The sequence below is a fragment of the Litorivita sp. NS0012-18 genome (assembly GCF_040371945.1).
GTDB lineage: Bacteria > Pseudomonadota > Alphaproteobacteria > Rhodobacterales > Rhodobacteraceae > Litorivita.
This window is the reverse complement of the sequence record NZ_BAABWS010000001.1, coordinates 903803-1019145: the sequence shown is the minus strand read 5'-3', so window position 1 is coordinate 1019145 and position 115343 is coordinate 903803. Positions and strand designations below refer to the sequence as shown.

The 115343-nt window shown below is 61.1% G+C and carries 104 protein-coding genes, 1 tRNA gene and 1 riboswitch (2 of these 106 running past the window's edge); of the genes, 72 read left to right on the top strand and 33 right to left on the bottom strand.

Features of this window, described 5'->3' with window-relative positions; all coding sequences use genetic code 11:
• The 4 genes from ABWV64_RS04825 to fabA all read right to left on the bottom strand — a co-directional run.
• Positions 1–606 carry the 5' portion of an enoyl-ACP reductase FabI gene (locus tag ABWV64_RS04825; protein ID WP_353343137.1) on the bottom strand. Its footprint begins 186 nt before the window's first position, so 606 of the gene's 792 nt are visible here — the first part of the coding sequence; the start codon lies at positions 604–606; its stop codon lies off the left edge, out of view.
• Positions 607–634: 28 nt separating this feature from the next.
• On the bottom strand, positions 635–1864 hold the full coding sequence (fabB, locus tag ABWV64_RS04820; RefSeq protein WP_353343136.1) for a beta-ketoacyl-ACP synthase I: 1230 nt from the start codon (positions 1862–1864) through the stop codon (positions 635–637).
• Positions 1865–2013: 149 nt separating this feature from the next.
• Positions 2014–2340, bottom strand: coding sequence for a thermonuclease family protein (locus tag ABWV64_RS04815; RefSeq protein WP_353343135.1), 327 nt, complete (start codon positions 2338–2340; stop codon positions 2014–2016).
• 371 nt (positions 2341–2711) lie between these two features.
• Positions 2712–3221: a bifunctional 3-hydroxydecanoyl-ACP dehydratase/trans-2-decenoyl-ACP isomerase gene (fabA, locus tag ABWV64_RS04810; RefSeq protein ID WP_353343134.1), complete on the bottom strand. Its 510-nt coding sequence runs from the start codon at positions 3219–3221 to the stop codon at positions 2712–2714.
• Positions 3222–3407: 186 nt separating this feature from the next.
• On the opposite strand from fabA, the gene irrA reads away from it, so the two are divergent.
• Entirely contained in the window at positions 3408–3839 is a 432-nt protein-coding gene (gene irrA, locus ABWV64_RS04805) for an iron response transcriptional regulator IrrA (RefSeq protein WP_353343133.1), read from the top strand.
• Between the two features lie 74 nt (positions 3840–3913).
• Here irrA and ABWV64_RS04800 read toward each other — a convergent pair whose 3' ends face one another.
• Entirely contained in the window at positions 3914–4795 is an 882-nt protein-coding gene (locus tag ABWV64_RS04800) for a hypothetical protein (RefSeq protein WP_353343132.1), read from the bottom strand.
• A gap of 132 nt (positions 4796–4927) precedes the next feature.
• Here ABWV64_RS04800 and miaB point away from each other — a divergent pair, with 132 nt between their 5' ends.
• The 5 genes from miaB (at position 4928) to ABWV64_RS04775 (ending at position 9376) form a co-directional block, all read left to right on the top strand.
• Positions 4928–6295 carry a tRNA (N6-isopentenyl adenosine(37)-C2)-methylthiotransferase MiaB gene (gene miaB, locus ABWV64_RS04795; RefSeq protein WP_353343131.1) on the top strand — a complete coding sequence of 456 codons (1368 nt, stop codon included), beginning with the start codon at positions 4928–4930 and terminating at the stop codon, positions 6293–6295.
• Positions 6296–6650: 355 nt separating this feature from the next.
• Complete coding sequence (locus ABWV64_RS04790; RefSeq protein ID WP_353344516.1) at positions 6651–7232, top strand: OmpA family protein; 582 nt, start codon at positions 6651–6653, stop codon at positions 7230–7232.
• Positions 7233–7243: 11 nt separating this feature from the next.
• Positions 7244–7561 (top strand): hypothetical protein, encoded by a 318-nt coding sequence (locus ABWV64_RS04785; RefSeq protein ID WP_353343130.1) that lies wholly within the window; start codon positions 7244–7246, stop codon positions 7559–7561.
• A 292-nt stretch (positions 7562–7853) separates the two neighbouring features.
• Entirely contained in the window at positions 7854–8819 is a 966-nt protein-coding gene (locus ABWV64_RS04780; protein ID WP_353344514.1) for a PhoH family protein, read from the top strand.
• A 41-nt stretch (positions 8820–8860) separates the two neighbouring features.
• A complete protein-coding gene (locus tag ABWV64_RS04775) occupies positions 8861–9376 on the top strand; it encodes a DUF6389 family protein (protein WP_353343129.1) in 516 nt (171 codons plus the stop codon).
• A 103-nt stretch (positions 9377–9479) separates the two neighbouring features.
• On the opposite strand, the gene ABWV64_RS04770 is transcribed toward ABWV64_RS04775, so the two are convergent.
• On the bottom strand, positions 9480–10235 hold the full coding sequence (locus ABWV64_RS04770) for a VPLPA-CTERM sorting domain-containing protein (RefSeq protein ID WP_353343128.1): 756 nt from the start codon (positions 10233–10235) through the stop codon (positions 9480–9482).
• A 169-nt stretch (positions 10236–10404) separates the two neighbouring features.
• Here ABWV64_RS04770 and ybeY point away from each other — a divergent pair, with 169 nt between their 5' ends.
• The 4 genes from ybeY to metK all read left to right on the top strand — a co-directional run bounded on the left by ybeY (position 10405) and on the right by metK (position 14749).
• A complete protein-coding gene (gene ybeY / locus ABWV64_RS04765; protein ID WP_353343127.1) occupies positions 10405–10947 on the top strand; it encodes an rRNA maturation RNase YbeY in 543 nt (180 codons plus the stop codon).
• A gap of 17 nt (positions 10948–10964) precedes the next feature.
• Positions 10965–11912, top strand: coding sequence for a hemolysin family protein (locus ABWV64_RS04760; protein ID WP_353343126.1), 948 nt, complete (start codon positions 10965–10967; stop codon positions 11910–11912).
• A 10-nt stretch (positions 11913–11922) separates the two neighbouring features.
• Positions 11923–13479 (top strand): apolipoprotein N-acyltransferase, encoded by a 1557-nt coding sequence (gene lnt / locus ABWV64_RS04755; protein WP_353343125.1) that lies wholly within the window; start codon positions 11923–11925, stop codon positions 13477–13479.
• A 33-nt stretch (positions 13480–13512) separates the two neighbouring features.
• A riboswitch (SAM-SAH riboswitch) is annotated at positions 13513–13562 on the top strand.
• Between the two features lie 5 nt (positions 13563–13567).
• Complete coding sequence (metK, locus tag ABWV64_RS04750) at positions 13568–14749, top strand: methionine adenosyltransferase (protein WP_353343124.1); 1182 nt, start codon at positions 13568–13570, stop codon at positions 14747–14749.
• Positions 14750–14810: 61 nt separating this feature from the next.
• Here metK and ABWV64_RS04745 read toward each other — a convergent pair whose 3' ends face one another.
• Complete coding sequence (locus ABWV64_RS04745; RefSeq protein ID WP_353343123.1) at positions 14811–15092, bottom strand: DUF1330 domain-containing protein; 282 nt, start codon at positions 15090–15092, stop codon at positions 14811–14813.
• Positions 15093–15190: 98 nt separating this feature from the next.
• Between ABWV64_RS04745 and ABWV64_RS04740 the strand changes: the two genes are divergently transcribed.
• On the top strand, positions 15191–16063 hold the full coding sequence (locus ABWV64_RS04740; RefSeq protein ID WP_353343122.1) for a LysR family transcriptional regulator: 873 nt from the start codon (positions 15191–15193) through the stop codon (positions 16061–16063).
• A 63-nt stretch (positions 16064–16126) separates the two neighbouring features.
• Complete coding sequence (trmB, locus tag ABWV64_RS04735) at positions 16127–16939, top strand: tRNA (guanine(46)-N(7))-methyltransferase TrmB (protein ID WP_353343121.1); 813 nt, start codon at positions 16127–16129, stop codon at positions 16937–16939.
• A gap of 53 nt (positions 16940–16992) precedes the next feature.
• On the opposite strand, the gene ABWV64_RS04730 is transcribed toward trmB, so the two are convergent.
• Positions 16993–17637, bottom strand: a complete 645-nt coding sequence (locus tag ABWV64_RS04730) for a hypothetical protein (protein ID WP_353343120.1) — start codon at positions 17635–17637, stop codon at positions 16993–16995.
• Between the two features lie 325 nt (positions 17638–17962).
• On the opposite strand from ABWV64_RS04730, the gene aroA reads away from it, so the two are divergent.
• From aroA to trpB, 9 genes are all read left to right on the top strand, one after another.
• A complete protein-coding gene (gene aroA, locus ABWV64_RS04725; RefSeq protein WP_353343119.1) occupies positions 17963–19309 on the top strand; it encodes a 3-phosphoshikimate 1-carboxyvinyltransferase in 1347 nt (448 codons plus the stop codon).
• 69 nt (positions 19310–19378) lie between these two features.
• A complete protein-coding gene (locus ABWV64_RS04720) occupies positions 19379–20038 on the top strand; it encodes a hypothetical protein (RefSeq protein WP_353343118.1) in 660 nt (219 codons plus the stop codon).
• 105 nt (positions 20039–20143) lie between these two features.
• Positions 20144–20752 carry a (d)CMP kinase gene (gene cmk / locus ABWV64_RS04715; protein ID WP_353343117.1) on the top strand — a complete coding sequence of 203 codons (609 nt, stop codon included), beginning with the start codon at positions 20144–20146 and terminating at the stop codon, positions 20750–20752.
• A 71-nt stretch (positions 20753–20823) separates the two neighbouring features.
• Positions 20824–21312 (top strand): BLUF domain-containing protein, encoded by a 489-nt coding sequence (locus ABWV64_RS04710; RefSeq protein WP_353343116.1) that lies wholly within the window; start codon positions 20824–20826, stop codon positions 21310–21312.
• Between the two features lie 229 nt (positions 21313–21541).
• Positions 21542–23245, top strand: a complete 1704-nt coding sequence (gene rpsA, locus ABWV64_RS04705; RefSeq protein ID WP_353343115.1) for a 30S ribosomal protein S1 — start codon at positions 21542–21544, stop codon at positions 23243–23245.
• Positions 23246–23582: 337 nt separating this feature from the next.
• The gene (ihfB, locus tag ABWV64_RS04700) at positions 23583–23864 is read left to right on the top strand and encodes an integration host factor subunit beta (RefSeq protein WP_353343114.1); all 282 of its coding nucleotides are present in this window, start codon (positions 23583–23585) and stop codon (positions 23862–23864) included.
• A 3-nt stretch (positions 23865–23867) separates the two neighbouring features.
• On the top strand, positions 23868–24218 hold the full coding sequence (locus tag ABWV64_RS04695; RefSeq protein WP_353343113.1) for a LapA family protein: 351 nt from the start codon (positions 23868–23870) through the stop codon (positions 24216–24218).
• A 9-nt stretch (positions 24219–24227) separates the two neighbouring features.
• Complete coding sequence (locus tag ABWV64_RS04690) at positions 24228–24920, top strand: phosphoribosylanthranilate isomerase (RefSeq protein WP_353343112.1); 693 nt, start codon at positions 24228–24230, stop codon at positions 24918–24920.
• Positions 24921–25060: 140 nt separating this feature from the next.
• On the top strand, positions 25061–26296 hold the full coding sequence (gene trpB / locus ABWV64_RS04685; RefSeq protein ID WP_353343111.1) for a tryptophan synthase subunit beta: 1236 nt from the start codon (positions 25061–25063) through the stop codon (positions 26294–26296).
• 68 nt (positions 26297–26364) lie between these two features.
• Here the strand turns inward: trpB and pth are convergent, their stop codons facing one another.
• Positions 26365–27165: an aminoacyl-tRNA hydrolase gene (pth, locus tag ABWV64_RS04680; RefSeq protein WP_353343110.1), complete on the bottom strand. Its 801-nt coding sequence runs from the start codon at positions 27163–27165 to the stop codon at positions 26365–26367.
• 152 nt (positions 27166–27317) lie between these two features.
• Here pth and ABWV64_RS04675 point away from each other — a divergent pair, with 152 nt between their 5' ends.
• Both ABWV64_RS04675 and bfr read left to right on the top strand, forming a co-directional pair.
• Positions 27318–27581 (top strand): (2Fe-2S)-binding protein, encoded by a 264-nt coding sequence (locus ABWV64_RS04675; protein WP_502902619.1) that lies wholly within the window; start codon positions 27318–27320, stop codon positions 27579–27581.
• 18 nt (positions 27582–27599) lie between these two features.
• On the top strand, positions 27600–28085 hold the full coding sequence (bfr, locus tag ABWV64_RS04670; protein ID WP_353343109.1) for a bacterioferritin: 486 nt from the start codon (positions 27600–27602) through the stop codon (positions 28083–28085).
• 147 nt (positions 28086–28232) lie between these two features.
• Here bfr and ABWV64_RS04665 read toward each other — a convergent pair whose 3' ends face one another.
• Together ABWV64_RS04665 and ABWV64_RS04660 are read right to left on the bottom strand one after the other, a co-directional pair.
• Positions 28233–28874: a 50S ribosomal protein L25/general stress protein Ctc gene (locus ABWV64_RS04665; protein WP_353343108.1), complete on the bottom strand. Its 642-nt coding sequence runs from the start codon at positions 28872–28874 to the stop codon at positions 28233–28235.
• A 387-nt stretch (positions 28875–29261) separates the two neighbouring features.
• The gene (locus ABWV64_RS04660) at positions 29262–30425 is read right to left on the bottom strand and encodes an alpha-hydroxy acid oxidase (protein WP_353343107.1); all 1164 of its coding nucleotides are present in this window, start codon (positions 30423–30425) and stop codon (positions 29262–29264) included.
• A gap of 159 nt (positions 30426–30584) precedes the next feature.
• On the opposite strand from ABWV64_RS04660, the gene ABWV64_RS04655 reads away from it, so the two are divergent.
• Both ABWV64_RS04655 and ABWV64_RS04650 read left to right on the top strand, forming a co-directional pair.
• The gene (locus ABWV64_RS04655) at positions 30585–31136 is read left to right on the top strand and encodes a heme NO-binding domain-containing protein (RefSeq protein ID WP_353343106.1); all 552 of its coding nucleotides are present in this window, start codon (positions 30585–30587) and stop codon (positions 31134–31136) included.
• Positions 31136–32566: an ATP-binding protein gene (locus tag ABWV64_RS04650; RefSeq protein WP_353343105.1), complete on the top strand. Its 1431-nt coding sequence runs from the start codon at positions 31136–31138 to the stop codon at positions 32564–32566. Before ABWV64_RS04655 ends, ABWV64_RS04650 begins: the two co-directional genes overlap by 1 nt.
• Before the next feature lie 32 nt (positions 32567–32598).
• On the opposite strand, the gene trpA is transcribed toward ABWV64_RS04650, so the two are convergent.
• On the bottom strand, positions 32599–33390 hold the full coding sequence (gene trpA, locus ABWV64_RS04645; RefSeq protein ID WP_353343104.1) for a tryptophan synthase subunit alpha: 792 nt from the start codon (positions 33388–33390) through the stop codon (positions 32599–32601).
• A 192-nt stretch (positions 33391–33582) separates the two neighbouring features.
• Between trpA and ychF the strand changes: the two genes are divergently transcribed.
• The 9 genes from ychF (at position 33583) to ABWV64_RS04600 (ending at position 44930) form a co-directional block, all read left to right on the top strand.
• Positions 33583–34680: a redox-regulated ATPase YchF gene (gene ychF / locus ABWV64_RS04640; RefSeq protein ID WP_353343103.1), complete on the top strand. Its 1098-nt coding sequence runs from the start codon at positions 33583–33585 to the stop codon at positions 34678–34680.
• 100 nt (positions 34681–34780) lie between these two features.
• Positions 34781–35107 carry a hypothetical protein gene (locus ABWV64_RS04635; protein WP_353343102.1) on the top strand — a complete coding sequence of 109 codons (327 nt, stop codon included), beginning with the start codon at positions 34781–34783 and terminating at the stop codon, positions 35105–35107.
• A 351-nt stretch (positions 35108–35458) separates the two neighbouring features.
• Positions 35459–35548, top strand: a tRNA-Ser gene (locus tag ABWV64_RS04630).
• 152 nt (positions 35549–35700) lie between these two features.
• Positions 35701–36897, top strand: coding sequence for a tyrosine-type recombinase/integrase (locus ABWV64_RS04625; protein WP_353343101.1), 1197 nt, complete (start codon positions 35701–35703; stop codon positions 36895–36897).
• The gene (locus ABWV64_RS04620) at positions 36894–37814 is read left to right on the top strand and encodes a hypothetical protein (RefSeq protein WP_353343100.1); all 921 of its coding nucleotides are present in this window, start codon (positions 36894–36896) and stop codon (positions 37812–37814) included. Before ABWV64_RS04625 ends, ABWV64_RS04620 begins: the two co-directional genes overlap by 4 nt.
• 240 nt (positions 37815–38054) lie before the next feature.
• Positions 38055–39074, top strand: coding sequence for a site-specific integrase (locus tag ABWV64_RS04615; RefSeq protein ID WP_353343099.1), 1020 nt, complete (start codon positions 38055–38057; stop codon positions 39072–39074).
• Between the two features lie 205 nt (positions 39075–39279).
• Positions 39280–40836 (top strand): type I restriction-modification system subunit M, encoded by a 1557-nt coding sequence (locus ABWV64_RS04610; RefSeq protein ID WP_353343098.1) that lies wholly within the window; start codon positions 39280–39282, stop codon positions 40834–40836.
• A complete protein-coding gene (locus tag ABWV64_RS04605; RefSeq protein WP_353343097.1) occupies positions 40833–42041 on the top strand; it encodes a restriction endonuclease subunit S in 1209 nt (402 codons plus the stop codon). Before ABWV64_RS04610 ends, ABWV64_RS04605 begins: the two co-directional genes overlap by 4 nt.
• Positions 42042–42056: 15 nt before the next feature.
• Positions 42057–44930, top strand: coding sequence for a type I restriction endonuclease subunit R (locus ABWV64_RS04600; RefSeq protein ID WP_353343096.1), 2874 nt, complete (start codon positions 42057–42059; stop codon positions 44928–44930).
• A 704-nt stretch (positions 44931–45634) separates the two neighbouring features.
• Here ABWV64_RS04600 and ABWV64_RS04595 read toward each other — a convergent pair.
• Complete coding sequence (locus tag ABWV64_RS04595) at positions 45635–46822, bottom strand: thiolase family protein (RefSeq protein WP_353343095.1); 1188 nt, start codon at positions 46820–46822, stop codon at positions 45635–45637.
• Positions 46822–47949, bottom strand: a complete 1128-nt coding sequence (locus ABWV64_RS04590) for an acyl-CoA dehydrogenase family protein (RefSeq protein ID WP_353343094.1) — start codon at positions 47947–47949, stop codon at positions 46822–46824. The genes ABWV64_RS04595 and ABWV64_RS04590 overlap by 1 nt, the downstream gene beginning before the upstream one ends.
• Positions 47950–48184: 235 nt before the next feature.
• Here ABWV64_RS04590 and ABWV64_RS04585 point away from each other — a divergent pair, with 235 nt between their 5' ends.
• From ABWV64_RS04585 to ABWV64_RS04570, 4 genes are all read left to right on the top strand, one after another.
• Positions 48185–49171 (top strand): NAD(P)H-dependent flavin oxidoreductase, encoded by a 987-nt coding sequence (locus tag ABWV64_RS04585; RefSeq protein ID WP_353343093.1) that lies wholly within the window; start codon positions 48185–48187, stop codon positions 49169–49171.
• Positions 49172–49176: 5 nt separating this feature from the next.
• A complete protein-coding gene (locus ABWV64_RS04580; RefSeq protein ID WP_353343092.1) occupies positions 49177–50415 on the top strand; it encodes an acyl-CoA dehydrogenase family protein in 1239 nt (412 codons plus the stop codon).
• A gap of 111 nt (positions 50416–50526) precedes the next feature.
• Complete coding sequence (locus ABWV64_RS04575; protein ID WP_353343091.1) at positions 50527–52170, top strand: GMC family oxidoreductase; 1644 nt, start codon at positions 50527–50529, stop codon at positions 52168–52170.
• A gap of 63 nt (positions 52171–52233) precedes the next feature.
• A complete protein-coding gene (locus ABWV64_RS04570; protein WP_353343090.1) occupies positions 52234–53646 on the top strand; it encodes an aldehyde dehydrogenase family protein in 1413 nt (470 codons plus the stop codon).
• 69 nt (positions 53647–53715) lie between these two features.
• On the opposite strand, the gene ABWV64_RS04565 is transcribed toward ABWV64_RS04570, so the two are convergent.
• The 3 genes from ABWV64_RS04565 to ABWV64_RS04555 are packed head-to-tail and all read right to left on the bottom strand — an operon-like array spanning position 53716 to position 56536.
• On the bottom strand, positions 53716–55029 hold the full coding sequence (locus tag ABWV64_RS04565; RefSeq protein ID WP_353343089.1) for a TRAP transporter large permease: 1314 nt from the start codon (positions 55027–55029) through the stop codon (positions 53716–53718).
• A complete protein-coding gene (locus tag ABWV64_RS04560) occupies positions 55026–55523 on the bottom strand; it encodes a TRAP transporter small permease (protein WP_353343088.1) in 498 nt (165 codons plus the stop codon). The genes ABWV64_RS04565 and ABWV64_RS04560 overlap by 4 nt, the downstream gene beginning before the upstream one ends.
• Positions 55523–56536: a TRAP transporter substrate-binding protein gene (locus ABWV64_RS04555; RefSeq protein WP_353343087.1), complete on the bottom strand. Its 1014-nt coding sequence runs from the start codon at positions 56534–56536 to the stop codon at positions 55523–55525. Before ABWV64_RS04555 ends, ABWV64_RS04560 begins: the two co-directional genes overlap by 1 nt.
• A gap of 308 nt (positions 56537–56844) precedes the next feature.
• Between ABWV64_RS04555 and ABWV64_RS04550 the strand changes: the two genes are divergently transcribed.
• Genes ABWV64_RS04550 through ABWV64_RS04520 form a run of 7 tightly spaced genes read left to right on the top strand, consistent with a single transcriptional unit; the run spans position 56845 to position 65303 of the window.
• Positions 56845–57966, top strand: coding sequence for a fatty acid desaturase (locus ABWV64_RS04550; protein WP_353343086.1), 1122 nt, complete (start codon positions 56845–56847; stop codon positions 57964–57966).
• Positions 57967–58019: 53 nt separating this feature from the next.
• The gene (locus ABWV64_RS04545) at positions 58020–59087 is read left to right on the top strand and encodes a 2Fe-2S iron-sulfur cluster-binding protein (RefSeq protein WP_353343085.1); all 1068 of its coding nucleotides are present in this window, start codon (positions 58020–58022) and stop codon (positions 59085–59087) included.
• Between the two features lie 54 nt (positions 59088–59141).
• The gene (locus ABWV64_RS04540; RefSeq protein ID WP_353343084.1) at positions 59142–60350 is read left to right on the top strand and encodes an acetyl-CoA C-acetyltransferase; all 1209 of its coding nucleotides are present in this window, start codon (positions 59142–59144) and stop codon (positions 60348–60350) included.
• 3 nt (positions 60351–60353) lie between these two features.
• Entirely contained in the window at positions 60354–62516 is a 2163-nt protein-coding gene (locus ABWV64_RS04535; RefSeq protein ID WP_353343083.1) for a 3-hydroxyacyl-CoA dehydrogenase NAD-binding domain-containing protein, read from the top strand.
• Positions 62513–63298: an enoyl-CoA hydratase/isomerase family protein gene (locus ABWV64_RS04530; RefSeq protein WP_353343082.1), complete on the top strand. Its 786-nt coding sequence runs from the start codon at positions 62513–62515 to the stop codon at positions 63296–63298. The genes ABWV64_RS04535 and ABWV64_RS04530 overlap by 4 nt, the downstream gene beginning before the upstream one ends.
• Before the next feature lie 17 nt (positions 63299–63315).
• On the top strand, positions 63316–63663 hold the full coding sequence (locus tag ABWV64_RS04525) for a hypothetical protein (RefSeq protein WP_353343081.1): 348 nt from the start codon (positions 63316–63318) through the stop codon (positions 63661–63663).
• 44 nt (positions 63664–63707) lie between these two features.
• A complete protein-coding gene (locus ABWV64_RS04520) occupies positions 63708–65303 on the top strand; it encodes a long-chain-fatty-acid--CoA ligase (protein ID WP_353343080.1) in 1596 nt (531 codons plus the stop codon).
• Positions 65304–65481: 178 nt separating this feature from the next.
• Here the strand turns inward: ABWV64_RS04520 and ABWV64_RS04515 are convergent, their stop codons facing one another.
• From ABWV64_RS04515 to ABWV64_RS04495, 5 genes are all read right to left on the bottom strand, one after another.
• Complete coding sequence (locus ABWV64_RS04515) at positions 65482–68136, bottom strand: helix-turn-helix transcriptional regulator (RefSeq protein ID WP_353343079.1); 2655 nt, start codon at positions 68134–68136, stop codon at positions 65482–65484.
• 251 nt (positions 68137–68387) lie between these two features.
• Positions 68388–69683, bottom strand: coding sequence for a TRAP transporter large permease (locus ABWV64_RS04510; protein WP_353343078.1), 1296 nt, complete (start codon positions 69681–69683; stop codon positions 68388–68390).
• A complete protein-coding gene (locus tag ABWV64_RS04505) occupies positions 69676–70197 on the bottom strand; it encodes a TRAP transporter small permease (protein ID WP_353343077.1) in 522 nt (173 codons plus the stop codon). The genes ABWV64_RS04510 and ABWV64_RS04505 overlap by 8 nt, the downstream gene beginning before the upstream one ends.
• 99 nt (positions 70198–70296) lie before the next feature.
• A complete protein-coding gene (gene dctP, locus ABWV64_RS04500; RefSeq protein WP_353343076.1) occupies positions 70297–71268 on the bottom strand; it encodes a TRAP transporter substrate-binding protein DctP in 972 nt (323 codons plus the stop codon).
• Between the two features lie 42 nt (positions 71269–71310).
• Positions 71311–72189, bottom strand: coding sequence for a shikimate dehydrogenase (locus tag ABWV64_RS04495; RefSeq protein ID WP_353343075.1), 879 nt, complete (start codon positions 72187–72189; stop codon positions 71311–71313).
• A 151-nt stretch (positions 72190–72340) separates the two neighbouring features.
• On the opposite strand from ABWV64_RS04495, the gene ABWV64_RS04490 reads away from it, so the two are divergent.
• The 8 genes from ABWV64_RS04490 (at position 72341) to ABWV64_RS04455 (ending at position 79174) form a co-directional block, all read left to right on the top strand.
• Entirely contained in the window at positions 72341–72988 is a 648-nt protein-coding gene (locus ABWV64_RS04490) for a TetR/AcrR family transcriptional regulator (RefSeq protein WP_353343074.1), read from the top strand.
• A 3-nt stretch (positions 72989–72991) separates the two neighbouring features.
• The gene (locus ABWV64_RS04485) at positions 72992–73939 is read left to right on the top strand and encodes an alpha/beta hydrolase (protein WP_353343073.1); all 948 of its coding nucleotides are present in this window, start codon (positions 72992–72994) and stop codon (positions 73937–73939) included.
• Positions 73936–74403 carry a DUF3237 domain-containing protein gene (locus tag ABWV64_RS04480; RefSeq protein ID WP_353343072.1) on the top strand — a complete coding sequence of 156 codons (468 nt, stop codon included), beginning with the start codon at positions 73936–73938 and terminating at the stop codon, positions 74401–74403. The genes ABWV64_RS04485 and ABWV64_RS04480 overlap by 4 nt, the downstream gene beginning before the upstream one ends.
• 111 nt (positions 74404–74514) lie before the next feature.
• Complete coding sequence (phnC, locus tag ABWV64_RS04475; protein ID WP_353343071.1) at positions 74515–75327, top strand: phosphonate ABC transporter ATP-binding protein; 813 nt, start codon at positions 74515–74517, stop codon at positions 75325–75327.
• Positions 75328–75379: 52 nt separating this feature from the next.
• Positions 75380–76291, top strand: a complete 912-nt coding sequence (gene phnD / locus ABWV64_RS04470) for a phosphonate ABC transporter substrate-binding protein (protein WP_353343070.1) — start codon at positions 75380–75382, stop codon at positions 76289–76291.
• Positions 76292–76360: 69 nt separating this feature from the next.
• On the top strand, positions 76361–77245 hold the full coding sequence (gene phnE, locus ABWV64_RS04465; RefSeq protein WP_502902616.1) for a phosphonate ABC transporter, permease protein PhnE: 885 nt from the start codon (positions 76361–76363) through the stop codon (positions 77243–77245).
• Positions 77242–78555, top strand: a complete 1314-nt coding sequence (gene phnE / locus ABWV64_RS04460) for a phosphonate ABC transporter, permease protein PhnE (protein WP_353343069.1) — start codon at positions 77242–77244, stop codon at positions 78553–78555. The genes phnE (ABWV64_RS04465) and phnE (ABWV64_RS04460) overlap by 4 nt, the downstream gene beginning before the upstream one ends.
• 4 nt (positions 78556–78559) lie before the next feature.
• On the top strand, positions 78560–79174 hold the full coding sequence (locus tag ABWV64_RS04455) for an LbetaH domain-containing protein (RefSeq protein ID WP_353343068.1): 615 nt from the start codon (positions 78560–78562) through the stop codon (positions 79172–79174).
• Between the two features lie 23 nt (positions 79175–79197).
• Here ABWV64_RS04455 and phnF read toward each other — a convergent pair whose 3' ends face one another.
• The gene (phnF, locus tag ABWV64_RS04450) at positions 79198–79908 is read right to left on the bottom strand and encodes a phosphonate metabolism transcriptional regulator PhnF (RefSeq protein WP_353343067.1); all 711 of its coding nucleotides are present in this window, start codon (positions 79906–79908) and stop codon (positions 79198–79200) included.
• A gap of 95 nt (positions 79909–80003) precedes the next feature.
• Between phnF and phnG the strand changes: the two genes are divergently transcribed.
• From phnG to ABWV64_RS04410, 8 genes are all read left to right on the top strand, one after another.
• Positions 80004–80468, top strand: a complete 465-nt coding sequence (gene phnG / locus ABWV64_RS04445) for a phosphonate C-P lyase system protein PhnG (RefSeq protein ID WP_353343066.1) — start codon at positions 80004–80006, stop codon at positions 80466–80468.
• Positions 80468–81028, top strand: a complete 561-nt coding sequence (gene phnH, locus ABWV64_RS04440) for a phosphonate C-P lyase system protein PhnH (RefSeq protein ID WP_353343065.1) — start codon at positions 80468–80470, stop codon at positions 81026–81028. Before phnG ends, phnH begins: the two co-directional genes overlap by 1 nt.
• Positions 81028–82116, top strand: coding sequence for a carbon-phosphorus lyase complex subunit (locus tag ABWV64_RS04435; RefSeq protein WP_353343064.1), 1089 nt, complete (start codon positions 81028–81030; stop codon positions 82114–82116). The genes phnH and ABWV64_RS04435 overlap by 1 nt, the downstream gene beginning before the upstream one ends.
• Positions 82113–83000: an alpha-D-ribose 1-methylphosphonate 5-phosphate C-P-lyase PhnJ gene (locus tag ABWV64_RS04430; RefSeq protein WP_353343063.1), complete on the top strand. Its 888-nt coding sequence runs from the start codon at positions 82113–82115 to the stop codon at positions 82998–83000. Before ABWV64_RS04435 ends, ABWV64_RS04430 begins: the two co-directional genes overlap by 4 nt.
• A complete protein-coding gene (gene phnK / locus ABWV64_RS04425) occupies positions 82997–83779 on the top strand; it encodes a phosphonate C-P lyase system protein PhnK (protein ID WP_353343062.1) in 783 nt (260 codons plus the stop codon). The genes ABWV64_RS04430 and phnK overlap by 4 nt, the downstream gene beginning before the upstream one ends.
• A gap of 4 nt (positions 83780–83783) precedes the next feature.
• Positions 83784–84467: a phosphonate C-P lyase system protein PhnL gene (gene phnL / locus ABWV64_RS04420; RefSeq protein ID WP_353343061.1), complete on the top strand. Its 684-nt coding sequence runs from the start codon at positions 83784–83786 to the stop codon at positions 84465–84467.
• Positions 84464–85015 (top strand): phosphonate metabolism protein/1,5-bisphosphokinase (PRPP-forming) PhnN, encoded by a 552-nt coding sequence (gene phnN, locus ABWV64_RS04415; protein ID WP_353343060.1) that lies wholly within the window; start codon positions 84464–84466, stop codon positions 85013–85015. The genes phnL and phnN overlap by 4 nt, the downstream gene beginning before the upstream one ends.
• 67 nt (positions 85016–85082) lie before the next feature.
• Entirely contained in the window at positions 85083–86228 is a 1146-nt protein-coding gene (locus ABWV64_RS04410) for an alpha-D-ribose 1-methylphosphonate 5-triphosphate diphosphatase (protein ID WP_353343059.1), read from the top strand.
• Here the strand turns inward: ABWV64_RS04410 and ABWV64_RS04405 are convergent.
• Positions 86225–87388 (bottom strand): amidohydrolase, encoded by a 1164-nt coding sequence (locus ABWV64_RS04405; protein ID WP_353343058.1) that lies wholly within the window; start codon positions 87386–87388, stop codon positions 86225–86227. The two genes, ABWV64_RS04410 and ABWV64_RS04405, sit on opposite strands and share 4 nt — an antisense overlap.
• Positions 87389–87698: 310 nt before the next feature.
• Here ABWV64_RS04405 and ABWV64_RS04400 point away from each other — a divergent pair, with 310 nt between their 5' ends.
• The 7 genes from ABWV64_RS04400 (at position 87699) to ABWV64_RS04370 (ending at position 97116) form a co-directional block, all read left to right on the top strand.
• Complete coding sequence (locus ABWV64_RS04400; protein ID WP_353343057.1) at positions 87699–89993, top strand: Orn/Lys/Arg family decarboxylase; 2295 nt, start codon at positions 87699–87701, stop codon at positions 89991–89993.
• A gap of 565 nt (positions 89994–90558) precedes the next feature.
• Positions 90559–92142: an ABC transporter substrate-binding protein gene (locus ABWV64_RS04395; RefSeq protein WP_353343056.1), complete on the top strand. Its 1584-nt coding sequence runs from the start codon at positions 90559–90561 to the stop codon at positions 92140–92142.
• A gap of 98 nt (positions 92143–92240) precedes the next feature.
• The gene (locus ABWV64_RS04390; RefSeq protein WP_353343055.1) at positions 92241–93194 is read left to right on the top strand and encodes an ABC transporter permease; all 954 of its coding nucleotides are present in this window, start codon (positions 92241–92243) and stop codon (positions 93192–93194) included.
• Positions 93187–94125 carry an ABC transporter permease gene (locus ABWV64_RS04385; protein WP_353343054.1) on the top strand — a complete coding sequence of 313 codons (939 nt, stop codon included), beginning with the start codon at positions 93187–93189 and terminating at the stop codon, positions 94123–94125. The genes ABWV64_RS04390 and ABWV64_RS04385 overlap by 8 nt, the downstream gene beginning before the upstream one ends.
• Positions 94126–94136: 11 nt before the next feature.
• Positions 94137–95123, top strand: a complete 987-nt coding sequence (locus ABWV64_RS04380; protein ID WP_353343053.1) for an ABC transporter ATP-binding protein — start codon at positions 94137–94139, stop codon at positions 95121–95123.
• The gene (locus ABWV64_RS04375; RefSeq protein WP_353343052.1) at positions 95120–96100 is read left to right on the top strand and encodes an ABC transporter ATP-binding protein; all 981 of its coding nucleotides are present in this window, start codon (positions 95120–95122) and stop codon (positions 96098–96100) included. Before ABWV64_RS04380 ends, ABWV64_RS04375 begins: the two co-directional genes overlap by 4 nt.
• Before the next feature lie 116 nt (positions 96101–96216).
• Positions 96217–97116, top strand: a complete 900-nt coding sequence (locus ABWV64_RS04370) for an acyl-CoA thioesterase (protein WP_353343051.1) — start codon at positions 96217–96219, stop codon at positions 97114–97116.
• A 64-nt stretch (positions 97117–97180) separates the two neighbouring features.
• Here ABWV64_RS04370 and ABWV64_RS04365 read toward each other — a convergent pair whose 3' ends face one another.
• On the bottom strand, positions 97181–98071 hold the full coding sequence (locus ABWV64_RS04365; protein WP_353343050.1) for an alpha/beta fold hydrolase: 891 nt from the start codon (positions 98069–98071) through the stop codon (positions 97181–97183).
• A 193-nt stretch (positions 98072–98264) separates the two neighbouring features.
• Between ABWV64_RS04365 and ABWV64_RS04360 the strand changes: the two genes are divergently transcribed.
• Complete coding sequence (locus tag ABWV64_RS04360; protein ID WP_353343049.1) at positions 98265–99776, top strand: flavin-containing monooxygenase; 1512 nt, start codon at positions 98265–98267, stop codon at positions 99774–99776.
• A 61-nt stretch (positions 99777–99837) separates the two neighbouring features.
• Here the strand turns inward: ABWV64_RS04360 and ABWV64_RS04355 are convergent, their stop codons facing one another.
• Positions 99838–101097: a TetR/AcrR family transcriptional regulator gene (locus tag ABWV64_RS04355; protein WP_353343048.1), complete on the bottom strand. Its 1260-nt coding sequence runs from the start codon at positions 101095–101097 to the stop codon at positions 99838–99840.
• Positions 101098–101298: 201 nt separating this feature from the next.
• On the opposite strand from ABWV64_RS04355, the gene ABWV64_RS04350 reads away from it, so the two are divergent.
• Entirely contained in the window at positions 101299–102144 is an 846-nt protein-coding gene (locus tag ABWV64_RS04350) for an SDR family NAD(P)-dependent oxidoreductase (RefSeq protein ID WP_353343047.1), read from the top strand.
• Between the two features lie 23 nt (positions 102145–102167).
• Here ABWV64_RS04350 and ABWV64_RS04345 read toward each other — a convergent pair whose 3' ends face one another.
• Positions 102168–103289 (bottom strand): AbrB family transcriptional regulator, encoded by a 1122-nt coding sequence (locus ABWV64_RS04345; protein WP_353343046.1) that lies wholly within the window; start codon positions 103287–103289, stop codon positions 102168–102170.
• A 1182-nt stretch (positions 103290–104471) separates the two neighbouring features.
• Between ABWV64_RS04345 and ABWV64_RS04340 the strand changes: the two genes are divergently transcribed.
• A complete protein-coding gene (locus ABWV64_RS04340; protein WP_353343045.1) occupies positions 104472–106154 on the top strand; it encodes an AMP-binding protein in 1683 nt (560 codons plus the stop codon).
• An 88-nt stretch (positions 106155–106242) separates the two neighbouring features.
• Here the strand turns inward: ABWV64_RS04340 and urtE are convergent, their stop codons facing one another.
• The 6 genes from urtE to truA all read right to left on the bottom strand — a co-directional run bounded on the left by urtE (position 106243) and on the right by truA (position 113835).
• Positions 106243–106938, bottom strand: a complete 696-nt coding sequence (gene urtE, locus ABWV64_RS04335; protein ID WP_353343044.1) for an urea ABC transporter ATP-binding subunit UrtE — start codon at positions 106936–106938, stop codon at positions 106243–106245.
• Positions 106939–106940: 2 nt separating this feature from the next.
• Positions 106941–107681, bottom strand: a complete 741-nt coding sequence (gene urtD, locus ABWV64_RS04330) for an urea ABC transporter ATP-binding protein UrtD (protein WP_353344508.1) — start codon at positions 107679–107681, stop codon at positions 106941–106943.
• Positions 107682–107722: 41 nt separating this feature from the next.
• Entirely contained in the window at positions 107723–108952 is a 1230-nt protein-coding gene (gene urtC, locus ABWV64_RS04325) for an urea ABC transporter permease subunit UrtC (protein ID WP_353343043.1), read from the bottom strand.
• 259 nt (positions 108953–109211) lie between these two features.
• The gene (urtB, locus tag ABWV64_RS04320) at positions 109212–111167 is read right to left on the bottom strand and encodes an urea ABC transporter permease subunit UrtB (RefSeq protein WP_353344506.1); all 1956 of its coding nucleotides are present in this window, start codon (positions 111165–111167) and stop codon (positions 109212–109214) included.
• Between the two features lie 140 nt (positions 111168–111307).
• Positions 111308–112588, bottom strand: coding sequence for an urea ABC transporter substrate-binding protein (gene urtA, locus ABWV64_RS04315; protein ID WP_353343042.1), 1281 nt, complete (start codon positions 112586–112588; stop codon positions 111308–111310).
• Between the two features lie 473 nt (positions 112589–113061).
• The gene (gene truA, locus ABWV64_RS04310; RefSeq protein ID WP_353343041.1) at positions 113062–113835 is read right to left on the bottom strand and encodes a tRNA pseudouridine(38-40) synthase TruA; all 774 of its coding nucleotides are present in this window, start codon (positions 113833–113835) and stop codon (positions 113062–113064) included.
• Positions 113836–114285: 450 nt separating this feature from the next.
• Between truA and ABWV64_RS04305 the strand changes: the two genes are divergently transcribed.
• Positions 114286–115343: the 5' portion of a YcjX family GTP-binding protein gene (locus tag ABWV64_RS04305; protein WP_353343040.1), read on the top strand. It continues 358 nt past the right edge of the window; 1058 of the gene's 1416 nt are visible here — the first part of the coding sequence; its start codon is at positions 114286–114288; its stop codon lies beyond the right edge, outside the window.

Sequence of the window (115343 nt, the reverse complement as noted above, 5' to 3'; positions counted from 1 at the left end):
GCCAATGGCCGCACCGGCAAGGGTTTTCATCGGACCCGGAGAGATGGCGTTGACGCGGATGCCCTCGGGGCCAAGGTCATTGGCCAAATAGCGCGTGGTCGATTCCAGCGCCGCTTTGGCCACGCCCATGACGTTGTAATTGGGCACAACGGTGTTCGAGCCTTGGAAGGTCAGCGTCAACAGCGTGCCGCCGTTTTCCACCATCAAGGGATGGGCGCGCCGCGCGACCTCGATCAAGGAATAGGCCGAAATATCCATCGAGTTTTTGAAATTGGCGCGGCTGGTGTTCAAGAACCGGCCGGTGAGTTCGGATTTGTCCGAAAAGGCGATGGCATGAACGACGAAATCAATCGTCGGCCAACGCGCGCCCAGTTGCTCGAAGGCGGTGTCGAGCGAGTCATCATCGGTCACGTCCACATCGACCATGAAATCGCTGCCGACCGAGGCGGCCAGCGGGGCAAGGCGGCTGCCGAAGGCCTCGCCTTGGTAGGTAAAGGCTAATTGCGCGCCCGCATCCGCCATGGCTTTTGCAATGCCCCATGCGATCGAGCGCTCGTTAGCCACGCCCATGATCAACCCGCGCTTGCCCTTCAAAAGATCCGACATCTATGATATTCCGTTCTATTTCAAATCGTTAGTCAAGATACTTGGACATCAGCATCGACCCGTTGGTGCCGCCGAAGCCGAAGGAATTGGTCATCACCGTGTCCAGCCCCGTGTTGTCGATGCGGGTTGTGGCAATCTCTGAGGCGTCCAGCGCCGGATCGAGGGTTTCGACGTTGATCGAGGGGGCGATGAAATCGTTTTGCAACATCAACAGGCAATAGATCGCCTCTTGCGCGCCCGTGGCGCCTTGGCTGTGGCCGGTCATCGATTTGGTCGAGGAAATCAGCGGTGTGGAGCCTTGGCCAAAGACGCGGCGCACCGCTTCGACTTCGCCGACATCGCCCACGGGGGTCGAGGTGCCGTGGGCGTTGATATAGCCGACCTTGCGGGCCGGATCGAGCGATTGCAGGGCAAGGCGCATGGCGCGTTCGCCGCCCTCGCCCGAGGGGGCGACCATGTCATGGCCGTCCGATGTGGCTGCAAATCCGGTGACCTCGGCATAGATTTTCGCGCCGCGCGCAAGGGCGTGGCTCAATTCTTCGAGAACGACAATGCCGCCGCCGCCGCCGATGACAAACCCGTCACGGCCCGCGTCAAAGGCACGCGAGGCTTTGGTCGGCGTGTCGTTGTATTTGCTGCTCATCGCGCCCATGGCGTCAAACAGGCATGACAGGGTCCAGTCCAGCTCTTCGCCGCCGCCCGCGAACATCACGTCCTGTTTGCCCATCATGATCTGTTCGGCCGCATTGCCGATGCAATGGAGCGAGGTCGAGCAGGCCGAGGTGATCGAATAGTTGATGCCCTTGATTTTAAAGGCGGTTGCCAGATTGGCGGAAATCGTCGAACCCATGCATTTGGGCACGGCAAATGGCCCGATGCGTTTGGTCGCGCCGGATTTGAGCGCGGTTTGATGCGCGGCAAACATCGCCGAGGTGGACGGGCCGCCCGATCCGGCGATCAATCCGCTGCGCTCGTTGACCACATCGCTTTCCTCCAGCCCCGCATCCGCGATGGCTTGGCTCATGGCGATATGGGCATAGGCCGCCCCCGGCCCCATGAAGCGCAGGGTGCGTTTGTCCACATGGTCGGCCACGTCGAGTTTGACATTGCCCGCGATCTGGCTGCGAAACCCGTGCTCGGCCATCTCTTCATTGAAGGTGATACCGGAGGTTCCGGCCTTGAGCGAGGTCAGGACCTCTTGGGCATTGTTGCCGATCGAGGAGACAATCCCCAAACCTGTGACGACGACACGGCGCATGGCGTGCTCCTTTTCTAAGCTTGGGGCGTTTGTAAAGCAGCAGGGGATTGAGGTGCAAGGGGATAGGGGGCAAACCCTTCGTTAGGGATGCGGCCCCGTCGCGGGACCCCGTAGATGGGTCCGCGCAAGTTGGTCGGGGCTGGCGCGGGTTAATCGCCCTTGGATTTTGCCGCTCTTTGCTTGTCAAATTTCTCCCAAACATGCATGCGGCCTTTTTGACGCGCATCCGCAAGCCAAAGCTTCTTGCGCGCATCGGGCGTTTCTAGGCGCCGGTATTCCCCGTTTGAGAATTTTGGCCAATCAATCGCCATGCCGATATTGACCATCTCCGCGGAAAGGTCGCGCCCGTCGGGAAGGTAGCAGCGCGCAACCGTGCGTCCGTGGGCGTCCACATTCATCACTTCCGCACGTATGCTTTGCCCCTTGCAAAACCCGTGCAGGGCCCACTTGGCCTTAATGCCGAACGGATGGTTCAACTCCGGCGCATCGACCCCGAACAGTCTGACTTGGGTTTTGCGAATGACAAGGCTGTCACCATCGACAACAAAAGCCGCCCCCCCCGCAATACCAAGGGTTTTGCCACAGGTTTGGCCGTTTCGGCCTGAAAAGGTCGGGGCGCGGTATCACCCGCCTTGGGCGCGCGCGCGGGTGGGGGCCTTGTCTGCGGCGACGGGCGGGGCCGCGTCTCACTTTGCGTTGGAGGTTTTGGTCCTTCGCCGATGCGGTAAAGAAGCGCGAGAACACCAAAAAGGACAAATGCGAGGAGGACGGCCACTAGAACAAACTAACTCAACGTAATTTTTGCGCTTGGTCATCACAACGACGACCAAGCTTTGAAGCGCAGGCCTCAGCTTTCGCTGAGCGCGACTTTCATGTCTTTGACCTGATAGATCACCTCGCCATCGGCTTCGACGATGCCGTCGGCGACGCCCATGGTCAGGCGGCGGGTCTGGATGGCTTTGGTGAAGTCGATTTTATAGGTCAGCATTTTGCGATCAGGGCGCACCATGCCGGTCAATTTGACCTCGCCAACCCCAAGCGCATAGCCGCGCCCTTGCCAGCCGCGCCAGCCGAGGTTGAATCCGGTCAGCTGCCACAAGCCGTCAAGGCCAAGGCATCCGGGCATGATCGGATTTCCGGGGAAGTGGCATTCAAAAAACCAAAGCTCCGGCGTGATGTCGAATTCGGCGATGATATGGCCTTTGCCGTGGGCGCCGCCATCGGCGGAAACCTCGGTGATGCGATCCATCATCAACATGGGCGGCGCGGGCAGCTGGGCATTGCCGGGGCCGAACAATTCGCCTCGGGCGCATTTCAGAAGATCGTCTTTGTCAAAGCTGCTCGGATATTGGGCCATTCAGGCGCGCCCCTTTACTTGAATTTCGTAAGATCATCTGTCCTCTAGCATCCTGCCGATAGGCCGCGCAAGCATTGCGCCGTTTTGACGCGCGGCGCAGAGTTTCGGGCAGGCAAGGGTGCGGCGGCGGCGGCGCGGCGCGAATTTGCGTTGAAAACAGGCGCAAGAGCGCGATATAAGGGGGCGATGAAAGACAATCTGACTTCCGACGCCCATGAGGCGCGCGCAAGCGCATGGCTTGGCACGGCGGGCCTGCGTCCGACGCGGCAACGCGTGGCCTTGGCCTCGCTTTTGGTCGGGGACGGCGAGCATCGCCATGTCACCGCAGAGAGCCTGTTTGCCGATGTGCAATCGGGCGGCGATCGCGTGTCTTTGGCCACGGTTTACAACACGTTGCGCGCGTTTTGCGATGCTGGGTTGATGCAAGAAGTGATGGTGGACGGCTCGAAAAGCTATTTCGACACCAACACCCACGACCATCCGCATTTCTTTTGGGAAGACAGTGGCGAGTTGACCGATGCGCCTGCGAGCGAGTTGGAGATCACCCGCTTGCCTGCGGCGCCCGACGGGGCGCAAATCTCCAAGGTGGATGTGGTGATCCGGCTGCGCCGCAGCTAACGGATTTCAAGGCGACTAAGGCGACTGTAGAATGTCTGGCGCTTTCGGGCGGGCGGCAGCGACATCAGCCCGCGTCAAAACCATTGCCCCGGTTCCATCAGACCCAGATCGAGAAGCTGGCGCGAATGCCATTCGAAGGGCACGGAATTGTGCCAGCGGAAGGTGTCGATATCGAAGGTCGATCCGGGATTGTGTTTGAGCGCCTTGGCGGTGCGGAACGAGCAAATCGCGGCGGTGACATTGTTGTGCCACGGGCAGGCATAGGTGTTGTATTCTTCGTCGTTGAACGTGTGGTCATCGCGCAAGATCAGGCCTTCCTTGGCCCGAAACAGGGCGATCCGGTCGATCTTGCGCCGTTTCGCAGGGATATGTTCCTCATAGCGCCAACGCAGCCCGCCAAAGAAATCCAGTTGCCGCTCTTTTGGGTGGCCATGGTTGGCCGGATCGGGGCGCGCCAAAGCGTAATAGCCCGATTTGTCGAGATGGGCGTCTTCGAGCGAGACAGCATTGGGATAGGCGCCCAAATCGCTGGCATAGAGATCGACGACATAGGTCAGGATCGCGTTGCGGCGCTCTTCGGTCTGGAAGGTGAGCATTTCGCCCACGGTGCGGGTCTCGCAAAACGGATGGAACAGATATTCGCCATTGTAGCAGTAATAGAGCCACGCGCCGGGGGCGGCTTTGATCACACGGTTCACAGCGCGGGTCAGCGCATCGGGCTCGGTCATCGCATAGCTCACGCGGTGGATGGTTTTTTCGACATCCTCGGGCAGGGTGATGCGGTCCGGCATGAAGGCGACGAGCATTTTGAACCCCGCCTGCAGGTGGTGGCGCAGAGTTGTATCGACCTCGACACCATCCTCGACAAAGACCATTGCAATCGGTCCCGCCGCAGGGCCAAGCGCGAGCCTGTCTTTGTTTTCACTTAAAAAAGCATCGAGGGTGTCGTAGATCATCTGCCGTTCTCTTGCCGGTTTGCGCCTTTTAACGCGCTGGGCTGCAAGTTCGGTTAATTTGCCCCGCATTGCAAGACGGCGCGCATATGATATAGGACGCTTTTCATCCATCGGCGGACGGGATCAAGGCAGATGAGCGATCTGAAATCAGAGCAATCGGGTCAGGCGGCACGCGAGGCGGGCGCGCCCAAGAAGCTGTTTATCAAGACCTACGGGTGCCAGATGAACGTCTATGACAGCGAGCGCATGGCCGAGGCCTTGGGCGGGCAGGGCTATGAGCCGACCGAGGATATGGCGCAGGCCGATATGATCCTCTTGAACACCTGCCATATCCGCGAGAAGGCGGCGGAAAAGGTCTATCACGAACTGGGCCGTTTGCGCCCCCTCAAGGATGCAAAACCGGATTTGAAAATCGGTGTGGCCGGATGTGTGGCGCAAGCCGAGGGCGAAGAGATCATGCGGCGCCAGCCTTTGGTCGATCTGGTGGTGGGGCCGCAAAGCTATCACCGTCTGCCGCAGCTTGAGGCCAAAGCTGGCAAGGGCGGCAAGGCGATCGACACCGATTTCCCCGAAGAGGACAAGTTCGAGCATCTGGTGGCCCGCCCCAAGGCGCGGCGTGCTCCGGCGGCTTTTTTGACCGTGCAAGAGGGATGCGACAAGTTTTGCGCCTTTTGCGTGGTGCCCTATACGCGCGGGGCCGAAGTGTCGCGCCCTGTCGATCGGGTACTGGGCGAAGCGCGCGATCTGGTCGAACGCGGCGTGCGCGAGATCACGCTTTTGGGGCAGAATGTGAATGCCTATCACGGCGAAGACGCCAAGGGCCGCACCCGCACTTTGGCGCAACTGATCTGGGCACTCAACGAGATTGACGGGTTGGAGCGCATCCGCTTCACCACCTCACACCCCAATGACATGAGCGAGGATTTGATCGAGGCGCATGGCACCTGTGCCAAGCTGATGCCTTACCTGCATTTGCCGGTGCAATCGGGCAGCGATCACATTCTCAAGCGCATGAACCGCTCGCATACCGCCGAAAGCTACCTGCGCGTGATCGAGCGCATCCGCGCGGCGCGGCCCGATATTCTGCTGTCGAGCGATTTCATCGTCGGCTTTCCCGAAGAGAGTGATGCCGATTTCGAGGCGACGCTCGAATTGATCCGCGAAGTGCGCTACGGGCAGGCCTATTCGTTCAAATATTCCAGCCGCCCAGGCACCCCCGCCGCAGAGCGGGCCTTGGTCGATGAGGGGGCGGCAAGCGAGCGTTTGGCGCGCATTCAGGCGCTGTTGACCGAGCAGCAGCGCGAGGTCCAAGACGAGATGATCGGGCGCGAGGTTTCCGTGATGTTCGAGCGCAAAGGCCGCCATGAAGGTCAGATGGTCGGAAAATCCGAATACCTTCATGCGGTGCATGTGGGCGACAATCCCGCGCAGGTGGGCGATATCCGCCGCGTGCGCATCATCGGCAGCACGACCAATTCCCTGCGCGGTGCGTTGATTTAACCGCCAAGGCGAGGGGCGCAATGCAAGGTGCGGTTGGCGCGCCCGCGCAGGGCGAAGGCCGCGGACATCTTGGGCGTTGCGGATAGGGCGGGCGAGAGCGGCGCCGATGGCGGCGGCGGCCGCTTCTGTGGCGGTGTGCACAAGAAATGGGCGAGCATTGTTTCCGTTTGGGAAACGACTTGTGGATAAGTCTGGCTTTTGGGGTTTGCGGCGCAGGGGCCACAATATCTGGTAAATACCTCTTCACAAGCTGGTAAAACTTGGTAAACTGACGTCACTAATATGTCTGGCCAATTGCGGCATAACCGCTCTGGTCATCCTGGGGGAAATAAAAAGGACAGTGGCTGTGGCGATTATGATTTCCAAAGCAGTTCGGTCGGCGGCCAAGATGGCCGTTTGCGGTATGGTTGCTGCTGTAGTGGCAGCGAGTTCCGTTTCGGCCCAAGAACAATTTTTCGACAATAAGAAAAAATCCACTAACGAGCGTTACGCGCCGACCATCTGGGTTGATCCCGATGGTTGCGAGCATTGGGTTATGGATGACGGGTTTGAGGGCTACATGACGCCCCACACCAATCGTCAGGGTATTCCGGTGTGCCGCCGCGGCAATGTTTGCGGTGTGATGGATAGCGATCAATTCTTCGCAACCAACAGCGCCAAGATCAGCGGCGCAGGAAAATCGCGCTTGCAGCAATTCTTCCGCGAAACCGGTGCCGTGTCCTATATCATCACCGGACACACCGATAGCCGCGCCTCGGACAGCTATAACATGGACCTTTCGATGCGCCGCGCAACGGCGGTGGCGAAAGTGGCCCAAAGCGCGGGTGCACGTATCGCAGATGTGCGTGGCTATGGCGAACGCCTGCCGCGCGCCTCGAACGCCTCCGCTGGCGGCATGGCGAAAAACCGCCGTGTTGAAATCATTTGTATCCGCTGAGGGGTGAGGCAATGAAACTGTTTAAAGCAAGTATTATGGTTGGCCTGTGCATTGCGGTCTCTGGTTGTGTCGGCGAGGGCGGCGGTGGCAAGGTCAACACCGACAAGACCATCGACTATGGCTATCGCAAAAAGCACCTGAGCCAATTGGTTGCAGGGATCTGGGTTGATCCCAACGGCTGTGACCACTGGATGATCGATGACGGGATCGAAGGGTACCTGTCGCAGCGTCTTGACCCATATGGCAAGCCGGTGTGCTCGGGTGTTGCACCGCCCAATACGGCGACGGGCAACTACAAAGGCGGCCAGACGATCAACGATCCGCTTTAGGATTTACGCGCTGCCCACGCCGCAGCACATGCCGAAAAATCAGCCGGAGCCAGCGCGCTCCGGCTTTTTTCATGTCAAAGCGATGACAATTCGATCAAGCGACTTGCGCCCCGCCGCGCAAAGGCGCACCATAAAACCAGCAAACACGCTAGCATCTATCGTAGGCCCGGACCGAGCAGTCACGCCGCGATACCGAGACAGGCATCGCGCGATCAGGGCCTCCAACAAGGAGAACTGATTGTCCACCAGCATTTCGCCCCCTCCCGCTGATCTGACCGACCTCAAAGAGGTGATGGTCGAATATCCCGACAACCGCTTGTTGATCGAACTTTGCGGCGAATATGACAAGAACCTCGCCGCAATAGAGCAAAAGCTCGGCGTGCAAATCTTGAGGCGGGGCAACCAGATCGCGATCATTGGCGATGATGTGGCGGGGCTTGAGGCGGCGCAGGTGCTCAATCACCTATATGAGCGACTCGAAAGCGGGCGCGAGGTTCTGGCCGCCGATGTGGACCGCGAATTGCGCATGGGCGACGCGATCGAAGAGGGCCGCGACCCGCAGCTTGAGATGTTTCGCGGCGGGCGGGTCGAGATCAAGACCCGCAAGAAAACCGTCGAGCCACGCACAGATGCGCAAAAGGCCTATGTCAACGCGCTCTTCGACAATGAGCTTGCCTTTGGCATCGGGCCTGCGGGCACGGGCAAAACCTATCTTGCCGTGGCGGTGGGCGTGTCGATGTTCATTGAGGGCCATGTGGACCGGATCATCCTGTCGCGTCCGGCGGTGGAGGCGGGCGAGAAGCTCGGCTATCTGCCCGGCGATATGAAGGACAAGGTCGATCCCTATATGCAGCCGCTCTATGATGCGCTCAACGACTTCTTGCCAGGTAAGATGCTGGCCAAGCTGATCGAGGAAAAGAAGATCGAAATCGCGCCTTTGGCCTTTATGCGCGGGCGGACCTTGGCCAATGCCTTTGTGGTGCTCGACGAGGCGCAAAACGCCACCTCGATGCAGATGAAGATGTTCCTGACCCGTTTGGGCGAAGGCTCTCGCATGGTGATCACAGGGGACCGCAGCCAGATCGATTTGCCGCGTGGGGTGACCTCGGGTCTGCATGATGCAGAGCGGCTTTTGGCCAGCATTCCGAAAATCAGTTTTAACTATTTCACCGTAAAAGACGTGGTGCGTCACCCGTTGGTTGCGGCGATTATCGAAGCCTATGATGCCGATAGCGCCAATTCCTTGCCCAAAAGCTGAGCGCGGGCGAAGACGCAGGGTAGCTTTGCGGCGGAATAGCGATGAGTGTTTTCAAGGGTTTGATGCGTCTTTTGACGCGCGCGCCTGCTGCGGCAGGGGCGGAGGTGGTGACAAGTGAAGCGATCTATCGCAGCGGGCTGCGAGAGGCGCTTTGGCCCGAGATGGGGGCGGCGGTGATGAAGATGCAACAGCTGCTCGCCGCGCTGCCCGACGAGACCGAGGGCATCGATATCGGCATTCACCCCGACCCCGATCAAGATGGCACATTCACCGTCATGGCGCATGTGTTCGGCCCCGATCTTTATGCACTCAACAAGGCCGTCGCGCCCTACCGCGAGTTGGTTTCGGTGCGCTTCACGGCGGCGGGGCCGGTGCCTCCGGTGCCTGTGCCAAACAGCTTTGGCGCGGATTTCCCGACCAATGATCTCATCTGCGACATCGCGGCGGATTGGGCGGGCGAGGTGTGGTTTCATGCCGACGGGCCGGTCAGCGGCGCGGGCAATGTGATCTTTGGCGAAGAGGGTCATGGCCCCAGCTTGCCGCGAAATCTGGCCTGATCCGATGCGTTCGGCTGCCTGCGCTTGCGGCCAAGGCAGCGTATGAAAAAGGGCGCCGCAACGGGCGCCCTTTCGCAATTTTCACGCCAGTGCCAGTTGGGCCTCAGGCCTTGTTTTTGCGGCGGCGGATTGCGCCGATGCCGCCCAGACCGGCCAAAAGCAACGGCAAGGAGGCGGGCAGCGGCACCGCCGGTGCGGCCTCGACCCCTGCATAGGTCACGTTGTTTTGCGAGTAGTTGTAAAAGCCGAAAGCGCCATCGCTGAAGTTGCCCGAATAGCTGATTTCGAGCACGTCATTGACGTAGACCTCGATCAGGGTTGCGGTGAACGTCAGCGCAAAATCGTAGGTTTCGCCGATGACCCATCCGGTCGATCCGAGCGTCGCGCCGCGCGCAACCTCCTGGACCGTGCCGGAGTGATGCCACAGATCGCCCAATCCGGCGGCGGCGGTGTCGCCGGTCACATGGCTGAGCGCCAAACCGTCCAAGGCCAAGCCGCCATAGAAGGATTGATTGTTGCGTTTCCAATCGATCACCCAGAAATCTGCATTGGTGCTGGTCAATTCACCGCTTTGATAACCAAGGACAAAGCCGACAAAATCGTCGTCCGATGTGCTGCCAACGGTGATCGAGCCGGTCAGTTCGGTGCCTTGGGCATTGTCGCCCGGCTTGAAGAAGACCGCCGGATCGGTGTTGACGGTTTGGGTGACGCTATCAGTGCCGGCGCTGACGACCCAGTTGGATTGGTTGGAGGTCGAAAAATCCTCGGCAACCCAACCGGTCAGATCGACCGAGGCCGCTTGCGCCATATGCGGCAGGCTCAATGCACAAAAGGCCGAGATCGCAATTGTTTTGTTCATAATGATTCCCTCTGAATTTGGATGGCGACAGGTTACCTGAGGGTTAATGCCGCTGGCAAGAATGTGTCAAAACTGTGGCCATCTGGCGCACAGTCGGGCTTTCGGCGGCGGTTTTGATCCAGTATAGGCAACAAAACCGGCGTGCGGCGCGGTGCAAGAAGGGCGGGATATGCTTGTAGATGTGGTGAGCGAGGATTCGCGGTGGGAGACTCTGGGGCTGGAGGCTTTGGCCGAGCGCGGCGCGCAGGCTGCGCTGCGCGAATTGGGCCTCGCGCCCGAGGGGTTCGAAATCGCTGTTCTGGGCTGTGATGACGCGCGCATTGCGGTGCTCAACACCGAGTTTCGCGGCAAACCTGCCCCCACTAATGTGCTTAGCTGGCCCTCGGAAGACCGCGGCGCCGAGGCGGCGGGCGATATGCCGGATTTGCCCGCCTCGCCCCCAAGTCCGATGGAGGCCGAATTGGGCGATATCGCTATCTCGTTTGAGACCTGCGCGGCAGAGGCTGCGGCGGCAGGCAAGCCATTGGCGGATCATTGCTTGCATTTGATCGTGCACGGGGTGCTGCATTTGCTTGGATTCGACCATATTCGTGACCAAGATGCCACTTTGATGGAGGGGCTGGAGGTTTCTATACTTGGCAAACTGGGCCTGCCTGACCCATATTGCGATGAGCGGGCCGGTGCGGCCCCGAATGTGTCAGACGATGAATAGGTAAATAGATAGGTCCAATGGGCGACAGTAGCGACGGCTCTTCTAACGCAGCGCAGCGCGCGCAAACCCCCGATACGGAGCCCGACGCGGGCGCGGCGGGGCGACAATTTCCGGTGAAAACTGAAGCGGCCCGCGGCGGGCTTTGGCGGCGTGTCTTCGGGCGCGGCGCAGCGGTCGAGTTGCATGAAGATGCCCCGCAGCGCGAGGAGGGCGAACGCGAGGCTCCGGCGCCCGCGACGCATGGGATGATCAACCTGCGCCGGATGCGGGTCGAGGATGTGATGGTTCCCTCGGCCGATATCGTTTCGGTGCCCACGACGATCACTTTGGACGATCTCGTCAAAACCTTCCGCGACAGCGGCCTCACCCGCATTCCGGTCTACAATGGCACGCTGGATACGCCGCTCGGCTTTGTCCATCTCAAGGATTTCGCGCTGCGTTTCGGGTTTAACGGCTCCGAAGCGCGGTTCATTCTCAAGGATATGCTGCGCCCCTTGCTGTTTGTGCCGCCCTCCATGCCGATCGGGGTTTTGCTGCAAAAAATGCAAACCGAGCGGCGCCATATGGCTTTGGTGATTGACGAATACGGCGGTGTTGACGGGCTTGTGACGATTGAAGACCTGATCGAACAGGTGATCGGCGAGATCGAGGACGAGCATGACATCGACGAGGGCAAATTCTGGATCCGCGAACGCGGGGGCAGCTATCTGGTGCAGGCTAAAGCGCCTTTGGCCGAGTTCGAGGCCGAGGTCGGCCTGCCCCTGACCGAAGACGAGAGCATCGACGAGGAAGAGATCGATACGCTGGGCGGGTTGGTCTTTATGCTGCTGGGCCGTGTGCCCGTGCGCGGCGAGGTGGTCGAACATCCCGCTGGCATTGTGATCGAAGTGGTCGATGCCGATCCGCGCCGGATCAAGCGGCTGCGTGTGCGTGTGCCCGGTGGGGCCGAGCGCGCCGCCGAATGAGCGCGCCCGCGTGAGCGTGCTGCGCTCCTTTTTGAAAACTCGCAAAACCGGCTCTGGCGGGCGGATCGGGCGGTTCTTGGCTCTGTTTCTCACCGGCGCGCTCTGCGCGGCGGGGCTTGCGCCTATATCTATGTGGCCTTTGGCGGTGCTGGGCTGGGCGATTGTTTTCGCCCTTGCCTTGAAGTGCGCGGGGCCAAAGCCCATGGCGCGCGCGGGCTGGGCCATCGGGGCGGGCTATTTCGCGCTCGCGCTGCACTGGATTGTCGAGCCCTTCATGGTGGATGCAGCGCGCCATGGCTGGATGGCGCCCTTTGCCTTGATCGCTCTGGCGGGGGGGCTGGCGCTGTTTTGGGCGCTGGCCTTCGCCTTCGCGGGGCGCTTTGACGGCGGCGCGCGGATCGCGGCTTTGGCCTTGGGGCTGAGCCTTGCGGAGGCGCTGCGGGGCTGGATATTTACCGGTTTTCCGTGGGCCTTGATCGGGCATGGATTGATCGACAGCCCGCTCGCGCAGGCGGCGGCCTATCTCGGCCCGCATGGGCTGAGCCTGCTCATGCTTTGCGTTGGCGCAGGGCTTTGGTTGCTTTTTGCGCGCAGATGGCGCGGGGCGGCGGCGGTCATCGCGATGCTCGGCGCGCTCTATTGGCACGGCGCGATTGCCCAAAGAGCGCAGATCGCCGCGCCCGAGGCCGCGCCGGTCTTGCGGCTCGTCCAACCCAATGCGCCGCAGCACGAAAAATGGGATCCGGCCCTTGTGCGCGGGTTTTATCAACGGATGCGGGGATTTAGCGCTCTGGCGGGGGAGGGCGGGCGCGCGCCCGATTTGATCATCTGGCCCGAGACGGCCTTGCCGGTCTTGCTCGACAGCGCCGCTGCGACCTTTGCCGATATGATCGAGGCCTCCGGCGGCGTGCCGATCCTGACCGGCATACAGCGGTTCGACGGGCCGCGGCTTTATAATTCGGCGGTGCTCATCGACCGGGCGGGGCAGGTGCAGGCGCTTTATGACAAGCACCATCTGGTGCCTTTCGGCGAATATATCCCCTTTGGCGATGCGCTGGCGGCTGTGGGGATTACGGCCTTTGCCGCGCAGGCGGGGCATGGTTATTCCGCCGGTCCCGGTCCGCGAGTGATGGATTTGGGCGCGGCGGGGCGGGCCTTGATGCTGATTTGCTACGAGGCGGTGTTTCCGCGCGATATGCGCAGCGCGCCTTATAGCGATCTGCCGCGGCCCGACTACCTTTTGCAACTGACCAATGATGCGTGGTTCGGACGTCTCTCCGGTCCCTATCAACACCTCGACCAAGCGCGATTGCGCGCAATCGAGCAGGGCCTGCCGATGGTGCGCGTGGCCAATACCGGCGTCTCTGCCCTCATCGGCCCGCGCGGCGCCGTCTTGACGCAGATCCCCTTGGGCGAGGCGGGATACCGCGATATCCGTCTGCCTGCGGCTTTGTCGCCGACGGTCTATGCGCGTTTCGGCGATCTGCCCGCCTATATGTTGCTTATACTGATGTTAACCGGACTCAGTGTTTATACTGCCTTCAGACCCAGCGCAGATAGAGATTGACCGCGCCCGATACGGCGCATAGGCAGAGCAGCAATACCGCCCCAACGGCTTCCTGACGGGGCGGGTTCACTTTGAATGGAGCACTTTCATGAGCCGCCAGAACTATATCTTCACCTCGGAATCCGTCTCCGAGGGGCATCCCGATAAGGTGTGCGACCGCATTTCCGACGCCGTTCTCGACGCGTTTTTGAGCGAGGAGCCCGAAGCGCGGGTGGCTTGCGAGACCTTTGCCACCACCAACCGCGTGGTCATCGGCGGCGAGGTCGGCCTGTCCGATCAAAGCAAGTTGACCGAATATATGGGCCGCATCGAAGACATCGCGCGCGCCTGCATCAAAGACATCGGCTACGAGCAGGACAAGTTCCATCACGCGACCTGCGAGATCACCAATCTTTTGCACGAGCAATCGGCCCATATCGCCCAAGGCGTCGATGCGGCGACCGACAAGGACGAAGGCGCGGGCGATCAGGGCATCATGTTCGGCTATGCCACCAACGAGACCGAGGCCTTGATGCCCGCTCCGATCCAGTATTCGCATGCGGTGCTGCGCCGTTTGGCCGAAGTGCGCAAGGATGGCTCCGAGCCGACCCTGCGCCCCGATGCAAAAAGCCAGCTTTCGGTGCGCTACGAGAACGGCAAGCCCGTCGGCGTCAGCTCGATCGTTCTGTCAACGCAGCATGCCGACGAGACCCAGACCAGCGCGGATATCCGCGCCATTGTCGAGCCGTATATCCGCGAGGTTCTGCCCGAGGGGTGGATTGACGAGGCCACCGAATGGTGGGTCAATCCCACGGGGGTTTTCGTCATCGGCGGCCCTGACGGCGATGCGGGCCTGACCGGGCGTAAGATCATTGTCGATACCTACGGCGGCGCGGCCCCCCATGGCGGCGGCGCGTTTTCGGGCAAGGATCCGACCAAAGTGGACCGTTCGGCGGCCTATGCGGCGCGCTATCTGGCGAAAAACGTCGTGGCCTCGGGCATGGCGGATCGCTGCACGATCCAGCTCAGCTATGCCATCGGCGTGTCCAAACCGTTGTCGATCTATGCCGACACCCATGGCACTGGCGAGGTGGATGAGGCGCTGATCGAGGCGGCGATCCCCAAGGTCATGGACCTGACCCCGCGCGGCATCCGCTCGCATCTGCAACTCAACAAACCGATCTATGCGCGCACGGCGGCTTACGGCCACTTCGGCCGCGCGCCGGATGTGGACGGCGGCTTCTCGTGGGAGAAAACCGATCTGGCCGAGGCGCTGAAAAAGGCGGTTTAAGCCCCATTCTATCGGACAATCCAAAGGCGGCCATCGCGATATGGCCGCCTTTTTCTTTGCGCTAACCGAGCAGCAAAATATCCGACTGCCCCGCCGCACGGCGCAGGGCATGGACATCGGCGATTTCGGGATCGTTGATCCACCCCAATGCGGCCTCGCGGTCGGGGAATTGCAAAATCACGGCGATGCTGGGCTGGGTCGGGCTGCCTTCCAAAACGGTTGTGTCTTTGGCCGACACCAAGGGCGTGGCGCCATGGCGGGCCAAAGCCGCGCCCGCTTTCTCGCGGTATTTGGCAAGCGCGTCAGGGTCGGTGAGGGTCAAATTGACATAGGCATAAATCATATCGTTGCTCCTTGGCTGTGGGGACGGGGCAGGGGTAGCGCGGCGCGAGGCATGTGAAAACGCGTGCTTTTGCATCTGTGACGTGCGAATATGCATGGATGCAGCCTCATTGGGATGATCTCAAAACGGTGCTCGAACTTGTCCGCTCCGGCTCCTTGGCGGGGGCCGCGGGGCGTATGGGGCTGAGCTATACCACCGTGGCGCGGCGGGTGACGCGGATCGAGGAGGCCTTGGGCCTGACGCTTTTCGAGCGGCTCGCGGATGGATACCGGCCCACCGACGAGGGGCGGCTGGTGGCCGATTATGCGGCGCAAATGCAGGGGCAAGAAGACGCGCTCTTGCGCCAGCTTGCGGGCCGGTCCACCGATTTGAGCGGGCCTTTGGTGGTCACCGCGCCCCAGCTTTTGATCGCCCATGGGTTTGCCCCGATGCTCGCCGCCTTCAGCGCCGCCTACCCGCAGGTGGAGTTGCAGATTAAGGCTACCAATGACCTGCTTGACCTGACGCGGCGCGAGGCCGATCTGGCCCTGCGGGTCAGCCGTAGCCCCGGCGATACGCTCACAGGGCTGCGCCTGAGCGCCCAAGACAGCGCCAGTTTCGCCCATCGCGATTGGGCTGCGCGGATTGCGGATGATCCGAACGGGCCGATCGATTGGATATTGTTCTCCGGCTATAGCGCCCCGCCGAAAGCGGCTGCCGAGCGCTACCCCAATCTGCGCACCCGCTACCGGTTCGATGATATGGTGGCCATTGCGGGGGCGGTGCAGGCGGGTTTGGGCGCGGCGCAAATGCCGATGTTCTTGGGGCGCAGCCTGCCGGATGTGGTGCCGGTCCCCTTGGTGCCGCCGCAGCCCTATGCCGATATCTGGCTCGTGGGGCACCGTGATGTGTGGCAAGGCGCCAAACCCACCGCCTTTCGGGCGGTCATCGCGCAGGAGTTCAAAGCCGCCCGCGCCCTGTTCACGGCCTGAGCCTTGCCCGAACCCTACGCGCGCCCCATTGATTTGCCGCCCGCGACGCAGTAGGAGGCGGCCATGAGTGATGACAGCCCTGCCAAACCCGCCAAACCCGATACGCCCTATGTGAAAAAGGGTGCGGGCCCCGTGCATATTCGCGGCGCCGCCAAAGACGACGCCCAAGGCGGCACCCATCCCAGCGGCGCGCCATGGCGTAATTTCTATGGCCGCTTTAAGGGGAAGGGCTTGCGCCAAAGCCAAGAGGCCTATCTGGAGGAGGATCTGGCCAAACTTTCCCCCGGCGCGGTGGATTGGGAGGCCAACCCCGACCGCAGGCCCTTGGATGTCGATGCGATGTTCGGCGGTAAACCTTTGTGGCTCGAAATCGGGTTCGGCGGCGGCGAGCATCTGGTGCATCAGGCCGCGCGTTACCCCGATGTCGGGATCATCGGCTGCGAGCCCTATATCAACGGCGTGGCGATGCTCTTGGGCAAAATCCGCAAGGCGGGTGTCGAGAACCTCAAGGTCCATCCCGGTGATGTGCGCGATATGTTCGACGTGTTGCCCGAGGCGTCGATCGAGCGGGCGTTTTTGCTCTACCCCGATCCTTGGCCGAAAAAACGCCACCATCGCCGCCGGTTTGTGACGCAAGACTACCTTGTGGCTTTGGCCCGCGTGATGAAGCGCGGGGCAATATTTCGCGTGGCAACGGATATTCCCGATTACGTGCGCCAGACCCTAGAAGAGGTGCCGCGCGCGGGGTTTGAATGGCTCGCCGAGGGGCCGCAGGATTGGCGCGCGCCTTGGGGCGACTGGATGTCCACCCGCTACGAGCAAAAAGCAATCCGCGAAGAGCGCACCCCGCATTACCTGACCTTCCGGCGGCTCTGACGGGGCGCGCGGCGGGCGCCCGAAGGCGTGAATTTACCACAGCCCGTGCCGGATCAGGCGGCTGCGCGGGGTTTGCGGCGGGCGTTCTTTGCGCCTTTGCGCAGCGCCACCATGGCGCCCCCCAGTCCCAGATAGAGCCATCCGGCAGCGGGCAGCGGCACGGCGGGGGCGACATCGGTGAGCGTGAAGACGGCGTAGGTAAATTCGGGCGTATCGGCGATGACGGGCGCGCTGCCCGAGGTCACGTCGTCGCGCCGCGTGCCCTCGCGGTTGATCACCCCATAGACCGGCACGAAGGTTGATGTGATCGGGCCGCTGGTCACCGCGGCGAAGGGGAAGAATGTGGTGCAAAAAGTGAACACGGAATCGCAGCCGCGGGTCAGTTGCGGGTCGCTGTCAAACGCCCCTGCCGCGCTATCGACAAAGACGAAATCGCGCATCGCCCTGACCGTCGCCAAGGCTTGTTCCGCATCGGAGAAGAAGAAATCCGAAAAGTCGTCGCAGCCGTCAAAGACCGACGCGCAGGAACCGTCGACAAAGCTGATGTCATAGGTGAACCGGCCGACCTGCAGCCCCTGCGCACCAATGAGCTCCCCGCCATCGGTGACAAGGGTGACCGCGCGGGCCGATTGGGGAAGGCCAAGGCCAAGAAGCGCCGCGCATATCGCTGCGGCCAAAGTGGAGCGTAGGTTGGGCATGGGGTTTCCTTTGATACTGGTTATTCGACCAGCGCCCTCACGGTTGGGCGCGCCTAGGGTCCAGTCAGTCACCTGCCTGCCGTTGCGTCAACTTTGGCGTTTTTCGGGCGGCAAGAAAACGCCGAACCAACGCTAAATTGCATGGATTTTACGCGCCGCGAGATTTGGCGCCTTGCCGTTCTGGCGGGGGCTCATACTGCGGCCCGCACCGCGCCCGGCAAGGGGGCAAAGGCAGGGCCGCCGGTGCGGGGTGTCCTTAGGGCCATTTACCGTCCCCGCTGCCCCTGCTATCAGGCGGGCAACAGTAGACGAAGGAAGCCCCCGCATGTCCTCTCATGGCACCCCGATCCCGATGATTTCTGCCGCTTGCGGTCCCTTGACCGGCGAGGCCCATGTGCCCGGCGACAAGTCGATCTCGCACCGCTCGTTGATCCTTGGGGCGATGTGTGTGGGCGAGACGCGCATTTCGGGCCTTTTGGAGGGCGAAGACGTGCTCGACACCGCCAAGGCGATGCGGGCCTTTGGCGCAGAGGTCGAGGATTTGGGCGGCGGGAACTGGCGGGTTTACGGCGTTGGCGTTGGCGGGTTTGCCGAGCCGGAAAACGTCATTGATTGCGGCAATTCGGGCACGGGCGTGCGGCTCATTATGGGGGCGATGGCCACGTCGCCGATCACCGCGACCTTTACCGGTGATGCGAGCCTGAACGGGCGTCCGATGGCGCGGGTGACGGACCCTCTGGCACTGTTCGGGGCGCAATCCTATGGCCGCGCGGGCGGGCGTTTGCCGATGACCATCGTGGGCGCGCCAGAGCCATTGCCAGTGCGCTATGTGGTGCCCGTGCCCTCGGCGCAGGTGAAATCGGCGGTCTTGCTCGCGGGGCTGAATGCACCGGGGCAAACGGTCGTGATCGAAAAAGAAGCCACCCGCGATCACACCGAACGTATGCTCGCCGGATTTGGCGCGACCATCATCACCGAGGTCACGGATGAGGGGCGGGTGATCACACTGACCGGACGGCCCGAACTCAAGGCGCAAGAGATCGTCGTGCCGCGCGATCCCAGTTCGGCGGCCTTTCCGGTCTGCGCGGCGCTTATCGTGCCCGGATCGGATGTTTTGGTGCCCAATATCGGGCTGAACCCGACGCGGGCGGGGTTGTTCACCACCTTGCAAGAAATGGGCGCGGACCTGACCTTCGAGAACCTGCGCGAGGAGGGCGGCGAGCCTGTGGCCGACCTGCGCGCACGCTTCTCGCCCGATTTGCACGGCATCGAAGTGCCGCCCGAACGCGCGGCCTCGATGATCGATGAATACCCCGTCCTGTCCGTCGTCGCGGCCTTTGCCAAAGGCGATACGGTGATGCGCGGCGTCAAGGAATTGCGCGTCAAGGAAAGCGACCGCATCGAGGCCATGGCCTCGGGGCTGCGCGCGGGCGGAGTCACCGTCGAGGACGGCCCCGATTGGTGGATCGTCAAAGGCGCGGGCCACGGCAATGTCGCGGGCGGCATGGAAGCGGTTAGCCATCTGGACCACCGTATTGCCATGTCTTTCATGATCATGGGCATGGCTTCGAACGCGCCGGTGCGTGTGGACGACGGCGCGCCGATTGCCACGTCTTTTCCGGTGTTCGAGCCTCTTATGAAGGCACTTGGCGCGGAAATCCGCCGAAGCTGACGTCGGGTAGGGCATAGCTGCTGACACACCCTTTCCCTTGCGTCAGTATGCGCGGTGTGAGGTGATTATATGACGCGAGCATTCTGGGCCTGTTTTGCCCTTTCCATGGCGCTCTATGCCATGATGTTGTTTTGGACCCTGCCGCAGATCAAGGCCGAGGCGGGGGGGCTTTTGCCGTTTGATTTGCGGCCCTTGGGCTATACCGAAGAGGCGGCGCGCAGCTATTTGAACGCGCTGAGCGCGCGCGGGCGCGATGTCTATCTTGGCCCGCAGCATTTGCTTGATCTCTTCTACCCGATCACCTTGGCGGCGGTTTTCGTTTTGGGGGCGATGATCCTCTATCGCGGCCGTGTGCGTTGGGTGATTATCGGCTTTGCCATGGTCGGCGAGGTGGCCGATTACGGCGAGAACGCTTTGGTGAGCACGATGCTGACCTCTCACCCCGATCTTGTGCCGTCCTCTACCATCGCTTTTGCGGGGTTTTTGACCTTTGTGAAATCCGTTGCGGTGACGGTCTGTATCTGCGCGCTGCTGTTTGGCGCGGCGCGGGTGTGGATGTCGAAGCGGCGGTTGCAGCGCGCGTTGAAACGCTTTGGCTATATGTCGCTTGATCCGCGAGACGGCGAATATGATCCGCCTGAGGCGCCCGCGCAAAGCGCCGCGCCCGCGCCGTTCAAATCGCGCCGCAAGGATCCGATGCGCGGGATGTTCCCCGAAGCCGGAGAGTGACGGGCCCCTGCGCACGCCGCGCCGCGGCCAGCGCGATCAGGGGTGACGCCGCCGCGCGCTTGGGGTAGACACAAGTCCCGATCATTCACGTAAGGCAGAGGCACAATGGCGTTCACCATTGCAATCGACGGACCCGCAGCCGCAGGCAAGGGCACGATTTCCAAAGCGGTCGCCGCGCATTTCGGCTTTGCGCATCTCGATACGGGGCTATTGTATCGCGCGACGGGGCGGCGCACCTTGGATGGCACAGCGCCTTTGGAGGCGGCGCAAAACCTGCGCGCAGAGGATCTGGAGGCGGGCGATCTGCGCACGCCCGATGTGGCCCAAGCCGCCAGCCGCGTTGCCGCCATTCCCGAAGTGCGCGCCGCTTTGGTCGATTTTCAGCGCGCCTTTGCGCGGCGCGCGGGCGGGGCGGTGTTGGACGGGCGCGACATTGGCACGGTGATTTGCCCCGAGGCGGAGGCGAAATTGTTTGTGACCGCCAATGACGACATCCGCGCCACGCGCCGGTTCAAGGAACTTAGCGAGACAGGCCATGATGTGAGCTACGAGAGCGTTCTGGCGGATTTGCGCGAACGCGATGCGCGCGACAGCGCCCGCGCGGCGGCGCCGCTCAAACCGGCCGAGGATGCGGTGATTTTGGACACGTCGCAGATGAGCATCAATGAGGCCGTCGCGCAGGCCATTGCCCATATCGAGGCAAAGCGCGGCTAAGGCCTAAGCCCCTGCCGCCGAGCGATAAATGTGAATTGACCGCACAGCCTGTTGTGCGCCACAGTGTCGGAATGCTTCAACTTCTCTATCGCAGCTTTGCGCTTTTGCCCGAAATCGACTCCTCCAACCTTGCGATCGTGCAGGCGGCTTTGACGCATAATCCCAAGGTGGGGATCAGCGGCTATCTTTGGCGCGCCGAGACGCAGTTTTTCCAAGCCTTACACGGTCCTACGGCGGCGGTGCAGGCCTTGATGGAGCGGATCAAGGCCGATCCGCGCCACCACTCGGTCGAAATTTTGCTCCAAGAGCAGGCGCAGCCAAGCAGCCCCTTTGAGGGGTGGTCGATGGGGTATGATTTGATCGGCATCGAGTTGGCTGGCTTTGGCCTTGATGCGCAGGGGCAGCGCCCCGAGGTGGACGCCCTATCGGCGCGCCAGCTATATGTCGAAATGGCCCAAGCGGCGCGTGATGCGGCGCAGTTTGGCTCGGCCTTCCCCTATGCGCGCCAAGCGGGCGAGAGCGAAGAGCAGTATTTCGCACGGTTGAATGCGGCCACATAAGCCGCGCGGGCATACGGCGGGCAGGGGCACGCGGGCAAAAGCGCTGATTTCTGGCCGAAACCCTTGCATTCCTTGGCCAAAGCGCGTATCTGCCGCCTCGTCGAGACGGTGAAAACACCGCAAAACATGAGAGATCGAGCAGGGTCGGACCTCCGGCCCTCTTTGTTTTGCGATTCGCCATATGACCAAACCGCAAGACCGGCGGAGACAACCGCACGGCCAGAAACATATGTTAAAGGAAACCAGAGACCACATGGCTCAGAACGTATCTATGGAGGAATTCGAAGCCCTCCTGAATGAAAGCTTCGAAATGGACACACCCGAAGAGGGCAGTGTTGTCAAAGGCAAGGTGATCGCGATCGAAGCGGGCCAAGCCATCATCGACGTCGGCTACAAAATGGAAGGCCGTGTCGAGCTTAAAGAATTCGCAAATCCTGGTGAAGCACCTGAAATCGCCGTTGGCGACGAAGTGGAAGTCTTCCTGCGCTCGGCTGAAAACGCCCGCGGCGAAGCCGTCATCTCGCGCGAGATGGCCCGCCGTGAAGAAGCATGGGATCGCCTCGAAAAAGCCTATGCGGCCGAAGAGCGCGTCGAAGGCGCCATCTTCAACCGCGTCAAAGGCGGCTTTACCGTTGATCTCGGCGGCGCCGTGGCCTTCTTGCCCGGCTCGCAAGTTGACGTGCGCCCCGTGCGCGACGCGGGCCCGCTCATGGGTCTCAAGCAGCCGTTCCAGATTCTCAAAATGGACCGTCGCCGTGGCAACATCGTTGTCTCGCGCCGTGCGATCCTCGAAGAGAGCCGCGCCGAGCAGCGCGCCGAAGTCATCGGCAACCTCACCGAAGGTCAGGCTGTTGAAGGCGTTGTCAAAAACATCACCGAATACGGCGCATTCGTCGACCTCGGCGGCGTTGACGGCCTGCTGCACGTGACCGACATGGCATGGCGCCGTGTGAACCACCCATCCGAAATCCTTGCGATCGGCGAGACGGTGAATGTTCAGGTCATCAAGATCAACAAAGACACGCACCGCATCTCCTTGGGCATGAAGCAGTTGCAAGACGATCCGTGGGATCTGGTTGCTGGCAAATACCCGCTGGAATCGGTTCACACCGGCCGCGTCACCAACATCACCGACTACGGCGCCTTTGTGGAGCTGGAGCCCGGTGTCGAGGGTCTCGTGCACGTCTCCGAAATGTCCTGGACCAAGAAAAACGTCCATCCGGGCAAAATCGTGTCCACCTCGCAAGAGGTTGAGGTCATGGTTCTGGAAATCGACGCCGCAAAACGCCGCGTGTCGCTTGGCCTCAAGCAGACGCAGCGCAACCCGTGGGAAGTGTTTGCAGAAACCCACCCCGAGGGCGCGGAAGTCGAAGGCGAAGTCAAGAACATCACCGAATTCGGTCTGTTTATCGGCTTGCCGGGCGAAATCGACGGCATGGTTCACCTGTCGGACATCTCGTGGGACGAGCGCGGCGAAGACGCGATCCAGAACTACCGCAAAGGCGACATGGTTCAGGCCGTTGTCTCCGAAGTGGACATCGACAAAGAGCGTATCTCGCTCTCGATCAAAGCTCTGGGCGGCGACAAATTCTCCGAAGCGGTTGGCGGCGTGAAGCGCGGCTCGATCGTGACCGTGGAAGTGACCTCCATCGAGGATGGCGGCATCGAAGTGGAATATGAAGGCATGAAGTCCTTCATCCGCCGCTCCGACCTCAGCCGTGACCGTGCCGAACAGCGCCCCGAGCGTTTCTCGGTCGGTGACAAGGTTGACGTGCGCGTTACCAATGTGGACAGCAAAACCCGCCGTCTCGGCCTCTCGATCAAGGCGCGTGAAATCGCCGAAGAGAAAGAAGCGGTCGAGCAGTATGGCTCCTCGGATTCGGGCGCATCGCTCGGCGATATCCTTGGCGCAGCGCTCAAGGGCGACGAGTAAGCGCATCGCCGCTTAGGCAGATGTTTGAGACGGCCCCGCAGGTGACTGCGGGGCCGTTTTTCTATGTGCTGATCCATCCCGCCATTGCGGTGCAGCGTGCTTTTCACATGCGAATCAATGGGTTTTCCACAGGCGGCGCATGCTTCGCGCGGGCGTGCAGCGGTGTGAGCGGTGCCAAAATCGGGGGGGCGGACGGGGGAAAATACGTAAACACGCCGAAATGTGACGCGAAATCGCACCTCCCCCTTGCCGTTTGTGTTTCTCTCTGACCAGATTGTTTCTATAGTCTGAGTTAAAACAGTGTAGTGCCAATACTTTGAACCCGGGGGGGACACCGATGATCCGATCGGAACTAATCCAGAAAATTGCCGACGAAAACCCGCATCTCTATCAGCGTGACGTCGAGCGGATCGTGAATACCATCTTCGAAGAAATCACCGATGCGATGTCGCGCGGGGACCGTGTGGAATTGCGCGGCTTTGGCGCCTTTTCGGTGAAGAAGCGCGACGCGCGCTTGGGGCGCAACCCGCGCACCGGCGAATCCGTGCAGGTCGAAGAGAAACACGTTCCGTTCTTCAAAACCGGTAAGCTGCTGCGGGACCGTCTGAACGGGAAGTAATCCATGCGCTATATCCGCTACGCCTCCATCGCTATCTTTGCGCTGGCCCTGATCTCTATTGCTTTGGCCAACCGCCAGATGGTCACCGTAAAGGTGCTGCCCGAAGAATTGGCGGTCTATTCCGCGCTCAATCCGTCGGTCTCCATGCCGCTGTTTTTGGTGATTTTTGGCGGCATCATCGCGGGGCTGGTGATCGGTTTTGTCTGGGAGTGGATGCGCGAGCATAAGCACCGCTCGGAGGCGCGCCGCAAGCATGGCGAGGTCAAGCAGCTCGAGCGCGAATTGCGCCGTGTCAAAGGCCAGCGCGACGAGGGCAAGGACGAGGTTCTCGCCCTGCTCGACGAGGCCAGCTGAGGCGCCGTTATGACATCTGACATTCGTGTGAAAATCTGCGGGCTCAAACGGCCCGCAGAGATCGAAGCCGTTGCCGAGGCGGGCGCGGCCTATGCCGGTTTTGTTTTCTTTGAAAAATCCCCGCGCCATGTGAGCGTGGCCCGAGCGCGTGATCTGGCGCTTCTGGCCCCTGTGGGGCTGGCCAAGGTGGCATTGGTTGTGGACGCCGATGACGCGGCATTGGACCGGATCACCGCAGAGGTGCCGCTCGATATGTTGCAGCTTCACGGGCATGAAAGCCCCGAGCGGGTGGCGCAGATCAAGGCGCGCTACGGATTGCCGGTGATGAAAGCGGTGGGTGTGGCGGATGCCGCGGACCTGCCGCTGATTGATCTTTATGCGCAGGTGGCCGATCAACTGCTCATCGATGCCAAACCGCCCAAGGGCGCGGCGCTTCCGGGCGGGAACGGATTGCGCTTCGATTGGCAGTTGGTGCAGCGCAAATACTGGACGCGGCCTTGGATGCTGGCGGGCGGTTTGCATGCGGGCAATGTCGCCGAGGCCATCGCGCGCACCGGCGCGCGGCAGGTCGATGTGTCCTCGGGCGTGGAAAGCGCGCCGGGCGTCAAGGATGCGGGCAAGATCCGCGCCTTTGTCGCGGCGGCGATGGGCGCGGGGCGCGCGGGGGCGGATGATGCGCCTTTGGTGCCCAAATTGCGCTGATCCGCGCGCGGCCGGTTTGGGGAGCCTCCGGCGGGGATATTTGTAGAATCAGCAAGGCGGGCGCGCGATTTTGGCGCAGCCGCTTTACCGTGCAGGGCGCATGCGCTACATCGCAGGGCAACGCGCAAGGGAGCAGCCAGATGAACGATCTTTTCAACAGCTTCATGAACGGTCCGGACGAGAAGGGCCGGTTCGGGATTTTCGGCGGGCGCTTTGTGTCCGAGACCTTGATGCCGCTGATCCTCAGCCTTGAGGAAGAGTATGAAAAGGCCAAGACCGACGAGACGTTTTGGGCCGAGATGGACGATCTTTGGACGCATTATGTGGGCCGTCCCAGCCCGCTGTATTTTGCCAGCCGGATGACCGAGGAGCTTGGCGGGGCGAAGATTTACCTCAAGCGCGACGAGCTCAACCACACCGGCGCGCATAAGATCAACAACGTGCTGGGGCAGATCATTTTGGCGCGCCGTATGGGCAAGGGCCGGATCATTGCCGAAACCGGCGCGGGGCAGCACGGGGTTGCCACGGCGACGGTTTGCGCGAAATTCGGGCTCAAATGCGTGGTCTATATGGGCGCGCATGATGTCGAGCGTCAGGCGCCCAATGTGTTCCGCATGCGGCTTTTGGGGGCCGAGGTGGTGCCTGTGACTTCGGGGCGCGGCACGCTCAAGGATGCGATGAATGATGCGCTGCGCGATTGGGTGACCAATGTGGACGATACTTTCTATTGCATCGGCACCGTGGCGGGGCCGCACCCCTATCCGGCGATGGTGCGCGATTTCCAATCGATCATCGGCAAGGAAGTGCGCTGGCAGATGGCCGAGCAAGAGGGCGAGGGGCGTTTGCCCGACAGCCTCGTGGCGGCGATTGGCGGCGGCTCCAATGCGATGGGGCTGTTCTATCCGTTCCTTGACGACGAAAGCGTGCGTATCATCGGGGTCGAAGCGGGCGGCAAGGGCGTGGACGAGACGATGCAGCATTGCGCCTCGCTGACCGGCGGACGTCCGGGGGTTTTGCACGGCAACCGCACCTATTTGCTACAAGATGACGACGGGCAGATTTTGGAAGGCCATTCGATTTCGGCCGGTCTCGATTATCCGGGCATCGGGCCGGAGCATAGCTGGCTGCATGAAACGGGGCGGGCGGAATATGTGTCGATCACCGACAAGGAGGCGCTGGAGGCGTTCCAGTTCTCCTGCCGCACCGAAGGCATCATTCCGGCGCTTGAGCCCTGCCATGCCTTGGCCCATGTGATGAAGATCGCGCCGACATTGCCCAAGGATCATATCTTGGTGATGAATATGTGCGGGCGCGGCGACAAGGATATTTTCACCGTCGCCAAACACTTGGGTGTCGAGATCAACACCGGCGGGTAAGCGCCCGTATTTGCACTAAAAAGCCGCGCGCTGGGGTTCCGGCGCGCGGCTTTTTTATGCGCCGTTTTCTAGCTGCGAAACTTATTGGCCAGTTGTTGCAGCTTGCCCGCGATGCCGCTTTGGGCCGGTTCGTCACCCATGGCGGCAGGCTCCACCTTCGCCTGATCGCTTTGCGGTTTGGCCTTGCCGGTGACGGGTTTGATTTGGACCTTTGGCTTTGCGTTGGGCTTGGGGCCCGGGCGATCACCGCGCGGGCCTTTGGGTTTGCCGCTCTTCGTGCTGGTGCCGCCGCCAGAGCGCGGCGGGGTCACCCGCAGGGCGACGGCATTGGAGAATCTGGCGCTGTCCCCTTCGGCGAGGGCAGGCGCGCCATCGCAAATGCCGCGCAAAAGGTCATCCAGCCACGCCTCGTCTGCCTTGGCAAAATCCGACAGGACATAGCCCGCCACGCGGTCCTTATGACCAGGGTGCCCGATGCCGAGGCGGATGCGGTGATAGCTCTCGCCGATGTGGCTGTGGATCGAGCGCAGCCCGTTGTGGCCCGCATGGCCGCCGCCGGTTTTATGTTTGAGGCGGGCTGGGGCGAGGTCCAATTCGTCGTGAAACACCGTCACGTCGGAGGGGGCCAGTTTGTAAAACCGCATCGCCTCGCCGACCGATTGGCCCGACAGGTTCATGAAGGTTTCGGGCTTGAGCAAGATCACCTTTTCGCGGCCAAGCATGCCTTCGGTGATCTGGCCTTGGAATTTGGAACGCCACGGGGCGAAGCCATGGTCACGGGCAATTTCGTCCAGCGCCATAAAGCCGATGTTATGGCGGTTGCGGGCGTATTTTGCCCCTGGATTGCCGAGGCCGACGAAAAGCTGCATGGCCGTTTCCCTTGCGTGGTTGGGCGCTTAAGGCCTGATACGCGCTGCGGGCGTTCAAATCAACGGGGGGCGGGCGGGAACGAGGGCGAAGGGCATATCCGATGTATTTACTCGGGATTGACAATTCCGATTTAATTTGTCAGGAATGAAAAGTGCACCTCAACAGCCCTGATTGCCACATGATCATTTGCCATTGCCAACGTATCACCGACACGGACATCCACGGCGCGATCGACTGGATGCGCGAAGCCGATGGCTCTGCGATCATCACGCCGCGCAAAGTGTATCGCGCGCTTGGAAAAACGCCCGACTGCGGCTCTTGCATGCCGCTTTTCCTGTCCACCATGCGTTCTAATGATAAGCTGGGCGTACCAAAAATTCTGCGCGATATGCGTGGAGCCACAGCAACTGCCTGAAAATAAAGGGGCTTCGCCATGAAGGGTGATTCAAAAGTTATCGAGTATCTCAATGCTGCCTTGCGCAGCGAGCTCACCGCGGTCTCGCAATATTGGCTGCACTATCGTTTGCAGGCGGATTGGGGGCTGGCGAAAATGGCTTCCAAGTCGCGCGAGGAAAGCATCGAAGAGATGCACCACGCGGATAAATTGATCGACCGTATCCTGTTTCTGGAAGGGCATCCGAACCTGCAAAAGCTTGATCCGCTGCGAATCGGAGAAGGGCCGCGCGAGACCTTGGAATGCGATCTGGCGGGGGAGCATGATGCCTTGACGCTTTACCGCGAGGCGCGGGCCTATTGCGATAGCGTCGGGGATGTGGTTTCGAAAAACCTCTTCGAGGCCTTGATCACCGATGAAGAAGGCCATGTCGATTTCCTCGAGACTCAGATCGACCTTTATGACCGGATCGGCGCCGAGAAATACGCGCAGCTCAATGCCGCAACGATGGATGAGGGCGAATAGGCCCACGCCTGTTTGAGCGTTCAAACCCATGAGCCTGCCCAAGAGATCGGGCAGGCTTTTTCTTTGAGTATCAGCAAGATAGACGCACATAAAAAACGCGGGAGGCCTGCGCCACCCGCGTTTTGATGTGTTTGCTCAGGGGGAAGATTACTCTTCGCCGCCCTCTTCGCCGGCTTCTTCGCCCGCGTCGTCGCCCTCTTCATTTTCCGAAGAGCGCAGGCCCGACGGAGCCGAGATATTGGCGATCACGAAGTCGCGGTCGATGGTGACCTTGGCGCCTTCGGGCAGGGTGATGTTCGAGATGGTGAGCGTGTCGCCAACTTCGAGCGTCGAGATATCGGCCACGATGCTTTCGGGGATATCTGCGGCGGTCACTTCAAGCTCGACCTCGGGGCGCACAACGGTCAGAACGCCGCCTTTGCGGATGCCCGGGCAGGTGTCTTCGCCTTCGAATTCGACGTGAATGAAGAGCTTCACCTTCGAGGTGCGGCGCAGGCGCATCAGGTCGAGGTGCGTGGGAAGGTCTTTGACCACATCACGTTGCACGTTGCGGCAGATGACACGCACGTCGTCCTGACCTTCGACCTTCAAGTTGAAGAGTGTCGAAAGAAAACGGCCTTGTTTCAGGCGCTTAAACAGGACGTTGAAGGGGATGTTGATTGCGATGGGGTCTTCGCCGCCACCATAAACCACACCAGGAACCATGCCATCGCGACGCGCTTGACGAGCGGCGCCCTTGCCAGTCCCCGTACGCAGTTCGGCGGTAAGATCAGGAATCGATCCAGCCATATTATTTCTCCAATAGGTAAGGGCGGGAATCCTCCAAGGCTGTATTCCCGCGTGAAGCCGCGCGTATAGACCCAAATATCGGGTTTTGGAAGAGGGGAAATGCGGGTTTGCAGGGGTTTTTGACGGGTTTTTTGCGCCTCTGGGCGGGCGCGGGGCCGCGCGGCGGGGGCGGGCGGTTTTTTCTGTCGGTATCACGTCGGTAAAACGTCGGTATTGCGTCGGTGCGGTTTTGCCCTCGGTTGCGCCTTGATCACGCGCCGCTCGCCGACCGACTGGCGCTGGGTTGACGCTTGATTGCCTTCGGGCGGGAGCGCGGCGGTCTCTCTGCTGCCTCGCGATGGGCGTTCGATCAGATGGCGAGCGCCCCCCGATCGCCTGCGGCGCGCCCTATTGCCAGCGGCCCGAAAAATCCTCGGGCACCAAAAGCACATCCGGCGTCAGCCCCGCGATCTCGCGCTGCCCGCACAGCGCCATGGAGATGTTGAGTTCCTTGTGCAAGACCTCCAGCGCGGCGCTCACCCCCGCCTCGCCCATCGCGCCCAGACCGTAAACAAAGGCCCGCCCGATATAGGTGCCCGTGGCCCCCATGGCGACGGCTTTGAGGATGTCCTGACCCGAGCGGATGCCGCTGTCCAGATGCACTTCGATCTGCCCGCCGACCGCGTCCAGAATGGGTTGCAACATGCGGATCGACGAGAGCGCGCCATCCAGTTGCCGCCCGCCGTGGTTCGACACGATGATCGCATCGGCCCCGACCTTGAGCGCCATCCGCGCGTCTTCGGCGTCCAAAATCCCCTTGAGGATCACCTTGCCGCCCCACATTTCCTTGATCTCGGCGATCTTGGCCCAATCCAGCTTGGGGTCGAATTGCTCGGCCGTCCACGAAAACAGCGAGGACGGATCGTCGATGCCATCCACATGGCCGACGATATTGCCAAATCCGCGCCGTTTGGTTTGCAACATCTGCAAGCCCCAGCGCCATTTCCACGCCAGATTGGCGATGGTTTTGGCCGTCATCTTGGGTGGGGCCGAGAGGCCGTTTTTCAAATCCTTATGGCGCTGCCCGAGGATTTGCAGGTCCAAAGTGATCACCAAAGCCGAGCATTTCGCATCCTTGGCGCGCTGGATCAACCGGCGCAGGTACTCCTGATCGCGCATGGTATAGAGTTGAAACCAAAAGGGTTTTTCCGTGTTCTCGGCCACATCCTCGATCGAGCAGATCGACATGGTCGACAGGGTAAAGGGCACGCCGAATTTTTCGGCGGCCTTGGCGGCTTTGATCTCGCCATCCGCGTGCTGCATTCCGGTCAAGCCCACAGGGGCCAAAGCCACGGGCATCGCCACATCCTGTCCGATCATTTGGGCTTTGGTCGAACGCCCCTCCATATTGACCGCAACCCTTTGGCGCAGGCGGATCTGGTCGAAATCCGAGGTGTTTTCGCGAAAGGTCTGTTCGGTCCACGAGCCGCTTTCGGCATAGTCGTAAAACATCCGCGGCACGCGCCGTTCGGCAAGGCGTTTGAGATCGTCGATACAGGTGATGACGGGCATGGCGCGCTCCTTTGGCGGCGTTTGGTCAAGATTTGTTACCAATATCGCCCCGCCGGATCAAGCGCATAGCGCCGCGCGGCGCCCCGAGGGGTTTCAGCAAGGCTTAACCTCGACTGAATATTCTGGCGGCGGCGCAATGGGCTAAGGAGAATCGCTGCGATGAAGGGCATGGTGTTTACCGAGCTTTTGGAAATGGCCGAAGGCGCCGTGGGCGAGGCGGCGGTCGATGATATTCTGGACGCTTGCCCGCTGGAAAGCGGCGGGGCCTATAATGCGGTGGGCAATTATCCGTGCGGCGAATTGATGACCATCGTCGGCGCGCTCTCCGATCATACCGGCGCGCCGGTGGCCGAATTGCAGCGCCAGTTCGGCCATTGGATGCACGGGCGGTTTGTCGAACGCTATGCGCCGTTTTTCGAGGGCAAGGCCGATGCTTTCGAGATGCTGGAGGCGATCGAGGCGGAGGTGCATGTCGAGGTGCGCAAATTGCACCCCGATGTGGAATTGCCGACCTTTGAAACCACACGGCCCGCGCCCGATGTTTTGATCATGACCTATCGCTCGCCGCGCGCTTTGGCCGATTTTTGTCACGGGTTGATCGAGGCCTGCGTCGCCCATTTCGGCGCGCCGGTGGATATCGAGATGGGCGCGCCTTGGGCCGAGGGCACCACCCATGCGGCGCAATTCAAACTGATGCGCGCGGCGGTCTGATGCGCCCCGATCTGCCGCCCAAACCGCCCGACGCGCCCGATACGGTGTCGCGCCGCCGCTACGAGCGCGAACGCCGCGCCCGTATCGACGCCGAGCAATTGCTCGAAGAGCGCAGCCGGGCCCTCTTCGAGGCCAATGAGGCGCTCACCCGTCAAGCCGCCGCTTTGGAGGCCGCCGTGGCCGAGCGCACGGCCGATCTGGAGGCGGCGCGCGCGGGGGCGGAGGCGGCCAATGTGGCCAAATCGATGTTTCTGGCGACGATGAGCCACGAAATCCGCACCCCGATGAACGGGGTTTTGGGCATGGCGCAGGCGCTGCTTGAAACCGACCTGAGTGATATGCAGCGCGATTATCTGGGCGTTATCGTCGAAAGCGGCAATGTGCTTTTGACGGTGATCAACGATATTTTGGACCTGTCCAAGATCGAGGCGGGCAAGCTTGAGATCGAGGAGGTGCCGTTCGATCTGGAGGCGAGCTTCCGCTCGACCGAACGGTTGTTCTTGCACCGCGCGCGCGAGAAGGGCCTGCGCTTCGAGGTGGAGATCGCCCCCGCCGCGCGCCGCTGGGTGAGCGGCGATCCGACGCGGCTGCGTCAGGTGATTTCAAATCTGGTGTGGAATGCGATCAAATTCACCGACGAAGGCGCGGTCTGTATCGGCGTTGATTATACCCCTGCGGGGCAGGGCGGCGAGGTGGTGATCGAGGTGCGCGACACCGGTTGCGGCATACCTGCGGACCGGCTCGACCGGCTGTTCAAACCCTACACGCAGACCGATGCCTCGACCACGCGCAACCATGGCGGCACGGGGCTGGGGCTGACGATCTCGCGGCGGATTTGCCGGATGCTGGGCGGGGATATTTCGGTGCAAAGCGAGGCAGGGGCCGGATCGGTGTTTCGCGCCACCCTGCGCGTCGGCATGTCCGAGGCCCCCGCCGCCGAGCACAGCGGCGCCATAGAGGCGCAATTTGCCGCCCGCACCCGCGCGCGCCCGCTCAGGGTTCTGGCCGCCGAGGACAATATGACCAACCAACTGGTCCTGCGCCATATGCTCAAACCCTTTGATGTGACGCTCGAATTGGTGGCCAATGGCGAAGAGGCGGTGGCGGCATGGGCGCACGGGGCGGTCGATCTGGTGTTGATGGATATCCAGATGCCCAAATTGGGCGGGCTGCCCGCGACCGAGGCCATCCGCCGCCGCGAAGCGGGGGAAGGCCGCCCCCGCGTGCCGATCATCGCGCTTTCAGCCAATGCGATGCAGCATCAGGTCGCCGCCTATATCGAGGCGGGCATGGACGGCCATGTGGCCAAACCCCTGCGCCGCGGCGCTTTGGTGAGCGCGATGATGCAGGCGCTGGATGCAGGGGCGCTGGATGCGGGGGCGCATCCGGAGGCGCCGGAGGCGAATGCGGAAGCGGGCGGTTCGGATTAACCTGTTGATTAAGCTTGCAATTCAGGCCCAGATCAGGCGCGATGCGCCCCGTCGGCCAGCGATTTGACGAAAGCGGCGATCTCGGCGGTGGATTTGCCCTTGGCCACTTCGGAGACAATCGCCGATCCGACCACGGCCCCGTCGGCCACGGCGGCAATCGCCTCGGCTCGCTCGGGGGTTTTGATGCCAAATCCGACGATCACGGGCAGGTCGGTCTTGGCCTTGATGCGCGCCACTTCGGGGGCGACATCGACGGCGCTGGCTTCGGCCGATCCGGTGATGCCGTTGATCGAGACGTAATAGACAAAGCCCGAGGTATTGGTCAAAACCTTGGGCAGGCGTTTGTCATCGGTGGTCGGCGTGGCCAGACGGATGAAATTCAACCCCGCCGCTTGCGCGGGCAGGCACAGTTCCTCATCCTCTTCGGGCGGCAGATCGACCACGATCAACCCGTCGATCCCCGCCGCTTTGGCATCGGTCAAAAACCGCTCGACGCCGCGGCTGTAGATCGGGTTGTAATAGCCCATCAAGACGATCGGCGTGCTGTCGTCGGCCTTGCGAAATTCGGCCGCCAGATCAAGCGTGCGCTGCAAGGTCATGCCGCCGTCGAGCGCGCGTTGCCCCGCCAGCTGGATCGCCTCGCCATCGGCCATCGGATCGGTAAAGGGCAGGCCCAATTCGATGATATCGACCCCCGCCGCAGGCAGCGCCTTGACCAGATCGAGCGAGGCGTCGAAATCGGGATCGCCCGCCATGACATAGGCGACAAAGGCTTTTTTGCCTGCGGCGTGCAATTGCGCGAATTTGGCGTCGATGCGGGTCATGGGCGTGTCCTTCCAATATGCTGAGGCGCGGTTTGCGCCATGAGGGCGAAAAAATCAATGGGCCATAGCGCGGTTTGCCCAACAATAGCGCCTCTTGGCCCGCTGTAGCCTTGCGCAAACGCCTGCGCCCCCATAGAAGCGGCGCGATACTGATATGGAGCGCCCTGCGCGCGAAGGCCAAGGAGACGGGTCATGGGTTTCAAAATGGGGATTGTGGGCTTGCCGAATGTGGGCAAATCCACGCTGTTCAATGCATTGACCAAAACCGCAGCGGCGCAGGCGGCGAATTTCCCGTTTTGCACCATCGAGCCGAATGTCGGCGAGGTCGGCGTGCCCGATGCGCGGCTTGATAAACTGGCCGCGATTGCCAGCTCCAAAGAGATCATCCCGACCCGCATGACCTTTGTCGATATTGCCGGTCTGGTCAAAGGCGCCTCCAAGGGCGAGGGGCTGGGCAACCAGTTCTTGGCCAATATCCGCGAAACCGACGCGATTGCCCATGTGCTGCGCTGTTTCGAAGATGGCGATGTGACCCATGTGGAGGGGCGCGTCGATCCGGTGGCCGACGCCGAAACGATTGAAACGGAATTGATGCTGGCCGATCTGGAGAGCATCGAGAAACGCCGCGCCGGTTTGGTGCGCAAGCTCAAGGGCAACGACAAGGAGGCACAGCAGCAAGACCGCCTGCTGGCCGCCGCGCAGGCCGCAATCGAGGATGGCCGCCCCGCGCGTCTGGTCGAGGTCGATGCCGAGGACGCCAAAGCATGGCGCATGTTGCAATTGCTCAGCACCAAACCGGTGCTTTATGTGTGCAACGTCGCCGAGGACGAGGCCGCGAATGGCAATGCGCATAGCGCCGCCGTGGCCGAAATGGCCGCCAAACAGGGCAACAGCCATGTGATCATCTCGGCGCGCATCGAAGAAGAGATCAGCCAGCTTGAGGCCGACGAGGCCGAGATGTTCCTCGGCGAGATGGGCCTCGAAGAGCCGGGTTTGGACCGTTTGATCCGCGCCGGATACGAGCTTTTGCAACTGGAAACCTATTTCACCGTCGGTCCCAAAGAGGCCCGCGCATGGACCATCCGCCACGGCACCATGGCACCGCAAGCGGCGGGGGTGATCCACGGGGATTTCGAAAAAGGCTTCATCCGCGCCGAAACCATCGCCTATGACGATTTCATCGCCTGCAACGGCGAGAGCGGCGCCAAAGAGGCGGGCAAGATGCGCGCCGAGGGCAAGACCTATACGGTCAAGGACGGCGACGTGTTGCACTTCTTGTTCAACACCTAAGACCGCCCGCCATTTGCCGCATCGCGCGGTTTGTGTTAAGAAGGGGGAAGCGCCGCCGATTTTTTGGCGCTTCCCTTTTTTGTTTTTGGATATTTTAGCTATGAAACCCTTCTTCGCATTTCTTCTTTGCGCGGCCGCCTCGACGGCGCAGGCCGGCTCTGTCGGCGGCGCATCTTTGGGCAGCATGGACGCGGGCAGCGTGGTGCGCGATACCGGCTCCTCGGCTGGATTTTCCTTTGATTTTGATGAGGTTGTCAAAAGCGGCACCACCAAAGCCTTCCCCGATGCGCCCGCATCCGGCGCGCCCGTATCGGGCGTGTCAGGTGGGCAGGGCAGCTTGGTCAGCGATGATTTGTTTGGCGATCCCGCCGTGGGGATGAATTTCGGCGATCCGACTGAATTGCCGAGATTCGGCAGCGATTTCTAACGCCCTGCCGCCTCCGGCCTTGAGGGGCTTGGGGCCGCATCCGCATAGGATATTTTTGCCGCCGCCCCGATCGGCGCGCCAAGCGTGCGCCAGATATTGCCCCTCGCGCCGCGCTGGCGCCCGCCCGACGCCTTAATTGCGCGCGCGGCCCGCGCAGGCGGCAAAGGCATTCGCCGATGTTTCCAAACCCGATCACCGCCCGCCCGAAAGCGCAAAGGCCCCGCCCAAGCCCGCGCGGGCACGGCGCATTTCGGGACGCCATGGCTCCGCCCGCGCCATGAGAGCAAAAATTCCGCCCGCCCGCGCTTTTTCCCTTGTTTCACATCCGCAAGCCCTGCTAGACGCGTCAGCGGAGACGTGGCCGAGTGGTCGAAGGCGCTCCCCTGCTAAGGGAGTAGGCCCGGAAGGGTCTCGAGGGTTCGAATCCCTTCGTCTCCGCCACCATACCATTTTAATGAATTTGAACGGGTCGCCTTGGGCGGCCCTTTTGCTTTGTTTTTACTGGATCAAACGCACTTTGTTGGTTGTCTTGAGTTTTCTTCGGTTTTGTCTATGTTCATTCCTTGAGTGGTATTGAATGTGGTATTTTATAGATGGCCCTATCCGGCAAACTGACAAAGAAGCTTGTTGAGAACCTTGGTGCTGGGCGGCACGGGGATGGCAATGGATTGTATCTGGTGGTTGACCCGTCCGGCGCGCGGCGCTGGATTGTGCGTGTCGTCGTAAAAGGGGCCAAGAATAAGAAGGGTGCGCCGTTGCGGACGGACTTCGGTCTTGGAGGTGCGGATATTGTCACAATCAACCAAGCGCGCGAACGGGCTTTGGAATATCGTCGCATGGCCAAGCAGGGTTTGAACCCGCGCTTTAATGCCCAGCGCGAAATCCCGACATTTGAGGAATTTGCACAACAGGTACATATTGAACGGATGCCGACGTGGAAGAACGCCAAACATGGGCAGCAATGGATCAACACCTTGCGCGACTATGCATTTCCCAAGATTGGGCGGATGCCGTTGGATAGTATCGACCAACCCGAAGTCATGATGTGCCTGTCGCCTATTTGGACAGAAAAGCATGAAACGGCGCGGCGGTTAGCGCAACGGATCAAAACTGTTCTGGACGTGGCGAAGTCCAAGGGCTTCCGGTCTGGCGAAAACCCGGTGACAGGGATCAAGGATGCTGGTGCCTTGCCCAAGGTTAAGGCCAAACCGAAACATCACAAGGCGATGCGGTGGCAGGATGTGCCAGAGTTCTACGCTGATCTGAAATCGCGCAATGCGATGGCGGCGAATGCCTTGCGGTTTACCTGTTTGACCGGATCAAGAACGAATGAGGTTCTTGGCATGCGCTGGGATGAAATCGACTTCGATGCTCGATTGTGGACCTGCCCAGATGACCGGATGAAAACGGGCGAAGAACATCGCGTTCCGCTTACGGATGAAATGCTGGCGATCATTGAGCCATTGCTGGCTTTGAAGTCTGAATATGTGTTTGAGGGCCAGAAACGCCACAAACCACTTTCGAACATGGCCATGTTGATGCTGTTGCGTCGTATGAATGTTGAGGGCGTCACAGTCCACGGGTTCCGGTCTACGTTTCGCGACTGGGCGTCGGAAGTCGCCAACGCACCGCGCGAAATTGCCGAAATGAGCCTTTCACATAGGGTGGGGTCGGATGTTGAGCGAGCCTATGCGCGTTCTGATCTGCTGGACAAGCGAAGGGCGTTGATGGAGCGCTGGTCTCTATATGCTGCGGATCATCGCGGCAAAGTTGTGAACTTGGCGCGATGAGCAGACGAAAAACAATATTTTACGGCAGAAATCTCAATGAACATCTACAAACATGCCTTGGTTTTCCAGAATATGAGCGGGCTGGGGAGCTATTGGGCGAGATCGATTTTGAGGTGCCCAAGATCGATTGGTTGTCAATTGAGGCCGCTTGCGATCACGATATTTCTGCCTATTCACGGAAAGAGATCGATCTAGCATTTGAAGCGGAAATTGGGTTCAGGGTGCGTAAAGCCATCACTCAAGAACTAAGTGGACCGATGCCTCAGGACGAGACGTCGGAAGCTGAATTTATTAGAAAAGCTGATAGGATCGCTTCACTTGCTCAAAAGTTGACCCAAGAAATTGATGAGTTGGCCGAAATTGGGAGCGCGTTGATTTTGAGGCCTTTGCGGAAGGATGGCCTGTCGTCAGCTGAAGAACCGGAAGAGTTCTATGCCAAGGTAACTGGCAAGACAGAACCACCAACTTCCGATTGCTTTGCCGACTACTGCTCATTCAGGAAAGTATTGGACTACTATGCAAATTTTGCGGCTATGAACGGCGACTTTCAGTCCCTCATGGGTGACAGATTTGCTCGAATGCTCGATTATTCTTGGTATGAAACGTTTGTTAGGAGAGTGGTTTTGGCGTTGTGGCCGACGAGCTTTCCTATGACTGTCACAATCCCCACAGACACTAATATCGGTTACGCTTCGCCCATAATACTGGTTCTCGAAGAGCTTCGCGGACAGTTCAACGAATTAGCGGACCAAATGCCGGGACTGTCAGATATGCGCGAAGAGTGGAGCTATCGCCAACATGCCCGTCTTGTTTTGAAGCTCAGAGATGATTTTGAGAAAAGCGAGATATTTTGGGCTCAAGTACGGCTTCGAAAGTATGATGCGGATCAATCCGCTTTCGGCAAAAATGAATTGTGAAAGCGGATTACCAATCAAGAAGAATCGAAGGCAGTTAAGGCGCACTGAGGCATCCTGAGCGGAGTTAAATGCGATGAAACTGTTCGACCAAAACCGAAACTACGTCCTTGGTGACGAAGAACTCGACCTCATTGGCGAACGCGACAAGCTGGCCCAATGGCGTCACAAAGGCATGGGGCCAGCCTTAAAGGAACCCCTCAACCCCCTCTTAAACCCTCACTTCGGAAAGGACGCTGAGTCATGCGGAAATACAATGCAGAAAACGAGCGGTTGAAGCTGCGATATGAGCAATATCTACGCGAAGCTAAAGGGCAGGACGACAAGTCTATCGACAAGATGCGTGCGGCCTTGGTGAAATTTGAACAAAGCACCAAGTACAAACCGTTCAAGTCGTTCCGCGTAGATCAAGCGCGTCAATTCAAGGACGCCTTGAGCCGCGCTAAGACAGTCCGAGGTAAGCCGCTGGCCCTGACAACGATTGATGCAACGCTGCGATTGGTAAAAGGGTTCTTTCACTGGTTGGCGGGCCAGCAAGGTTTCAAAAAGGTGGTGACCTATTCCGAGGTCGAATACTTCAACAACAACCGCAACGATGCCCGAGCGGCCCACGCCCAGCGAGCAGTTCAATATCCGTCAACGAAAGCCGCTCATCACGCATTTCAGGCAATGTCGGATGGAACAGAGATAGAGAGGCGCAACAAGGCCATGTTCGCGTTTCTGGTGATCACAGGCGCGCGGATCGGGGCCGTGTCTTCATTGCGCCTCAAACATATCAACCTCATAGACGGGTATGTGTTTCAGGACGGACGAGAGGTGCGCACGAAAGCTGGCAAGACTTTCACCACATGGTTCTTCCCGATGCATCCAGATTATCTAGCGTGTTTCACCAAGTGGGTGATTTATCTGCGTGATGAAAAGATGTTCGGCCCCGAAGACGCACTGTTCCCACAGCCCGAGCGGCGGTTGGTAAACGGTAAGTTCGTCTTCGATACAGTCTCAGGCGACATCTATGCCAACGGGTCCGTCGTCAACAAGGTGTTCAAAGAAGCCTTCGCGCAAGTCCAGATGCACCCCTACGGCGCGCACAGCATCCGCAAAACCCTTGTGCAAGAAATGAACGACCGCCACCTTGCATTGGCCGAACAAAAGGCATGGTCGCAGAACTTGGGCCACGAGAATTTTGCGACGACGGTTTCAAGTTACTTGCCCGTCTCGGATCAGCAACAAGGTGCGTTGATCAGGGCGCTTGAGGTGGCTTGAGATGCCCCCCGATTCGTCTTTGGGAGAACACAACCCAGATACCCGCGATGGTGGGCAGTGCGAAATAACCTGTATCAAAACATGGTGTGAGGGTCTGGTGTCGACTTTCGTGCTGACGCAGACGTTGCACGTTTCGGGTTACCAAGCTCCCTTCCCAATGCTCCGGAAATCCTTCATCAATGGATAAACAGTTGGGAAGACCGAAATGACTGAAGAACAGAAAAAGAAACTTGAACAGAAACTTTGGGATATCGCCAACACGTTACGCGGCAAGATGAACGCGGATGAGTTTCGCGACTATATTTTGGGATTCATCTTTTATAAATACCTGTCTGAACGGCTGTATATCTATGCCAATTCGATCCTGACGGCGGATGGTATTGATTTCGCGGATGTCAATGAGACTACCGACGACGGCAAGGCGATCATGGATGCTGTTGCCGAAGCGGCGGTTGATGAATTGGGTTATTTCCTCAAACCGTCCGAGCTGTTCAGCGCCGTGGCCACGCGGGGCAGCAAGCCGGGCAACTTCATTCTCGAAGACCTTGCGCGCATTCTCAACAATATCGAACGCTCGACCATGGGCACGGAATCCGAGGATGATTTCGACGATCTGTTTTCCGACATGGATCTGACGTCCAACAAACTGGGCCGCACCGAAGAGGCCAAGAACACCCTGATCGCCAAGGTGCTCACCCATCTGGACGAGATCGACTTTGAGCTTGAAAAGGCCGACAGCGATGTTCTGGGCGATGCATATGAGTATCTGATCGGGCAATTCGCCAGCGGGGCGGGCAAGAAGGCGGGCGAATTCTACACCCCGCAAGAGGTCTCGACCATCCTTGCGCGCATCGTCACCACGGGCAAGGACCGGATCAGATCGGTTTATGATCCCACCTGCGGGTCCGGCTCGCTTTTGCTGCGCGTCGCCAAAGAGGTCGAGGTCGGCGATTTCAACGGGCAGGAAATGAACCGCACGACCTATAACCTTGCGCGGATGAACATGATTTTGCACGGGGTGCATTATCGCAACTTCGACCTGAAACAAGAAGACACGCTCGAACACCCCCAACATGCCGAAAAACGCTTTGAGGCCGTGGTCGCCAACCCGCCGTTTTCCGCCAAATGGTCGGCCAATCCGCTCTTGCTCACCGATGATCGTTATAGCCAGTATGGCAAGCTCGCCCCCGCCAGCAAGGCCGACTTTGCCTTTGTCCAACACATGCTGCACCAGCTTGATGAAAACGGCACCATGGCGGTGATCTTGCCCCATGGGGTGCTGTTTCGCGGCGCGGCAGAGGGGCATATCCGCGAATATATTATCAAAGAGCGCAACTGGTTGGATGCTGTGATTGGCCTGCCTGCGAATATCTTTTACGGCACCTCTATTCCCACTTCTATCTTGGTGTTTAAAAAATGCCGTGAGCATCCCAAAGACATCTTGTTCGTCGATGCCTCGACCTGTTTTGAGAAGGCCAAGAACCAGAATTCTCTGCGGGTTGAGGACATCACCAAGATTGTCGACACCTACCGCAATCGCGCTGTGGAAGACCGCTTTTCCCACCGTGCGACGTTGGCTGAGGTGGCTGAGAACGATTACAACCTCAACATCCCGCGCTATGTCGACACCTTCGAGGCCGAAGAACCCGTCAACTTGGCTGAGGTCGCCACAGCACTGAAAGCGAATGCCGAGGGCATGGCCGATCTGGACGCACAGATTGCGGGCTTTTGTGCCGAGCTTGGGATTGAGGCCCCGCTATGAGTGAGGCTGTAACCGTGCCAGTGCTGAGGTTTCCTGAGTTTGAGGGGGCTTGGGTTAAGAAACCACTCAACAATGCTTGGCGTGTTAAGGGCAAACGAAATGTAGACAATACCTTTGGCAAGGACAGGGTTCTTTCAGTTTCAGGTGAAAAAGGAATCGTAAACCAAATCGAGCATCTGGGGCGAAGCTATGCTGGGGTATTGGTCGATAACTATCATGTCGTTGAAGTTGGCGATATTGTTTACACAAAAAGCCCGCTGAAATCGAACCCGTTTGGGATTATTAAGGCCAACAAAGGGCAAAGCGGTATCGTTTCAACACTATATGCGGTTTACGAAGTTCGCGTCGAACATGATTCCGAATTTTGGGACCGGTATTTTGAACTCGACAACCGAACCAACCACTATCTTAAGCCGCTTGTTCACATTGGCGCAAAAAACGACATGAAGATCAATAACGAGCGTGTTTTAATTGACCCCGTCTCGTTCCCCTCACTCCAAGAACAAAAGAAAATCGCGGCGTTTTTGGGGGTGGTGGATGCCAAGCTCGCGGCGCTGCGGGATCGGGTGGCGCTGTTGGAGCGCTACAAACGCGGGCTGATGCAAGCGCTGTTCAGCCAATCCCTGCGCTTCACCAAACCCGACGGCACCGCCTTTCCCGATTGGGAAGAGAAAGCCGCGAACGAGCTGTTTGTTAGTGTGTCCAATAAAAAGCATACTGGGGACTTGCCCATTCTTGCTATTACGCAAGAGCAAGGCGCAGTTCTAAGGGAAAATATTGACATCGACATTAAGGCGACAGCCGCGAGCATATTGTCATACAAAATTGTTGAACGCGGAGACTTTATTATTAGCCTTAGGTCATTTCAAGGCGGCATCGAGTATTCTAAAGTGCATGGAATTTGCAGCCCAGCATATACTATTTTGAAACCAACGTTGCCAATATCTGATGGGTTCTTCATGAGCTATTTCAAGGATCTTGATTTCATTTCTCGGCTGTCGGCAACTGTTGTGGGCATCCGAGAAGGTAAGCAAATTAGCTATTCTGCATTTGGCACTTTGACGCTGCCATATCCACACCCCGACGAACAAACCAAAATAGCCGAAGCGCTCTCTGCCATGGATGCCAAAATCGCGGCGGTGGCGGATCAGGTGGCGCAGATGGAACAGTTCAAAAAAGGTCTGTTGCAACAGATGTTTGTATAAAGAATAGGGGCAATTATGGCCGAGTATCAATCCGAAGCGCAGCTTGAAAACGATCTGGTCAAACGGCTGATCGGTTTGGGCTATGACCCCGTCACGCTGCCCGACATGGCGGCGGTGCAGGCGAACCTGCGGGTGCAGCTGGGCAAACAGAATGATATCACCCTATCAGACCAAGAATTCGCCCGCGTGCTCAACCATCTCGACAAGGGCAATGTGTTTGAACGCGCCAAGATTTTGCGCGGGCGGATGCATCTGACCCGCGATGATGGCTCATCGGCCTATTTGCAGTTTTTGAACACGGATGAATGGTGTCAAAACCAGTATCAGGTGACCACCCAAGTGACCGTGACAGGCCACCACAAAACGCGGTTCGACGTGACCTTGCTGGTCAACGGTCTGCCCCTTGTGCAGATCGAGTTGAAACGGCGCGGGGTTGAGTTGAAAGAGGCGTTCAACCAGATCAACCGCTACCAGCGCCACAGCTATTGGTCCGAAAGCGGGTTGTTCCAGTATGTGCAGCTGTTCGTGATCAGCAACGGCGTGAACACCAAATACTACGCCAACAACCACAATCAGGATTTCAAGCAGACGTTTTTCTGGGCGAAAGAAGACAACACGCTGGTGACGCAACTGGACGCCTTTGCCGATGCGTTTCTGGAAAAATGCCACGTCAGCAAGATGATCAGCAAATACATCGTGCTGCACGAAAGCGACAAAGTGCTGATGGTGTTGCGGCCCTACCAATACTACGCGGTCGAGGCGATTGACGCGCGGGTGAAGGCAGGGCGCAAGAACGGCTATATCTGGCACACCACGGGATCGGGCAAGACGCTGACGTCGTTCAAGGCAGCACAGGTGTTGATCGAGAATCCCAAAGTGGACAAGGTCGTGTTCGTCGTGGACCGCGCCGATCTGGATTACCAGACGACCAAGGAGTTCAACCACTTCTCTGATGGCTCGGTCGATGGCACGGATAACACCAAGGCGCTGGTCGGGCAGCTGGGCAGCGATACCAAGCTGATCGTGACCACGATCCAGAAGCTGAACACGGCGATCAGCCGGGATCGGTATGACGCTGCGCTGGGCGCGGTAAAAGACCAGCGCGTTGTCTTCATTTTTGACGAATGCCACCGCTCGCAATTTGGCGACACACACAAGCGGATCGTGGGGTTCTTTAGCAAGGCGCAGATGTTCGGGTTTACGGGCACGCCGATCTTTGCCGATAACGCAGTCGGCAAGCGTACAACCAAAGATTTGTTTGCCGAATGCCTGCATAAATACGTGATCACCGACGCGATTGCCGACGAAAACGTGCTTCGGTTCTCGGTTGAGTATTGGGGCAAGCTGAAGCGCAAGGACGGGAGCCTGATTGACGAAGAGGTGCCCGCGATCAATGTGCGCGAATTCTACGATAACCCTGACCGGATCGAGGGGGTAGTGGACTGGATCATCCAGAACCACGACCGCAAGACGCACAATAAGCAGTTCAGTGCGATGTTATGCGTCAGTTCTGTGGATGCCCTGATTGCCTACTACGAAACCTTCCGGCGCAAGAAAGAGGCGGGCCAACATCACCTGCGGGTTGCCACGATCTTTACATATGGGCCGAACGAAGCTGACCCGGATGCGGACGGTATGATTGGCGACCCTGATCTGAACGTGGCTGATCTCCCGGTGGATGTTCACAAGCGGGACAAGCTCGAGTCCTTCGTCGCGGACTACAACGCGATGTTTCAAACCAAGGAAACCGTAAAGGACAGCGCGGGGTTCTACACCTACTACAACCATCTGAGCAAACGTCTGAAAGAGCGGGACCGCAAGGATGCGCTCGACAAGGACCGGCTGGATATCCTGCTGGTGGTCAATATGTTCCTGACCGGGTTCGATGCCAAGAAGCTGAACACGCTCTACGTTGACAAGAACCTGAAATTCCACGGTCTGATCCAGGCGTTTTCGCGCACCAACCGGATTTTGGGACAGGTGAAATCGCAGGGCAATATCGTCTGCTTCCGAAATCTCAAACCCAAGACGGACGAAGCTATCACGCTGTTTTCCAACAAGGAAGCTATCGAGACTATCCTTATGGCTCCCTATGGCGACTATCTAGAACAGTTCAACGCGGCGGTTGAGGCACTAAAGGCCATTGCTGCCGAACCGGATATCGTCAACGATTTGAAGTCCGAAGAAGATCAGCTTGCCTTCGTTCAAGCTTTCCGTGACCTGATCCGTCTGCGAAATGTGCTAACTAGTTTTACAGAATATGACCCTGCTGATCTGGATTTAGCCACGCAAGAGTTCGAGGACTACAAAAGCAAGTATCTAGACATTCACGACAAGACTAAGACCGATAAGCTCGACGATGCAGCGTCTATTATTGGCGAGGTGGATTTCGAGCTTGAACTGATCCAGCGGGACGAAATCAACGTCGCCTATATCTTGGCGCTATTGGCGGAGGCCTTTGAGGATCAAGACAGCCTCGATCCCAAAACCCGAGATGCGTCGCAGGCCAAGAAGAAAATGGTTCAGGATTTGCTTGGGTCGGAACGGCATCTACGCAGCAAGCGTGAGTTGATTGAGAAATTCATCGAAGAGCATATGGGCGCAATGACGCCGGGGAACTCCGTCACCGACGAATTCAACGGCTTTTGGGACAATGAAAAGTCGAAAGCCATTGCCGAGGTTTGTGCAACGGAAAAGCTTAACCCTGAGGCCTTCAAGGAGATGATCGAGCAATATCACTTTTCGGGTAAGAAGCCCCTGCAAGGAGAGATCGTGAGCGCGTTAGAAGTGAAACCTAAAATTTTGGAGCGTAAGAGCGTTGTCGAGCGGATCAGGGCTAGACTTTTGAAGTTGGTTGCGACCTTTGACGAGGGATTGGGCGGGCTATAGGATTGTAAGCGAGTTCCAGCCACATGGAGCGTTTTGGGGGAGTTGAGGTGGTATTTTTTGTGGTATATATTTTGTATTGAATTTTTTAGTGTTTAAATGTCATATCTTTACAAGATTAATATGGCGGACTTCGTCTCCGCCATTGGGCTCTCAAATGCCTATGTTTATCAACGCGTTGCGATTGAGATATCGGTCTGCGCTCGCATTTCTTCCCCCATTTAGTCCTTGTGACGTAGGCTCTCGGGCCGGATGAAACGGTCGATCGTTACATGCTGGTGAGGCCGCGAGACGCTTTGGCGGTCCTCTGGGGCGCTGTTTTTGCCTCGGCGGCGTCGGCCTCTTTCCGTCTTTATGTCCGGCAGCGTATAATCATTGTCATCCTGCCGTAATCAGCTGCGTTTGTCGTGTTGCTCACAACATCAAATTCATCGGGGCACGCCCGAACGGCTTGTTGGGCGCAATACTTTGGCGATTCCACGCATGAAATCATGAACTGCCCTTTGCCCAATGGCTCTACCCTAACCGTAGAGAGCATGGCGTTCGGGTCGGTCGTGCTGATACAAGCGGTCAATCCGGTCCAGGCCACCAGCCCACAAGACAATCTGAACATCTGTTCTCTCCTGATTTACGTGATTAAGCGTATATCGTGCATGTCATATGCGCAACATTGGCGCCTCGACGCACGGCCAGATGCTCCGCGCCTGTTACGGCGCCAACCTCTCGATCGCAATCGCCGTGGCTTCGCCGCCGCCGATGCAAATGCCCGCGATGCCGCGTTTGAGGCCGCGGGTTTCGAGGGCGTGGAGCAAGGTCACACAGATGCGTGCGCCCGAGGCGCCGATGGGGTGCCCCAAGGCGCAGGCCCCGCCGTTCACGTTCAGCTTGTCATGGGGAATGCCCAGATCGGCCATGGCGATCATCGCGACCATGGCAAAGGCTTCGTTGACCTCGAACAGGTCGATATCCGCGATCCCCCATCCCAGACGGTCCATCAACCGGCGCATCGCGGGCACGGGGGCTTTGGGGAAATCCTTGGGCGCGCCCGCATGGGCGCTGACGCCGCAGATCCGCGCGATCGGCACGGCGCCGCAGTCTTTGGCATAATCGGCGCGCGCAAGGACCAAAGCCGCCGCCCCGTCCGAGATCGAACTGGCATTGGCGGCGGTGATCGTGCCGTCTGTGCCAAAGGCGGGGCGCAGGGCGGGGATTTTTTGCGGATCGGCTTTGGCGGGCTGCTCGTCGGTGCGGACTTCGCCCGTGCGGGTGGCAACAGCGGCGATTTCGCCGTCAAAGGCGCCGTTTTGCTGCGCGGCGCGCGCACGATGCAGGGTTTCGATGGCAAAGCTGTCTTGGCTTTCGCGGCTAAAGCCATAGTCCCGCGCCACGGCATCGCCGAAGCTGCCCATCAATCGGCCCTTGTCGCCGTAATGGTCTTCGAGCCCGTCAAAAAACATCGAATCGACGGTGACGCCGTGGCCGATCCTCGCGCCGCCGCGCTCTTTGGGCAGCAGATAGGGGGCGTTCGACATGCTCTCCATTCCGCCCGCAATCACCAGTTTTGACAGGCCCGATTGCAGCGCGCTATGGCCCAAGATCATCGCTTCCATCCCTGACCCGCAGACCTTGGAAATCGTGGTGCAGGGGGTGTGATCGGACAGGCCTGCCTTGAGCGCGGCTTGGCGTGCGGGGGCTTGGCCTTGGCCGCCGAGCAAGACGCTGCCCATCAAAACGCGGTCCACATCTGCCGCATTGAGCGCAGCGCCGCGCGCGGCCGATTGCACGGCGGCGCGGATCGCAACCGCGCCCAGATCAGAGGCGCTTTGGTCTTTCAAGGTGCCCATGAGGCTGCCCATCGGGGTGCGGGCATAGCCCAAAATCACGGTGTCCTGCATCACAATGCCCTCCCGATGATCATCCGCTGCACATCGGATGTGCCCTCGTAAATCTGGCACACGCGCTGGTCGCGGTAGAGTTTCGCCAACCCGTAGTCTTCGAGATATCCATAGCCGCCCAAGGTCTGGATCGCGCCGGAGCAAATCTTCTCCACCGCCTCGCTGGCGGCGAGTTTGGCCATACAGGCTTCGGTCAGGCAGGGGCGGCCCGCGTCCTTGAGGGCGGCGGCGTGAAGCACCAGATGGCGCGCCGCCTCCAGACGCGTGGCCATATCGGCCAAACGAAAGCCCACGGCTTGGTGCTCGATGATTTTTTGGCCGAAGCTGGTGCGCTCTTTGGCATAGGCGATTGCGATGTCCAGCGCGGCCTGCGCCATCCCGATACATTGGGCCGCGATGCCGATCCGTCCGGTCTCAAGATTGGACAGGGCGGTGCGATAGCCCCTGCCAACCCCGCCCAGAACCGCATCATCCGGCAGCATCACATCGTCAAAGCGCAAGGCGCAGGTGTCAGATGCGGCTTGGCCCAGCTTATGCTCGACCTTATCGACGCTATAGCCCTCGGTGTCGGTGGGCACCAAGAAGGCGGTCATGCCGTTTTTGCCCGCCGCCGGATCGGTCACCGCGATGACCATGGCCAGTTTGGCGATCCGGCCCGAGGTAATGAATTGCTTGGCCCCGTTGAGCCGCCAGCCGCTTTCGGTTTTCTCGGCGCGGGTGCGGATGGCGGCGGCGTCGGTGCCTGCATCCGCTTCGGTCAGGGCAAAGGCGCCGATCGCCTCGCCGCGCATCAGCGGGCCGAGCCAGCGCGCCTTTTGCGCCTCGGTGCCGTCCTTGAGCACCCCGCCCACCATGATGGAGTTCTGGATGCTCACAATGGTCGACAGCGCGCCGTCGCCAGCGGCCAGTTCGATCAGCGCCAAGACATAAGAGACGAAATCCGACCCTGCGCCTCCGTATGTTTCGGGGGCGGTCATGCCCATCAACCCGAGGCTGCCGAGCTGCTCGAACAGGCTGGGCGGATAGGATTGGTCGGCTTCGAATTGCGCGGCCTTTGGGCGGAGTTCGCCTTGGGCAAAATCGCGCACCATGTCGCGGATCATCTCTTGTTCGTTTGTCAAAATCATATCGTCCTCCTTGGCCCACGGATAGGGCGCGCCGCCGCGCTGCTGCCCCGACCAAAGGCGGGCAGGGGGCGCGAAAATGCGTAGGGCGCGGGCAGGAATTGGCACGGTCCATACTTTGGGCGGGTCTGCGCCGCCGCCGCCGCCGCCACATCAAAGCGCGCCGGAGGCAAACCGCCGGCGCAGGGGAACAGCCGCGGCGCAGCGCCGCGCGCATTTACGAGGAGGGCGGCAAGCCGTGGCGATATCAACGAGATTTACTCAACTGGTCGGGGTCCGGCATCCGGTCATGCAGGGGGGCATGATGTGGGTGGGACGGGCCGAAATGGCGGCGGCGGTGTCGAATGCGGGCGGGCTGGGGACGCTGACGGCGCTGACCTTTCCGACGCCGGATGCTTTGGCCGCCGAAATCGCGCGGTGCAAAACCATGACCCACAAACCCTTTGCGGTGAACCTGACGATCCTGCCGTCGCTCACTCCGCCGCCCTATGCCGATTACCGCCGCGCCATCATCGACAGTGGCGTGCGCATTGTCGAAACCGCAGGGGCGAAACCGCAAGAGCATGTGGAGGAGTTCAAAGCCCACGGCATCACCGTCATCCATAAATGCACCTCGGTGCGCCATGCGGTTTCGGCGCAAAACATGGGGGTGGATGCGATCTCGATCGACGGGTTCGAATGCGCGGGCCACCCCGGTGAGGACGATGTCCCCGCTTTGGTATTGGTCCCTGCCGCCGCCGATCAGGTGCATATTCCGATGCTGGCCTCGGGCGGATATGGCGATGGGCGCGGATTGGCGGCGGCTTTGGTCTTGGGGGCCGAGGGCATCAATATGGGCACGCGGTTTTGCGCCACCAAAGAAGCGCCGATCCACGACAAGGTCAAAGCGCTCCTCGTCGCCAATGACGAACGCGCGACCCATTTGATTTTCCGCAAATTCCGCAACACCGGCCGCGTCGCCAAAACTTCGGTCTCCGATCAGGTGGTCGAGATCAGCGCGCGCGAGGGCGCGGTTTTCGAAGACATCCAACCGCTTGTTTCGGGGGCCAAGGGCCGGATCGCTCTGGAGAGCGGCGATCTGGAGGCTGGGCTGATCTGGGCGGGGCAAATCCAAGGATTGATCCACGATATTCCAAGCTGCGCCGATCTCATCGAGAGGATCGTCGCCCAAGCGCAAAGCGTGCTGCGCGCGCGTCTGAGCACCATCACCGAGGCAAAAGGATAAACGCCATGACCCATATTCCACAGCATTGGGCGGTCAAACGCCGCGCCGAGCAAACCTCCAGCGATCTGTTCTTGCCCGCCGAGGCCATCGAGGTGCGCAAAATGGCGCGCAGCTTTGCCGACGAGGTGCTGCGCCCCTTGGCGCATGAGATCAACTGCACGCCCGAGCGGCGCGACGGGTTTCGCCATGATGTGTTCGACGCCATAGCGGCAGCGGGCCTATACAAGGTGCCCTTTGCCAAGGATGTCGGCGGCTTGGGCCTCGACTATCCGACGCTCGGCACGATTATCGTGCTTGAGGAACTGGGCTATTATTCTGCGGGCATCGCATCGGCGATGTTTGACGGGCAGGGGATTTTGGTGGGCACCACCTTGGACCGTGTGGGCGGGCATTTGCGCGAGACATGGTTGCCCAAACTGGTGCGCGGCGAATTTGTCGGCTCCTTTGCCACCTCCGAGCCGATGGCCTCGACCGATCTGTCGGTGCAGGCCACGCAGACCGCGGCAGTGGAAGTGGAGGGCGGATGGCGGATCAGCGGGACCAAACGCTGGATCACCAATTCGGTGGCGGCGGATATCTTGTTGGTGCTGTGCCGCACGGGCGCCAGCCTGACGGCATTTTTGGTCGATATGAAAGCCGAAGGGGTCAGCGTGTCGGACCCCGATCAAAAGATGGGCAACCACGCGCAATTGACCGCCGACATCACGCTCGACAATGTGTTCGTTCCGGCCGATGCGGTGTTGGGCGAGGTGGGCAAAGGGCTGCGGACGATGCTGGCCGCGCTGAGCCTTGGGCGGATGGGCATCGGGGCGGTGGGTGTTGGCATGGCGCAGCGCGCGCTCGATGTCGCGGCCCATTACACCACCGAGCGGCATGTTTTCGGACAACCGATTGCGCGGTTCCAGCATTGGCAATTCACCTTCGCCGATCACGCGATGGAACTGGAGGCGACGCGCAGCTTGGTTCACAAGGCCGCGATGATCTATGACACGACCGGCGATCCCGAACCCTTTGCCGCGATGGCGAAAATCAAAGGCTCGCAGATTGCCGTCGATGTGGCCCGTGATGCGATACAGGCCTGCGGCGGCTACGGGTTTGCCCGCCATATCACCGGCGAGGATCAACCTTGGCCGCTTGAGGCGATCTATCGCGATGCCAAAATCGGCGAAATCTACGAGGGCGCCAATGAGGTGCAGCGCTGGGTCATCGCGCGCAGCCTGTTTGGCCGCGAAGTCACCTCTTAGGCGTGGTTTTGGCCCCATCCTTGGGATGGGGCCTGCGCCTGAACCTGTGCCTACCCTTTCTTGAACGCAACGGCGCTTGCGCCTTGCCCGAGATGTTCAAGGGAGGAACAGATGGAATTTGACTATGTAATCGTTGGCGGGGGATCGGCGGGGGCGACCTTGGCCGCGCGCCTGTCCGAAGACCCCGCGGTCACGGTGTGTTTGCTCGAAGCGGGCGGCAAGGGCGACGGCATATTGGTGCGCGCACCGGCCGGATTGGTCGCCATGCTGCCGGGCAAACCCAAGATCAACAATTGGGCCTATGAGACGGTGCCGCAAGCGGGGCTGAACGGGCGCAAAGGCTATCAGCCGCGCGGCAAGGCTCTGGGCGGCTCCTCGGCGATCAATGCGATGGTCTATATCCGCGGGCATAAATCCGACTATGACAGTTGGGCCGATCAGGGATGCGACGGATGGGATTGGGACAGCGTGCTGCCCTATTTCAAGAAATCGCAAAACCATTGGGGCGGCGAGAGCGATTTTCACGGCGGCAGTGGCGGTTTGCATGTCTCCAAACAAAAAGCGCCGCGTCCGATCTCAAGCGCCTTCATCGATGCGGGCACCGAACTGCAGCATCGCCGCAGCGAGGATTTCAACACCGGCGACAACGAAGGGCTGGGCCTGTTCGAGGTCACGCAGTTCCATTCGCGCGAGAAAAACGGCGAGCGCTGTTCGACGGCGGCGGCCTTCTTGTTTCCGGTCATGGATCGCCCGAACCTGACGGTGATCCATAACGCCATGGCGTCGCGGGTGGTGTTCGACGGCAAGCGCGCCGTGGGCGTGATGTATAACGACGGGGCCAAGAAATTCTTTCTCGAAACCCAAGCCAAGGCGCGGCGCGAGGTGATCTTGTGCGGCGGGGTGTTCAACACGCCGCAGCTGTTGCAACTGTCCGGCGTCGGCCGCCCCGAAGATATCCAGCCGCATGACATCGACATGGTGCACGAATTGCCCGGCGTGGGGCAAAACTTGCAAGACCACATCGATTTCGTCTTGGGGTTCAAGACCAAAGATACCGACAACTTCGGCCTTGGTCTCAAGGGCGGGGCCAAGTTGATGAAGCATATCGCCCAGTGGCGCAAAGACGGCAATTCGATGATCTCGACCTGTTTTTCAGAGGCGGGGGGGTTTTTGAAAACCGATCCGTCCCTGCCGATGGCCGATATCCAGTTGCACTTCTTGATCGCCATTGTGAGCGACCACGGGCGCAAGATCATTCCGGGCTATGGCTATTCGTGCCATGTCTGCGTTTTGCGCCCGCATTCGCGCGGCACCGTCACCATCGGCAGCGTCAATCCAACCGAAGCGCCGGTGATCGATCCCAAGTTCCTGTCGGATGATCGCGATCTGCAAACCTTGATGGCGGGAGCAAAGATGACGCGTGACATCCTCATGGCGCCCTCGATGCGCCGCTATATGAAAAAAGAGCTGTTCGGCACCCATGACGGGATGACCGATGCGGCATGGGAAAGCGCCATTCGCGCGCGGGCCGATACGGTCTATCACCCCGTGGGCACCTGCAAGATGGGCACCGACGAGATGTCGGTCGTTGATCCGCAACTGCGCGTGCGCGGGGTGGAGGGGCTGCGGGTGGTCGATGCCTCGGTCATGCCGACATTGATCGGCGGCAATACCAATGCCGCGACGATCATGATCGCCGAAAAGGCCGCCGATTTCATCAAATCCGCGCGCGGGCAGCAAAGCGAAGCCGCCTGAGCGCCGCACATGGGCGCGGGGCCAAAGGCCGCGCGCCGTTTTTTATTCTGGGGGAGGACCCAAATGCTTACATCTATCCAAGCGCAGCTGTCCGATCAGCTGCAATCGCTGCAAAAGGCCCAAGCCGCCGACCCGATGCCCACGGCGGCGGACCGTATCGACCGGCTCAAACGGCTTGAAACGGGGCTGCTCAATTACGAGGATATGCTGGTCGAGGCGATGTCCGAGGATTTCAGCTATCGCGCGCCGGGCGAGTCGCGCAATTTCGACGTCACCGGCACCGTTGCCGCGATCCGCACCGCGCGGCGTCATGTGAAAAAATGGATGAAGCGCCGCCGCGTTGGCACGCCGCTTTATCTGATGCCCGCGCGCGCGCATATCCAGCCGCAGCCCAAGGGGGTGGTGGGGGTCGTCTCGCCGTGGAACTTCCCGATCTTTTTGTCGCTCATCCCCATCGCCGAAGCCTTCGGTGCGGGCAATCGCGTGATGCTCAAACCGTCCGAACTGACCCCGCGCACCTCGCAGGTTCTGACCGAGATGCTGACCAAGAACTTTCGGCCGGACGAATTGATCGTGGTCGGCGGGGATGCCGGGGTCGGGGCGGCCTTTGTCAGCCTGCCTTTCGATCACATCATCTATACCGGATCGACCGCCGTGGGCCGCAAGGTGGCCGAGGCCGCGGCAAAAAATCTGGTGCCGACGACTTTGGAACTGGGCGGCAAATGCCCCGTGGTGATCGGCGAGCACGGCGATATGAAACGCGCGGTCGAGCGGCTGGTCTATTCAAAATATCTCAATGCGGGGCAAATCTGCATCGCGCCGGATTACGCTTTGGTGCCCGAAAGCCGCAAGGAGGAATTGATCGCGGCAGTGGTGGCCAAGATTGACGAATTTTATGGTGATTACAACGCTTGCCCTGCCTATTCGGCGATCATCAACGACCGTCATGTCGGCCGCATCGAGAGCCTGATCAAGGCGGCCGAGGACAGCGGCGCGAAGGTGATCCAAGCCAAGACCAGCAGCGCGAGCAATGCCCGCAAAATCCCGCCCACCGTGATCGTTGATCCGGCGCTCGATACGCCGGTGATGAGCGAGGAAATCTTCGGGCCGGTCCTGCCGATCCTGACCTACAAGAACCGCGAGGACGCGCAGCGTATCATCGCCCATAACCCCAACCCTCTGGCGCTTTATGTCTTTACGCAAAAGCGCGAAGAGCGAGACTATTGGTTGAAGAACTCCAAATCCGGCGGGGCCTGTGTGAACGAGACCCTGTTTCATGTGATCACCGATACCTTGCCCTTTGGCGGGGTCGGCGGGTCAGGGCAGGGCACCTATCACGGGCGCGCGGGATTTGACGAATTCAGCCATCTCAAATCGGTCTTTGTGCAGCCCAAGCTGAACGGGATGTTCTTGTTCAACCCGCCGCACGGGCCGTTCAAACATCTGGTCGGGCGGATTTTCCGCAAACTGGTCTGACACGGCGCAAGCCTAGACATGCAAAAGGCGCCCCGATCCTGTCGGGGCGCCTTTCTCTTGTCCGGCGCCTCAGAACAGGGATGGGAGGAAGAGGGTTGCCGAGGGCAGCAGGACAAGCGCGGCCAGCCGGAGAAGATCGGCCAGCCAGAACGGGGTCACGCCGCGAAAGATGGTCGCGGCAGAGACATCGGGCACGATGGATTTCAAGATGAACACATTGAGCCCCACGGGCGGGGTAATGAGGCTGATTTCGGTTACCACAACGACGATGATCCCGAACCAGACCGGATCATACCCCAATGACACGATCACAGGGAAAAACACCGGCACCGTCAAAACCATCATCGACAGGCTTTCAAGCACGCAGCCCAGCAAGATGTAGCACAGCAAGATCATCGCCAAAACGCCAAGCGCGGGCAGGTTTTGCGCGGTGATCCACGCGACCAATGCGTCCGGCAGGCCGGTGAAATTGACAAAGTTGGAGAAAATCCACGCGCCGATCAGGATCGAGAACAATCCGGTTGTGGTGATGGCGGTCTCGCTCAGGGCGGCAAAGGTTGACCGGACGGTCAGCCGCCCGCGCCACAGCGCAATCAAAAAAGTGCCCGCCGCGCCCATGCCTGCGGCCTCGGTGGGCGAGAAGGTCAAATTGAGCGGCGCGAAATCGAACAGGCCGTAAAGCCCGCCGATGACAAAGGCGAACAAGGTGAGGATACCGCCCAGCCCGCGCAGCGAGGCAAAGCGCTCGGGCCAGCTGCTGCGCGGTCCGCGTGGTCCGGCCTCGGGGTCGCGCCACACCACATAGCGCACCGCGCCCAGATACATCAAAATCCCCAAGACTCCCGGAAGGATACCGGCGAGGAAAAGCTTGCTGATCGAGGTTTGCGTCAACAGCCCGTAGATCACCAAAACCACCGAAGGCGGGATCAGAATGCCCAAGGTCCCTCCGGCGGCGATCGAGGCGGTGGAGAGGCTGTCGGAATATCCGAATTTGCGCATCTCGGGCATGGCGACGCGGCTCATGGTCGAGGCCGTGGCCAAGGACGAGCCGGAGATCGCGGCAAACAGCCCGCAAGCGGCCACCGTTGTCATCGCCAGACCGCCGCGAAAATGGCCCAAAAACGCATGGGCCGCGCGGTAGATCTCGCGGCTCATCCCCGAGCGGTTCACGAACAGGCCCATCAAGATAAACAAGGGCACCACCGAGAGCCCGTAGTCGCGGGCCGCATCGGTGATCAGCCGCGCGGTCATCGACAGCGCAGCCTTCGGGCTGGTTTCCATCGCATATCCCGCCGCGCCGACGGCACCCATGGCAAAGGCAATCGGAACCCGCAAAAAGATGAGGACCAAAACGGCGGCAAAGCCGATCAATGCTTCGCTCATTGCTCGCCCTCCTGCGCCAGCAGGGCCGGATGGACCAAGATCAACGCCCCGCGCAGCGCCATGGCCGCCGCGCCCGCCACCGCACCGCAGGCCACGCCCAATGTGATCGCGCCCGTTGGAACACCCAAATAGAGCGTGCGTTCGCCGTAACCCAAGGCGCGGATGCCATGCTCCCATATGAAGATCGCGGGCCAAAGCAAAAGGCCTGCGCAGAGGATTTGCACCAAAGCATCGCGTAGCCGCAAAGCCATCGGCGCAAAGAAACCGTCGAGCAGGTCAACCGAGATATGTTGCCCGCGCAGCGATGTCCCGGGCAGCGCCAAGAACACCACCGAGGCAAGCAGGATTTCGGTCACTTCGCTGGCCCCGCGGATCGGCGCATTGGCCGCCCCGCGCAAGATCACATCGGCGAAGGTCAACCACATCATTGCGCATAAGGCGAGGCCAGCCAGCCACAGGGGCAGGCTGACCAACAGGTTCAAAAGGCGGCGCATTATTCAAGCTCGACCGAGAGTTTGCGAAAGCTGTCCAAGGCCGCGCGTGCATCGACGCCGGTTTTGGCCACGCGCTCGGTGACATCGGCTTCGATGGCCTCGGCGATCGGCGCGAGCAGCGCCATATCGGCCGCTGTGGCCGCCTTGACCGAATGGCCCAAGGCCTGCGAGGCCTCAAGCGCGGCATCATCGCCCGCGCCCAGACCCGCGCCAAACATCCGCGACAGGGTTTCGCCAAAGAGTTCGGCGTCCAGCTTGGCTTGCAAATCGGCAGGCAGGCTGTCCCATGTCTCTTTGTTCATCAAGGCCGACATCGACCCGCGATAGAGCCCGCCAGGCACGGTGTAGATTTGCGTGGTCACGTCATCAAAGCGAAACGCGGTGCGCGTGTCGACATTGGTGACCAAGGCATCCGCCGCGCCCGAGGACAGAGCCTCGTAGGTTTTGGTGATCGGGATCTGCACCCCGACCGCGCCCAGACCATCGAGAACCGCAGAGCCGACCCCGCCCGGACCGCGCACTTTGAGGCCCTTGATATCGGCAAGCTTTTCGATGGGATCGGCCAATTGAATCTGACCAGGTCCATGCACGAACATGGCGATGGTTTTGAATTCATCTTGCTTGGCCACGGCTTTGAGCTGGGTATCCCAGACCCGCCAATAGGCGGCCGAAGTCGATTCGACCGTGCCCGAGGTGCCCGGCAATTCGACAAGCTCGGCGGTCGGAAAACGTCCGGGCGTGTAGCCATGGAAGATCATGGTGAAATCCGCACCGCCGTCCAGAACGAAATCGGCGCTGGCAGGGACAGGCACGAGGTTGAGCTTGAGCTGCGCCGTCAGGGCGCCTTCGGAAATTTCTTCGAGGCGGGTGACAAAATCGGGCCAGATTTGCGCGTTGGTGACATGGCTGGGCGGCCCCCATGAAGCGATGGTCAAAACCCGTTGCTCCGCATCGGCGCTGCTGGCGATGCCAAGCGCGAGGGCGAGACCGGTAGATGTGAAAATATGGCGCATTGTTTCCTCCCTGAAATCGTTTTGCGTCGTGACGCTCAGGGGAGGCGAGGCGCCCGCGCGCCAACACGTTCCAAAGTATGGGGCGGCCAATTGTGTTGACCGCCAAGGGGCGGGGTTTTGCGCGGCGCGGGGGCAAATGTTCCGAAAGAATTTTATTTAAGTATGTGATTTTAAATTGAAATTTATGACGTCTTGCCGCCGGCTGCTCCGCGCCGCACCGCAGGCCCGCCTTTGGGATGGGCGCAGGGTCTTCGATCCATTGCACCCTTTGCCAACGCGGGAGGACCCCGCCGATTTGGGAGGATCACATGAAAGATTATCTGCGCTATTTGCTCAACCCCGCGATACTCGCCGTCTCGGCCTATGGGCTGTATCTTGGCGGGGCGCATGTCTGGCTGGGCTTTGCCGTTCTGATCGGCATCTTGAGCTTGGACAGCTTCCTGTCGCCCGATTACGGCATTCGCGACCAACGTTTTACTTGGGTTTACGACCTGATCGTCTCGGTGCAGGTCTTAGCCGGATTTGGCCAGATTTTCATGTATGCGTGGTTGATCGGGCAGGACCATTTCGCCACCACCACCGAGCAGGTCGGGGCCTTTGTCACGATGATGTTCACCCAATTTATCGTCAGCGCCCCCGCCCTGCACGAGATGTTCCACCGCGAGAACCTGTTTCACCGCTGGCTCGGGCGGCTTGGCATGGTGATGATCTTTGATCCGTGGCGCGAGATCACCCATGTGGTGACGCATCACGTCCATACCGTCACCCCCGAGGACCCCGATTACGCTTGGCGCGGCCAGAACCTTTACAGCCACCTGATCCGCACCTTCAAGGGGCAGGTCGAAGAGAGCTATGCGCTGGAAAAACAGATGTGGACCAAGCGCGGGCGCAAGCCGCTTGATATGCGCAATGCATGGGTCTGGCGCGTGGGGCTTTTGGCGGGCTTTGTTGCGCTGCTGTGGATCGTGGGCGGGGCGCTGGGCGCGTTGATGGCGGTTCTGGTGTGCCTGATCGGGCCGCGGCTCTTGCTCGAAGTGTTCAATTACACCCAGCACTACGGCCTCGTCACCGCCACGCCCGGACGGTTCAACGAGCGCCATACATGGAACCACCTGACGCCTTTTGTGCGCATTCTGGCGCTGGAGATCACCAACCACGCAGGCCACCACGAGGACAGCTACAAGCCGTTTTACGCCCTGCGTCCGCGCCCCACGGGGCCGCAGCAACCGCCGTTTTTTGTCTGCATCCTGATGTCGTTTGTGCCGGCGCTTTGGTATCGGATGATCCGCGTGCGGCTGGCCCATTGGGACGAACATTACGCCACGCCGCAAGAGCGCGAATTGGCCGAGGTCGAGAACGAGCGCGCCGGTTGGAGCGATCTGAACGCGCAGCCTGATCTGGCGCGGATGCGCCTTGCGGTCACCCCCTGAAAAATTGGCCCGCCTTCGGTCCGTTCGGTCGGGGCAGGGAAAAGGATACCACGATGCTTGATACTGAAAAGCGCGTCGAGCGGATCGACGCGAGCAATACGGCGCAATGCACGATCCGTTTGAAAAGCGGCGAAAGCTTTAGCGTTCACAAGAACGAGTTGCTGCTGATGGGGGCGCTGCGCCAAGGGATCAGCTACCCGCATACCTGCACGGTCGGAACCTGCGGGCGGTGCAAGACCAAACTGTCGCACGGGCGCATCAGCCCTTTGGTCGATTTCGCTTTGTCGCCGCTGACCAACCGCGAGTTGGAGCAGGGCTATGTTCTGGCCTGCCAAGCCAAGGTGCGCACGGATCTCGATATTGACGTCACGCTTCTGGATCATGATCTGATCTTGCCGCGTCCGATGGCTGGAGAGATCACCGGATGGCGCCTTCTGGAGGGCGATGTGATCGACCTGCGCGTGCGCTTTGACGAGGCCTTTACCTTCCAGCCCGGGCAATACGGGGCGCTGGCGGTGTCCGGCTCTTATGTGCGCCGCTCGTTTTCCTTTTACGACCCCGCACCGGGGCCGGAGGGCACCCGTGAGGTCGGGTTCTTGATCAAGCGTCTGCCGCAGGGGCGGTTTTCCGATTGGCTGGCGCGGTTCGACCGGCGCGGCGTGCGGATCTGGATGGAGGCGCCCTTCGGTCAGATGGGGATTGATGATGTGGCCCGCGATGCGGTTTGCATCGGGGGCGGCACGGGCATCTCGCCGGTTCTATCGATCGCCCACGACCGGCTGACCCGCTTTCCGAAAAACAAGGTCATCATCATTTTCGGCGTGCGCAGCCAAGCGGACCTCTTTGCCCTCGACAAGCTCGACGCGGTCAAGCAGCGCGCGCCAAAGAATGTGACCATCCTTCCGATCCTCTCGCATGAACCGGCGGGCAGCGCATGGCGCGGGCGGCGCGGATTGGTCACCGATGCGATCAACGAGAACCTCAAAACCGACTTGACCAAGGCCGCAGCTTTCGTTTGCGGCAACCTGCCCATGGTCGTCGCGGTCGAGGACCGCCTCAAGGTCTTGGGCATGCCCGAAGACCAGATCCACGCCGATAAATTCGAGCCATCAGGGCTGTAGCGCCGCGAGGTGCCGATCCGGGGTTCGCTGCCCCATGACTTTCAGGAGAATTCAATGAGCGACGTATATATCTATGATCATGTCCGCACGCCGCGCGGCCGTGGCAAACCCGACGGCGGCTTGCACGAGGCGACGCCGGTGCATCTGGCCACCACGGTTTTGGAGGCGATCCGTGATCGCAGTGGCCTTGATACGGGTTTGGTCGACGATATCGTGATGGGCATCGTCAGCCCCGTGGGCGAACAAGGTCAGGTGCTGCCGCGCCTTGCAGCGATCAATGCGGGCTACGCCGAGACCACCGCAGGGGTGCAGCTCAACCGGTTTTGCGGCTCGGGGCTTGAGGCGGTCAATACGGCGGCGGGTAAAATCGCGGCGGGCGGCGCGGATTTCGTCATCGCGGGCGGCGTCGAGAGCATGAGCCGCGTGCCGATCCTGTCCGACGGCGGGGCTTGGACCACCGATCCGGCTATCGCCTATGCGTCGCATTTCATCCCGCAAGGCGTTTCCGCCGATCTGATTGCCAGCAAATACGGCTATAGCCGCGCCGATCTGGACGGGTTTGCCGCCCGTTCGCACGCGCGCGCCCATGCGGCGTGGGAGGCGGGATATTTCGACGGCTCTATCGCGCTTGTCCGTGATGTCTTGGGCGAGGTGTTGCTTGAGCGCGACGAGAATATCCGCCCGCAGACCAGCGTCGAAACCCTATCCGCATTGAACCCTTCGTTTGCCAAAATGGGCGCCGCGATGGGCTATGACGCCATGGGCCTGATGCGCTACCCCGAGGTGGACGCCATGGGGCATTTCCACCATCCGGGCAATTCTTCGGCCATTGTCGACGGGGCCTGCGCCATGCTGCTCGGGTCCGCCGAGGCGGGCAAAGCGGCAGGGTTGAAACCGCGCGCGCGCATTCGCGGATTTGCCGAAATCGGCTCGGAGCCGACGATCATGCTGACCGCACCTGCGGCCGCCTCCGAAAAGGCCCTGCGCCGCGCGGGCATGTCGAAATCCGACATCGATCTGTTTGAAATCAACGAAGCTTTTGCGGCCGTCGCGTTGCGTTTTACCGAGGCGCTCGATCTGGACAGCGCATGTGTCAACGTCAACGGCGGCGCCATTGCGATGGGCCATCCTTTGGGCGCGACCGGCGCGATGATCCTTGGCACTGCCTTGGACGAGCTGGAGCGCACAGGCCAGAAAACCGCCCTTGCAACCCTGTGCATTGGCGCGGGCATGGGCATTGCCACCATTATCGAGCGGGTGTGAGATATGACCGAGAAAACCTATAACAACATGATCCGCCGCGAAAATCGCGAAGCCATTGCCATTTTGTTCATCGATGTTGCGCAGCGCTCGATGAATGTCTTTGCTCCGGGGATGATCGAGGCGATTGCCGAAGCGGCCACTGACGCCGCGACCGATGATGCCGTCACCGGCATCGTGATCACCTCGGGCAAGGACAACGGATTTATGGCGGGCGCCGACCTCAATATGGTTGAGGCATGGGCCGATCCGGCGCGCACAGCGGCCAGCCTTTTGGCCGAAGTTTCCAAATTGGGCGATACGTTTCGCAGCATCGAAACCTGCGGCAAGCCTGTGGTGGCGGCGGTCAACGGGCTGGCGCTTGGCGGGGGGCTAGAACTGGCGCTCGGTTGCCATTACCGCGTCGTGACGCAGGGTGCAAAATACGGATTGCCCGAGGTCGGGCTTGGCCTTTTGCCTGGCGCGGGAGGTACACAGCGCGTGATGCGGCTCGTCGGGTTGCAAGCGGCTTTGCCGATCTTGATGCAAGGCAAGCCGATGTCGGGCGAAAAGGCCGTCGAAATCGGATTGGCCCATGAGGCCGTCCCGCAAGAACAGGTGCTCGACACCGCGCTGCGCGCCTTGGCCGAGGGCCGCGTCACCGCACAGGCCGCGTGGGATGACAAAGGTTTCCAAATCCCCGGCGGCAATGCCTATGCGCCGCAAAATGCGGTCGCTCTGACGGCGGCCAGCACGCTCAGCCATGTGGCCACCAAGGGCAACACTACCGCAGCTTTGGCGATTTTGCGGTGCTTGCATGACGGCTCGATGTTGCCCTTTGATCAGGCGCAGAAGATGGAGCAAAAATATTTTGTCCAGCTGTTGCGCAGCCCTGCGGCGCTCAACATCGTGCGCACGATGTTCATCACCAAACAGGCGGCAGACCGGCTCAAACGCCGTCCGGCCGCCCCCGCAAAATCCGCAATGAGACGGATCGGTGTGCTGGGGACCGGCATCATGGGTGCGGGTATCGCAGAGGTCACTGCCGCGGCGGGCATCGATGTGGTGATGGTTGATCGCAGCGAGGATATCGCCAAGGCGTCGCGCGCGCGCATCGCGGCGGGTCTCGACAAACAGATCGCGCGCGGCCGCATGAGCGCGGTCAAGCGCGACAAAATCCTGTCGCATCTTCATGTCGGCGCGGATGTCACGGCCTTCAAAGGCTGTGAGATGGTGATCGAGGCGATCTTGGAGAACACCGAGGTCAAACATCAAGCCATCCGCGAGGTCGAGGCCGTCTTGGAAGAGGGCGCGATTTTCGCGACCAACACCTCCGCTTTGCCGATTGACGAATTGGCCAAAGCCAGCGCGCGGCCGCAAAATTTCATCGGGCTGCATTATTTCTCTCCGGTGCCGAAAATGGCCTTGGTCGAGGTGATTTCCGGCTCGGCGACCAGCGAGGCGTGTTTGGCGCGGGCGATGGATTATCTGGCACAGACGCGCAAAACGCCGGTGATCGTTAATGACGGATACGGGTTTTTCACCACCCGCTGTGTCGACGCCTATCTGCGCGAAGGGATGCATTTGCTGATGGATGGCTGTGATCCGGCGGTGATCGAAAAGGCGGGCGAAGCCTTGGGCATGCCGGTCGGGCCGCTTTGCCTTGGCGATGAGGTCGGCAATGACACGGTGCACCATATTTCGCATTTCTTCGAGACCCGCGAGAGCGGCGAGATCGGTGCGGACCGCGCGCGCAGCCATCTGGTTCTGGACCAACTGGACCAAGACGGGCGCGCGGGGCGTAAGGCGGGCCAAGGTATCTATCAATACGGCGCTGACGGGTCCAAACGGATCGACCGCGATTATCTTGCGCAATTTGCCAAAGCCGATGCGCCGATCACCTTGGACGCCGCGCGCGAGCGCCTGCTTTACGCACAGCTGGTCGAGGCGGCGCGCTGCTGGGATGACGGGGTGATCGAGGATGCCGCCGAGGCGGATCTGGCCGCTTGTTTGGGATGGGCCTTTCCGGCCTATCTGGGCGGGCCGATGGCCGCGATCGAGCAAATCGGCAGCGCCGAATTTGCCGCCCGCTGCGCCGATCTGGCGCGCAGCGCGGGCGCAAGGTTTACGCTTCCTGCGGCCTTTGCCAATGCGCGCGGTGATGTGCGCTACTACGGGCGCGCGGCATGAGCAGCGCATTCGTTGACTGGAGCGAGGGCGGCGAGATTGCCACCCTCGTTTTGAACCGCCCCGAGGCGATGAATGCCATTGATGTGCCCATGGCGCGCGCCTTTGGCGCGGCGGTCGCGCAGATCGCGGCAAAACCGCCGCGCGCCGTGATCTTGCGCGGCGAGGGGCGGGCCTTTGTGGCGGGGGGCGATCTGAAACGTTTTGCCGATGACATTGGCCAAGCGGCGGCTGTGGTCGATGAATTGCTTGATGCGCTGCACCCTGCAATCACCACGCTTGCGGCATTGCCCGCGCCCAAAATCGCCGCCGTCCACGGGGCCGTGGCGGGGGCGGGGCTGAGCTTGGCGGCGGGCTGTGATCTGGTGATTGCGGCGCAGGGCACGCGGTTCTTGATGGCCTATGACCGGATCGGTGCGGCGATGGATTGCGGCGGCACATGGTATTTGCCGCGCCGGATCGGGCGACACAATGCCACGCGGCTCATGCTGTTGTCACAGGTCTGGGACGCCGAGGAGGCGCAGCGCGCCGGATTGGTCGATCGCATCGTGGCGCAAGAGGCGCTGCAGTCCGAAGCGCAGGCTTTGGCCGCCGAGATGGCGGCGCGGCCCACGGCGGCCTTCGCGGCATGGCGGCAGTTGATCGACGGGGCCGAAACCCGCCCGCTTGACGTGCATCTGGAGATGGAGCGTCTGGCCTTTCGCAAGGCCAGCCGGACGGAGGATTTCGCCGAAGGCGTGGCCGCGTTCTTGGACAAGCGCGGGGCCGATTTTAAAGGCAAATAAGAAATGGGAGAGAGAGTATGACACTGATTCAAATGGCCTTTTTGTTGCTTGCGGCGGGGGCATGCGGCGGATTGTTGATGACATTTCTGGTCGCGGTGCGGGTGCGTTATCCAAGCTTGCTCGGCTCGGGGCACGGATTGGCGGGGCTTTTGGGCCTTGCGCTATTGTATGTGGCGCATCTGCGCGGAGCGGCGCCCGAAGGCCCGTGGTGGGGGGTGATCGTAATCACCTTTGCGATGCTCGGCGGTCGTGTTTTGCTGCGCACATTATTTGCCGAAAAAATCCCGCTGGTGGTGGCGCTGGCCCATGGCGGGCTCGCGGGCTTTGGCCTGTATCTGATCTACCCGCTTGCCTTTGCAAGCTGATCCATATTGAGCGCGCCGGACGCGCGTAGGAGGAGGAAACCCGAATGAAACATGATGATGCCCAAGGCCGATCGATGGTCGGCAGCAGCTTTACCCAAGGCTTGCACCGCGCCGTGCAAATCCGCCCCGAGGCCACGGCCACGATTTGCGGTGATCGCAACCACAGTTTCGCGACGCTGGCCGAGCGCGTTGCGCGGATCGCGGGCGGATTGCGCGCGCTCGGTGTCGAGCCGGGGCAGGTGGTGGGCGCGCTGGCGCTGAACTCGGATCGGTATCTGGAATACTATCTTGCGGTGCCGTGGATCGGGGCTTTGGTCAATCCGGTCAATTTCCGGTGGAGCGCCGAGGAGGTCGCCTATTGTTTGAACGACAGCGATTGCAAGGTGCTGTTCGTCGATGACATGTTCGCGCCGATGGCGGCGCAATTGCGCGCGCAATGCGCGGGTCTGGCGCATGTGGTTTTCATCGGCGATGGTGATCTGCCCGAGGGCTGTGTCGGGTTGGAGGATCTGATTGCGGCGCATGATCCGGTGGCGGATGTGCATGCGGGCGACGACGACACTTACGGGCTGTTCTATACGGGCGGCACGACGGGGCGGTCCAAGGGTGTGATGCTCTCGCACCGCAATATCATGACCTCGGGGTTGGGCATTTTGGCCGAAGGGGCATATGGCCCCGATGCCGTCGCGCTGCATGCCGCGCCGATGTTCCATCTGGCTGATCTGATGACGACGATCTGCACGCTTTTGCGCGGCGGGACCCATGTGATGTTGCCTGCCTTTGATCCTGCGGTTGTCGGGCAATTGATCGAAACCCACAAGATTACCGATCTTTTGATGGTGCCGGTGATGTTGCAGATGAGCCTTGGCAACGCCGGATTCATGGATGCCGACAAGAGCAGCGTGCGCAGCCTGCTTTACGGTGCCTCGCCCGCGCCGCAGGCCTTGGTGGACCGCATTCTGGAGGCGCTTGCGGGCGTGTCGGTGATGCAGGTCTATGGCATGACCGAAAGCGCGGCGACCAATACGATGCTGCGCGCCGCGGACCATGACAAAGCCACGCGTATCGATGCGCGCATGCGCTCTGCGGGCGGCAGTTTTGTGCATAATCGCGTCTGTATCTTGAACGGCGATGGCACCGAGGCCGCGCGCGGCGAGATCGGCGAGATCGCCGTGGCGGGTGACAATGTGATGCAGGGCTATTGGAAACAGCCCGAGGCCACGGCAAAGGCCATCAAGGACGGTTGGCTGTGGACGGGTGATATGGGCTATATGGATGAGGCGGGATATGTTTTCATCGTGGATCGCTCGAAGGATATGATCATCTCGGGGGGCGAAAACGTCTATTCCCTAGAGGTCGAAAATGCGGTCGCCAGCCATCCGGCGGTGGCCGCCTGTGCGGTGATTGGCATACCGTCCGACGAATGGGGCGAGGCGGTGCATGCCTTTGTGGTGCTGGCGCCCGATTGCACGCTGGAGGCCGAAGACCTCGTCGCCCATTGCCGCGAAAAGATCGCCGGTTACAAAGTGCCGCGCAGCGTTTCGATGATCGAGGCCCTGCCGATTTCCGGCGCGGGTAAGGTGCTCAAGACCGAGCTGCGCAAACCCTATTGGGAGGGGCGCACCCGCGCGGTGAATTAGTGTCGCGGTCGGGGCCGGACGGGCGCGACCTTCCAGCACAGTGATCAAGACCGCCGGCCTGCGAGGGCCGGCGTTTGCGGTTGGGCAGGGTGACATCACGGGGTCCACCTTGCGCAAAATCTACGGACTTGGGCTCATCTTGGGGGTGACCGCCGCGGCATCGTTCCAAAGGATTGGGTCAGGTCAGCCCGTTGTCGCGGGCAAAGCGCACGGCGCTTGCGCGGTTCTTCACGTTGAGTTTGGAATAGAGGTTCGCAAGATGCCATTTGACCGTGGGCAAGGAGATGCCAAGCCTTTGGCCGATTTCGGCATTGCTCAGCCCCAGATCAAGAAACGAGAGGATTTCGCTTTCGCGTGCGGTGACTTGCAGGCTGCGCTCTAGTCCCGACAACGCATTGACCTTGGTCTCTGTGGTCTTGGCGGGGTCCGCAGGCGCGCCGAGCAGATCACACAGCCGCGCCCATCCCGCCGGATCGCGCCCGATGGGCGAGCGCCGCCCCGCTTCGATCAGATCGCCGACCAGCGGCTGTAGCATATGGCGCAGTTCGACAAAGGGGCGGTAGAGCCCGTCATTGGCCGCCCGTTCGGCCTGTTGGATCAGGCTGCGCAGGGCCGCGCCATATTTGTCCTGACGGTAAAGCACGATGACGCGCAACAGCGCGAGGCGCATTTCGGTGGTCCCGCGCCCCGTGCGCTGGCTGCGGTTGATGGCGGGCGATATGAGCGCATTGGCCTTGTGCAAATCGCCCGTTGCAAGCGCATGGCGGATGCCCAGCACCTCGCGCAAATCCGGCAAATTCCAACCGTATTGCTCGATGGAGGGCGAGACGTGATAGGCGGCCGAGTATTTGGCCTCAAACCCTTCCATACGCAAGATAAACCGCTCTGCGTCCCATTGGGTGCGCAGCATGGATTCAATCGAAAGCGCCTCGGACACCAGATCAATCGCCGCCGAGGGCGGGCGCTCCTCAAAGGGGCGCTTTTGCCAAAATACTCCCAATTCGCGGGCCACGGCGCTGGCCATCACGGTGAGAATGGGCAAGGTATGGTCGTCGCTTTCGGTATTGGCATAGCCGAGCGCCTCGATCGCGCCCGCGTCGTCGCCGCGATGGTAATGCACGATGGCCGAGGCCAAACGTGCCATACGCGCGGCTGGCGCTGTGGGCAGCAAGGAATGCTCGGCCTCTTCAATCGCTTTATTGGCGGTGGCGAGGGCGTCGTTTATGCGCCCGCCGCCGGTGTCGACCAGAACCGACAGGACATTGACCCATGTGCGCCCAAAACCCCCTTCGGTCTGGCGCACAACGAGGCTGGCTTTGTTGATCTCGCTCCATGCGGCCCGATAATTGCCCGCAGACATTTCGGTGATGGCTCCGGCGCAGAACATGACCGCGTGGCTGAATGGATCGGCGTCCATCCGGTTTGCACTCCACCTTTGAACCGCGGATTTGAGCCGCTCCTGATCATCGCTGAAGGCGCCGATGACGGCATCAATGATACAGTCGCGTTGCTCCGATCCGGCGTGTTTCAATTCGGCCGCCACTTCCCAGCGGCCGGTGAAAACAAGGCACCAGCGATACCAGTATTCGACCGGCGGCGGTAATTCCGCCTTCTGGTCGAGCAGCAACCTCACCCATTCGGTGAACATCTTGATCCGCCCCTCGGCGACCAATCGCGCTTCGGCATATTGTTCGATCTGGGTGATGGATTGGGCCACATCACCGGCGCGGATCGCATACCAGATCGAGTGCACCTCATCGTTTCGCAGCGCATAGAACCGCGAGGCGCGGGCGCTGATCTCGGCCTCGGAATGGGCGGCATATTGCCCCGCACGCGCCAGCAGGAAATCACGAAACAGCGTGTGAAAGCGGTAGTTGCTGCTGCCCTCGTTGATCTCGTTGAGCAAGATGTTTTCGCGCCGGATACGGGCAAAACTTTGCGCCGCGTTTTGTCCGGGCAAGATGGCATCGATCAACTCGGGGCTCATTTCATCCAGATAGGCGATATGGCACAAAAAGGCTTTTGTTTCGGCATCGAGGCCCGAAAAGAGCGTTTCTTGAAGGTAGTTGGACACATCCTCGCGCGAGCCTGAAAATTCCAGTTCCGAGGCGTGGGGGTTTCGCTCCAGCGCGAGGCGCAGCAACTGCACCCCCGCAGGCCAGCCTTCGGTGCGCCCGAGCAGCTTGACCGTATGGGGCGAGGGGTCGATGGCGGCCTCACCGCTTTGCAGGATTTCCCAGCAACTGGCGTCGTCCAGACGCAGATCCTGAAGCCCGAATTCCTTAAGCTCCCCTGCAAGCCGGTAGGCTTCGATCGCAAAGCGAGGCGTGCTGCGCGAGGAAATCACGAAATTTGCGACCCCTTCGGTGGCTTGCAGCAGCCGGTCGAAATAGCGGTTCATTTCCGGCGTCTCGATGAAATCCCAGTTGTCGATCAACACGGCGACGGGTTGGGTTTGCGACACCTCATGCGCCAGATGCGCGAAACCGCTATCGGCTTTGTGGGGTCTGCCCAGATGATCGGACAATTGCCGCGCAAGGATGCCGTCGATCCACGCGGGGTCGCTGTCGGAATGGGTGCCGCTGAGCCAGATATGGGGCACGTCGCTGTGGTCGAAATAGCGATAGGTTTCCGCCAGAAGCGTGGTTTTGCCGTATCCCGACGGGGCGCTGACGATTGAAATGCGCGCTGTCGCGACGGCTTGCGCGAGCCTTGCGCAAAGCGTGGGGCGTCCGACCACGCCGGGCCGTTTGCGAGGCGGGCGCAATCCGGCCTGCGCGCCCAAAACGGGGTTTGCAATCGGGGCTGTCGGCCCATGGTTCTCCTGTGTCATCTATCCCCCCTTTGGGCCAGTCTCCCGCTCTGGCGCCGTGACTGACGAGTATAGGGCCGTGCCACCCATACTTCCCATACCTTAGGATGGGGTTAGAGGGTTAGCATTGCTTTGCGATCAGGGTGGATTGGAAATATGACCTTGGCGCCGCATGCGTCTATGCACGCACGGCCCCGATCATCCTTGACAAAAAATCCCGCCTGCCGGTGGGGACCGGCAAGCGGGGCTCCGCGCGGGAGGGTCTTTTGGTGCTATCCTTGATAGCCCAGAAGGCGCGGGAGGAAGAGGACGAAATCGGGCACGAAGGTGATGATCATCAGCGCCACCAGCAGGGCCGCAATAAAGGGCCAGATGTCGCGGATGATCCGCCCGATCGGCTCGTCGGTGATATTGGCGGTGATAAAGAGCAACAACCCATAGGGCGGCGTGATCAGACCCAGCATCGCATTGACCACGACGATCACCCCGAAATGGACCAGATCAATGCCCATGGCCTGCACCGAAGGGATCAGGATCGGCACGATGATCAACAAGATCGCCCCGCCTTCGAGCACCATGCCAAGCACCAAGAACAGAATGTTGACGACGATCAGGAACTGCACCTTGGTGAAGTCGTATTGGCCAAGCATGTCGGAGATAGTGACCGGAAGCTGTTCGCGGGCGATGACATAGTTGAAGGTGATCGCCCCTGCGACCAGCACGCCGACCGAGGCGGTCGAGCGGGCCGAGCCGAGCAGCGCCTCGTAGAAGTCCTTGAGGCTGACCGAGCGGTAGAAGATCACCGAAATCAGCAGCGCATAAAGCGCGGCCACGGCGGCGGCTTCGGTCGGGGTCATGACGCCCGAGTAAATCCCGCCCAGCAAGATCACCGGCAACATCAGCGCGGGCAGGGCTTTCCATGTGATACGGGGCAAGTCGCGGACCGGCACCACGTCATCGACGGGGAAATCGCGTTTGCGCGCAATGATATAGTTCATGATTGCCATGGACAGCGCCATGAGCAATCCGGGCAACATGCCAGCGGCAAAGAGAAAGCCCACCGATTGGTCCGACACGATGGCATAGAGCACCATCGGGATCGAGGGCGGAATGATCGGGCCGACGGTCGCGGTGGCGGCGGTGATCGCGGCGGCGTAGCTTTTGGTATATTTGCCGTCGCGGGTCATCAGGTTGATGATGATTTTCCCCATGCCAACCGCATCGGCGACGGCCGATCCCGACATGCCCGAAAAGATCAGGGACGAGACTACATTGACGTGACCCAAACCGCCGCGGAACCGCCCGACCAAGGCCTGCGCAAAGCGCAAGAGCCGGTCGGCGAGCGAGCCGATGTTCATGATATCGGCGGCCAGAATGAACAGCGGAATGGCCAGCAACGTGTAATTGTTGAACAGGCCCTGCAGCATGGTTTCGGCGGCAATCGAGCTGTCCGGCCCCGCGACGATCAGATAGACAAAGCTGCCCGCGATCATGGCCAGCCCCACCGAGGCGCCGAAAAGCGACAGGGCGACGATGATGATCAGGCTGAGGGTAAAGGGATCAATCATGGTCAAAGCTCTCTGCGTTCTGGGCGGTGTCGTGCAAACGTCCCGTGCCGGTGAGGCCGGCATAGGCGGTGATCAATCCGCGCACGACGACGGAGAGCGCGAAGGGAATATAGATGAGAAACACCCAAAAGAACGGCAGCCGCATATAGGCCGTGCGCTCGCGCATCATGAAATCTATGTAGTCCCAGCAGGCCGGAAGCGTGTATAAAAACACCCCCGCCAAGGTCAGGCCGGTGATGACATCCATCACCCGCCGTGCGCCGCGCGGCAGGGCGGAATAGAGCACATCAAGGCGGATGATATCGCTTTCGCGCACCACAAAAGCAAAGCCGAAAAGGATGCCCCAAAGCCATGCGATGGTCACCCACTCCACCGTCCAACCCACGGGCAGGTCGGTGAAAAAGCGAAAATAGATCTGCAACAGGAAGGTGACGAACATCGAGAACAAAAGCGCGGCGACAATCATCTCCGCGCCCTTGCCCAGCACGATCCGGATCTGGTTGAGTTTATGCATCCGTGTCACCCTTTCAGGTCGCAAGACATCAGGCAAAAGAATAAATTGGCCCAAGGCAGGCGAGGGGGCCTCGCCTGCTTTGGGTCTTATGCTTGCGGCTTATTTGACCGCTTGGATCGCTTCGACCAAGCCTTCGGGCCATTGCTCCGAATATTTGCTGTCGCGATAAACGCCCAGCACGTGCTCTTGGAAGGCCGCGTTGTCGGGCATGTAGACTTTCACACCGCTTTCCTCGATTTTGGTCCGCAGGTCTTTTTCAAGCTGCAGCGTCGAGGCATCGAGCGCCGCTTCGAAGTTGTCGGCACATTCTTGCACTTTGGCTTGCTGCGCCGCGTCGAGAGAATTCCATTTGTCCAAAGACATGGTGAATTCATTCGCCGCGATCAGATGCGAGGTCGTGCCGATGTAATCCATCACTTCGTGGAACTTCATCGAATAGGTCGCGGGGAAGCCGTTGTCTTGCCCGTCGATGGCACCGGTTTGCAGCGCGGTGTAAACTTCGGTGAAGGCGACGGGAACAGGGGTCGCGCCCATGGCAGAGCCGACAAACTGCCAGCCTTCACCGCCCGGCATACGCAGCTTGACGCCTTCGAGATCGGCAGGGGTCATGATCTGCTTGTCGCCCTTATAGCCCAAATGGCGCGCGCCAATGTAGGGGTAGGCGAGGATTTTGACGCCGGCTTGCGCTTCGATTTCGGCTTCCAGATCGGCCAGAACATCCGACGAGTAGACCGCGCGCATGTGTTCGTAGTCGCGGAACAAGAAAGGCGTGCCCAGAACCGATGTCGAGGGCACCTGATTATAGAAATCAAAGATCGCAAGGTTGCCCATGTCGAGGTTGCCGCGCTGCATGGCGGTCAATTCGGTGCCCTGTTTGAACAAGGTGGCGCCGTGGTAGGCTTTGAAATTGAAACCTTCGCCGAGGCATTCGCCAAATGCGGTTTTCAAGATTTCAGAGCGCGGATCATTCTCCGGCACGGTGTCCGAATAGGTGATGTCGACGACATCTGCGGCCGATACGGCCCCCGCGGCCATGATGGCCAATGCGGAAAGTGTGGTGGTCAAACGCATGGTAGTCCTCCCTTAAGCGTCTCGTCTTGTTCAGTTTTTCGTTCAATTCGTCTCGTTGAGGGTCTCGAAAGTGGCGCGCATACGTGCGGCGTCAGGCTGCAGACCGGTAAAAAGCTCAAAAGCGCGCACCGCTTGGAACACCGCCATGCCCGAGCCGTCCAGAACGCGGCATCCTTTGGCGCGCGCATGGGCCAAAAGCGCGGTTTCGCGCGGGAAATAGACGATATCGGCGACCCAATGGCGCGGTGCGAGCAGCGCCGTGTCGATCGCGGTTCCGGGCAATTTGGCCATGCCCATGGGGGTGGCGTTGACGATGCCGTCGGCCATGCGCGCCGCCGCTTCAAGATCGCTGACCGCGCGCCCGCCAACCGCATCGGCCAAATTCCCTGCGGCCTCGGCGGATTGATCGAAAATCATCAGATCGGCCACGCCGACATCGCGCAAGGCATGGGCCACCGCGCCGCCTGCACCGCCCGCCCCCAAGAGCAGCGCGCAAGCGCGCGGCGCATCGGGCAGGCCTCGGCGCAGGCTTTCGGCAAAGCCCCAAAAATCGGTGTTGTGCCCGCGCCGTTTGCCATTGGCAAAGACAACGGTATTGACCGCGCCGACCTTTTGCGCGGCAGACGACAGATCATCGAGCAGCGCGATCACCTCGCGTTTGAAGGGGAAGGTGACGTTGAGACCCGCAAAGCCTTCGGCCTCGGCGGTCTCGATGATCTGGCGCAGGCTGGGCGCGCCCTCCATCGCGTCGGGGTCGAGCAGATCATAGCGGTAGTCCAGCCCATGCGCGCGCCCTTCGGCGATATGCATGGCCGGTGTGCGCGACAACTGGATGCCCCGTCCGGCCAAGCCGACGCGCACTTGGCGCAGGCGGGTTTCGGGCGCAATCGGGGCGCAGTTTTGATCGGGGCCCGTGGCCATGTGGTGCAATCCTCCCTTGATCCGAGCGAGTCGCCCGAACCTGCGTCAAAATGTAACGGACGGTTAAATTCGTCAACCACTTTTAACTTCTCGTTTAAAAGCAATCATGCTACCCAGACAGGAACCAAGGCGAAAATACGTGGTTAGACCATTGAAAGAAAATGCAAAAACCAAAGGCCTGTGGCGGCAGGATCCCGACCGCGTGCGGCGCGATATCTTGAATTCGGCGGTGGCGGAGTTTGCGCGCAGCGGGTTGTCGGGGGCCAAAATTGACGACATTTCGGCCAAGACCGCGACCTCGAAGCGGATGATCTATTACTACTTCGGCGATAAGGAAGGGCTTTACGCGCGGGCGCTCGAAGCGGCCTATGCCAAGGTCCGCGACGGCGAGCGCAAGCTCGATCTGGATGCGCTGGAGCCGCGCGCGGCATTGGAAGCTCTGGTCGCTTTCACCTTTGATCATCACCGCAAAAATCCCGATTTCATTCGCATGGTGATGATCGAGAACATCCACCACGCCGATTACCTGCGCCACTCCAAGCTGATCCGCGATCTGAACGAAGGGGCGATTTCGCGTCTGTCCGATCTGATCGCGCGGGGCACGGCCTCAGGTGATTTTCGCGCCGATGTGGATGCGACCGAATTGCACTGGCAAATCTCGGCCTTGTCGTTTTTCAACGTGTCGAACAAGCCGACGTTTTCGGCGCTGTTCGGCGCATCCGTTTACACCCGCGAGGGGCAAAAGCGGCTGCGTGATCGCGCGGTGGCGATGATCCTTGGCGATGTCCTCAAGAGGTAAAAGATGCTCAACCCGCAGATCAATGATTTCATGGCCGAATGGTCGGCCCAATGGGCGACGCTCAAGCAGGGCGCCAGCGCGCAGGACCGGCGCGCGCATTTCGAGAGTGTCGCGACCAATATGGCGCTGCCTGCGCCGCAAGATGTGGACCAAAGCGCGCAGCATTGGATCGAGAGCGAAGCAGGGCGGCTGCGTGTGCGGGTGTTTCGGTATACGGGCGCGGATGCGGGTGCAAATACCGGCGCGCAGGATTGTCTGATCTACGCCCATGGCGGCGCCTTCATGCAAGGATCGCCCGAAACCCATGCGGATATCACCGCGCGCATCGCCTCGTGGAACAAACAAACGGTGGTCAGCGTCGATTATGCGCTCTGCCCCGAGCATGTGTTTCCGGCCGCCTTCAACCAGATGTGTGATGTGGCGCTTTGGTGCCGCGAGAATGCCGCGCAGCTGGGGATTGATCCGGCCCGCATCGCCATCGGCGGGGATAGCGCGGGGGGCAATCTGGCGGCGGCGGCAGCGCTGGCGATGAAGGATTTCGGGTTTTTGGGGCAGCTTCTGGTCTACCCTTGCACCGAATTCGATCTCACGCGCCCGTCGATGATCGAGAACGCCGAGGCGCCGTTGTTGCAAACCAAGGGCATGCCGATGGTGAACCGTATGCTCGTGGGCGGGGCCGAAAACGAGCATCTGCTTGCGACTGACCCGCGCGTTGCGCCCTATGTCGCGGCCGATCACAGCGGCCTTGCGTCCGCGTTTATTGCCGTGGCGCAATATGATCCGCTGCGCGACAGCGGTCTGGTCTATGGCGAGAAGCTGCGCGCCGCAGGGGTCGCGGTCGAGATCGACGAGGGCGCGGGGTTGATCCATGGCTATTTGCGGGCGATGGAATATTGCGACGCGTCGCAGGCCAAATTGCGCGCCATGTGCGCATGGCTGGCGGCGCTATGAGCGCGCCCGTGCGCCCCGCGCTCGAGCCGGTCTTTACCATCGAGGCCGAGATCGACACGCCGCGTTCGGCGGGCGCCGCGCCCCACGGCGAGCGGCTGCATATCCCGATCACCGGCGGGCGTGTCCATGGCCCCCGCCTTACGGGGCAGGTGTTGGCGGGCGGGTCCGACTGGCCGGTGATCGAGCCGGACGGCACCAGCCGCATCGAGGCGCACTATAGTATCGAGGCCGAGGATGGCACTTTGATCTATGTGGTGAACAAGGGGCTGCGGGTGTCCTCCGATGCGGTGCGTGCGCGGCTGCGGGCCGGAGATGCGGTGGCGCCGGATGAGTATTACATGCGCGCCGCGCCGGTGTTCGATGCGCCGCATGGGCCGCATCGCTGGCTGTCCGAGGCGTTGTTTGTATGCTCGATCGCGCCGCGCGGGGGCGTGGTTGTGATCGACGTCTATCACGTGACATAAGCGCGCCGCGCCGCGCGGACCCGATGCATGGCGTCATGAAAACTTCGCAAAACTGAAAAGAAACTGATTCCAGCGGGCCGCTATACGCCCCCCAACACCTATGGGGGCGATATGCTGACACTGACCGATCTGACCAAATCCTTTGGCGGCAATATTGCCGTGGACAAGGCCAATATCACCGTCGAACGCCCGATGATGATCGGCGTGATCGGACGCTCGGGCGCGGGCAAATCGACCCTGCTGCGGATGCTCAATTGCCTCACGCCCGCAACCTCGGGGCAGATCCGGTTTGACGACTGCGATGTGACCGCCCTCAAGGGCGCGGCCAAGCGGCGCTGGCAATCGCAATGCGCGATGATTTTCCAACAGTTCAATCTGGTGCCGCGTATGGATGTGGTGTCGAATGTCCTGCACGGCACGCTGAACCGGCGCTCGACCGTCGCGACGATGTTCAATCTCTACCCAAAGACCGATATCGAGCGGGCGATTGATATTCTCGACCGGCTCGGCATTGCGCAGCACGCACCCAAACGCGCCGAGGCCCTGTCGGGCGGGCAGCAGCAGCGCGTGGCCATAGCGCGCGCCCTGATGCAGGACCCGCAGATCATTCTGGCCGACGAGCCGATTGCCTCGCTGGACCCGATGAATGCGCAGATCGTGATGCAATCGCTGCGCCGGATCCATGAAGAGGACGGGCGGATGGTGATTGCCAATCTGCACACGCTCGATACGGCGCGGCGCTATTGCGACCGCGTGATCGGCATGCGCGACGGGCGCATCGTGTTTGACGGCACGCCTGCCCAGCTGACCACTGGTGTGGCGCGCGATATCTATGGCGCCGATGCCTCCTTTAGCGAGGCCGCCACATCCACCGAAATCGAAACCCTTGATAAGGCCGCGCGCGAAGGCGTTGCGGCTTTTTGATTGTCCCACGGTCGCCGGTGCCGGCGCCCCTAGCATGAGAGAGAAAACACCCATGAAAACCTTGATGGCAGCAGCCCTTGCAACCACCACTTTGGCCGGTAGCGTCACGGCCGAGGGCCACGCGATCACCGAATTCCGCATCGGCCTTTTGGGCGGCGAGAACGCCCAAGACCGGATGAATTCGAACGAATGCCTGCGCGCGCAGACCGAAGAGTTGCTCGGGGTCGAGACCAAGCTTTTTGCCCCTGCCGATTATAACGGCGTGATCCAAGGCCTGTTGGGCGGCACGCTTGATATGGCGTGGCTTGGCGCGTCGGGCTATGCGGCGGTGTTCATCCAAAACCCCGATGCGGTCGAGCCGGTCTTGGTCAAAATCAATCTGGACGGCTCTTACGGCTATCACTCCATCGGCTTTGCCCGCAAAGACAGCGGCGTCGCATCGCTCGACGATATGCAAGGCAAGGTGTTCGGCTTTGGCGATCCCAATTCCACCTCGGGCTATTTGATCCCCTCCATCGAAATCCCGCAATACAAGGACGGGGTGAGCATGGAGACGGGCAAGTATTTCGGCGAGGTGAAATTCACCGGCGGCCACGAGCAGACCATCGTTGCGGTCAACAACGGCGATATCGATGGCGGCGTGACATGGGCCGACGGGCAGGGCAATTGGGAAGACGGTTACAACTCCGGCGCGCTGCGCAAGGCTGTGGATGCGGGGCTCGTCGATATGAACGATCTGGTGGAAATCTGGCGCTCCAAACCGATCCCCGAAGGCCCCGTTGTTTTGCGCAAGGACCTGCCCCAAGAGGTCAAGGACAAGATGATCGCCTTGGTCGACGGCATGTATGAAGCCGATCCCGAATGCGCCTATGGCATGGCGGCGGGCGAGAGCCTCGGCTTCGACCCGATCAACCATGACGCCTATGTCTCGATCATCGAGGCACGCAAGGCGAAATCGAACTAAGAGATTGATTTCATGACGTTCTGCAGGTCCCGCATCCGCGCGGGGCCTGTAATTTTGCAAGGAAAGCGAATGCAACAGATGACCGACGGCGCCGGTGAAACGGCGATGCTCAAAGAGGCCTATATGGCGCAAACGCGCCGCAAGAGGGTGCTCAACACGGTGTTGATCGTGGTGTTCATCGCCCTGATGGTCGGCGGGTTTCGCACCGCAGACGATCGCAACGCAGGCGGGTTTTGGCAAGGGTTGCCCAATATCCTCGGATTTCCGGCGGATGTGGTGCGCGAGGCGGTCGAACGGGCGCATTTGCTTCCGGGATATTTTGTCAAATACCTGCCCTCGCTGGTCGAGACGGTCAATATTGCCGCCGCTTCGACCTTGCTCGGCGCGATGATCGGATTGGTGATGTCGCTTTTGGTGACGCGCGGGCTGGCGCCGGTGCCATGGCTGGTGGGGCCGCTGCGCCGCGTTTTGGATATTTTGCGCGCCCTGCCCGAGATCGTTGTGGCGCTGATCTTGATTTTCCTGCTCGGCGGCGGACCGGTGCCCGCGATGATCGCCATCGCCCTGCATACGGTCGGCGCCTTGGGCAAACTGTTCTCCGAGGTCAATGAAAACAGCGCGCTCAAACCCGTCGAGGGGCTGGCCTCGGTGGGGGCCAATTGGGCGCAGCGGATGATGCTTGGCGTGGTGCCGCAGGTCGCGCCCAATTACCTCAGCTACGCGCTCTTGCGCTTCGAGATCAACATCCGCGCCTCGGCCATCCTCGGCTTCGTCGGCGCAGGCGGCATTGGTTACGATTTGCGCAACACGATGAGCTGGGGGCAGGGCAAATTCGACGAGGCCGCCGCGATCTTCTTGTTGCTGTTCGCGACCATTGTGGTGGTCGACCAGATGTCCAGCATGGCACGTGCCCGCCTGACCCATGGCGGCAAACTGCGCGAGGTCCGCCCATGAGCGATACAGCAATGCCCCAAGGCCGGATGCAGGCACAGGCCGCTGCGCTTTTTACGCGCAAACGGATCACGGCGCTGGCCATCCCTGCGCTGATCCTTGCCTATTTCACCTATATTTTCATCAGCTTCGACATGGCCGGTCTTGGCGAGCGGGTCAATGTGAACAATGCCAAAACGCTCTTGTCCGACACCTATAGCTACAAAACCCACGTCAGCCGCGACAACCGCTCCGGCGCGGTCGAGATTGCCATCGAAGGCGAGCGCAAAGGCCGCTATTCACAAGGGCAGGGGCCCGATTGGGTGCGTTTGGGCGAGGAGACGGTGATTGATCTCGGGCGCGGCCATATCGTCACCTTTGGCGATGCCGTCACCTATAGGGTGCCCGATTACGGCGTGATTTCCGCCGCGCCCGCGGCAGGCGGGGTCAATGCGGTTTTGCCCGATGGCCCTTTGCCAGATTTCATCAGCGCGTCCAAAAACCGCCTTATGGTGGTGACCGATGCGGGGCGCTTGACCGTCACGCGCAACCGCGCCGAAGTGTTCAAATATTCGGCGGGGTGGGAGCTGTTTTTCTTCACGCTCGACAGCCCCTATCACGGGCTGGGATTGGGCGCTTTGGCCTCGCGCGCGCTGCACGGCGAAGCGGGGGCGATTTGGAACGCCTTTTGGACCAACAAGATGTGGCGGCACGGCGATGTGGCTTGGGCCTTGGTCGAAACGGTTTTGATGGCCTTTTTGGGCACCTTCGGGGGGGCGATGATTGCGCTGCCTCTGGCCTTTCTGGCGGCCAAGAATTTCGCGCCGCTCGGCGCGCTGCGCTTTGCGGCGCGGCGGGTGTTCGATTTCCTGCGCGGGGTGGACGGGTTGATCTGGACCATCGTTTTGTCGCGCGCCTTCGGTCCGGGGCCGTTGACCGGATCTTTGGCGATTTTGCTGACCGATACCGGATCCTTTGGGAAGATGTTCTCGGAAGCGCTTGAAAACGTGGATGAAAAACAGATCGAAGGCGTCGCCTCGACGGGGGCCAAACCTTTGCAACGCTACCGGTTCGGCGTGTTGTCGCAGATCACGCCGGTGCTGTTGTCGCAGGTGCTTTACTATCTGGAATCCAACACCCGTTCGGCCACCATCATCGGCGCGATCACCGGCGGCGGCATCGGCCTTTTGCTGACCCAAGCGATCATCACGCAAAAGGATTGGGAGGAGGTGACCTATTACATCCTCTTGATCATCGCGATGGTTATGGTGATGGACACGCTGTCGGGATGGCTGCGCCGCAAGCTAATCCAAGGCACGGATGCAGGGCGCTAAGACCATGGCCCGTTTGAACGCGCAAAAACCGTTTTTGCACCCCGATTGCCAGATCACCGATACGCAGTTTGGCCGCTATGTGGAGATCGGCCAAGCCAGCCGCATCGCTCATTCGGTGATCGGTGATTATTCCTATTGCGACCGCTATGCGGATATCGCCAATGCCGAGATCGGCAAGTTTTCCAATATCGCCAGTTGCGTGCGCATCGGTGCGACGGACCATCCGCTGGACAAGGCCAGCCTGCATCACTTCCATTACCGCTCTGCCGATTATTTTGACGATGCGGATGATGACGAGGCATGGTTTGCCCACCGCCGCAGCCGCCGTGCGCGCATCGGTCATGACACATGGATCGGCCACGGGGCGCAAATCCGTCCCGAGGTGATGCTTGGCCACGGGTCGGTTGTGGCGGGCGGGGCAATCGTGACCAAGGATGTGCCGCCCTATATGATCGTCGCGGGCATTCCGGCCGTGCCCCTGCGCCGGCGTTTTGATGCGGATACGGCGGCGCGGCTGATGGCATTGGCGTGGTGGGATTGGCCGCATGAGCGGCTGCGCGCGGCGCTTGACGAGTTTCGAAGCCTGACGGCCGAGGCGTTCTTGGAGCGCTACGCATAGGGCGCGCTCTGTCCTGTCGCGGCCTACAGTTCGCCGACCGTCAGCGTGACGCGATCCCCGCAAAACCACGTATGGCCGTATTCGACCGGTGTGCCCTCGGCGTCGATATTGATGCTTTGCGTGCGCAAGAGCGGCGCGCCCTCGCGCAGGCGCAGATGCAGCGCCTGCACCGCCGTCGCGCCGACGGCGTTGAGGCGGGTCGAGGCGCGTGTGTAATCGCGCACGCCGCAGGCTTCGAGCGCTGCCGTCACCGAGCGCGTCTCGCGGATCACTTCGCAAAGCCCTTCGAGCCGCGCGGCGGGAAAGACGCTGCGAAACAGGGCGATGGGCTGTGCGTCCGCCAAGGACAGCCCCTCATAGGCATGCACCATCGCGCCCTCCGGCAGGTCCAGCGCCTCGCATTCTTCGGCGTCGGCAAGGCGCGTGGTCAGATGCAAGATATCCTTGGCCGGTGCGCGGCCCGCGTTGCGCAGGTTCTGGTGGAAGCGCACGCGGCGGCCAATGGGGTAATCGGTCGGGGCCAATGCGACAAAAACCCCCGCGCCGCGGCGCGCGTGCACCATGCCCGCCTCGGCCAGATCCTTGAGCGCGCGGCGCACGGTGTGCCGGTTGACGCCGTAGCGCGCGGCAAGTTCGGCCTCGGTCGGCAGCTTGTCGCCCGCCTTGTAATGGTGCCGCGCGATGTCGCCGCGCAGCCCCTCGGCAATGGCTTTCCAGATCGGGGTTTTGCTCATGGTGTCATCAAAATTTCACAGTTGGAGGGATTGGTGTTTCGACACTGGCGGTATAGTATTTGTATAGTTGTATAGAATTGGGGTGAGATGTCTAGATGCAAGCGGTGAGCGAGCAGACACAGCAAACACAGGTGCGCAAAGCGTGGATGGGGGTGTTGGCCAAAGCGCCTGCGGCGCGGCTTTGTGCGCTGTGGGAGCAATATGGCGAGGCGCCCGATTACGTCATTTTGCGCGCGCCCGAGGTGGGCGGTGTGATGGTGCGCGGGCGGGCGGGGGCCGTGGGCGCGCCGTTCAATTTGGGCGAAATGACGGTGACGCGTTGTTCGGTGCGGCTGGCCACCGGAGCGGTCGGTCATGGCTATGTGCAAGGGCGCGACAAGACCCATGCGCGGCAGGCCGCAGTGGTCGACGCGTTGATGCAAACCGGCGCCGCGCCGCAGGTCGAGGCGGCCATCGTGACGCCCCTGCGCGAAGGGCTGGCCGAGGCCCACGCGGCGCGCGCCGCCAAAGCCGCAGCGACAAAGGTGGATTTTTTCACGATGGTGCGAGGAGAGGATTGATGCAAACCGCAGCTTTGGAGGGCGGGTTCAGCGATGCGCCGGTGCAATCGGCCCGCGCCTTTCGCGCAGTGATGACGGCCATGGCCCGCCCCGCCGATATCCAGACGCTTCATGGCGCCGCTCCGCCCGCGCCTCTCTCGCCCGCCGCGGGGGCTGTTGTCTTGACGCTTTGCGATCCCGAGACACCGCTATATCTGGCCCCGTCCTATGATCTTGCGCCGCTGCGCGACTGGATCACCTTTCACACCGGCGCGCCATTGGTGCCCGCCGCGCAGGCGCAATTTGCCATCGGGGCGTGGGGCGAATTGCCGCTCGGCGCCTTGCGCATCGGCACGGCCGAATATCCCGACCGCTCGGCCACAGTGATCGTCGAGATGGCGCAGATCGAGGCGCGCGGCGCGGTGCTCAGCGGCGCGGGCATCAAGGATGAGGCGCAGCTTTCGCTGCCCGAAACGGCGGCCTTTCAATCCAACGCTGCCCTCTTCCCCTTGGGCTTGGATTTCTTTTTCACCGCAGGCGCGCAAGTGGCCGCTTTGCCCCGATCCACAAAGGTGCGCTGATGTATGTAGCAGTCAAAGGCGGCGAACGGGCGATTGACAATGCCCATGCGTGGCTGGCCGAAGAGCGGCGCGGCGATCTGGGCGTGGCCGAGCTTTCGGTGGCGCAAATCCGCGAGCAATTGGCCTTGGCGGTCAATCGGGTCATGGCCGAAGGCTCGCTTTATGATCCCGATCTGGCGGCGCTGGCGATCAAACAATCGCGCGGCGATTTGATCGAGGCGATTTTCCTGATCCGCGCCTATCGCACCACCTTGCCGCGCTTTGGCGCCTCAAACCCCGTCGAGACCGAAAACATGGCCTGCGCGCGCCGCGTGTCGGCGACCTTTAAGGATGCGCCTGGGGGGCAGGTGCTTGGCCCGACCTTCGACTACACGCATCGTTTGCTGGATTTCAAACTGGCCGCCGAGGGCGAGGCGGCGCCCGCGCCGACGGCCCCCGCGCCCGAGGGCGCGACGCCGCACATCATGTCGTTTCTGGACCGCGAAGGCTTGATCCAAGCCGAGCCGGAGGGGGCGCAGACCCCGCCCGATTTGACACGCGCGCCGTTGGAATTGCCCGCCGCGCGGGCGCTGCGGCTGCAAGCTTTGACGCGCGGCGACGAGGGGTTCATCCTCGGAATGGCCTATTCGACCCAGCGCGGATATGCGCGCAACCATGCTTTTGTCGCCGAATTGCGCATCGGCGAAGTGGAGGTGGAGCTGGAGATCCCCGAATTGGGTTTTGCCATTGAGATCGGCGATCTGACCCTCACAGAATGCGAGACGGTGAACCAGTTTCAAGGCTCCAAAACCCAGCCGCCGCAATTCACCCGCGGATATGGATTGGTCTTTGGCATGAGCGAGCGCAAGGCGATTTCCATGGCTTTGGTGGACCGCGCCCTGCGCTGGGCCGAGCTTGGCGAGGACAACCTCGGCGCGCCCGCGCAGGACGAGGAATTCGTGCTTTATCATGCGGATAACATCCAAGCGACGGGGTTTTTGGAGCATATCAAATTGCCCCATTACGTGGATTTCCAATCGGAACTTGAACTCATCCGCAAGCTGCGCCGCGAGGCGGCAGGCAGCGCGGTGCAGGAGGCGGCGCAATGAGCGATTACAATTTTGCCTATCTGGACGAGCAAACCAAGCGGATGATCCGCCGCGCGATCCTCAAAGGCTTGGCCGTGCCCGGATATCAGGTGCCTTTCGCCAGCCGCGAGATGCCGATGCCCTACGGATGGGGCACGGGCGGGGTGCAGGTGTCGGCGGCGGTTCTGACGCCGGATGATACGCTCAAGGTCATCGACCAAGGGGCGGATGACACGACCAATGCGGTTTCGATCCGGCGGTTTTTCGAAAAGACCGCGCAGGTCGCTGTGACCGAAGCGACCCAAGAGGCCAGCGTGATCCAGACCCGCCACCGCATCCCCGAAGCCGCGCTGCGCGCCGATCAAATCCTCGTCTATCAGGTGCCGATCCCCGAACCCTTGCGATTTTTGGAGCCCTCCGAGGTGGAAACCCGCAAGATGCATGCGCTGGAGGAATACGGGTTGATGCATGTGAAGCTTTACGAGGACATCAGCCAGCACGGCGCGATTGCCACCTCCTATGCCTATCCGGTCAAGGTCGAGGGGCGCTATGTGATGGACCCCTCGCCGATCCCGAAATTCGACAACCCCAAGCTTGAGATGGAGGCGATCCAGCTCTTCGGCGCGGGGCGCGAGCAACGGATTTACGCCCTGCCGCCCTATACGCGCGTCGTCAGCCTCGATTTCGACGACTATCCGTTCGAGGCGAGCAAGGCCGATCATCCCTGTGCCCTGTGCGGGGCCGAGGACAGCTATCTTGACGAGTTGATTGTCGATGACGCGGGCGGGCGGATGTTCATGTGTTCGGACACCGATTATTGCGCCGCGCGCCGCCGCGACGGGCATAGGGGGGCGCAGGGCGTGCAGGGTGCTCAGGGCACTATGGATCAGGAGAGCGCCGCATGAGCCGCGATGTCACACCGCTTTTGCAGGCCCAAGGCGTGAGCAAATATTACGGCGCGCGCATCGGATGCGCGGATGTCTCCTTTGATCTTTACCCTGGCGAGGTGATGGGCATCGTCGGCGAAAGCGGCTCGGGCAAATCGACCTTGCTGGGTTGTCTGGCCGGTCATATGGCGCCCGATCGCGGCAGGGTCTGTTTTGATACCCGCGCCGAGGGGATGCGCGATACGGCAGCGATGAGCGAGCCGGAGCGGCGGCTTTTGGCGCGCACCGATTGGGCCTTTGTGCATCAACATGCGCGCGACGGGCTGCGGATGAATGTCAGCGCGGGCGGCAATGTCGGCGAGCGCCTGATGGCGGTCAATGCGCGCCATTACGGCGAGATTCGCGCCAAGGCGATTGACTGGCTCGGCCGTGTCGAGATCCGCGAAGAGCGGGTCGATGACCGCCCCACGGCTTTTTCAGGCGGGATGCAGCAGCGGCTGCAAATCGCGCGCAATCTGGTGACGGGGCCGCGTTTGGTGTTTATGGACGAGCCGACCGGCGGATTGGACGTCAGCGTGCAGGCGCGGCTTTTGGACCTGCTGCGCGGTTTGGTGCGCGAAATGAACCTCAGCGCGATCATCGTTACCCATGACCTGGCGGTGGTGCGGCTTTTGGCGGACCGGCTTATGGTGATGAAAGACGGGCATGTGATCGAAACCGGCCTGACCGATCAGGTGCTCGACGATCCACAGCACGCCTATACGCAGCTTCTCGTCTCTTCCGTCTTGCAGGTGTAATCTCATGATAAAATTAGAAAATGTGTCAAAATCCTTCACCTTGCACAACCAAGGCAGCGCCGTGATCCCCGTCATGGAAGGCGCGGGTTTCGACGTCGCGGCGGGCGAATGTATCGCCTTGGTCGGGGCCTCGGGGGCGGGCAAATCCACGCTGATGCGGATGATTTACGGCAATTACCTGACCGCGGGCGGGCGGATCATGATCGGCGATCTGGACGTCGCCCGCGCCCAGCCGCGCGAGATCATCGCCCTGCGCCGCAAGACCTTGGGCTATGTGAGCCAGTTCTTGCGCGTGGTACCGCGGGTCTCGACGCTTGACGTGGTGGCCGAGCCGCTTTTGCTCACCGGATCGGCGCCCGAGGCCGCCCGCGCCCATGCGCAAGAGTTGCTCGCGCGGCTCAATATCCCGCCGCGCCTGTGGCCGCTCAGCCCGACGACATTTTCGGGCGGCGAGCAGCAGCGGGTCAATATCGCGCGCGGCTTTGCCTATCGGTATCCGGCGCTGTTGCTCGACGAGCCGACGGCCAGCCTCGATCCGGTCAACCGCGCCACGGTGTTGCAGATGATCACCGAGGCCAAGGCGCGCGGGGCGGCGATCATCGGAATTTTCCACGACCACGCCGCGCGCGATGCGGTGTGCGACCGCGTGGTGGATGTGACGGGTTTCACCCCGCAGGCGGCGGCATGAGCGGCGGGCGGTTTATCGCCATTGTCGGCCCTTCGGGCGCGGGCAAGGATACGGTCATGGAGGCCTTTGCCGCGCGGCACGCGGGGACGGTTCTGGCCCGCCGCGTCATCACGCGGCGCGCGGATGCGGGGGGCGAGGAGTTTGAAAGCGTGAGCCGCGCCGAGTTTGACCGCCGCGCGCAGGCCGGCGATTTTGTCTTGCACTGGCACGCGCACGGGCTGTGCTACGGGATCAGCGCTGCGCTGCGTGATGATCTGGCGGCGGGGCGCGATGTATTGGTCAACCTGTCGCGCAGCGTGCTGGAGGAGGCGATAGAGATTTTTCCGCAGGGTCGGATCATCCATCTGACCGCATCAACGCAGGTTCTGGCCGCGCGTCTGGCCGCACGCGGGCGCGAGGCACCGCGCGAGATCGAGGCGCGCATCAACCGCGCCGTGCGCGAGATACCGGCGCATCTGCCGGTGCAGGAAATCCGCAATGACGGCGATCTGGCGCAGACCCTCGCGGCGCTCGCATCCGCGCTCGCGCCGCAAGGCGCCGCCCGATGACAGCCCCGACACCGCGCCGCCGCCTTACACCCGCCCTTCTTTTCCCTGCCAATAGCGTGATACCGACATGACCCAAGACCTCATTCTCGCCAATGCAAGGCTGGTTTTGCCCGATGGGGTGCGAACCGGAGGCTTGCGGATTTCGAAGGGGCGGATCGCCGATATTTCGGACGGCGCCGCCGTGCCCAAAGGCGCGCTCGACCTTGGCGGTGATTTCCTCGCGCCGGGGCTTGTCGAGCTGCACACCGACAATCTGGAGCGCCACCTTGCGCCGCGCCCCAAGACCAACTGGCCGCATCGTCCCGCCATTATGGCCCATGACCGCGAATTGGCCGCGACGGGGATCACCACGGTGTTTGATGCGCTGCGTGTCGGCTCGATCCTGACCGATCACAAGGCGAAATACGACAAATATGCCCGCCAGATCGCCGATGACATCGCCCAGATGCGCGCGGCGGGGGCGCTCAAGATCAGCCACCATCTGCACCTGCGTGCCGAGGTCTGTTCGGAAACCCTGATCGAGGAGTTGGACGAGTTCGGCCCCGATGACCGTGTCGGCATCGTGTCGATGATGGATCACACGCCAGGGCAACGGCAATTCAGCGATATCGACAAATTCAAGGATTATGTGTGCGGCAAACACGGGCTGGATACGGCGGGCTTCGAGGCCTATGTGGCCTTTTTGCTCGGGTTGCAAACCCGTGTCGGCGCGCGCCACGAGGCCGCCACCGTGGCCGCGGCGGCGCGCTTCAAAGCCAGCCTCGCCAGCCACGATGACACCACCGCCGCGCAGGTCGCCGCGAGCCACGGGCATGGCGTCACCTTGGCCGAATTTCCCACCACCGTCGAGGCGGCCCATGCCTGCCATGATCTGGGCATCGCCACGATTATGGGCGCGCCCAATATTGTGCGCGGCGGGTCGCATTCGGGCAATGTCGCCGCGATGCGTTTGGCCGAGATCGACCGGCTGGACATCCTGTCGTCCGACTATGTGCCTGCGGGGCTGTTGATCGCGGCGGTGCGGCTGAGCGAGGTTTGGGACGATATGGCGCGGGCGATGGCCACGGTCACGGCCAATCCGGCCAAGGCCGTCGGCTTTACGGATCGCGGGGTGATCGACACGGGCGCGCGCGCCGATCTGATCCGCTTTGCCCAAACGGATGCGGATGTGGTGCTCAGGCAGGTCTGGTCGCAGGGCGCGCAGGTGGCTTAGGCGCGGCTCAAGATATCGTCCATGATACGGGCGAAAATCGCCGTGCCGATGGGGATCAGCGCATCGGGAAAATCATAATCGGGATTGTGCAGCGCCGGATGGGCCTCGCCCGCACCAAGGCATAGCATCGCCGCCTTGGCATGGGCGCCAAAGAGGCCGAAATCTTCGGAGGCACGCATCGGCACGCCGCTTTCGCCTTGCGAGAGACCGAGGGCGCGCAGCGCATCTTGCGCGATGGCGACGGCCTGCGGGTGGTTGATGGAGGCAAGGAAGGGTTCGACAACGCGGATCACGGCCTCCAAACCGGCGGCGCTTGCCACCGATTGGACAAGGGCGCGGGCCTTGGCCTCCAGCGCGGCCATCGCCGGATCGCTGGCGCAGCGCAGGGTGGCGTTGATCACCGCCTCGCCGGGGGCGACGCCAAAGGTCGGCGCGCCGATACGGGCATGGGTGAGGGTGACCAGTTCGAAATCATCGGGGGTCTCGCCCGCCGCTGGCGCGCCAGCGGTCAAAGCGGTCAACCCGCCCAGCAATTGCGCCACCGCGCCCGCAGGCGACAGGCCGGTTTCGGGCTGGGCAGCATGGGCGGTTTTGCCGCTCAGGTGGATTTCAAGCCCCTCGGAGGCGCAGTTGATCAATCCGGCGCGGGTGGCGACATGGCCCAAGGGCAGGCCGGGCAGATTGTGGATGGCAAAGGCCCAATCGGGGTCAAGCTGCGCAAAGGCGGGGTCCGAGACCACGGCCCGCGCGCCTGCGCCGGTTTCTTCCGCCGGTTGGAACAAAAGCACAATACGGCCAACTGCGGGCGGGCGGCGCGCGATCAGCCGTCCCAAGCCGAGCAGCATCACCATATGCCCGTCATGCCCGCAAAGATGCGCTTTGCCCGCGGCGCCGGAGGGCCAGCCGTGCGCGGCGATCTCGGTGATCGGCAAGGCGTCCAACTCGGCGCGAAACATCACGCATGGGCCGCCTGCGCCGCTGCCGAATACGGCGGCGACACCGTGACCGCCAATACCCGTCAGCAGATGCGTGGGCGAGAGCTTTGCCAGCTCGAGCGCGATGGTGCGGGCGGTGCGCTTTTCCTCGCCCGACACCTCGGGGCGGCGGTGCAGCGCGCGGCGCAGGTCGGTCAGTTCGGTGATGTCTTGGTCGGTGAGCATGGTCGATCTCGGGGCAAAGGGCGGCGGGGCGCCGGGTATATGGCCGAGCATCGCGCGGGGCTGCAGGGCAGGCGTTGCGCAAATCCTAGCCGTTCGTGCGCAGGGCGCATAGCCCTTTGGCGTCTTTGGCGCGCGGTGGATCGGCGCGCCCTGCGCAAAGCGGGCGGATCGCTGACAGGGGTCTTGACGGCGTGCATGGCTTAGGAAAGAAAAACCACATGCTTTGGCGGTGTGCGTCAGGGCACGAGGCAAGGGCGCGCAAACCGCGCATCGCCCGCGCCATTGGCTTCTGACCGGCTAGGAGAGCTTTATGAAGTTTCGTTTTCCCATCGTGATTATTGATGAAGATTTTCGCTCTGAAAACTCCTCCGGCTCGGGCATTCGCGCCATGGCCGAGGCGATGGAAAACGAAGGGTTCGAGGTGCTTGGCGTCACCAGCTATGGCGATCTTTCGCAATTCGCGCAGCAGCAATCACGCGCCAGCGCCTTTGTCCTGTCGATCGATGACGAGGAATTCACGCCCGGGCCGGATTTGGACCCTGCGGTGGTCAACCTGCGCAATTTCATCGAGGAAGTGCGGTGGAAAAACGAAGAGGTGCCGATTTACGTTTACGGTGAAACCAAAACCAGCCGCCACCTGCCCAATGACATCCTGCGCGAATTGCACGGGTTCATCCATATGTTCGAAGATACGCCCGAATTTGTCGCCCGCCATATCATCCGCGAGGCCAAACAATATCTCGAAAGCATCCAGCCGCCGTTTTTCAAGGCGTTGCTCGATTATGCCGAGGACGGGTCCTACTCTTGGCATTGCCCCGGCCATTCGGGGGGCGTGGCGTTTTTGAAAAGCCCGATCGGGCAGATGTATCACCAGTTTTACGGCGAGAACATGCTGCGCGCCGATGTGTGCAACGCGGTCGAGGAGTTGGGCCAGCTTTTGGATCACAACGGCGCGATTGGCGCCTCCGAGCGCAATGCCGCACGGATTTTCAATGCAGATCACTGCTATTTCGTCACCAATGGCACCTCGACCAGCAACAAGATGGTCTGGCACCATACGGTTGCGCCTGGCGATGTGGTGGTCGTGGATCGCAATTGCCACAAATCGATCCTGCATTCGATCATCATGACCGGCGCGGTGCCGGTTTTCCTCAAGCCGACGCGCAATCACTATGGCATCATCGGCCCTATCCCGCAGTCCGAATTCGAGATCGAGTCGATCCGCGCCAAGATCCGTGCCAATCCCTTGCTGGACGGGGTGGACGCCGATGAGGTAAAGCCGCGGATCATGACGTTGACGCAATCGACCTATGATGGCGTGCTTTATAATACCGAGACGATCAAAGGCCTGCTCGACGGCTATGTCGAGAACCTGCATTTCGACGAAGCGTGGTTGCCCCATGCGGCCTTCCACCCGTTTTATTCCAGCTTCCACGCCATGGGCCGCAAGCGCGAGCGCACGCAGCATTCGGTCACCTATGCGACGCAATCGATCCACAAACTTCTCGCGGGGATCAGTCAGGCCAGCCATGTTCTGGTGCAAGACAGCAAGGATACCAAGCTCGACCGGCATCTGTTTAACGAGGCCTATTTGATGCACACTTCGACCAGCCCGCAATATTCGATCATCGCCAGTTGCGATGTGGCGGCGGCGATGATGGAGCCTCCGGGCGGGACAGCTTTGGTCGAGGAAAGCATCGCCGAAGCGCTCGATTTTCGCCGCGCGATGCGCAAGGTGGACGACGAATACGGCGCCGATGATTGGTGGTTCCAAGTTTGGGGGCCAGAGGACGGGCTTGCCGAAGAGGGCATCGACAGCCCCGAGGATTGGGTTTTGCAAAAGACCGACGCCGACGGCGTGCAATCCTCGGACGGCGAGGATGCGTGGCACGGGTTCGGCGATATGGCGCCCGGTTTCAATATGCTCGACCCGATCAAAGCGACCATCGTCACCCCCGGTCTCAATATCGACGGGCGGTTCGATGCATGGGGCATTCCGGCCTCGATCGTTACCAAATATCTCGCCGAACACGGCGTTGTTGTTGAGAAAACAGGCCTTTACAGCTTTTTCATCATGTTCACCATCGGCATCACCAAGGGCCGCTGGAACACGCTTTTGACCGCCTTGCAGCAGTTCAAGGACGATTACGCCAAGAACCAGCCGATGTGGCGCACCATGCCGGATTTTTGCGCCAAACAGCCGCGTTACGAGCAAATGGGTCTGCGCGATCTATGCGAGCATGTGCATAAGCTTTACGCCAAATACGACGTGGCGATCCTGTCGACCGATATCTATCTGAGCGATCACACACCGGCGATGAAACCGTCGGACGCCTTTGCCCATATCGCGCAGCGCACCACCCAGCGTGTGCCGATTGACGATCTGGAAGGGCGCATCACCACCAGCCTCGTCACCCCCTATCCTCCGGGTATCCCCTTGTTGATCCCCGGTGAGGTGTTCAACAAGAAAATTGTGGAATATCTTAAGTTTAACAGAGAGTTTGCCCGCGAGTGCCCTGGCTTCGAGACCGACATTCACGGCCTCGTGCAAGAGCGCGACAGAGAGGGCAATATGCAATATTTCGCCGATTGCGTCGCGCGATAGGCAGGCCCCCGCGCCGCGCAGCCTTGCTCGCTTGAACGACCCGCACCCCGCATCTGGCCCACGCGGCTTGCGGGCGGCGCTTTGACGCGCGGCCGCTTCTCCTCTGTCTTTGCCGCCCTGCCGAGGCGGCGCCGCCCGTTTGCGGCGCGCGCGCTTTGCCGAGCTGCGCGGCGCTTATGGCCGCACAAAGCGGCACAAAGGCTGCGGCGGGAATCGCCTGCGCCTGCCATTTTAAAAGATAGGGTATGCTAATCGTAGTATTCGCCAGCGGATGGTTGTTGCTGCGTTGCGGCAGGGCATTTTGCATTTGCGGAAAGAATGTAACGGATTATGACCCGTTCAGCGGCGATTTATCGCTTTATTACATGGATTTTACCCGCCTTCACCTGTTTGCGCCCCGAATTTCGCTGCGATTGTGGGGCGGAGCAGGGCAGGGTTCCGCATGGCGGAAATATAACGAAAAATGTGTTTTTCGAATATTGAGTATTCACAAACGCCCCATTTGCCGACATGATCCCCCTACCTGCCATCAGAGCGGGGTGAAAACGATCTGGGAGGATTATCAATGCGGACGAAACGTCTGTTGTGCGGCGCCAAGGCGCTGCGTTTTGGGCTCAGCCGTCGCGGTTTCTTGCACGCGGCAGGTTTTGCAGCCTTTGCTTTCACACTGACCACCGCGCCGATGGCGCAAGCCGAAAGCCATATGGCCGCCAAGAAGGGCGGCACTTTGAACGTGGCTTTGGAAACCGATGTGCGCGGATTTGACACCGTGGAGGGCGGCGTTCTGGGCCAAACCGGCGAGATCGTCATTCGCACCATGATGGAGCCGCTGCTCGGGTTCGATGCCGCGTCCGGCGAATCCACGCCGCTTTTGGCCACGGAATGGAGCGCCGATGAGGCGCAGACTGTTTGGACCTTCAAGCTGCGCGAAGGCGTGAAGTTCCACGACGGCTCGGATTTCGATGCCGAAGACGTGGCCGCGCATTACAACCGTATTCTCGATCCCGAAGCGAAATCTGCCTCGCGCAGCTTTCTGACCGCGATCAAAGAGGTCAAGGTGGTCGATCCGCTGACGGTCGAATTCCATCTGGCCCACCCGTGGCAGGCCTTGCTGCCCTATCTGGCGACGACCTCCATGTCCGGCCCGATCCCGCCGAGCGAACATGTCGCGGCAGGCAAGCAAAACCGCGAGCCGGTCGGAACCGGTCCGTTCAAATTTGTCAGCTGGGCCTCGGGCGACCGGATCATCGTCGAAAAGTGGGACGGGTATCGCGATGCCGATGAGATCAATCTCGACGGGATCAATTTCCGCGTCCTGCCCGATACGCAAACACGCTATGCGTCGATGAAATCGGGCGAGGTTGACGTGATCTGGACCGACCGCGGCACCACGATCGTCGAGGCGCAAAAAGACGATGACATCGTTGCGATGTATTCGGACGGGGGCGGCGCATCGACGATGTTGCTCAATACGCGCAAGCCGCCGCTTGACGATGTGCGTGTGCGCCAAGCCGTGGCTTCGGCGATGAACCAACCGGCTTTGGTCAAGATCATCTGGCAAGACACGCGCCCTGTGGTCACCCATCCTTTGGGGCAGCTCAAGGATTGCGGCAAAGCGGGCTATCGCGACTATGACCCCAAAGCCGCCAAGGCGTTGATCGACGATTACGGCCAGCCGGTCAAAATCGTGATGATCCACACCGCGACCCCGCGTGGCCGCGAGCTTGGCGAATTGATGCAGCAGATGATGAAGCCTGCGGGCATCGAACTTGAGCTTCAGCCGGTCGATCAATCGACCCTTGTGAAGCGCGTCTTTACCCAAGACTTTGGCATCTCCGGTTGGCGGATCGCCGATGGCGCGGATATCGGTCCGCAGATTTTTGCCAATGTCTTCTCCAAGTCGAGCTATAACCTGACCGGTTTCTCTTCGCCCGAACTGGATGCCAAAGCCATGGCCATGCGCACCTCCAAGGACCGTGAAGAGCGTCTGCAGCTGCAGTGCGAGTTGATCCAAGCGATCAACGAGGACGGCTCGATGCTCTATTGGGGCGGTGGCCGTTACTGGGCCTTCACCACCAAGCGCGTCAAGGGCGTTCCGGCGCCTTACCGCGGTGTGGTCGATGTGACCCGTGCGTGGATTGACGAGTAACACTGTGTGTGACCTGCGCGCGCTGCCATTCCCCGGTGGCGCGCGTAGACCTCTGACTTGATCCTGACTGACTGACCTGCATCCCCGAGGACCCTGCCTTGAGATATCTATTGCGGCGTTTGCAACGCCTTGCGATCGTCCTTGTGACGGTCACTTTTGCAACTTTCCTATTGGTGAACGTGCTGCCGGGCGATGTCGCCTATCAGATGACGGGGATCATTTCCTCCGAAGAAGAGGTGCAGGGCATTCGCGAGGATCTTGGCCTCGACCGTCCGCTTTTGGTCCGCTACGCCGATTGGGCCGCTGGCATTGCGGTGGGCGATTGGGGGCAAAGCTTTCTGAGCAAGGAAGACGTTTGGGACCAATTGACCGACCGGTTTCCTGTCTCGCTCGAATTGATGCTGATGGCGCAATTCATGGCGCTTTTGCTGGCGGTGCCGATGGGGATGATCAGCGCCTATCGCCCCGGAAGCCGTGCGGACCGGATCATTGGCGCGGTGGCCTTCGGGTCGGTGTCGATGCCTTCCTTCATGACGGCGATCTTGCTTATCTATTTCTTCGCGCTCGGGCTGGGGTGGTTTCCGGCCACGGGCTACGAGCCGATCAGCAACGGACTTGGCGCCAATTTGAGCCGCATGTTCTTGCCTGCGTTGTCCTTGGCCTTGGTCGAATGGACGGTGCTGATGCGCACGCTGCGGGTCGAGATGATCGGCGTGTTGCAAGAGAATTACATCGCGCTGGCACGGGCGAAGGGGATGAGCGATGCGCGCATTCTTTGGGCCCATGCGCTGCGCCCCTCCAGCTTTTCGATGATCACCATCCTTGGCCTGCAAGTGGCGCGGCTGATGGGCGGGGCGATCATTATCGAGCAGATTTTCGGCATTCCTGGTGTCGGGCGGCTGCTCATTCATGCGGTCAATACGCGCGATTTCATCGTGATCCAAGGCTGCGTCACCTTCTTTGCCATTGCTTTCGTGATGGCCAATTTCCTCGTGGATGTCGCCTATGCGTGGCTCGACCCACGGGTCAGACAAGGGCGGTCCCATGGCTGATATTTCGACCAATTCCGACATGAACACCGATCCCGCACCGCGTAAGATCGATCCGGCCAAGGCGCAGGAGTTGCGCAATGTGGCGGCCAAGGCGATGCACGCCAAGCGCAACCGTTTGGGGCCGTTCTTTTGGATTCCGCTGGGCTGGTTGATCATCGTGGCGGTGGCCGCGATTTTCGCGCCGCTTTGGGGGTTGATGCCCGCCGACGAGATCGACTGGATGAATATCAAAGCCGCACCGGGCACGGCCGAAGGCCATCTGCTGGGCACCGATGCTTTGGGGCGCGATTTGCTCAGCCGTTTGATCTACGGCGCGCGGGTCTCTTTGACCGTGGGGTTTGCGGCGCCTGCCATCGGGGTGGGGCTTGGCTTGATCCTTGGCATGGCCGCAGGGTTTTATCGCGGCTGGGTCGATGAAATCATCGGGATTGCCATCGACACATGGCTCGCCATTCCGGGGCTGGTGATCCTCTTGCTGTTTTCGGTGATCTTTGGCGGCTCGCTCTTTATGGTGTGTTTCTCGCTGGGGCTGTTGTTCATCCCCTCGGCAGCGCGGATCACGCGGGCGGCGACGCTCAATTACGCAGGGCGCGAATTTGTCTTGGCGGCCCGCGCGATGGGGGCCTCCGACATGCGCATTTTGCTGCGCGAGATTTTCCCCAATATCATCTGGCCGCTGGTGGCCTTTGTCTTGATCGACATTCCGATTGCGATCGTGGTCGAAGGCGCGCTGTCCTTCCTTGGTCTGTCGGTCAAGGCCCCGACGCCAAGCTGGGGCGGGATCATCGCCGAAGGGCGCGAATTGCTCGATACGGCGCCGTATATTTCGCTTTATCCGACGGCGGTGATGTTCGTCACGGTGTTGAGCTTTAACCTCGTGGGCGATGCGATCCGCCGCCGTTTGGCCGATATGCGCGAAGGCGCAATTTAAGGGAGCAGAAGATGGCACAGATCATCCTTGATGTAAGAAACCAACGTACGGCCTTCGCCACTTCGCGCGGCATGTTGCAAGCGGTCGATGGCGTCAGCTTCACGCTGGAGCGCGGCAAGACCTTGGGCGTGGTGGGCGAAAGCGGCTCGGGCAAATCGGTATTGTCGCGCTCGCTGTTGCGCCTCTTGCCGCAAAGCGCCATCACCGGTCCGGGGTCGGAGGTCTACCTTGGCGGCACCGATCTGACGACCCTGTCGGAGACGCAATTGCGCGCCATGCGCGGGACCGAAATGGCCATCGTCTTCCAAGACCCGATGACCTCGCTCAACCCGACGCTGACCATTGGCGTGCAGATCATGGAAGTGCTGCGGGTGCATCTGGGCATGGGCAAAGCCGAGGCGCGCAAACGTGCGGTCGAGCTTCTCAAGCAGGTCGGATTGCCGCAAGCGGATGTGCGCGTCGATCAGCACCCGCATCAATTGTCCGGCGGGATGCGCCAACGGGTGGCGATTGCCATTGCCATCGCCTGCGAGCCGAAGTTGCTCATCGCGGACGAGCCGACAACCGCGCTCGACGTGACGGTGCAGGCCGACATTTTGGACCTGCTGCAACGGATGGTGCGCGAGAAGAATATGGCGATGATCCTGATCACCCATGATATGGGCGTGGTGGCGGGGCGCTGTGATGATGTGGCGGTGATGTATGCGGGGCGGATCGTCGAAAAGGCCCCCGTGCGCGATCTGTTTCGCGGCACGCGCCATCCCTATACGGCGGCGCTTTTGGCGTCGATCCCGCGGATCACCGACGATGCGCACCACCGGCTTGATGCCATCGAGGGGCGTCCGCCCGATTTGATCAATGCGCCGCATGGATGCGCCTTTGCGCCGCGCTGCCCCTTGGCCGATGCCCATTGCCACGAGGCCAAGCCCGCGCTTGAGGGGCAAACCCATGCCTTTGCCTGTTTCAAACCTTTGGATGCTACGGAGAATGCCGCATGAACGCGCAAAGCGGAGCGATCGACGATTTCCTCGTCCTTGATGATATGACGGTTGAATACCCGCTCGGAGGCGGGGCCAAGGTTCATGCGGTGTCGAACCTGTCGGTCACGGTCAAACGCGGCGAGACGCTGGGCCTTGTCGGCGAAAGCGGCTGCGGCAAATCCTCCGCGGCGCGCGCCGTGATGCAATTGCCGCCGCCCACATCGGGGCGCGTGGTGATGGACGGGACAGAATTGACCGGCCTGCGCGGCAAGGCGCTGCAAACCGCGCGGCGCCAGTTCCAGATGATTTTCCAAGACCCGATTGCCTCGCTCAATCCGCGCCAGACGGTGCGCGATATCGTCGCCGCGCCGCTCGAGATTGCGGGGCTGGGCGGATCGGAGGAAGAGCGCACCAAACTGGTGGTGGAGATGCTCGAAAAGGTCGGTCTGAACGGCGAGCAGGCGCTGGATCGGCGCCCGCACGAGTTTTCCGGCGGGCAGTGCCAGCGGATTTCCATCGCCCGCGCCTTGATCTTGCGGCCCGATTTGCTGGTTTGCGACGAGGCGGTGTCGGCTCTGGATGTCTCGGTGCAGGCGCAAACGCTCAACCTTCTTGAAGAGCTCAAGGGCGAATTCGGTCTGACCATGCTGTTCATCAGCCATGATCTGGCGGTGGTGAAACATGTTTCTGACCGCGTGGCGGTGATGTATCTGGGGATGCTGTGCGAATTGGCCGATGCCGAAACCATCTACCGCCAGCCCGCGCATCCCTATACGCGCAGCCTGATCGCCGCCGTGCCCGAGCCGGACCCCGATGCGCCGCGCCGCGAATTGCATCTGGTGCCCGGCGAATTGCCGTCGCCGGTCAATCCGCCCTCGGGATGCCGGTTTCGCACGCGCTGCCCCTTGGCGAGCGAGACCTGCGCCGCGCAGGTGCCGCAGCCGCGCGAGGTGGCCAAGGGCCATATGGTCGCCTGCCATCATCCGTTGATCTGAGCGCAGCGTCGCTTTGCATTCGCAGCAAAAATCCGGCGCATGCCTCTTGCATCCGCCGAGATTTGGCGTCCCTATGAGCGCCCGAAGCCACTTCCATCCGCCGGAGACAGACCCCTATGAGCAATGACCCTGCCAAACCCACCGCTGAACAGCTTGTCGAAGGGCTGCGCCGTATTTTGGACGTGGAGCGGATCGAGGAGGATTATTATCGCGGGATCGCCACGCCAAACGGGCGCGGGCGCTCCTTTGGCGGGCAGGTGATTGCTCAGGCCTTGATGGCCGCAACCGGCACGGTCGAGGCGGCGCGCAAGGCCCATTCGCTACATGCCTATTTCATGCGTCCCGGAGATGCTACGGCGCCGGTGCTTTACCGCGTCGAGCGCGATTATGACGGCGGCAGCTTTGCCACCCGCCGCGTTGTTGCGGTGCAAAACGGGCGGCCGATCTTGAACCTCGCGGCGTCCTTCCATTTCGACGAAAAGGGATTGTCGCATCAAGACGAGATGCCCGAAGATATTCCTCCGCCCGAGGATCTCGAGAATGAGGAGCAACTCGCCGAGCGGTTCAAGGGCGAATTGCCCGAGCAGTTCTTGCAGTTCTTGCGGTTCAACCGTCCGATCGAATTGCGCCCTACCGTTTTGCGCGCGCCTTTTGTGGTCGAGCCGCAGCCGCCCAAACAGGCGGTGTGGTTCCGCGCCAAAGGGCCGATGGGCGACGATCCGGCGGTGCATCGCGCGGCGTTGGCTTTCTCGTCGGATATGGGGCTTTTGGGGGTGTCGATGTTGCCCCATGCCAAAAGCTTTTCCGACAAGGATATGCAGGTCGCCTCTCTCGATCACGCGCTTTGGATTCACGAGGATATCCGTATTGACGACTGGCTGCTCTATGTGATGGACAGCCCTTGGGCGGGCGGCTCGCGCGGGTTCAACCGTGGCAAGGTCTTTACCCGCGAGGGCAAGCTGGTGGCCAATGTGGCCCAAGAGGGATTGGTGCGCCACCGGACCGACCGCTCTTAATATCCGCTTATATTGCATGTGATCGGGCGGGGGCGATGAAGCCTCCGCCCGATGTGCTTTTGGCTCAGGCGCGCAGGGTTGCTTGCTCGATCCCGTCGGCCACGCGGTCGTTGATCTGCGGCGGGATGTTGTGGCCCATGCCGTCGATCTCGACCAGAACCGCGCCCTCGATCACCGCCGCCGTATCGCGCCCGCCGTCGACGGGGACCAAGGGGTCTTGGACGCCGTGGACCACGGCGACGGGGCAGGTGATGGTTTTGAGCTTGGCGCGCCGGTCGCCATTGGCGAGGATCGCCGCATATTGGCGGGCAAATCCGGTGGGGTGGTAGGAGCGATCAAGGTCCGCCTCGACCGCCGCGCGCAGGTCCGCATCCGCAATCGGAAAGGCGGGCGAGCCGATGACTTTGGCGGTTTTGATGCCGCTGGCGATATAGGCTTCGCGGTCCTTGCCCGCGTCGGGGCGCGGCGTGGTCAATACCGCCATCGCCTCTTCGGTGGCGCGCGGCAGAGCGGGGTTGCCCGTGGTGGACATGATCGAGGTCATCGAGAGCACCTTATGGGGGTGGTCGGCGGCCATGAGTTGCACAATCATACCGCCCATGGACGAGCCGACGATATGGGCTGCCTCAATGCCAAGCGCATCAAGAAGCGCCGCCGCATCGGCGGCCATATCGTCCAGATGATAGGGCACTTGGGGCGTCTTTGCGGCCATCATATCGCCGATGATCGCCTTGAAATCCGGCACGCCCGCTTGGGTGAATTTCTGGCTCAGGCCGATGTCGCGGTTGTCCATGCGGATGACGCGGTATCCGCGCCCTGCCAATGTGGCGACAAAACTGTCCGTATAGCGGGTCATTTGCGTGCCGACCCCGCTGATCAGAAGAATCGGTTTGCCGTCCTCTGGCCCGTTCATGTCGTAAAATATCTCGATCCCGTTGGCGGTGATATGTGGCATTGGTGCGGTTCCTCTCCCTGCGAATGCTCTGATTGCTCTCGATTTATGCTTTATATATTGCGGATGAGGCAACCCGAAACCGTATTGTTCCGTAGCGAAACGGAGCGCCGCGCAATTAGGAATTGCAGAGCGCGGGCGCGGCGGTATAGTCTGCTGCAAAGAAATTCGAATATAAGGTATGGAAGGGATCGCAATGCAGCGGGATTTTGATGTGTTGATCGTCGGGGCCGGTTTGTCGGGGATTGGCGCGGCGCGCTATCTCAAGGTGAAATGCCCCGAGAAAAGCTTTGCGGTGCTTGAATCCAAGCCCGAAATGGGCGGCACGTGGAACCTGTTTCGCTATCCGGGCATCCGGTCGGACAGCGACATGTACACGATGGGCTATGCGTTCAAACCGTGGACCAATCCCAAGTCAATCTCGCATGGCGATATCATCTTGAATTACATCAAGGAGACCTCGGCGGAAAACGGGATCGACGCGCATATCAATTATGGCCGCAAGGTCGTGAGCGCCTCTTACGACAGCAAAAACACCCGCTGGACGCTCGAGATCGACCACAATGGCACGCCCGAGACATGGACCTGCAATATGCTGTTCGGCTGTTCGGGCTACTATATGCATGACGAGGGCTATTTGCCCGAATGGGAGGGGTATGACGATTTCGAAGGCACCTTGGTGCACCCGCAGTTCTGGCCCGAAGACCTCGATTATGCGGGCAAGCGGATCGCCATCATCGGTTCGGGCGCGACGGCGGTGACGCTCTTGCCCAGTCTGGCGAAAACCGCCGCGCATGTGGTGCAGGTGCAGCGGTCGCCGACCTACATCGTTAACCGCCCGTCCGAGGACAAATGGGCCAACCGGTTCCGCCGTTTCCTGCCCGCCAAGCTTGCCTATGCCTTGTCGCGCTGGCGCATCATTTTGGACGGGCGGATGCGGCGCCAGAAAATGGCGAAGAACATCAAGGGCGCCAAGCGGTTCTTGATCGGCGAAGTGGCCAAAGAGGTCGGGGATGCGGTCGATTGGAAGACCCATTTCGTGCCTGAATACTGGCCGGGGCAACAACGGATTTGCGCCGTGCCCGACGGGGACATGTTCGAGCCGCTCAAGACCGGCAAGGCCTCGATCCACACGGGCCATATCGAGAGGTTCACCAAGACCGGATTGCAGATGCAGGACGGCACCCATATCGACGCCGATATCATCATCACCGCGACGGGGCTGAAATTGCATTTCTTGGGCGGCATGCAGGTGTCGGTCGATCAGCAGCAGATCGACCCTTCCAAGCTGTTGATTTTCAAGGGCTTCATGTATTCCAACGTGCCGAACCTTATCTATTTCAGCGGCTATACCAATGCCAGTTGGACGCTCAAGGTCGATCTGGTGGCGGAGTTTGCCTGTCGCCTGTTGCGCCATATGGACCGGATCGGCGCGCGTCAGGTGGTGCCCGTGGCCAGCGCCGAAGATCTGGCGCAGACCTCGGAGTCGATCAAATTCACCTCCGGCTATTTCCTGCGCTCGCTCAAGGATTTGCCCAAGCATGGCAAGGCTTTCCCGTGGATTCACGAGCAAGACTACCTTTGGGATCGCAAGACCTTGAAGCGCGGCAAGGTGGACGACGGGGCGCTGACCTTTTCGAAGGGCGATCCGATGATTTTGCCGCAAGAGCAGGTGCGGCGCGAAGCGGCCGAGATCGCGGCGCAGTAAGCGCGCCCGAGCGGTTTGAAAACGGGGCCAACCTTGGCGGGTTGGCCCTTTTTGGTTGGGATTATTTGCCCTCGGGCGGGGCGTTCAAGATGCCGTAGGCCAGCACCGATCCATACATGCGGATCGCTTCTTCGCGGCTCTCGCGGGCATTCGCCCACGGCAGGAAATCCACCGCAGCATTGAGCGAGGAGATCAGGCACTGGCTTGCGATCAGCGGGTCGATGTGACGGATCGAGCCTTCGGCCATTCCGTCGATCATCATGCCGGCAAAGCGCTGTGCCATGCGGTTCGACCGGCGCACCACCGTATTGCGCAGATCGGCGGGCAGGGCCTGCAGCGCTGTGATGCGCAGCAGCGGAAACTCGGCGTCGAACTGGACGTCGAGCAGGCTGGCGGTGCTGGAGGTGATTTGATCCCATGCGCTGCCGCCGCTGCCGAGCGCGATGCGCTGCGCGCGGCTGACGCGCGAATAGGAGCGGTCAAAACATTCAAGCACGAGATCGTCCTTGCCGCTCAGATGGTGGTAAAAGCTGCCCTTCGAGACGTTGAGCTTGGCGGCGATCCGTTCCACCGAGGAGCCGCGATAGCCGCGCTCGTTGATCAATTGCGTCGCGGCGCGCAGGTAGGTTTCGCGCGAAATTTCGCCCTCCTCGGCGGCGCTATCGTCGATGGCATATGGTTTGGGCGCCCACCGCGCACCTTCGGGGGCAAAGCCATAGGCCATCAGGTCGAACATCCGCGCCTCGACGCGGGCGAAATCGGGGGCGGAGTATTGCGGCAGCCATGCGCCGACCCAGTGGATGCAATCCATCAGCACATGGGCGCGTGCCACGGCGAGGGCGCGTTCTGCCCCGCGCGCGTCGGGTGTGAGGATTTTCGACAAATCCATGATGATCGCGGTGTAATCCTCGGTCAGCTTGCTGCGCATCGGCTCGTCCAGCGCCCGCAGGTCCGACAATTTGGTCAGCGGTTGTGCCTGTTTGAGCCGGATGCGGGTGAACAGATCGAAGAACAGCGCAAAGAAGCGGCGCAGGCGGGCTTCGGGGGTCGGGGCCTCGGCAGCGGCGCGCGCGATCGCGCCGTAGCGAATGATCGCCTGCTCCAGCGTCTCGGCGGCCAGCATCTCTTTGCGCTTGAAATAATAGGTCACCGATGTGGTGTTCAGCCCGACCGCTTCGGCCACGCCGACAAAGGTCAGCCCCTTGAGCCCGTGGGCGTTAATCTCGGTGGCGGCAGCCTCCAAAATCCGCGCGCGCTTCTTTTGGAAGCGGTCGGAGGGGGGCGCGGACGCAGGGGCAATATGGGTGGGCGCGGTATCCATACCGGACTTGATAGCAAGGCGCGAAGGCAGTGTCACCTGCATCCATGGTCTTGGGTATTATTACTGTATCGGGTATGGTTGTCTGTCTTGGCATTATGCTGCAACGCCGCAAAAAATATGGCGTGAAACTTCTCGCTTGTTCGCAATCGAAATATGGGTATGGATGAGGTGAGTGAAAAACCCAATTCAAGGATGCGCCAAATGACCCTTCCAGCGACCGATATGAGCGGCAAGACAATCATCATCACGGGGGCCGCATCGGGCATTGGTCGTGCCAGCGCCGAAATGTTCGCCAAAGCGGGAGCAAATGTGGTGGCCTGTGATTTGTCCGATGCGCTGGACGATGTGGCCGCGGGCATTCGCGCGGCGGGCGGTGCTGTCACGGTGATGCGCATGGATGCGGGGGCCGAAGCGGATGTGGCGGCGGCGGTCGATCTGGCCTGTGACACCTATGGCGGGCTGGACAGCTTTTTCGCCAATGCGGGGATTACGGGCCGTCCGATGGACAATATGTTCGAGGCCGAGGCGCAGGATTGGGCCGAGGTGCTCAGAGTCAATCTGATCGGCCCGTTTCTGGCGGTGAAATACGGCGCGCCCAAGATGAAAGAGCGCGGCGCAGGCTCGATCGTGGCGACGGCCTCGGTCGCGGGGATACGCGCCAATGCGGGGCCTGCGGCCTATTCGGCCTCCAAGGCGGGGGTGATGAACCTTGTGCAGGTTTCGGCCAACCAGCTTTACGGCACCAATGTGCGGGTCAATGCGATTTGCCCTGGTTTGATCGAAACCGGAATGACCAAGAATTGGTATACATTGGCCAAGATGAGCGGCACGGAAAAGCGCCTTGGCCAAAATAACGCCTTGGCGCGCGGCGGTGCCCCCTCCGAGATCGCGGCGGTGGCGCTGTTCTTGTGCTCGGATCTGGCGTCCTATGTGAACGGGCAGGCGATTGCGGTCGATGGCGGGCTGTCCTCGACGCATCCTTTCTCGCTTGAGCGGCGGCCGACCGTGGCCGAGGTGGAGAAAATTCTGGCCTCCGCCAAGGCCTAGGCCGCAGGGGCGGCGCGTCAGGCTCAGGGCGCGGGCGGCTTTGCCCCCTCGCGCTGTGCCAGATTGTCGGGCGGCACGCGGTGGGCAAACATCTTGGCCACCGAGACCGACAATATGATGCGCAACACGTGATGCGCCGTCACATAGACCACCGAGATATGCAAAGAGAGCGCGACCAAAGACATCTCGGCCAAGCCGCCCGGGGCAAAGGCAAGCACCACGGCTTCGACACGCTCGCCCACCAGTTGGTGCAGCAAAAGCCCCATCGCCATCGCGATCACCATCGTGGCCAAAATATTGATCAGCGCCAGCCAGAGCGCTTTGAAAAACGCGCGTAGCTGCATGCCGACGAAACGGGTGCCAAGGCTGACCCCGATGATCAATTGTGTGATGCTGATGAGCCAGACCGGCGGCGCGCTTTGGATGATGCCGGTCAAATGTCCGATGCCGGAAAAAAGGATCGGGCCGGTGATGATATAGGCGGGGAATTTCAGCCTCTTGCCGATCAATGCGCCAAACGCCGCGGTCATGGCCTGAAGCGCGACCTCTGCGCCGGTGAAAGGGGCGGCGGCGGTTGCGATTTGCATGCCGCCCGCGCTGCCCACGGGGTTGCCGCTGACGACGGAAAAGGCCAAGGGGACCAGCATGATGGTCAGGATCAGGCGTAGAAATTGCAGCGCCATCAGCATGCGCACATCCGCGCCCGCCTCTTCGCCCATTGCGATACATTCAAGCAAGCCGCCGGGCACGGCGGCGTAATAGGCGGTGCTGCCCGATATTTTTCCAACGCGCCGGTAGCCGATGTAGCCGAAATAATGGGTCAGCGGGATGTAGAGCGTCAGCGCCAAAAGCGAGGGCCACCATTTGCGCATTTCGGAAAATACTTCGGGCGTGAAGGTCGCGCCGATGGACAGGCCGATGATCGGGATAAACAAAAGCCGTAGCCAGATCGGTACTTTTGGCGGCTGCCCGCCCGGAGCAAAGCCGAAAATCGCCAAGGCCCCAACGAAGGTGAGCGAACCGAGCAGCATCGGCAAGGGCGATCCGATCACCGTGGCGACCAGCCCGCCGATGATGCCCGCGGCGAAAATGGCCAGTGTCATTCCGATGTGAATATCTTCGCCAAAGAGGCGGATGCTGCGCATTTCGGGTCCGTTCGTTGCCTTTGTTGTCTAGGGTTTCAATAAAGTGACGTGTGGGCAAGTGGTGTTGTGGATCAGCGCGGGGCCTTTTGCGGGGCTGCGCCGTTATTTGGGTCGGGCGGCATTTGTTGCGGCCGTTTGCGGCGCGCGGCTTTGGTGCGCACGGGGGCGGTTTGTCATCAGCGGCGCGGGAGCAATGTCCCACGCCGCTTAAACTTTGACCTCGGCAGGAGGCCCGCAAGGTTGCCCTCACGGGTAGAGGTCAAAGTGTCTCTAGGGCGCTGCTCGGTTCCTTGGCCGTCTGCGCTGTGTTCTGGGTGTGTTGCATACCTTATATTCGATAGTTTGGTGTGTGATGGCGGATCAAATGATGCGCGGCGCGCGGCGGGTTCCGGCGCGGCGCGGGGGTGATTGCGGCGCAGGCGTTTGCCGCCGTGCGCGCAAAGGGCAGGTGCCAAGGCCGCGAGATTCGCGCTAGGTCGCGACCCCAGCGACGCAGGGTCGCGCACGCTTTGCGCGCCGCGAGAGGGCGTCTCGCCGCCGCGTTCACGGGTGCAGTGCGCCGCGCGCCGTCGGTTGAATGGTGTCGTTGAGGCGCTGGCCGCAACATGGGATTCTCCTCGCTGGTTTTTCTATGGTGCGAAGAATTGACCGGCCGGTCAATAGGAGATGCGCTATATAGCTAAGATGCTTGACGCAGATGTGCCTGTGGTCTTAGCGTGGTCGGGCGCGAGGAAGAGGAGCCTTGCGCGGCTGGGGTGACGCGAGAGGATGCGAAGCCCTATGGCCGAAGCAGGGCCCTGCCTTGCAAAAATGGGAGGAGCTTTCCGGTGGAAAGAGCGATATGCGCCCCTGACCGTCGGGGCGTTCGATCAGATTGCATCGCGCCTATGCGCCGCCGTGCGGTGCCGCGCAGGCGCGCGGGGCGCCTGCCGCGCTTTGCCTCTCGCTATTGCCATGAGTTTTTTTCGCCGCGCTGCGCCCGGCGCGCGTATCAAGCAGGCCGGTTGACTTTGGTTGCGCAGTCATACCCGATATTCGAAAATCAATCCGGTCTGCGGAATTTGGCCCCTCGCTGCGCCGTTTTCGCGGGCCGCTGCCGACCTTACACAGAGCATTGAACACAACGACTTGCGGCGCGTTGACCATGACCGTCAATCGCGCCCGCCCCAAAGGAGATAAACGATGAACTTGCCGTTGACCCCGAATTCCCGCCCGTGGATGAAGCATTATGCCAAGGGCGTCGCCACCGATTTCAACCCGCCCGAAACCACATGGACGGCGATGATGACGGAGGCCTTCGAGACATACGGCCCGCTCACGCATATCGAATATTACGGCAAGGAATACACCTACGATCAGACCAAGGCGCTTGCCGCGCAGGTCGCCGCCGCCCTCAAGGCGCGGGGCATTGGCAAAGGGGACCGCGTTGCGCTGCACCTGCCCAATTGCCCTTGGCATCCGATCTTTTTCTTCGGCACGATTGCGGCGGGGGCGGCGGTCACGCATTTGAGCCCGCTGGATGCGGACCGCGAGATTGCCCATAAAATGAAGGACAGCGGGGCCAAGCTTCTGGTCTCGCTGACCACGCCCGAATTTGCACAACACTTCCCCGCGCTCATCGCGGCGGGCGAGGTGCCGCAGGTGGTGCTTTGCCCTGATCCGGTCTCGGCGATGGGGCGCGATTGTCCGGTGATCGAGGGGGCCATCGGCGCCGAGGAGCTGCTCGCGCCGCATCAAGGCGCCCCCTATGCGCCCGAGCCGGTGACGCCCTCCGATCTGGCGCTGTTGCAATATACCGGCGGGACGACGGGCGTGCCCAAGGCGGCGATGCTGACCCATCGCAACTTGTCGGCGGCGGTGCAGATCTATCACGAAAGCGCCAAGGGCGAGCCGAGCCAGACGCCGGAATCGGCCAGCCTCGTCTATTCGCCGCTGTTCCACATCATGGGGCTGACCACGGCGCTGTTGAAGCGCACCTATGAGGGCGGGCGGATGCATTTGCGCCTGCGCTATGATCCCGAACAGGCGGTCAAGGAGATCGAGGAAAAGCGGATCGCGGCCTTTGGCGGCGTGCCGACCACATGGATCGGCCTGTTGGCCTTGCCCGATATCGACAGCCGCGATCTCAGCTCTCTGACCTATGTCGGATCGGGCGGCGCGCCCTTGCCGGTCGAGGTCTATAACCGCGTCAAGCAATTGACCGGATTGAAAATTCGCGGCGGTTGGGGGATGACCGAAACCTCGCCTGCGGGGACCAATGTGCCGCGCGACATGCCCGACGAAAAGCTCGGCACCATCGGCGTTCCCTTGCCCGGGTTGGACATGAAGATCGTCGATGTCGAAGACGCCAGCCGCACTCTTGGCCCCAACGAGCCGGGCGAGATGGCGATCATGGGGCCGAATGTTCTGGGGGCCTATTGGAACAAGCCGCAAGAGACCGCCGAGGCATTTCACGACGGTTGGTTCCTGACCGGCGACATCGGCTATGTGGACGAGGACGGCTATTTCTTCTTGGTCGATCGTAAGAAGGATATGATCTTGTCGGGCGGCTTTAACGTCTATCCTTTGATGATCGAGAACGCCGTGCATCAACATCCCGATGTGGCCGAGGCCATGGCGATCGGCGTGCCTGACGAATATCGCGGCGAAAGCGCCAAGGTTTACGTGGTGCTCAACAAGGGCGCGTCGGAATTCAGCCTCGAGCAGTTGCAGGCGTTCTTGGCCGACAAGCTGGGCCGTCACGAGATCCCGCGCCATTTGGAATTCCGCGCCGAATTGCCCCATACGCCGGTCGGCAAACCGGACCGCAAGGCGCTCAAGGCCGACGAGGCCGCCAAGCGCGAGGCGCTCGAAACCGCCAGCTAGGGCGCTCGAAGGCACGATGAAAACATGCAAAAGGCCGCCCCTGTTGGCGGCCTTTTTGTTTGATCACAGTTTGTTTGATCAACGAGGGCTAAACCGACACGGCCTCGACCAGCTCATCACGGGTCAAATCGCCCTTGGACCCGGATTTGAGCACCTCGCCGCGGCGCATGACCACGAATTGATCCGCCAGCCCGTAGGCAAACTCAAAATACTGCTCCACCAGCACAATCGCCATATTGCCCTGATCGCGCAGGTATTCGATCACGCGGCCGATTTGCTGGATGATATTGGGCTGGATGCCCTCGGTCGGCTCGTCCAGCAGCAGCAGTTTGGGTTTGGTCATCATCGCCCGCGCGATGGCCAATTGTTGCTGTTGCCCGCCCGACAGATCGCCGCCGCGCCGATGCAGGAATTCCTTGAGGATCGGGAAAAGCTCGAAGACCTCATCGGGAATCCGGTGTTCGGCGCGCGGCAGGCAGGCATAGGCGGTTTCCATATTTTCTTTGACCGTCAGTAGCGGAAAGATCATCCGACCCTGCGGCACATATCCGATCCCGCGTTTGGCAAGCGCATGGGCGGGCAGGCGGCCAAGGTTCTCGCCGTCCAGATGCACCGCCCCGCTCGAGCGCATATGCGTGCCCGCGATGGCATTCAAAAGCGAGGTTTTGCCGACGCCATTGGTGCCCATGACACAGGTCACCTGACCGACATTGGCCTCAAGCGACACGCCGTGCAGGATCTGGCTCGATCCGTAATGAAGGGTGAGGTCGTCCACTTTAAGCATGTCTAGCGTCCCAGATAAACGTCGATGACGTCTTGGTTTTTTGTCACATGGTCGAGGCTGCCTTCGGCCAGAACCGACCCCTCGTGCAACACCGTCACCTTGCAATTGAGGCGGCGCACGAACTCCATATCGTGTTCGACGACGACGACGGCGCGGGTTTTGGCGGCCTCGCGTAAAATATCGGTGGTTTGCTCGCGTTCGGACAATGTCATGCCCGCCGCCGGTTCATCGACCAAGAGCAATCGTGGGTCCTGCGCCAGCAGCATCCCGATCTCCAACCATTGCTTTTGCCCATGCGACAGCTCGCCGGATTTGCGTTGAAGCTCGGCCTGCAGCCCGATTTCCGAGGCCAGCTCTTCGACACGGGCCAGATCGGCGAATTTGGGCCGGTAAAACAGAACAGAGAGCGGCGCGCGGTTGTTTTTCACCGCCATCAACAGGTTGTCATGGACCGTTTGATCCTCGAAAACCGTGGGGCGTTGGAATTTGCGTCCGACGCCCGCTTGGGCGATTTTGGCTTCTGACATCTTGAGCAGGCTGACCGATTTTTCACCCCATAGAACGCGGCCCTCATCGGGGCGGGTTTTGCCGGTGATGATGTCCATAAAGGTGGTCTTGCCCGCGCCGTTCGGGCCGATGATGGCGCGCAATTCGGCGGGACCGATTTGAAAGCTCAGGTTGTTGATGGCTTTGAACCCGTCAAAGCTGACCGAGACGCCGGAGACCTCCAGAAGCGTGCTCATCGGCGGGGTCTTGGGGGCGGATTTTTCGGCGAGGGCGGCGTTCATTCTTGGGCCTCCTTTTCTTGCAAGCTGCCTTTGTCGGGGCCCAGCGGTGCACCGTGGCGGCGCGGGGTTCTGAGGCCCGCGAGACGGTCAAACAGGCCTCCGATGCCTTGCGGGGCAAGCAATGTGACGGTGACGAAAGACAGGCCCAAGAGCACCAGCCACCAATCGGTCCAGAGGATTTTGTAAAAGCCAAGGTTGATATCGGGGGCGCCGCCGCCGGTGAACCATGTGGAGACGAGCGAGACAAACGCCGCGCCGATGACCGCGCCGTAGAGCCGTCCGCGCCCGCCGATAGCGACCCAGACGGCGAGGTAGATCGAGGCGATCGGCGCGACTTCGGCGGGGTTGATGATGCCGGCTTGCGGATAGTAGAGCGCACCGGCGATGGCGGCGATGATGGCGGTCAGGGTGAAGATGAAAAGCTTATATCCTTCAACGGAGTAGCCAAGAAAACGCACGCGGGCTTCGTCATCGCGAATGCCGCGAATGACCGATCCGAATTTGCCCGAGACCACCCATGCGGCCAACAGATACCCCAGCCCCAGCGCGGCGGCCGAGCCCCATAAGAACCACATCGAAACCGTGTCTTGCGAGGCGGATACACCGGGCAGGTTTTGCAAGCCGGACAGGCCGTTGTTGCCGCGCAAACCGCTGTCGTTTTGGAAGAGGTAGAGGGCGAGGGCGAGGGTCATGGCTTGGGTCAGGATCGACAGGTAGACGCCGGTCACGCGGCTGCGAAAGGCCAGCCATCCAAAGACCAAAGCCAAGAGGCCAGGCACCATAACCACCAGCAATAATTGAAGAAAAAGGCTGTCGGCAAAGGCCCAGATCGCGGGAAATTCCGATGATCCGACGACGCCGAAAATCTGGGTTCCGATGGCGTCGGTGATCTCTTGGGCGGTGGGGGGGATGGGGGCGTTGGCGAGCGAGGAGACCACGATGGCTTCGGTGCGCGCATACATCAGCCACATGCCGATCATATAGCCGCCAAGGCCGAAGAAGGCGAAGTGGCCAAGGCTCAAAATGCCGCAATAGCCCCAGACCAGATCCATCGCGATGGCGATCAGGCACAGGCAAAGGGTTTTGCCTAAGGTCTTGACAAAGCTGGTAGAAATCAGCCCCGCGCCGAAGGCTTCGCTCATAAATGTCACGGCGATGGTGAAGAGCGCGAGCAGGGCGAGGAAGATCAGCACCGAAGGATTGCGGGCGATAAAGGAGGATCTCATGGGCGCATCTCCGTGAACGATTGGGCGCGAGAGGGGCGGCGCAAGGCGGGGGATTTGGCGGGGCAAAACCCGCTGTCGGTATCACGTCGGTATTGCGTCGGTATTACGTCGGTGCCGTGCGGGGCCGTGATCTGCGCCGCGTAGGGTGAGGGCAGGGCCGCTTGCGACTTGCCGGTCAGGGCAGCCGCAGGCGCGCGCTTGGCGGCAAGCGCGGGGCCAAGGGCAAGGAGGGAGGAGGCGGGCATAGGGCGGATCATGATCAATCTCCTGCCGCGCGGCCTTTGAGGGCGATGATGCCGCGGGGCCGGAACTGGATAAAGATGATGATGAATATGATCATATAGGTCTGCGCCGCCAGCGTATTGGACGGGTTGAACCATTCGATGCCCTTTTGCAAAAAGCCGATCATCGTGGCGCCCAAAAGCGTGCCCCAGATATTGCCGACCCCGCCGACGACCACGGTCATGAAGCTTTGCACGATGTAATCGGCGCCCATTTCCGAGGTCACTTTGGCATAAAGCCCGATGGCCACGCCCGCGATGCCCGCGATGCCCGAGCCAAGCCCGAAGGTCAGCATATTCACCCGTCCGGGGTTGATCCCCATCGAGGCGGCCATACGCGGGTTTTGCGTCACGGCGCGTGTCTCAAGCCCAAGGCGGGTTTTCTTCATGATAAAGAGGAAGATGGCGAGGAAGATCAGCGCCAGCACAAAGATCGCGATGCGGATATAGCTCACGCCGACCACATCATTGAGCACCCAAGCCCCGTCCAGCCACGCGGGCGAGGTCAGCGGGCGCGCCTGCGTGCCAAAGATGTTTTTGGCCAATTGCTGTAGCGCAATCGAGATGCCGAAAGTGGCCAGCAGGGTTTCGAGCGGGCGGTTATAGAGCCAGCGGATCACCAACCGCTCCATTGCGACACCGGCGGCAAAGGTGACCATAAAGGCCAGCGGGATCGCGAGCAGGATCGAGACGGTGTAATTGGGCACGAATTGTTGCACGACATATCCGGTATAGGCGCCCATCATGATGAATTCGCCATGCGCCATATTGATCACGCCCATGACGCCAAAGGTGATGGCAAGGCCGATGGCGGCGAGGAAATAGATCGAGGCGAGCGAGAGCGCATCCAGCCCGAGGTCGAGCGCCTGCATGGTGCCGACATTGAGGGCGATGGATTTGAGCGCCTTATTGGCCGCCTCGGTGATGGCGGGCGAAGGGTCTGCATAGGCGTCGAAAAATATGTGATCGCTGAGGGCGCGGTCGACATCGGCGCTCAATGCGGTGGGCGCCGCTTTGCCCGCCTCGGCGAGGGCCGCATAGGCGCGCTCGCGCATCTCGGGATCGTCCAGAACCGCGACGGGAATACCGGCGACCTTGCCGTCCTCGATATGGGCGGCCAAGGCGGTGCGGATGTCGTCATTGCTGATCCGTGCGGGGGCAAGGCCCTTGGCGACCAAAAGCGCATAGGCCTCCTCGCGCGGCAGGGCCTCGGAGCCAGGTGTGAGCAGGCGCGCGACGTTGATATTGGCGGCCATATCGCCCGCCGTCACATCGCGGCGGGTTTGGACGAGGGGGTTCAGCGTGGCGCGCACATCGCGGTCCAGATCGCCCGAAACGCTCTCAATCGCGGCGATACGCTCGGCCTCGTCCTTGGCGTAGCCGATGGTCAAAAGCGTGGCGAGGCGGGTTTTGCGGGCGCGGATGGCGGCATCGGGTTCGGCCTCGATCGAGGCGCGCAGAGGCGCCAGATGGGCCGCGTCGGGGTCGCGCTGGATCGAGGTGAGCGCGTCAAGGCGGCGGGCGGGATCGGGATCGGAAAGCTGGAACTGCACCAGCGCCGAGCCGATCAGCGCGCGGATGCCGCTGTTGGGTTTTTGTTGGTCGAGGGTGGATTTATCGGCCTCGCCCACCGGTTCGCCGGTGTCGAAATCGATCAAACGGTAGGTGGATTTGCCGGTCTTCTCGCCCTTGAAGAACAGACCGTCCGCCTCGCGTTGCCACATGTCCTTGTCCTGCCATGCCTGCAAAACGGCTTGGGCCTGCGGCAAACCGGAGGCGGCGAGCGCGTCAATCGCGGGGCCGATGGTGGTGCGCGAGCTTTTCTCGATCAGGGCGCGGTGCTCTTGCAGCAGGTCCTGAACGGGGGTCTGTTGGGCATAGAGGGGGAGGGCGGTGAGCAGGGCGAGCGCTGCCGCGAGAAGGTGCCGGATCATCATGTGCCTGTGCAATTGGCGAGGGCTGCGCGCAAATGGGGGCAGAGCCGGTCGCGGGGTCTTTTTCGGGCGGTGCCTCGCGCGCGAGGCTGGGATGCGAGGGGCAGGCGCGCCGCCCCCCGCAAATCGTGTCACGCCGATCAGTAGTTCGACTTCAGCTGCACGCAGCTTTCGGTTTCGGTGTTATACATGCCGCAACCGAGGTCTTTCCAATCGGATTTGAGAACCGCCGAGGCCGGCAGGAAATCGGTCCATGCATCGCCGGGGACCTCGGAGGTCTGGCTGATGATGTCGAATTGGCCGTCCTCTTGGATTTCGCCGATCAAAACCGGTTTGGCCAAGTGGTGGTTGGGCAGCATCACGGCGGTGCCGCCGGTCAGGTTGGGCACTTCGATGCCGATCATGGCTTTCTCGACCGCATCCACATCGGTGGTGCCTGCGGCTTCAACCGCTTTGACCCACATGTTGAAGCCGATCACCGTGGCCTCCATCGGGTCGTTGGTCACACGCTCTTCGCCCATGCGCTCTTTCCATTTGGCGACAAACTCTTCGTTCACGTCGCTTTCGGCGCTCTCGAAGTAGTTCCACGCGGCCAGATGGCCGACGAGGTTGGTGGTATCAAGGCCCGAAAGCTCTTCTTCACCGACCGAGAAGGCCACGACGGGGATGTCATCGGCGGAAATACCGGCCGCCGCGAGTTCTTTGTAAAAGCCGATGTTCGCATCGCCGTTGATGGTCGAGATCACGCCGACTTTCTTGCCGTCCGCACCCAAGGCCACAACGTCCGCGACGATTTTCGACCAATCGGAATGGCCAAAGGGCGTGTAGTTCACAAAGATGTCTTCCTCGGCAATGCCTTTGCCTTTGAGGTAGCTTTCGAGAATGTTGTTCGTGGTGCGCGGGTAAACGTAATCGGTGCCCAGCAGCGCAAATTTCTCGACGCCCAATTCTTCGAGGAAGTAATCGGTCGCGGGGATGGCTTGCTGGTTGGGGGCCGCGCCGGTGTAGAACACGTTTTTGGAGCTTTCCTCGCCCTCATATTGCACCGGATAGAACAGCAAACCGTTGAGTTCCTCGATCACCGGCAAAACCGATTTGCGCGAAACCGACGTCCAGCAGCCGAACATCACATCGACGTTTTGCACGGTCAAAAGCTCGCGCGCCTTTTCCGCGAACAGCGGCCAATCGGAGGCGGGGTCAACGACAACCGCTTCAAGCTGCTTGCCCAAAACGCCGCCCTTGGCGTTTTGCTCGTCGATCATCATCAAAACCGTGTCTTTGAGCGTGGTTTCCGAGATCGCCATCGTGCCGGACAGCGAATGCAGAACGCCGACCTTGATGGTGTCTTCGGCCGAAAGAGCCGGCAGGGCGCTCAGGCCAAGCGCCGTCGCACCGGCAAGTGTGGTTTTCAGAAAGTTCATGAATGTCTCCCAAGGCGAGGCATAGCGGCCCGACCCTTGCATAAGGGCGTCCCGAACCATAAATTATCCCCCGCAACAGTTGTTGTTGCTCTTTATGGCGGCCGGTTTGAGGTCCAAGTCATCCGGTCGCCGTTTCCCCCTCGCCACATCTAAGTGTCCGCTGCGCGTTCGCGCCGCTGATCGCGCGGTGCATGTTCGCTTTTGGACGCCAGAGCCGTGGATCAGGCGGGAGTAGAAGGCCCTTACCAAAGGGCAGGCGTCTATCCGGACCGCGCCGCAGAGGCGGCAGAATGCGCGTGTCTGCCTGTTTTTTGCGCGGCCTGCTTGTGACTGCTTAAAATATAATCAGCGAAGAGTCGGGTTTTGGCGCCGGAGCGTCACAAAACTGTCATATCACCCCGCGAGGCATGACGGGTTTTGCCCGTCTCGGACCCTTGCACCGCCCCGCACGCGCCAGCGAGTCGCTGCGCCGCTCAGCGCGCCTCGAATGGATCGTCCTCATATCCGACACCGGCCAGATACAGCCCCTGCGGCGGGCAAACCGGCCCGCAGGCGGCGCGATCACAGGCCTCAAGCGCGGCTTTGACCGCCTCGGGCGCCATTGCCCCTGCGCCGACGCGCTCCAATGTGCCGACAAAGCTGCGCACCTGATTGTGCAGAAAACTGCGCGCGCGCAGGTAAAACCGGATCTCGCGCCCGCCATTGGCCGGTGCCTGCTCGATGCGCAATTCGTCCAATGTCTTGACCGGACTGTCGGCTTGGCACTGGCTGGCGCGGAAGGTGGTGAAATCATGCCGCCCGATCAAATGCGCCGCCCCCGCGCGCATCGCATCGATGTCGAGATCATGCCCCACCTGCCACACCAATCCCGCCTCATGGGTCGCCGGTGCGCGCCGCGACAACAGCCGGAAGATATAGCGCCGCTCATGGGCCGAAAACCGCGCGTGCCAGTCCTCATGCACCGGCTGCAGGTCCAAAATCGCCACCGGCAGGGGCTTGAGATGGAAATTCAGCGCCCCCATCAACCGCTCGGGCGCCCAATCACGCGCCATGTCGCAATGGGCCACCTGCGCATAGGCATGCACGCCCGAATCCGTCCGCCCCGCCGCCGCAATCGTATGGGCGCGCGGCTCCAGCTTGGCCAGCGCCGCCTCGATTGCGCCTTGCACCGTGGGCAATCCGTCCTGACGCTGCCATCCGGCAAAGGGCGCGCCGTTATACTCGATCTTCATGGCATATCTGGGCATGCCCCGCTCTTATCCGCGCGGGCCGGACCAATCAATCCCTCTCGCGTCGCGCGCACTCATTGCCCTTAGGCCCTTTGCGCCCCTATGCGCGCGCCAACCCTCGCGCCGCCCGCCTCGTCATGCACAGAACCCGACCACAGGTCCCGCCCCCTGTTTTGCAGGTTCCCCAAATATCCCCGCCGGAGGCTCCGACGCTCCCGCATCCGTTCCCGCTGGCGGCTCCCGCTCGACCCCCGCCGCACGACCCCCACCGCACGACCCCCGCCGCGCGCGGCTGACCGTCTCTACCGCGCCGCGCTCGCCTGCCGGCGCGACGCCCGCCGCGGCCCTGATGTCCTGCGCCGCCTGACCGGCCGCGCGCTTCATGCCGTGCCCCCTAGCAACCCGCCCCCCGAACCCCTATCTTTGCCCCAAGCGGCCAAAGCCCGCGGGTGGATCGGGGATAGGCATTTGGTCATAGGCAGACTGGCAGAAGGGCTGACGCGCGGCGTCGACACTGTTACCGAAGGGATATCCGAAACCCTCTTCGAGCCGGTCATCCGGCTTGGCGTCACCGGCCTTGCCCGCGCGGGCAAGACGGTTTTTATCACCTCACTGGTGGCCAATCTGCTCGACCGCGCCCGTATGCTTGCGCTTGTCGCCCAATCCGAAGGGCGCATTTCGGCGGCCTATCTGCAGCCGCAGCCCGATCTGACCTTGCCGCGCTTTGACTATGAGACACATCTTGCGGCGCTGACCTCGGCCGCGCCCCATTGGCCCGACAGCACCCGCGCGATTTCCGAATTGCGCCTGACCTTGCGGGTGCGCCCCTCGGGGATGCTCGGCGGTTTGCAGGGCCCGCGCCGCATCCATATCGATATTGTCGACTACCCTGGCGAATGGCTGCTTGATCTGGCGCTTTTGGGCAAAACCTATGAGGCGTGGTCGGATCAGGTTCTGGCGCGGATCGCGCCGCGCGCGCAGGCGGCGGATTTCCTCGCGCTGGCGGCGCAGACCGACGCTGCCGCCAAGCTTGACGAGCCGCGCGCGCAGGCGCTGGCCGCTGCCTTTACCGCCTATCTGGGCGGCGCGCGCGATGCGGGCTACTATGATTGCACGCCAGGGCGGTTCTTGCTGCCCGGCGATCTGGCAGGCTCTCCGGTGCTGACCTTCGCGCCGCTGCCGCGGCCTGATGCGCTCAAACGCGGGGCTCTGTGGCGCGAGATGGAGCGGCGCTTCGAGGCCTATAAATCGCGGGTCGTCACGCCGTTCTTTCGCGATCATTTCTCGCGCATCGACCGTCAGGTGGTTCTGGTCGATGCTTTGGGCGCGATCCACAATGGCCCGCGCGCCGTCGAGGACATGCGCCTTGCCATGGCCGATATCCTTGGCGCCTTCCGGCCCGGGCGCAATGATCTGCTCTCGCGGCTGTTGCGCGGCAAACGGGTCGAGCGCATTCTCTTTGCCGCCACCAAGGCCGACCATCTGCACCACCGCCAGCATCCGCGCCTGACGGCGATTGTCGAAAG

Bases quoted from the DNA above. Each gene is read 5' to 3' on its own strand.
- fabB (WP_353343136.1), bottom strand. From the start codon at position 1,864: ATGCGCCGTGTCGTCGTCACAGGTTTGGGGATTGTCTCCTCGATCGGC.
- fabA (WP_353343134.1), bottom strand. From the start codon at position 3,221: ATGGCCCAATATCCGAGCAGCTTTGACAAAGACGATCTTCTGAAATGC.
- irrA (WP_353343133.1), top strand. From the start codon at position 3,408: ATGAAAGACAATCTGACTTCCGACGCCCATGAGGCGCGCGCAAGCGCA.
- ABWV64_RS04800 (WP_353343132.1), bottom strand. From the start codon at position 4,795: ATGATCTACGACACCCTCGATGCTTTTTTAAGTGAAAACAAAGACAGG.
- miaB (WP_353343131.1), top strand. From the start codon at position 4,928: ATGAGCGATCTGAAATCAGAGCAATCGGGTCAGGCGGCACGCGAGGCG.
- ABWV64_RS04790 (WP_353344516.1), top strand. From the start codon at position 6,651: ATGATTTCCAAAGCAGTTCGGTCGGCGGCCAAGATGGCCGTTTGCGGT.
- ABWV64_RS04785 (WP_353343130.1), top strand. From the start codon at position 7,244: ATGAAACTGTTTAAAGCAAGTATTATGGTTGGCCTGTGCATTGCGGTC.
- ABWV64_RS04780 (WP_353344514.1), top strand. From the start codon at position 7,854: ATGGTCGAATATCCCGACAACCGCTTGTTGATCGAACTTTGCGGCGAA.
- ABWV64_RS04775 (WP_353343129.1), top strand. From the start codon at position 8,861: ATGAGTGTTTTCAAGGGTTTGATGCGTCTTTTGACGCGCGCGCCTGCT.
- ABWV64_RS04770 (WP_353343128.1), bottom strand. From the start codon at position 10,235: ATGAACAAAACAATTGCGATCTCGGCCTTTTGTGCATTGAGCCTGCCG.
- ybeY (WP_353343127.1), top strand. From the start codon at position 10,405: ATGCTTGTAGATGTGGTGAGCGAGGATTCGCGGTGGGAGACTCTGGGG.
- ABWV64_RS04760 (WP_353343126.1), top strand. From the start codon at position 10,965: ATGGGCGACAGTAGCGACGGCTCTTCTAACGCAGCGCAGCGCGCGCAA.
- metK (WP_353343124.1), top strand. From the start codon at position 13,568: ATGAGCCGCCAGAACTATATCTTCACCTCGGAATCCGTCTCCGAGGGG.
- ABWV64_RS04745 (WP_353343123.1), bottom strand. From the start codon at position 15,092: ATGATTTATGCCTATGTCAATTTGACCCTCACCGACCCTGACGCGCTT.
- ABWV64_RS04740 (WP_353343122.1), top strand. From the start codon at position 15,191: ATGCAGCCTCATTGGGATGATCTCAAAACGGTGCTCGAACTTGTCCGC.
- trmB (WP_353343121.1), top strand. From the start codon at position 16,127: ATGAGTGATGACAGCCCTGCCAAACCCGCCAAACCCGATACGCCCTAT.
- ABWV64_RS04730 (WP_353343120.1), bottom strand. From the start codon at position 17,637: ATGCCCAACCTACGCTCCACTTTGGCCGCAGCGATATGCGCGGCGCTT.
- aroA (WP_353343119.1), top strand. From the start codon at position 17,963: ATGTCCTCTCATGGCACCCCGATCCCGATGATTTCTGCCGCTTGCGGT.
- ABWV64_RS04720 (WP_353343118.1), top strand. From the start codon at position 19,379: ATGACGCGAGCATTCTGGGCCTGTTTTGCCCTTTCCATGGCGCTCTAT.
- cmk (WP_353343117.1), top strand. From the start codon at position 20,144: ATGGCGTTCACCATTGCAATCGACGGACCCGCAGCCGCAGGCAAGGGC.
- ABWV64_RS04710 (WP_353343116.1), top strand. From the start codon at position 20,824: ATGCTTCAACTTCTCTATCGCAGCTTTGCGCTTTTGCCCGAAATCGAC.
- rpsA (WP_353343115.1), top strand. From the start codon at position 21,542: ATGTTAAAGGAAACCAGAGACCACATGGCTCAGAACGTATCTATGGAG.
- ihfB (WP_353343114.1), top strand. From the start codon at position 23,583: ATGATCCGATCGGAACTAATCCAGAAAATTGCCGACGAAAACCCGCAT.
- ABWV64_RS04695 (WP_353343113.1), top strand. From the start codon at position 23,868: ATGCGCTATATCCGCTACGCCTCCATCGCTATCTTTGCGCTGGCCCTG.
- ABWV64_RS04690 (WP_353343112.1), top strand. From the start codon at position 24,228: ATGACATCTGACATTCGTGTGAAAATCTGCGGGCTCAAACGGCCCGCA.
- trpB (WP_353343111.1), top strand. From the start codon at position 25,061: ATGAACGATCTTTTCAACAGCTTCATGAACGGTCCGGACGAGAAGGGC.
- pth (WP_353343110.1), bottom strand. From the start codon at position 27,165: ATGCAGCTTTTCGTCGGCCTCGGCAATCCAGGGGCAAAATACGCCCGC.
- bfr (WP_353343109.1), top strand. From the start codon at position 27,600: ATGAAGGGTGATTCAAAAGTTATCGAGTATCTCAATGCTGCCTTGCGC.
- ABWV64_RS04665 (WP_353343108.1), bottom strand. From the start codon at position 28,874: ATGGCTGGATCGATTCCTGATCTTACCGCCGAACTGCGTACGGGGACT.
- ABWV64_RS04660 (WP_353343107.1), bottom strand. From the start codon at position 30,425: ATGCCCGTCATCACCTGTATCGACGATCTCAAACGCCTTGCCGAACGG.
- ABWV64_RS04655 (WP_353343106.1), top strand. From the start codon at position 30,585: ATGAAGGGCATGGTGTTTACCGAGCTTTTGGAAATGGCCGAAGGCGCC.
- ABWV64_RS04650 (WP_353343105.1), top strand. From the start codon at position 31,136: ATGCGCCCCGATCTGCCGCCCAAACCGCCCGACGCGCCCGATACGGTG.
- trpA (WP_353343104.1), bottom strand. From the start codon at position 33,390: ATGACCCGCATCGACGCCAAATTCGCGCAATTGCACGCCGCAGGCAAA.
- ychF (WP_353343103.1), top strand. From the start codon at position 33,583: ATGGGTTTCAAAATGGGGATTGTGGGCTTGCCGAATGTGGGCAAATCC.
- ABWV64_RS04635 (WP_353343102.1), top strand. From the start codon at position 34,781: ATGAAACCCTTCTTCGCATTTCTTCTTTGCGCGGCCGCCTCGACGGCG.
- ABWV64_RS04625 (WP_353343101.1), top strand. From the start codon at position 35,701: ATGGCCCTATCCGGCAAACTGACAAAGAAGCTTGTTGAGAACCTTGGT.
- ABWV64_RS04620 (WP_353343100.1), top strand. From the start codon at position 36,894: ATGAGCAGACGAAAAACAATATTTTACGGCAGAAATCTCAATGAACAT.
- ABWV64_RS04615 (WP_353343099.1), top strand. From the start codon at position 38,055: ATGCGGAAATACAATGCAGAAAACGAGCGGTTGAAGCTGCGATATGAG.
- ABWV64_RS04610 (WP_353343098.1), top strand. From the start codon at position 39,280: ATGACTGAAGAACAGAAAAAGAAACTTGAACAGAAACTTTGGGATATC.
- ABWV64_RS04605 (WP_353343097.1), top strand. From the start codon at position 40,833: ATGAGTGAGGCTGTAACCGTGCCAGTGCTGAGGTTTCCTGAGTTTGAG.
- ABWV64_RS04600 (WP_353343096.1), top strand. From the start codon at position 42,057: ATGGCCGAGTATCAATCCGAAGCGCAGCTTGAAAACGATCTGGTCAAA.
- ABWV64_RS04595 (WP_353343095.1), bottom strand. From the start codon at position 46,822: ATGCAGGACACCGTGATTTTGGGCTATGCCCGCACCCCGATGGGCAGC.
- ABWV64_RS04590 (WP_353343094.1), bottom strand. From the start codon at position 47,949: ATGATTTTGACAAACGAACAAGAGATGATCCGCGACATGGTGCGCGAT.
- ABWV64_RS04580 (WP_353343092.1), top strand. From the start codon at position 49,177: ATGACCCATATTCCACAGCATTGGGCGGTCAAACGCCGCGCCGAGCAA.
- ABWV64_RS04575 (WP_353343091.1), top strand. From the start codon at position 50,527: ATGGAATTTGACTATGTAATCGTTGGCGGGGGATCGGCGGGGGCGACC.
- ABWV64_RS04570 (WP_353343090.1), top strand. From the start codon at position 52,234: ATGCTTACATCTATCCAAGCGCAGCTGTCCGATCAGCTGCAATCGCTG.
- ABWV64_RS04565 (WP_353343089.1), bottom strand. From the start codon at position 55,029: ATGAGCGAAGCATTGATCGGCTTTGCCGCCGTTTTGGTCCTCATCTTT.
- ABWV64_RS04560 (WP_353343088.1), bottom strand. From the start codon at position 55,523: ATGCGCCGCCTTTTGAACCTGTTGGTCAGCCTGCCCCTGTGGCTGGCT.
- ABWV64_RS04555 (WP_353343087.1), bottom strand. From the start codon at position 56,536: ATGCGCCATATTTTCACATCTACCGGTCTCGCCCTCGCGCTTGGCATC.
- ABWV64_RS04550 (WP_353343086.1), top strand. From the start codon at position 56,845: ATGAAAGATTATCTGCGCTATTTGCTCAACCCCGCGATACTCGCCGTC.
- ABWV64_RS04545 (WP_353343085.1), top strand. From the start codon at position 58,020: ATGCTTGATACTGAAAAGCGCGTCGAGCGGATCGACGCGAGCAATACG.
- ABWV64_RS04540 (WP_353343084.1), top strand. From the start codon at position 59,142: ATGAGCGACGTATATATCTATGATCATGTCCGCACGCCGCGCGGCCGT.
- ABWV64_RS04535 (WP_353343083.1), top strand. From the start codon at position 60,354: ATGACCGAGAAAACCTATAACAACATGATCCGCCGCGAAAATCGCGAA.
- ABWV64_RS04530 (WP_353343082.1), top strand. From the start codon at position 62,513: ATGAGCAGCGCATTCGTTGACTGGAGCGAGGGCGGCGAGATTGCCACC.
- ABWV64_RS04525 (WP_353343081.1), top strand. From the start codon at position 63,316: ATGACACTGATTCAAATGGCCTTTTTGTTGCTTGCGGCGGGGGCATGC.
- ABWV64_RS04520 (WP_353343080.1), top strand. From the start codon at position 63,708: ATGAAACATGATGATGCCCAAGGCCGATCGATGGTCGGCAGCAGCTTT.
- ABWV64_RS04515 (WP_353343079.1), bottom strand. From the start codon at position 68,136: ATGACACAGGAGAACCATGGGCCGACAGCCCCGATTGCAAACCCCGTT.
- ABWV64_RS04510 (WP_353343078.1), bottom strand. From the start codon at position 69,683: ATGATTGATCCCTTTACCCTCAGCCTGATCATCATCGTCGCCCTGTCG.
- ABWV64_RS04505 (WP_353343077.1), bottom strand. From the start codon at position 70,197: ATGCATAAACTCAACCAGATCCGGATCGTGCTGGGCAAGGGCGCGGAG.
- dctP (WP_353343076.1), bottom strand. From the start codon at position 71,268: ATGCGTTTGACCACCACACTTTCCGCATTGGCCATCATGGCCGCGGGG.
- ABWV64_RS04495 (WP_353343075.1), bottom strand. From the start codon at position 72,189: ATGGCCACGGGCCCCGATCAAAACTGCGCCCCGATTGCGCCCGAAACC.
- ABWV64_RS04485 (WP_353343073.1), top strand. From the start codon at position 72,992: ATGCTCAACCCGCAGATCAATGATTTCATGGCCGAATGGTCGGCCCAA.
- ABWV64_RS04480 (WP_353343072.1), top strand. From the start codon at position 73,936: ATGAGCGCGCCCGTGCGCCCCGCGCTCGAGCCGGTCTTTACCATCGAG.
- phnC (WP_353343071.1), top strand. From the start codon at position 74,515: ATGCTGACACTGACCGATCTGACCAAATCCTTTGGCGGCAATATTGCC.
- phnD (WP_353343070.1), top strand. From the start codon at position 75,380: ATGAAAACCTTGATGGCAGCAGCCCTTGCAACCACCACTTTGGCCGGT.
- phnE (WP_502902616.1), top strand. From the start codon at position 76,361: ATGCAACAGATGACCGACGGCGCCGGTGAAACGGCGATGCTCAAAGAG.
- phnE (WP_353343069.1), top strand. From the start codon at position 77,242: ATGAGCGATACAGCAATGCCCCAAGGCCGGATGCAGGCACAGGCCGCT.
- ABWV64_RS04455 (WP_353343068.1), top strand. From the start codon at position 78,560: ATGGCCCGTTTGAACGCGCAAAAACCGTTTTTGCACCCCGATTGCCAG.
- phnF (WP_353343067.1), bottom strand. From the start codon at position 79,908: ATGAGCAAAACCCCGATCTGGAAAGCCATTGCCGAGGGGCTGCGCGGC.
- phnG (WP_353343066.1), top strand. From the start codon at position 80,004: ATGCAAGCGGTGAGCGAGCAGACACAGCAAACACAGGTGCGCAAAGCG.
- phnH (WP_353343065.1), top strand. From the start codon at position 80,468: ATGCAAACCGCAGCTTTGGAGGGCGGGTTCAGCGATGCGCCGGTGCAA.
- ABWV64_RS04435 (WP_353343064.1), top strand. From the start codon at position 81,028: ATGTATGTAGCAGTCAAAGGCGGCGAACGGGCGATTGACAATGCCCAT.
- ABWV64_RS04430 (WP_353343063.1), top strand. From the start codon at position 82,113: ATGAGCGATTACAATTTTGCCTATCTGGACGAGCAAACCAAGCGGATG.
- phnK (WP_353343062.1), top strand. From the start codon at position 82,997: ATGAGCCGCGATGTCACACCGCTTTTGCAGGCCCAAGGCGTGAGCAAA.
- phnL (WP_353343061.1), top strand. From the start codon at position 83,784: ATGATAAAATTAGAAAATGTGTCAAAATCCTTCACCTTGCACAACCAA.
- phnN (WP_353343060.1), top strand. From the start codon at position 84,464: ATGAGCGGCGGGCGGTTTATCGCCATTGTCGGCCCTTCGGGCGCGGGC.
- ABWV64_RS04410 (WP_353343059.1), top strand. From the start codon at position 85,083: ATGACCCAAGACCTCATTCTCGCCAATGCAAGGCTGGTTTTGCCCGAT.
- ABWV64_RS04405 (WP_353343058.1), bottom strand. From the start codon at position 87,388: ATGCTCACCGACCAAGACATCACCGAACTGACCGACCTGCGCCGCGCG.
- ABWV64_RS04400 (WP_353343057.1), top strand. From the start codon at position 87,699: ATGAAGTTTCGTTTTCCCATCGTGATTATTGATGAAGATTTTCGCTCT.
- ABWV64_RS04395 (WP_353343056.1), top strand. From the start codon at position 90,559: ATGCGGACGAAACGTCTGTTGTGCGGCGCCAAGGCGCTGCGTTTTGGG.
- ABWV64_RS04385 (WP_353343054.1), top strand. From the start codon at position 93,187: ATGGCTGATATTTCGACCAATTCCGACATGAACACCGATCCCGCACCG.
- ABWV64_RS04380 (WP_353343053.1), top strand. From the start codon at position 94,137: ATGGCACAGATCATCCTTGATGTAAGAAACCAACGTACGGCCTTCGCC.
- ABWV64_RS04375 (WP_353343052.1), top strand. From the start codon at position 95,120: ATGAACGCGCAAAGCGGAGCGATCGACGATTTCCTCGTCCTTGATGAT.
- ABWV64_RS04370 (WP_353343051.1), top strand. From the start codon at position 96,217: ATGAGCAATGACCCTGCCAAACCCACCGCTGAACAGCTTGTCGAAGGG.
- ABWV64_RS04365 (WP_353343050.1), bottom strand. From the start codon at position 98,071: ATGCCACATATCACCGCCAACGGGATCGAGATATTTTACGACATGAAC.
- ABWV64_RS04360 (WP_353343049.1), top strand. From the start codon at position 98,265: ATGCAGCGGGATTTTGATGTGTTGATCGTCGGGGCCGGTTTGTCGGGG.
- ABWV64_RS04355 (WP_353343048.1), bottom strand. From the start codon at position 101,097: ATGGATACCGCGCCCACCCATATTGCCCCTGCGTCCGCGCCCCCCTCC.
- ABWV64_RS04350 (WP_353343047.1), top strand. From the start codon at position 101,299: ATGACCCTTCCAGCGACCGATATGAGCGGCAAGACAATCATCATCACG.
- ABWV64_RS04345 (WP_353343046.1), bottom strand. From the start codon at position 103,289: ATGCGCAGCATCCGCCTCTTTGGCGAAGATATTCACATCGGAATGACA.
- ABWV64_RS04340 (WP_353343045.1), top strand. From the start codon at position 104,472: ATGAACTTGCCGTTGACCCCGAATTCCCGCCCGTGGATGAAGCATTAT.
- urtE (WP_353343044.1), bottom strand. From the start codon at position 106,938: ATGCTTAAAGTGGACGACCTCACCCTTCATTACGGATCGAGCCAGATC.
- urtD (WP_353344508.1), bottom strand. From the start codon at position 107,681: ATGAGCACGCTTCTGGAGGTCTCCGGCGTCTCGGTCAGCTTTGACGGG.
- urtC (WP_353343043.1), bottom strand. From the start codon at position 108,952: ATGAGATCCTCCTTTATCGCCCGCAATCCTTCGGTGCTGATCTTCCTC.
- urtB (WP_353344506.1), bottom strand. From the start codon at position 111,167: ATGATCCGGCACCTTCTCGCGGCAGCGCTCGCCCTGCTCACCGCCCTC.
- urtA (WP_353343042.1), bottom strand. From the start codon at position 112,588: ATGAACTTTCTGAAAACCACACTTGCCGGTGCGACGGCGCTTGGCCTG.
- truA (WP_353343041.1), bottom strand. From the start codon at position 113,835: ATGCCCAGATATGCCATGAAGATCGAGTATAACGGCGCGCCCTTTGCC.